The 89,568-nt window shown below is 59.2% G+C and carries 92 protein-coding genes and 1 tRNA gene (1 of these 93 cut by a window edge); 50 read left to right on the top strand and 43 right to left on the bottom strand.

What is annotated here, in order from left to right:
- Window positions 1–248: 248 nt before the first annotated feature.
- On the bottom strand, window positions 249–467 hold the full coding sequence (locus ABS758_RS07045; protein ID WP_350381753.1) for a phage major capsid protein: 219 nt from the start codon (window positions 465–467) through the stop codon (window positions 249–251).
- A 142-nt stretch (window positions 468–609) separates the two neighbouring features.
- Here ABS758_RS07045 and ABS758_RS07040 point away from each other — a divergent pair, with 142 nt between their 5' ends.
- Together ABS758_RS07040 and ABS758_RS07035 are read left to right on the top strand one after the other, a co-directional pair.
- A complete protein-coding gene (locus ABS758_RS07040) occupies window positions 610–975 on the top strand; it encodes a ParB/RepB/Spo0J family partition protein (protein WP_350381754.1) in 366 nt (121 codons plus the stop codon).
- Window positions 976–983: 8 nt separating this feature from the next.
- Window positions 984–1,460, top strand: a complete 477-nt coding sequence (locus tag ABS758_RS07035) for a hypothetical protein (protein ID WP_350381755.1) — start codon at window positions 984–986, stop codon at window positions 1,458–1,460.
- A gap of 460 nt (window positions 1,461–1,920) precedes the next feature.
- On the opposite strand, the gene ABS758_RS07025 is transcribed toward ABS758_RS07035, so the two are convergent.
- Both ABS758_RS07025 and ABS758_RS07020 read right to left on the bottom strand, forming a co-directional pair.
- Window positions 1,921–2,484, bottom strand: coding sequence for a putative periplasmic lipoprotein (locus ABS758_RS07025; protein ID WP_350381757.1), 564 nt, complete (start codon window positions 2,482–2,484; stop codon window positions 1,921–1,923).
- 507 nt (window positions 2,485–2,991) lie between these two features.
- Window positions 2,992–3,067 (bottom strand) — tRNA-Phe (locus ABS758_RS07020).
- A gap of 120 nt (window positions 3,068–3,187) precedes the next feature.
- On the opposite strand from ABS758_RS07020, the gene hemA reads away from it, so the two are divergent.
- The 6 genes from hemA (at window position 3,188) to ABS758_RS06990 (ending at window position 8,654) form a co-directional block, all read left to right on the top strand.
- Window positions 3,188–4,465, top strand: a complete 1,278-nt coding sequence (gene hemA / locus ABS758_RS07015) for a glutamyl-tRNA reductase (RefSeq protein ID WP_350381758.1) — start codon at window positions 3,188–3,190, stop codon at window positions 4,463–4,465.
- Window positions 4,466–4,543: 78 nt separating this feature from the next.
- Window positions 4,544–5,623, top strand: a complete 1,080-nt coding sequence (prfA, locus tag ABS758_RS07010; protein WP_350381759.1) for a peptide chain release factor 1 — start codon at window positions 4,544–4,546, stop codon at window positions 5,621–5,623.
- 10 nt (window positions 5,624–5,633) lie between these two features.
- Entirely contained in the window at window positions 5,634–6,455 is an 822-nt protein-coding gene (gene prmC, locus ABS758_RS07005; protein ID WP_350381760.1) for a peptide chain release factor N(5)-glutamine methyltransferase, read from the top strand.
- Window positions 6,456–6,472: 17 nt separating this feature from the next.
- Window positions 6,473–6,814: a Grx4 family monothiol glutaredoxin gene (grxD, locus tag ABS758_RS07000; protein ID WP_350381761.1), complete on the top strand. Its 342-nt coding sequence runs from the start codon at window positions 6,473–6,475 to the stop codon at window positions 6,812–6,814.
- Entirely contained in the window at window positions 6,811–7,395 is a 585-nt protein-coding gene (locus ABS758_RS06995) for a UbiX family flavin prenyltransferase (RefSeq protein WP_350381762.1), read from the top strand. Before grxD ends, ABS758_RS06995 begins: the two co-directional genes overlap by 4 nt.
- Before the next feature lie 5 nt (window positions 7,396–7,400).
- A complete protein-coding gene (locus tag ABS758_RS06990) occupies window positions 7,401–8,654 on the top strand; it encodes a cyclic di-GMP phosphodiesterase (protein ID WP_350381763.1) in 1,254 nt (417 codons plus the stop codon).
- On the opposite strand, the gene ABS758_RS06985 is transcribed toward ABS758_RS06990, so the two are convergent.
- Window positions 8,651–9,877, bottom strand: a complete 1,227-nt coding sequence (locus ABS758_RS06985; protein WP_350381764.1) for an MFS transporter — start codon at window positions 9,875–9,877, stop codon at window positions 8,651–8,653. The genes ABS758_RS06990 and ABS758_RS06985 overlap by 4 nt on opposite strands.
- Before the next feature lie 216 nt (window positions 9,878–10,093).
- Here ABS758_RS06985 and ABS758_RS06980 point away from each other — a divergent pair, with 216 nt between their 5' ends.
- From ABS758_RS06980 to ABS758_RS06970, 3 genes are all read left to right on the top strand, one after another.
- The gene (locus tag ABS758_RS06980; protein WP_350381765.1) at window positions 10,094–11,182 is read left to right on the top strand and encodes a TRAP transporter substrate-binding protein; all 1,089 of its coding nucleotides are present in this window, start codon (window positions 10,094–10,096) and stop codon (window positions 11,180–11,182) included.
- Between the two features lie 139 nt (window positions 11,183–11,321).
- The gene (locus ABS758_RS06975; protein ID WP_350381766.1) at window positions 11,322–11,933 is read left to right on the top strand and encodes a TRAP transporter small permease subunit; all 612 of its coding nucleotides are present in this window, start codon (window positions 11,322–11,324) and stop codon (window positions 11,931–11,933) included.
- Window positions 11,934–11,935: 2 nt separating this feature from the next.
- Window positions 11,936–13,699, top strand: a complete 1,764-nt coding sequence (locus ABS758_RS06970) for a TRAP transporter large permease (RefSeq protein ID WP_350381767.1) — start codon at window positions 11,936–11,938, stop codon at window positions 13,697–13,699.
- A gap of 81 nt (window positions 13,700–13,780) precedes the next feature.
- On the opposite strand, the gene ABS758_RS06965 is transcribed toward ABS758_RS06970, so the two are convergent.
- Window positions 13,781–16,366, bottom strand: a complete 2,586-nt coding sequence (locus ABS758_RS06965) for an EAL domain-containing protein (RefSeq protein ID WP_350381768.1) — start codon at window positions 16,364–16,366, stop codon at window positions 13,781–13,783.
- A 167-nt stretch (window positions 16,367–16,533) separates the two neighbouring features.
- Between ABS758_RS06965 and ABS758_RS06960 the strand changes: the two genes are divergently transcribed.
- Both ABS758_RS06960 and tdh read left to right on the top strand, forming a co-directional pair.
- Complete coding sequence (locus ABS758_RS06960) at window positions 16,534–17,739, top strand: glycine C-acetyltransferase (protein ID WP_350381769.1); 1,206 nt, start codon at window positions 16,534–16,536, stop codon at window positions 17,737–17,739.
- 74 nt (window positions 17,740–17,813) lie between these two features.
- Entirely contained in the window at window positions 17,814–18,842 is a 1,029-nt protein-coding gene (gene tdh, locus ABS758_RS06955; protein WP_350381770.1) for an L-threonine 3-dehydrogenase, read from the top strand.
- Window positions 18,843–18,932: 90 nt separating this feature from the next.
- Here the strand turns inward: tdh and ABS758_RS06950 are convergent, their stop codons facing one another.
- The 3 genes from ABS758_RS06950 to ABS758_RS06940 form a co-directional block, all read right to left on the bottom strand.
- Window positions 18,933–19,907 (bottom strand): asparaginase, encoded by a 975-nt coding sequence (locus ABS758_RS06950; protein WP_350381771.1) that lies wholly within the window; start codon window positions 19,905–19,907, stop codon window positions 18,933–18,935.
- Window positions 19,907–21,196 (bottom strand): Glu/Leu/Phe/Val family dehydrogenase, encoded by a 1,290-nt coding sequence (locus tag ABS758_RS06945; RefSeq protein ID WP_350381772.1) that lies wholly within the window; start codon window positions 21,194–21,196, stop codon window positions 19,907–19,909. The genes ABS758_RS06950 and ABS758_RS06945 overlap by 1 nt, the downstream gene beginning before the upstream one ends.
- Before the next feature lie 112 nt (window positions 21,197–21,308).
- Entirely contained in the window at window positions 21,309–21,983 is a 675-nt protein-coding gene (locus tag ABS758_RS06940) for a Crp/Fnr family transcriptional regulator (protein WP_350381773.1), read from the bottom strand.
- Between the two features lie 142 nt (window positions 21,984–22,125).
- Here ABS758_RS06940 and ABS758_RS06935 point away from each other — a divergent pair, with 142 nt between their 5' ends.
- From ABS758_RS06935 to ABS758_RS06905, 7 genes are all read left to right on the top strand, one after another.
- Window positions 22,126–24,087: an AMP-dependent synthetase/ligase gene (locus tag ABS758_RS06935; protein WP_350381774.1), complete on the top strand. Its 1,962-nt coding sequence runs from the start codon at window positions 22,126–22,128 to the stop codon at window positions 24,085–24,087.
- Window positions 24,088–24,135: 48 nt separating this feature from the next.
- Window positions 24,136–24,927, top strand: coding sequence for an ABC transporter ATP-binding protein (locus ABS758_RS06930; RefSeq protein WP_350382019.1), 792 nt, complete (start codon window positions 24,136–24,138; stop codon window positions 24,925–24,927).
- 9 nt (window positions 24,928–24,936) lie between these two features.
- Window positions 24,937–25,866 (top strand): branched-chain amino acid ABC transporter permease, encoded by a 930-nt coding sequence (locus ABS758_RS06925; protein WP_350381775.1) that lies wholly within the window; start codon window positions 24,937–24,939, stop codon window positions 25,864–25,866.
- 32 nt (window positions 25,867–25,898) lie between these two features.
- Window positions 25,899–26,960, top strand: a complete 1,062-nt coding sequence (locus ABS758_RS06920; protein ID WP_350381776.1) for a branched-chain amino acid ABC transporter permease — start codon at window positions 25,899–25,901, stop codon at window positions 26,958–26,960.
- A 124-nt stretch (window positions 26,961–27,084) separates the two neighbouring features.
- Window positions 27,085–28,416 carry an ABC transporter substrate-binding protein gene (locus ABS758_RS06915; RefSeq protein WP_350381777.1) on the top strand — a complete coding sequence of 444 codons (1,332 nt, stop codon included), beginning with the start codon at window positions 27,085–27,087 and terminating at the stop codon, window positions 28,414–28,416.
- Between the two features lie 45 nt (window positions 28,417–28,461).
- Window positions 28,462–29,289 (top strand): ABC transporter ATP-binding protein, encoded by an 828-nt coding sequence (locus tag ABS758_RS06910; protein WP_350381778.1) that lies wholly within the window; start codon window positions 28,462–28,464, stop codon window positions 29,287–29,289.
- A gap of 16 nt (window positions 29,290–29,305) precedes the next feature.
- Window positions 29,306–30,577 carry a phenylacetate--CoA ligase family protein gene (locus tag ABS758_RS06905; protein WP_350381779.1) on the top strand — a complete coding sequence of 424 codons (1,272 nt, stop codon included), beginning with the start codon at window positions 29,306–29,308 and terminating at the stop codon, window positions 30,575–30,577.
- A 6-nt stretch (window positions 30,578–30,583) separates the two neighbouring features.
- Here ABS758_RS06905 and ABS758_RS06900 read toward each other — a convergent pair whose 3' ends face one another.
- The 3 genes from ABS758_RS06900 to dprA form a co-directional block, all read right to left on the bottom strand.
- Window positions 30,584–31,057: a hypothetical protein gene (locus ABS758_RS06900; RefSeq protein WP_350381780.1), complete on the bottom strand. Its 474-nt coding sequence runs from the start codon at window positions 31,055–31,057 to the stop codon at window positions 30,584–30,586.
- 9 nt (window positions 31,058–31,066) lie between these two features.
- A complete protein-coding gene (locus ABS758_RS06895) occupies window positions 31,067–31,969 on the bottom strand; it encodes a hydroxymethylglutaryl-CoA lyase (protein ID WP_350381781.1) in 903 nt (300 codons plus the stop codon).
- Between the two features lie 136 nt (window positions 31,970–32,105).
- The gene (gene dprA, locus ABS758_RS06890) at window positions 32,106–33,311 is read right to left on the bottom strand and encodes a DNA-processing protein DprA (RefSeq protein WP_350381782.1); all 1,206 of its coding nucleotides are present in this window, start codon (window positions 33,309–33,311) and stop codon (window positions 32,106–32,108) included.
- A gap of 120 nt (window positions 33,312–33,431) precedes the next feature.
- Between dprA and def the strand changes: the two genes are divergently transcribed.
- Window positions 33,432–33,956, top strand: a complete 525-nt coding sequence (gene def, locus ABS758_RS06885; protein ID WP_350381783.1) for a peptide deformylase — start codon at window positions 33,432–33,434, stop codon at window positions 33,954–33,956.
- A gap of 5 nt (window positions 33,957–33,961) precedes the next feature.
- The gene (gene fmt / locus ABS758_RS06880; RefSeq protein ID WP_350381784.1) at window positions 33,962–34,906 is read left to right on the top strand and encodes a methionyl-tRNA formyltransferase; all 945 of its coding nucleotides are present in this window, start codon (window positions 33,962–33,964) and stop codon (window positions 34,904–34,906) included.
- A gap of 15 nt (window positions 34,907–34,921) precedes the next feature.
- Here fmt and ABS758_RS06875 read toward each other — a convergent pair whose 3' ends face one another.
- The 5 genes from ABS758_RS06875 to ABS758_RS06855 all read right to left on the bottom strand — a co-directional run bounded on the left by ABS758_RS06875 (window position 34,922) and on the right by ABS758_RS06855 (window position 40,892).
- Entirely contained in the window at window positions 34,922–35,632 is a 711-nt protein-coding gene (locus tag ABS758_RS06875) for a response regulator (protein WP_350381785.1), read from the bottom strand.
- A gap of 1 nt (window position 35,633) precedes the next feature.
- Complete coding sequence (locus ABS758_RS06870) at window positions 35,634–38,009, bottom strand: sensor histidine kinase (RefSeq protein ID WP_350381786.1); 2,376 nt, start codon at window positions 38,007–38,009, stop codon at window positions 35,634–35,636.
- Window positions 37,961–38,527 (bottom strand): DUF4390 domain-containing protein, encoded by a 567-nt coding sequence (locus ABS758_RS06865; RefSeq protein WP_350381787.1) that lies wholly within the window; start codon window positions 38,525–38,527, stop codon window positions 37,961–37,963. The genes ABS758_RS06870 and ABS758_RS06865 overlap by 49 nt, the downstream gene beginning before the upstream one ends.
- A gap of 95 nt (window positions 38,528–38,622) precedes the next feature.
- Window positions 38,623–39,939, bottom strand: coding sequence for a 16S rRNA (cytosine(967)-C(5))-methyltransferase RsmB (gene rsmB, locus ABS758_RS06860; RefSeq protein ID WP_350381788.1), 1,317 nt, complete (start codon window positions 39,937–39,939; stop codon window positions 38,623–38,625).
- A complete protein-coding gene (locus tag ABS758_RS06855; RefSeq protein WP_350381789.1) occupies window positions 39,936–40,892 on the bottom strand; it encodes a methyltransferase domain-containing protein in 957 nt (318 codons plus the stop codon). The genes rsmB and ABS758_RS06855 overlap by 4 nt, the downstream gene beginning before the upstream one ends.
- A gap of 52 nt (window positions 40,893–40,944) precedes the next feature.
- Between ABS758_RS06855 and ABS758_RS06850 the strand changes: the two genes are divergently transcribed.
- Both ABS758_RS06850 and ABS758_RS06845 read left to right on the top strand, forming a co-directional pair.
- On the top strand, window positions 40,945–41,781 hold the full coding sequence (locus ABS758_RS06850; protein WP_350381790.1) for a ComFC family protein: 837 nt from the start codon (window positions 40,945–40,947) through the stop codon (window positions 41,779–41,781).
- Window positions 41,782–41,799: 18 nt separating this feature from the next.
- Window positions 41,800–42,270 carry a tRNA (cytidine(34)-2'-O)-methyltransferase gene (locus tag ABS758_RS06845; protein ID WP_350381791.1) on the top strand — a complete coding sequence of 157 codons (471 nt, stop codon included), beginning with the start codon at window positions 41,800–41,802 and terminating at the stop codon, window positions 42,268–42,270.
- Window positions 42,271–42,277: 7 nt separating this feature from the next.
- Here the strand turns inward: ABS758_RS06845 and ABS758_RS06840 are convergent, their stop codons facing one another.
- The 4 genes from ABS758_RS06840 to ABS758_RS06825 form a co-directional block, all read right to left on the bottom strand.
- Window positions 42,278–43,312: an NAD(P)H-dependent glycerol-3-phosphate dehydrogenase gene (locus tag ABS758_RS06840; RefSeq protein WP_350381792.1), complete on the bottom strand. Its 1,035-nt coding sequence runs from the start codon at window positions 43,310–43,312 to the stop codon at window positions 42,278–42,280.
- 63 nt (window positions 43,313–43,375) lie between these two features.
- Window positions 43,376–43,879, bottom strand: coding sequence for a protein-export chaperone SecB (secB, locus tag ABS758_RS06835; protein ID WP_350381793.1), 504 nt, complete (start codon window positions 43,877–43,879; stop codon window positions 43,376–43,378).
- 33 nt (window positions 43,880–43,912) lie between these two features.
- The gene (grxC, locus tag ABS758_RS06830) at window positions 43,913–44,170 is read right to left on the bottom strand and encodes a glutaredoxin 3 (RefSeq protein ID WP_350381794.1); all 258 of its coding nucleotides are present in this window, start codon (window positions 44,168–44,170) and stop codon (window positions 43,913–43,915) included.
- A 12-nt stretch (window positions 44,171–44,182) separates the two neighbouring features.
- Window positions 44,183–44,593 (bottom strand): rhodanese-like domain-containing protein, encoded by a 411-nt coding sequence (locus ABS758_RS06825; RefSeq protein WP_350381795.1) that lies wholly within the window; start codon window positions 44,591–44,593, stop codon window positions 44,183–44,185.
- 89 nt (window positions 44,594–44,682) lie between these two features.
- Between ABS758_RS06825 and gpmA the strand changes: the two genes are divergently transcribed.
- The 4 genes from gpmA (at window position 44,683) to ABS758_RS06805 (ending at window position 49,244) form a co-directional block, all read left to right on the top strand.
- Window positions 44,683–45,435 carry a 2,3-diphosphoglycerate-dependent phosphoglycerate mutase gene (gpmA, locus tag ABS758_RS06820; RefSeq protein WP_350381796.1) on the top strand — a complete coding sequence of 251 codons (753 nt, stop codon included), beginning with the start codon at window positions 44,683–44,685 and terminating at the stop codon, window positions 45,433–45,435.
- Window position 45,436: 1 nt separating this feature from the next.
- Entirely contained in the window at window positions 45,437–46,840 is a 1,404-nt protein-coding gene (locus tag ABS758_RS06815) for a peptidoglycan DD-metalloendopeptidase family protein (RefSeq protein ID WP_350381797.1), read from the top strand.
- A 92-nt stretch (window positions 46,841–46,932) separates the two neighbouring features.
- A complete protein-coding gene (locus ABS758_RS06810) occupies window positions 46,933–48,459 on the top strand; it encodes a S41 family peptidase (RefSeq protein ID WP_350381798.1) in 1,527 nt (508 codons plus the stop codon).
- A gap of 5 nt (window positions 48,460–48,464) precedes the next feature.
- Window positions 48,465–49,244: a HesA/MoeB/ThiF family protein gene (locus ABS758_RS06805; RefSeq protein ID WP_350382021.1), complete on the top strand. Its 780-nt coding sequence runs from the start codon at window positions 48,465–48,467 to the stop codon at window positions 49,242–49,244.
- Here the strand turns inward: ABS758_RS06805 and ABS758_RS06800 are convergent.
- Genes ABS758_RS06800 through ABS758_RS06775 form a run of 6 tightly spaced genes read right to left on the bottom strand, consistent with a single transcriptional unit; the run spans window position 49,174 to window position 53,166 of the window.
- Entirely contained in the window at window positions 49,174–49,923 is a 750-nt protein-coding gene (locus ABS758_RS06800; RefSeq protein WP_350381799.1) for a pyrimidine 5'-nucleotidase, read from the bottom strand. The genes ABS758_RS06805 and ABS758_RS06800 overlap by 71 nt on opposite strands.
- The gene (argB, locus tag ABS758_RS06795; RefSeq protein ID WP_350381800.1) at window positions 49,923–50,825 is read right to left on the bottom strand and encodes an acetylglutamate kinase; all 903 of its coding nucleotides are present in this window, start codon (window positions 50,823–50,825) and stop codon (window positions 49,923–49,925) included. Before argB ends, ABS758_RS06800 begins: the two co-directional genes overlap by 1 nt.
- The gene (locus ABS758_RS06790) at window positions 50,822–51,319 is read right to left on the bottom strand and encodes a peroxiredoxin family protein (protein ID WP_350381801.1); all 498 of its coding nucleotides are present in this window, start codon (window positions 51,317–51,319) and stop codon (window positions 50,822–50,824) included. Before ABS758_RS06790 ends, argB begins: the two co-directional genes overlap by 4 nt.
- Window positions 51,316–52,035, bottom strand: a complete 720-nt coding sequence (locus ABS758_RS06785; protein WP_350381802.1) for a BON domain-containing protein — start codon at window positions 52,033–52,035, stop codon at window positions 51,316–51,318. The genes ABS758_RS06790 and ABS758_RS06785 overlap by 4 nt, the downstream gene beginning before the upstream one ends.
- The gene (locus ABS758_RS06780) at window positions 52,035–52,628 is read right to left on the bottom strand and encodes a phosphoheptose isomerase (protein WP_350381803.1); all 594 of its coding nucleotides are present in this window, start codon (window positions 52,626–52,628) and stop codon (window positions 52,035–52,037) included. The genes ABS758_RS06785 and ABS758_RS06780 overlap by 1 nt, the downstream gene beginning before the upstream one ends.
- Window positions 52,629–52,683: 55 nt before the next feature.
- Window positions 52,684–53,166: a YraN family protein gene (locus ABS758_RS06775; protein WP_350381804.1), complete on the bottom strand. Its 483-nt coding sequence runs from the start codon at window positions 53,164–53,166 to the stop codon at window positions 52,684–52,686.
- Window positions 53,167–53,202: 36 nt separating this feature from the next.
- Here ABS758_RS06775 and rsmI point away from each other — a divergent pair, with 36 nt between their 5' ends.
- A complete protein-coding gene (gene rsmI / locus ABS758_RS06770) occupies window positions 53,203–54,132 on the top strand; it encodes a 16S rRNA (cytidine(1402)-2'-O)-methyltransferase (protein ID WP_350381805.1) in 930 nt (309 codons plus the stop codon).
- Here rsmI and ABS758_RS06765 read toward each other — a convergent pair.
- From ABS758_RS06765 to ABS758_RS06720, 10 genes are all read right to left on the bottom strand, one after another.
- A complete protein-coding gene (locus ABS758_RS06765) occupies window positions 54,120–55,130 on the bottom strand; it encodes a septal ring lytic transglycosylase RlpA family protein (protein ID WP_350381806.1) in 1,011 nt (336 codons plus the stop codon). The genes rsmI and ABS758_RS06765 overlap by 13 nt on opposite strands.
- Window positions 55,127–56,002 (bottom strand): RNase adapter RapZ, encoded by an 876-nt coding sequence (gene rapZ, locus ABS758_RS06760; RefSeq protein ID WP_350381807.1) that lies wholly within the window; start codon window positions 56,000–56,002, stop codon window positions 55,127–55,129. The genes ABS758_RS06765 and rapZ overlap by 4 nt, the downstream gene beginning before the upstream one ends.
- Complete coding sequence (gene hprK, locus ABS758_RS06755) at window positions 55,996–56,937, bottom strand: HPr(Ser) kinase/phosphatase (protein WP_350381808.1); 942 nt, start codon at window positions 56,935–56,937, stop codon at window positions 55,996–55,998. The genes rapZ and hprK overlap by 7 nt, the downstream gene beginning before the upstream one ends.
- Complete coding sequence (locus ABS758_RS06750; RefSeq protein ID WP_350381809.1) at window positions 56,909–57,406, bottom strand: PTS sugar transporter subunit IIA; 498 nt, start codon at window positions 57,404–57,406, stop codon at window positions 56,909–56,911. Before ABS758_RS06750 ends, hprK begins: the two co-directional genes overlap by 29 nt.
- 97 nt (window positions 57,407–57,503) lie before the next feature.
- The gene (gene hpf / locus ABS758_RS06745) at window positions 57,504–57,830 is read right to left on the bottom strand and encodes a ribosome hibernation-promoting factor, HPF/YfiA family (protein WP_350381810.1); all 327 of its coding nucleotides are present in this window, start codon (window positions 57,828–57,830) and stop codon (window positions 57,504–57,506) included.
- Between the two features lie 187 nt (window positions 57,831–58,017).
- Entirely contained in the window at window positions 58,018–58,809 is a 792-nt protein-coding gene (gene lptB, locus ABS758_RS06740; RefSeq protein WP_350381811.1) for an LPS export ABC transporter ATP-binding protein, read from the bottom strand.
- A 10-nt stretch (window positions 58,810–58,819) separates the two neighbouring features.
- On the bottom strand, window positions 58,820–59,404 hold the full coding sequence (gene lptA, locus ABS758_RS06735) for a lipopolysaccharide transport periplasmic protein LptA (RefSeq protein ID WP_350381812.1): 585 nt from the start codon (window positions 59,402–59,404) through the stop codon (window positions 58,820–58,822).
- On the bottom strand, window positions 59,401–60,018 hold the full coding sequence (gene lptC, locus ABS758_RS06730; RefSeq protein WP_350381813.1) for an LPS export ABC transporter periplasmic protein LptC: 618 nt from the start codon (window positions 60,016–60,018) through the stop codon (window positions 59,401–59,403). Before lptC ends, lptA begins: the two co-directional genes overlap by 4 nt.
- The gene (locus tag ABS758_RS06725; protein WP_350381814.1) at window positions 60,015–60,617 is read right to left on the bottom strand and encodes a KdsC family phosphatase; all 603 of its coding nucleotides are present in this window, start codon (window positions 60,615–60,617) and stop codon (window positions 60,015–60,017) included. Before ABS758_RS06725 ends, lptC begins: the two co-directional genes overlap by 4 nt.
- Window positions 60,617–61,606: a KpsF/GutQ family sugar-phosphate isomerase gene (locus ABS758_RS06720; RefSeq protein WP_350381815.1), complete on the bottom strand. Its 990-nt coding sequence runs from the start codon at window positions 61,604–61,606 to the stop codon at window positions 60,617–60,619. Before ABS758_RS06720 ends, ABS758_RS06725 begins: the two co-directional genes overlap by 1 nt.
- Window positions 61,607–61,769: 163 nt before the next feature.
- On the opposite strand from ABS758_RS06720, the gene ABS758_RS06715 reads away from it, so the two are divergent.
- Entirely contained in the window at window positions 61,770–62,324 is a 555-nt protein-coding gene (locus ABS758_RS06715; RefSeq protein ID WP_350381816.1) for an adenine phosphoribosyltransferase, read from the top strand.
- A 13-nt stretch (window positions 62,325–62,337) separates the two neighbouring features.
- Here ABS758_RS06715 and ABS758_RS06710 read toward each other — a convergent pair whose 3' ends face one another.
- Complete coding sequence (locus tag ABS758_RS06710) at window positions 62,338–66,270, bottom strand: DUF3683 domain-containing protein (RefSeq protein ID WP_350381817.1); 3,933 nt, start codon at window positions 66,268–66,270, stop codon at window positions 62,338–62,340.
- 122 nt (window positions 66,271–66,392) lie between these two features.
- Window positions 66,393–67,406, bottom strand: a complete 1,014-nt coding sequence (locus ABS758_RS06705) for an ABC transporter substrate-binding protein (RefSeq protein ID WP_350381818.1) — start codon at window positions 67,404–67,406, stop codon at window positions 66,393–66,395.
- Window positions 67,407–67,957: 551 nt separating this feature from the next.
- Between ABS758_RS06705 and ABS758_RS06700 the strand changes: the two genes are divergently transcribed.
- Genes ABS758_RS06700 through ABS758_RS06675 form a run of 6 tightly spaced genes read left to right on the top strand, consistent with a single transcriptional unit; the run spans window position 67,958 to window position 72,633 of the window.
- On the top strand, window positions 67,958–68,680 hold the full coding sequence (locus tag ABS758_RS06700) for a succinate dehydrogenase/fumarate reductase iron-sulfur subunit (RefSeq protein ID WP_350381819.1): 723 nt from the start codon (window positions 67,958–67,960) through the stop codon (window positions 68,678–68,680).
- Complete coding sequence (locus ABS758_RS06695; RefSeq protein ID WP_350381820.1) at window positions 68,677–69,024, top strand: succinate dehydrogenase; 348 nt, start codon at window positions 68,677–68,679, stop codon at window positions 69,022–69,024. Before ABS758_RS06700 ends, ABS758_RS06695 begins: the two co-directional genes overlap by 4 nt.
- Window positions 69,021–69,383 carry a succinate dehydrogenase, cytochrome b556 subunit gene (gene sdhC, locus ABS758_RS06690; protein ID WP_350381821.1) on the top strand — a complete coding sequence of 121 codons (363 nt, stop codon included), beginning with the start codon at window positions 69,021–69,023 and terminating at the stop codon, window positions 69,381–69,383. The genes ABS758_RS06695 and sdhC overlap by 4 nt, the downstream gene beginning before the upstream one ends.
- A gap of 45 nt (window positions 69,384–69,428) precedes the next feature.
- A complete protein-coding gene (locus ABS758_RS06685) occupies window positions 69,429–70,304 on the top strand; it encodes a fumarate hydratase (RefSeq protein WP_350381822.1) in 876 nt (291 codons plus the stop codon).
- Between the two features lie 2 nt (window positions 70,305–70,306).
- Window positions 70,307–70,921: a FumA C-terminus/TtdB family hydratase beta subunit gene (locus ABS758_RS06680; protein ID WP_350381823.1), complete on the top strand. Its 615-nt coding sequence runs from the start codon at window positions 70,307–70,309 to the stop codon at window positions 70,919–70,921.
- A complete protein-coding gene (locus tag ABS758_RS06675) occupies window positions 70,918–72,633 on the top strand; it encodes an L-aspartate oxidase (protein WP_350381824.1) in 1,716 nt (571 codons plus the stop codon). Before ABS758_RS06680 ends, ABS758_RS06675 begins: the two co-directional genes overlap by 4 nt.
- 79 nt (window positions 72,634–72,712) lie before the next feature.
- Here ABS758_RS06675 and ABS758_RS06670 read toward each other — a convergent pair whose 3' ends face one another.
- Window positions 72,713–72,904, bottom strand: a complete 192-nt coding sequence (locus tag ABS758_RS06670; RefSeq protein WP_350381825.1) for a hypothetical protein — start codon at window positions 72,902–72,904, stop codon at window positions 72,713–72,715.
- Between the two features lie 583 nt (window positions 72,905–73,487).
- Here ABS758_RS06670 and ABS758_RS06665 point away from each other — a divergent pair.
- From ABS758_RS06665 to ABS758_RS06625, 9 genes are all read left to right on the top strand, one after another.
- Window positions 73,488–73,769 carry a UxaA family hydrolase gene (locus ABS758_RS06665; protein ID WP_350381826.1) on the top strand — a complete coding sequence of 94 codons (282 nt, stop codon included), beginning with the start codon at window positions 73,488–73,490 and terminating at the stop codon, window positions 73,767–73,769.
- Between the two features lie 86 nt (window positions 73,770–73,855).
- Window positions 73,856–75,025 carry a UxaA family hydrolase gene (locus ABS758_RS06660; protein ID WP_350381827.1) on the top strand — a complete coding sequence of 390 codons (1,170 nt, stop codon included), beginning with the start codon at window positions 73,856–73,858 and terminating at the stop codon, window positions 75,023–75,025.
- A 212-nt stretch (window positions 75,026–75,237) separates the two neighbouring features.
- Window positions 75,238–76,026 (top strand): ABC transporter ATP-binding protein, encoded by a 789-nt coding sequence (locus ABS758_RS06655; protein WP_350381828.1) that lies wholly within the window; start codon window positions 75,238–75,240, stop codon window positions 76,024–76,026.
- The gene (locus ABS758_RS06650) at window positions 76,019–76,924 is read left to right on the top strand and encodes an ABC transporter permease (protein ID WP_350381829.1); all 906 of its coding nucleotides are present in this window, start codon (window positions 76,019–76,021) and stop codon (window positions 76,922–76,924) included. Before ABS758_RS06655 ends, ABS758_RS06650 begins: the two co-directional genes overlap by 8 nt.
- 6 nt (window positions 76,925–76,930) lie before the next feature.
- Entirely contained in the window at window positions 76,931–77,689 is a 759-nt protein-coding gene (locus ABS758_RS06645; protein ID WP_350381830.1) for a GntR family transcriptional regulator, read from the top strand.
- Between the two features lie 65 nt (window positions 77,690–77,754).
- Window positions 77,755–78,684: a hydroxyacid dehydrogenase gene (locus ABS758_RS06640; protein WP_350381831.1), complete on the top strand. Its 930-nt coding sequence runs from the start codon at window positions 77,755–77,757 to the stop codon at window positions 78,682–78,684.
- 105 nt (window positions 78,685–78,789) lie between these two features.
- A complete protein-coding gene (locus ABS758_RS06635) occupies window positions 78,790–79,791 on the top strand; it encodes an Ldh family oxidoreductase (protein ID WP_350381832.1) in 1,002 nt (333 codons plus the stop codon).
- A 10-nt stretch (window positions 79,792–79,801) separates the two neighbouring features.
- Entirely contained in the window at window positions 79,802–80,698 is an 897-nt protein-coding gene (locus ABS758_RS06630; protein ID WP_350381833.1) for a LysR family transcriptional regulator, read from the top strand.
- 64 nt (window positions 80,699–80,762) lie between these two features.
- Entirely contained in the window at window positions 80,763–81,530 is a 768-nt protein-coding gene (locus ABS758_RS06625; protein ID WP_350381834.1) for a sulfite exporter TauE/SafE family protein, read from the top strand.
- A gap of 10 nt (window positions 81,531–81,540) precedes the next feature.
- Here the strand turns inward: ABS758_RS06625 and ABS758_RS06620 are convergent, their stop codons facing one another.
- From ABS758_RS06620 to ABS758_RS06610, 3 genes are all read right to left on the bottom strand, one after another.
- The gene (locus ABS758_RS06620) at window positions 81,541–82,083 is read right to left on the bottom strand and encodes a YqaA family protein (protein WP_350382023.1); all 543 of its coding nucleotides are present in this window, start codon (window positions 82,081–82,083) and stop codon (window positions 81,541–81,543) included.
- Between the two features lie 28 nt (window positions 82,084–82,111).
- Entirely contained in the window at window positions 82,112–83,362 is a 1,251-nt protein-coding gene (locus ABS758_RS06615; protein ID WP_350381835.1) for a D-amino acid dehydrogenase, read from the bottom strand.
- Between the two features lie 134 nt (window positions 83,363–83,496).
- Complete coding sequence (locus ABS758_RS06610; RefSeq protein WP_350381836.1) at window positions 83,497–84,393, bottom strand: LysR family transcriptional regulator; 897 nt, start codon at window positions 84,391–84,393, stop codon at window positions 83,497–83,499.
- Window positions 84,394–84,681: 288 nt separating this feature from the next.
- On the opposite strand from ABS758_RS06610, the gene ABS758_RS06605 reads away from it, so the two are divergent.
- From ABS758_RS06605 to ABS758_RS06585, 5 genes are all read left to right on the top strand, one after another.
- On the top strand, window positions 84,682–85,587 hold the full coding sequence (locus ABS758_RS06605) for an amino acid ABC transporter substrate-binding protein (RefSeq protein WP_350381837.1): 906 nt from the start codon (window positions 84,682–84,684) through the stop codon (window positions 85,585–85,587).
- Between the two features lie 125 nt (window positions 85,588–85,712).
- On the top strand, window positions 85,713–86,453 hold the full coding sequence (locus tag ABS758_RS06600) for an amino acid ABC transporter permease (protein WP_350381838.1): 741 nt from the start codon (window positions 85,713–85,715) through the stop codon (window positions 86,451–86,453).
- A 9-nt stretch (window positions 86,454–86,462) separates the two neighbouring features.
- Window positions 86,463–87,152: an amino acid ABC transporter permease gene (locus tag ABS758_RS06595; RefSeq protein ID WP_350381839.1), complete on the top strand. Its 690-nt coding sequence runs from the start codon at window positions 86,463–86,465 to the stop codon at window positions 87,150–87,152.
- A gap of 17 nt (window positions 87,153–87,169) precedes the next feature.
- Window positions 87,170–87,904, top strand: a complete 735-nt coding sequence (locus tag ABS758_RS06590; protein ID WP_350381840.1) for an amino acid ABC transporter ATP-binding protein — start codon at window positions 87,170–87,172, stop codon at window positions 87,902–87,904.
- A gap of 55 nt (window positions 87,905–87,959) precedes the next feature.
- Window positions 87,960–88,826, top strand: coding sequence for a D-amino acid aminotransferase (locus ABS758_RS06585; protein ID WP_350381841.1), 867 nt, complete (start codon window positions 87,960–87,962; stop codon window positions 88,824–88,826).
- A gap of 9 nt (window positions 88,827–88,835) precedes the next feature.
- Here ABS758_RS06585 and ABS758_RS06580 read toward each other — a convergent pair whose 3' ends face one another.
- Window positions 88,836–89,568 carry the 3' end of a diguanylate cyclase domain-containing protein gene (locus tag ABS758_RS06580; RefSeq protein ID WP_350381842.1) on the bottom strand. The gene runs 773 nt beyond the window's last position, so the window shows 733 of its 1,506 coding nt (coding positions 774–1,506); its start codon lies beyond the right edge, outside the window; its stop codon occupies window positions 88,836–88,838.

The following is an 89,568-nucleotide window of genomic DNA, read 5'->3' as shown; positions in this document are numbered from 1 at the left end:
GGTGGAAATGAATTCATTCCGATCGCTCCCTCAATTTCTGTTTTCAGAGGACCGGACATCTATTGTGACCGAGGGGGCACCTTGCAGGTCAATGATTTCACCCGTTGTGTTGTTGGCGGTCGCGACCGCGTCGAGTTCTAGCGCTAGAACGGCTTCGATGTTATTTACCAGATCAACCATGATCGTTTTCCTTACAAGAGAGATTTAAGTGGCCGGGGCGTGGGGACCCTGAATGGCCCCGGCCTGTGTCAGCTACCAAACTTCACGAACTTGACCGCCTCGAAATTCACTGCACCGCCTCCAACCCGGCGGGTCGAGTAAAAGCGGATATAGGGCTTGGCGGTGTAGGGGTCGCGAAGCGTGCGAATGCCAATACGGTCGATGATCGTGTAGGCCTCGCGAAAGTCTCCAAAAGCAAGCGAAAGTGAGTTGGCGGCAAGCGTGGGCATGAACTGATCGATGCGCACGGGATACCCCATCAGCCGATCGGGTTGGCCCGCCTGTAGGGATGGCTCCCATCCGGATCGCCTGGCGGGAGCTTGGGTGGAAGGCACTCGTTGGGGAATTTGCCCCTGAGACGATCGGTGCTGAAATGCTAGAGGCCGCTGAATGATGGATGCCGCCTTCCAAACCTATACACAGCTGCGGTTCAGGCGCAAGAAGGGGCGTCTGTTGGTTGATGGCGAAGATCCTGTATACGACACGCGAATCCTCCACGCCGTCGCTCGTGCACATCACTGGCAGAGGCTGTTGGATAGTGGTCGATTCCAAAGCATCAGCGAGATCGCCCGGGCGGAGGATCTGAAGCCGACGACGGTCGCCCGGATGATGCGTCTGGCTCGGCTTGCGCCGGACATTGTCGAAGCCTTGATGGCAGGGTGCCAGCCAGCACGCCTGACCTTGCTCTGGCTCCAGCGCCACGATATTCCAGCGCTCTGGGCTGACCAGAGTCAGGTTATCAGGCAATTTCAGTAGGGGGACGGATGGCCAACAAGAATCGTGGCAAACAGACTGGCCGTGTGGTTACGCAGGAGCTGCCTGCGCCCGCTGGCGGTGTGAGGCTTGAAACCTTCATTCCCTGGACGCTGGTTAAGCGTGGCGTGAAAAAACAGGTTATCACGCCCTTGGATGCACCAGGAGCGTTTCAAGTTGAGGCGAAACAGGAACGTGCCGCCCGGGGGGCTGCGCAGGACAATGCCCTGATGCGGGCGCTGGGCCTCGCACATTATTGGCAGCGGCTGTTAGAAGATGGCAGATTCGGATCTCTAACCGAGATTGCGAGATCCGAGGGCATGGATTTGGCAGAAGTGAGCAGAATCACAGCATTCGCCTATCTATCGCCATCGGTGGTTGCACGCCTGACAATGACTGCCGGTAGTACGGCAATTACTAGGCAGATGCTGTGTCGACTGTACTCATCCTCGGTTTGGAGGGAACAGGAATCGGCTATCTCTTTCTAGGGGGTTGAATGTCGTGGGTCTGCGACCAGTCTGGACTGCGAGCCATAAAGTACCAGCACTTTATTGCCCTCAGCGAATCTAGGTGTAGGGCCCTGTACTAGAGTCATCAGGTTCCCGTTTGATGTTTCAACGACATACTCAACAGCTCGTTGTTCCGTAGCATTGCGTTCAATTGCTGCGCCCGCCAGTCCGCCGATTACTGCCCCACCGATCGCACCCAGAATATTTGACCTGGTACCACCTCCGATAGCGGATCCGGCTGTAGCTCCAGCAGCGACGCCCGTGGTGGCGCCGACGCCCACTGTCCCTGTGACGTCCACATCCCTCACACTTACAACAGTCGCGGCCACGCTCCGATTGACCTGCCCGACGGACGACACAGAGTAGGCATTTGGGCTGATGTTGCTGGCGCAACCTGTGAGCACTAAGGTGAAGGCGAGAAGGGTTGATCCTACTCGCGTCATTTGGTTGTTACCCCTGCCGGGAACATAGGCTTCGAGATATCTACTGTCTCCAGCGACTGTAGGAATTGGGCAATATTCTGCTGGACTGATCGATTCAGAGATTCCCTTGCCCGGACGACTCCGAGAAACGCGTAGTTAAATGGTACTGTCCCGTCTGCCGTAACGTCCTGCGTATAAATGATGTCTCCGTTGGCGCGGTTTATTATCTCGTACTTTGCTATCGACGTTGTGGTCATGCCGGCACCGAAAGATGGCATGTTCAGTGCCAAGATCTTAACAGTTAGATTTACCTTGGTCTTGGCGTCATCTTGGAAGATTGCCATTCTATTGAGGGCGTCTTGGAGCGCGTCACGCCACAGTGGGGCTGCGACTTCAGATCCAGCAGGGAGGTTGCCCTTTTTTTCCTCGGGGCTTGCGAGGCTGACGGTGAGAGACTTGAGTTCGGCTTCTACCTTGTGCTCGGTATATCCGACATCTGAAACAGCAAAGTTCACTGGCGGGAGGGTCTGGCAACCAGCCAGACCCACGGCTAAGAATAGCGTAACGATTAGTCTTTTCAATGTAACTCCCCTGCTTCACTAGGCATTAGGTTGATTTTTGTTTGTCGATGGCTTTGATCTGTGCCCACTGGCATGTTTGCAGTTTGCTTTAGGTCTGATCCAGTTGCCTCCACCATTTTCAAGTGTTACTACAAGTAACGTCGGTCGATAGCATAGCAGGAATCCAGGCGCCATAGTCGTCAACCATGCTGCGATGGGGGGAATTTGAGTGCTTTAACTTGAGGCGTGATCTTGTAGGAGGGGCCTCAGGGGGCTCCAGTCCAGTCGCCCCTGCTGTAGCGGTTCTCGACTCGAACCGGAGCTCCCGAAACCCGCATGGAATCTAGATATATTCTCTTGGAGGCTCAAGAGGAAAATAGAGAACAGAGAGGCAAAAGTTGAGAAAACGGTGTGGTGGGGTACTGCCAACCGAGGTCCATGCTCAAGAGCCTAACCTCGGAAACTGCACGAACACTGGCGCTTCAGGCAACAAAAAACCCAGTTGAGAAAAACTGGGTTTCTGGACACTGGTGGCCCGGGGCGGAATCGAACCACCGACACAAGGATTTTCAATCCTCTGCTCTACCGACTGAGCTACCGGGCCAAGACGGTGAATCATACACGAATTTTTTTTGGTGTGCAGCCGCCAAAGTGCCAAGTATCACCCAAGCAGAGCATCCCGACCTATAATGCTGAAGTCTCCACCTGCAAGATTTCCAGCGGCATGTCCGTCGACGTCCTTACCTTTGGCCTGAACCACACCTCCGCGCCGGTTTCCGTGCGCGAGCGCGTGGCGTTTCCGATCGAGCTGCTCAAGCCCGCACTGGCTGCACTGCGCGCTGCGTTTGGTACCTCGGTGCGCGAGGCCGCAATTCTGTCCACCTGTAATCGTACCGAAATCTACTGTGCTGCCGATCCCGGTGTGGGCGCGCAGTTGCCTGCCTGGCTGGCCGAGTTCAATCGCCTCGAGGCAGGTCAGCTAACCCCCCATCTGTATCAATATCAGCACAACGATGCTGTGCGGCACGCGTTTCGGGTGGCCAGTGGCCTGGATTCCATGGTGCTGGGCGAACCCCAGATCCTGGGCCAGATGAAAAACGCCGTGCGCGCGGCCGAACAAGCCGGCACGCTGGGCACCTTGCTGCATCAATTGTTCCAGCGCACGTTTTCGGTTGCCAAAGAGGTTCGTTCGCAAACCGCCATTGGTGCACATTCCGTGTCCATGGCAGCAGCTGCGGTGCGTCTGACCGAGCGTGTTTTGGGCGATCTCTCCACTGCCAATGTGCTGTTCATCGGTGCGGGCGAAATGATCGAGCTCTGTGCCACGCACTTTGCCGCGGTGCACCCGCGCCAGATGGCCGTGGCCAACCGCACACTAGAGCGCGCCGATCTCCTGGCCACACAATTTAACGCCCGCACACTGAAGCTATCGGCTTTGCCCGAGCATCTCGCCGAATTCGATGTGGTCGTCTCCTGTACGGCCTCATCCTTGCCCATCCTCGGTTTGGGGATGGTCGAAAGGGCTGCCCGCACGCGCCGCCACCGCCCCATGGTGATGGTGGATCTGGCCGTGCCGCGCGACATCGAGCCCGAGATCGGCCGGCTGGCCGACGTCTATCTATATACCGTAGATGATCTTGGCCGCATGGTGCAATCCGGCACGGATGCACGTCGGGCTGCGGTGGTGCAGGCCGAGGCCATCATCGAGGCCAGGGTGCAGCACTTCATGCACTGGCTCGATAATCGTGCCATTGTGCCGGCCATCATCAATTACCAGCAAAGCGCCGATGCACTGCGCCAGGCCGAGCTCGACCGCGCCCGCCGTCTGCTGGCCAGGGGCGACGACCCCGAAGCCGTGCTCGAGCACCTGGCCTACAGCCTCAGCCATAAATATATGCACGGGCCAATGGCTGCGCTTAATCGCAGCGAAGGCCCCGAGCGCGACCAGCTGTTGTCCCTTTTGCCTCGTCTGTTGCCCGAATCCGGCTCCCGTCGCCGGTAGCGGCTCTCTCTTTCTGCGTCTTTGTTGCGCGGGCAGCCCTGCCCGTGGCAATGTCTTTATCAATCCCCGGAATCCCGCATGAAAAGTTCGATGAGCACCCGTCTGGAACATCTCGGCCATCGTTTGGCTGAAATCGATGCCATGCTGGCAGAGCCCGACAGTGCCCAGGACATGGACCGCTTTCGCAAGCTCTCGCGCGAGCGGGCAGAGCTGGAGCCGGTGGTTAGTGCGTTTGATGTCTGGCAGAAAGCCTGTGCCGATCATGCCGCTGCGCGCGAATTGCTGGCCGACCCCGAGATGAAGGCCTTGGCCGAGGAAGAACTGGCGGGTGCCGACGCACGCATCGAACAGCTGGAAGCAGACCTGCAGATTCTGTTGATCCCCAAGGATCCGGATGATGACCGTAGCGTATTTCTTGAAATCCGCGCAGGTACTGGTGGCGATGAAAGCGCCCTGTTTGCCGGCGACTTGCTGCGCATGTACATGCGTTATGCCGAAACCAACGGCTGGCGCACAGAACTGATGTCCGAGAGCCCCGCAGAGCTGGGGGGCTACAAGGAAGTGATTGTCCATATTCAGGGCGACGGGGTGTATGGACAACTGAAGTTCGAATCCGGCGCGCACCGGGTTCAGCGTGTGCCCGAGACCGAATCCCAGGGGCGGGTGCATACCTCGGCATGCACTGTGGCTGTCATGCCAGAGGCTGATGCCCATGCAGACATCCAGATCAATCCCAATGATTTGCGCATCGATACGTTTCGGGCCAGCGGGGCAGGGGGCCAGCACATCAATAAAACGGATTCTGCCGTGCGTATTACCCACCTGCCCACGGGGCTGGTGGTGGAGTGCCAGGACGACCGCTCGCAGCATCGCAACAAAGACAAAGCCATGCAGGTGCTGGCTGCGCGCCTCAAAGATCGCCAGCAGCAGGAGATCCATGCCCGTGAAGCCGCACAGCGCAAAAGCCTGGTGGGGTCGGGTGATCGCTCCGAACGTATCCGCACCTACAATTTTCCGCAGGGCCGTGTCACGGATCACCGCATCAATCTCACGCTGTATAAGCTGGCCCAGGTGATGGACGGAGATCTGGGTGAGATCGCCCGCGCGTTGCTGGCCGAGTACCAAACCGAGCAGCTGGCCGCACTGGCACTGGATTAAAGAGGTCGCCATGGCTGATCATGTGCGTGATTACGTGCTTGCCAGTGCCTTGCCGCGCCTGGAGTGCCGGATGCTGTGGCAGAAGGTATTGGGTGTGTCGCGTGCGTGGCTTATTGCGCACGACACCGATCCGCTTTCCGCAGAGGCACAGGTAGCCTATCAGGCACTTGAGGCCCGGCGGCTGGCCGGTGAGCCCATGGCCTACATCCTTGGATGCCGTGAGTTTTGGGGGCGGGATTTTCAGGTGAGCCCCGAGGTGCTTATTCCACGGCCTGAAACCGAGCTGCTGGTCGAACTTGGCTTGCAGTTGCTTGGCGGGATTGCCTCGCCTGCCGTGCTGGACTTGGGCACCGGCAGTGGCATTGTCGGAGTGTCGATTGCGCTGGATCGCCCCGATGCCCGGGTGACAGCAACCGACAAAAGCATGGCTGCGCTGAGCATGGCGCAATTGAACGCACGCGCTCTGGGGGCATCGCTATTGTTTTCTCCAGGGAATTGGTACGATACCGAGTTGGGTTTGGAGCGCTATCATTTAATTGTTTCAAATCCGCCTTATATCGACAAACAGGATATCCATCTGGGGCAGGGCGATCTTCGCTTCGAGCCTCGTGCGGCACTCACTGACGAAGCCGATGGCCTTGGCGCGTTGCGCGCCATTGTGCAGGGGGCGCCCAGGCACTTGCTGCCCGGGGCGGCACTCTGTGTCGAGCACGGCTGGGATCAGGCGGTTGCAGTACAGCGCCTGTTTGTATCGTGCGGGTTTATCGATGTGGCCACGAAAACTGATCTGGCCGGCATCGAAAGGCTTACCTGGGGCCGCTGGCCGGCCTGATTTTTATAGAGACCACCATGACCGAAGCAGCACAATCCGAAGTTCTGAACTTTATCCGTGAAACCGTCACCAGCCATCCGGTGGTGTTGTTCATGAAAGGCACCGCCCAGTTCCCACAATGTGGCTTTTCGGCCCGTGCCATCCAGATCCTCAAAGAAGTGGGCGTCACCAAGCTGGTTACTGTCAATGTCCTTGAAGACGCCGAAGTGCGCCAGGGCGTCAAGGATTACGCCAATTGGCCCACTATTCCGCAACTTTACGTTAGCGGCGAGTTCATTGGCGGCACCGATATCCTCAACGAAATGCATGTCAACAACGAACTCGCCCCCGTGCTGAAGGAAGCCGGGGCCATCGAGTGACACCCAGACGTCGTCTGGTTGTCGGCATTAGCGGGGCCACCGGGGCACAGTATGCCCTGCGCCTGCTCGGCCTGGCCCGCACCCAGGATGTCGAAACCCATTTGGTGATTTCGCCCTCCGGGGTGCTCAATATCCGCCACGAGCTCGGCCTCGAGCGCGCGGCGGTGCATGCGCTGGCCGACCATGTCTATAGCCCGCGCGATGTGGGCGCTACGCTGGCCAGTGGCAGTTTTGCCACCGCTGGCATGGTGGTGGTGCCGTGTTCCATGCGTACCCTGGCCGCAGTGGCCCATGGGCTGTCCGACAATCTCATTACCCGGGCGGCCGATGTCACACTCAAAGAGCGCCGCCGGCTGGTATTGATGGTGCGCGAGACGCCGTTTAATCTGGCACACTTGCGCAATATGACGTCCGTCACCGAGATGGGGGGTATTATCTTCCCGCCCTTGCCGGCGTTTTACATGCGCCCAGCCACACTCGACGACATGATCGATCACACTGTGTGCCGGGTGCTGGATTTATTTGATATTCATGTTCCCGGCCCCCGCTGGGAAGGCATGGACCATTCTCTCGACACCTAAGTACCATGATCAAGAAAATCCCGGTAAACCGGCTTCGCGTGGGGATGTATGTCCAGGACCTCGGCGGTTCTTTTCTCGATCACTCGTTTTGGCGATCCAGCTTTCTGATCACTAATCAGCGCAAGCTGCAAAAATTGCAAAGTTCGCGGCTTGAGTGGGTGCTGATTGACGCCGCCCGGGGGGTGGATCTACTGCCAGAGGGCGCATCAGACACCACCGCTGTCGCGGCCGCATCCGCCCAGGCGCCATCCGCTGGTGGCGTCGCTGCCCCCGGTAAAAAAGCGGCCAGGCACGGGCCGGCAGCGCCATCAGCGGCCTCTCAGGCCGGGCAGCAGGCCTTTGACGATGCTCGTGAAATCCTTGCCGGCTCCAGCGAGCAAGTGCAGCAGTTTTTTTCTGATGCCGAGTTGGGCAACAAGCTGGATCTCAGCCAGGCCCAGGGCCTGGTGCAGGATATGGCCGATTCCCTCGAGGGGCATCCGGATGCGATCACGAGCCTGGCACGCATTAAAAAGGCCGATCATTATCTTTATGCGCACTCGGTGTCCGTGGCTGCCCTGATGACTTCGTTGGCACGGTCGATGGGGCTGGCTGACGAGCACGTGCACATGGCCGGGATGGCCGGATTGCTGCACGACATCGGCAAGGTTAAAGATCCCGCCGATGAAGGGCGCAAGATCGGCCGCCCGATCCAGATGCCACAAGAAATCCAGCAACGCCACCCGATTATTGGTGCCGGGATATTGCAGGCTGATACCACCGTGTCGCCCAAGATCATCGAAGCCTGCCGGCATCATCACGAACGCATGGATGGCAAGGGGTTTCCGGACCAGCTGGCAGGCAAGCAGATTGGTCTGCTGGCCCGTATGGCGGCCATCTGTAATTATTACGATGAGATGACCTCCACCCGTCCGTATCGCACGGGGTGGGATCCAGCCTTTACGCTGCACAAGATGCTGACATCCGAGGGCCAGTTTGACATGGATGTGCTGGCGGCATTTGTTCGCGCGGTGGGCCGCTATCCTGTGGGTTCAATCATCAGCCTCAACAACTGCGAGCTGGGCCTGGTGGTGGCACAAAACCGTGAGACACCCGAGCAGCCGGTGGTAAAGATTTTCTATTCGATTCGCTGGTCTCATGCCATCCCCGAACGCCGGGTCAATCTGGCGGAGCCCGATTGTGGCAGCACCGTGCTGCCTGTGCGTCATCCGGTGGATTGGGGGCAGTCGGGTTTGCCGGTACCGCCCATCGAAGGCTAAACCGCACGCCCGCGCGGCAGCCAGCGCCAAAACATCCAGGCGGCCATCAGGCCGATACCGCCAATCGAGACAATGCCGGTGGCCAAAGAGGCTATCGCTGTAAGGCCTGACAGCAGCAGCGGGCCCCCACTGCCGCCGAGGTCGGTAATCTGGCGCCACATGCCCAAGAACACCGTGCGCCCCTCTGAGGGCGAGGCATCCGCACCGATGGTCATGATGATGCCTGAGCCAATGCCATTGCCAAAGCCCAGCACCAGGCACACCACCAGCAGGCTGACAAAGCCGGTAGTCCAGGGCATGATCAACAGGCTTAAGCCCATGATCAGCATGCTGGGAAAAGCCACCCAGAACCGGCCGCGTACGTCCATGACCTTGCCGGCCGGATAAAACAGCAGCATGTCGACGGCGCCCATCAGGCCGTAAATAAGCGCGGTGGTGGTGGCGTCCAAGCCGATGTGGTCGGCCCATAGCGGGATAACGATTTGCCGACAGGCCCGCAAGGCTGAAACCAGCGCTGTGGCAACCCCCAGCGTCAGCAGGACGTGTGCGTGTTTGCCTGCCAACTGGCGCATGCTGATGCGTGAAGACGCCGATACCCGAGCGGTTTGACGAGGTTCGAGGTCGGGGATGGCCAGTGAAACCAACCCGGCGCCCAGCATTGAGAAGATCGCCAGCCAGTATGCACCGGGCAAGCCCATCCAATGAATGAAGGCCGCTCCAATAAAGGGCCCGGCAAACATGCCGATGCGCATTGTGCCGCCTAGCGTGGACATGGCACGGGCACGAAGATAGAGGGGGACGGCTTCGATCAGGAAGGTTTGGCGCGCCAACAAAAATACGGCGCTGGACATCCCCACCATGAAAACACCCGTGCCAAACAGCCAGGGATTGGCGGCCAGCAAGCAAAGTACCAGGCCCAGCAGGCTGAACAGGGCGGCGCCTACCATCGCCCGGCGCTCGCCGTAGCGTGTGGCCAGGGCCGCAGCAGGCAAATTTGCCAGCAGTGAACCCACGCCTACTAGTGCCACAATGAATCCGGCCTGTGCAGAACTTGCACCGAGATCGCGGGCGCTGAGTGCCAGGATGGGGAACACGGCGCCTTCGCCCATGCCAAAAAGGAGAGACGGCCCAAAAGCCGGCAACGCAATTTTGCGCAGGCTGAAGGTTTCGGGAGAAGCGGGCACAGGATGAAAATGCGAAGATGTAATCTGGTATTGTCGCATATTAGCTGCACGCAGCACAGAAAGAGGGTAATTGCAGCAGAATATTGCGCCAATCCCTCTTATAAAGACCCTACTTGGCAGAAAGTTATTATAGAGCGACTCAGCGTTATTACTGATTGCCTCCGCTGCGCAATCAGAGGAAAATCCGCCTGCTCTCGCTGTTTACAAAACAGTACAAATCTCGGGTTTACCATTAACTCTCAGGGGCTCTCTCTCATGCAACGTCGTTCCTTCCTCAAGAAGGCTGCCTTTGGCGTAGCCGCCGGCGGCACAACCCTAGCCGCACCGGTCTTCGCTCAAGACGCACCCACCATCAACTGGCGCCTGGCTTCCAGTTTCCCTCGTAGCGCTGACGCCATCTATTCTGGTGGCGAGCACGTCGCCAAGTACATTTCCGAAGCCACAGACGGCAAATTCCAGATTCGCGCCTTTCCGGGCGGCGAGATTCTGCCGGCACTGGGCGTACTCGACGGCGTGCAAAACGGCACAGTCGAATGCGGCCACACCGCTTCCTACTACTACTACGGCAAGGATCCTGCCCTGTGTTTCGACGGTGCAGTTCCGTTTGGCCTGAACACTCGTCAGTACAACGCCTGGATCCGCCACGGTGGGGGCCTCAAGGTGTTGCGCGACCTGTTCGCAAAATTCAACATCGTTAATTTCCCTTGCGGTTATACGGGCACCCAGATGGGTGGCTGGTTCCGCAAAGAAATCAAAACCGTCGACGACCTCAAAGGCCTCAAGTTCCGTACGGCCGCCTTTGCCGGTGCCGTGCTGATGCGCCTGGGTGTTGTGCCTCAGCAAATCGCGGGTGGCGATATCTATCCCTCCCTCGAAAAAGGCACCATCGATGCGGCCGAGTGGATCGGCCCCTACGATGACGAAAAAATGGGCTTCCACCGTGTTGCTCCGTTCTATTATTTCCCGGGCTGGTGGGAAGGCACCCTGCAGGTGTCTCTGTATGTCAATAAAGACAAGTACGAAGCCCTGCCCAAGCATTACCAGGCCGTCATCGACCAAGCCTCTGCGCTGGCGACCAACACCATGATTGCCACCTACGATGCCGAGAACCCCAACGCGCTCAAGCGCCTGATTGGCGAGGGTGCAAAACTGCGCGCCTTCCCCAAACCAGTCATGGACGCGTGCTACAAGGCCGCTCAAGAAACCTACGCCGAACTCTCGGCCAAAGACCCCAACTTCAAGAAGATCCACGACGCCTACATGGGCTTCCGCGACCACGAAATCCCCTGGTTCCGGATTGCCGAAGGCAGCTTCGATCAATACATGGCGACGGCGGCGAAGTAATCGCCCATCACTTCAGCCATGAGGCCACTTTCTTTCGAAAGTGCCTCTGGCTGGGCCGTGTTGTCGGTTAGTGCGTCAGCCCCCGCTTGCGGGGGCTTCTGCGCGTCTGGCCTCATCTTCTTTCTTTTTGGCTCTCATCATGAATGCACTCCTTGCCCTTTCGCGGCTGATTGATGCAATCAATCGTCGCGTGGGCCGGGCTGTGACCTGGTTGATTCTCCTTGCTGTACTGGTCAGCGCCACCAATGCAACGGTGCGCAAGGTTTTCAATGTCAGTTCCAATGCCTGGCTCGAACTGCAGTGGTATTTGTTTGGCGGCGTCTTTTTGCTCGCTGCCGGGTACACCCTGCTTAAAAATGAGCACGTCCGCGTCGACGTGCTGGCCTCCCACCTGTCTCGTCGCACGCAGCTGCTGATCGAAATCTTCGGCGTGGTGTTTTTCCTGCTGCCCATGGCAACGCTCATCATGTGGCTGTCCTGGCCATTTTTCATGGATTCTTTTGTCAACTTCGAGCAATCCTCCAATGCTGGCGGCCTGATACGCTGGCCTGCCAAGTTGTTGATCCCGATCGGGTTTGCCTTGCTGATGGCCGCCGGGGTCTCACACCTGATCAAGTGTGTGGGTTGTCTGCGCGGTGCGTGTCCCGATCCCCGGGACACGCATGTGGGCAAATCGGCTGAAGAAGAACTGGCCGAAGAAATCGCGCGTGCGGCTGAAGAACGCGAGGCTGCCTCGCACGAGGAGCGCTAACCATGGAAGCTTTGTTGCTTGCCTATATGGCGCCCATCATGTTTGGCATGTTGGTGGTATTGCTGCTGCTGGGCTTTCCAGTAGCTTTTTCGCTGGCAGCCAATGGCATTTTGTTTGGCCTGGTCGGGATCGATCTGGGCCTGTTGTCGCCCGCATTGTTCCAGGCGCTGCCACAGCGTGTTTTTGGGGTGATGTCCAACGAATCCTTGTTGGCCGTGCCGTTCTTTACCTTCATGGGGCTGATCCTCGAGCGCTCCGGTATGGCTGAAGATCTCCTGGAAACCGTGGGTCAACTGTTTGGCCCCTTACGCGGTGGCCTGGCGATTGCGGTGATTTTGGTCGGGGCCATGCTGGCTGCCACCACCGGAGTGGTTTCTGCGTCGGTGATTTCGATGGGTCTGATCTCCCTGCCCATCATGCTGCGCTACGGTTACGACCGACGCCTGGCAACGGGTGTGATCGCCGCCTCCGGGACGCTTTCCCAGATCATCCCGCCGTCATTGGTGCTTATCGTGCTGGCCGACCAATTGGGTCGCTCCATCGGTGACATGTACAAGGGGGCATTTCTGCCGGGCTTTGCCCTCACAGCCATGTACATCCTGTACGTGGTGGCGATGGCGTTCCTCAAGCCCAAATCCGCACCTGCAATCCCGCCCGAAGCTCGTACGTTTGTCGAGCCCAATGGTGGGCACGGTGTGCCTTCCTTGCTGGTGTTGATGGCACTGTCGGTGGTGATTGCCGTAGTGGGGGTCAAGTTTTTACTGGACGACAATCCTCATGTTGATGAGCTGATTGTCACCAGCATCCTCATCTGGGGTGCGGCAGCCTTTGTGATGGCCGGGCTTAACAAGCTGCTGCGTCTGGGCTTGTTGTCCAAAATTGCCGAGCGCGTCACGTTTGTGATGATCCCGCCCTTGGCCCTGATCTTCCTGGTGCTGGGTACGATCTTCATCGGTGTGGCCACCCCAACCGAAGGCGGCGCCATGGGTGCGGTGGGTGCGCTGATCATGGCGCTCATCAAACGCCGGCTTAACTTCAGCCTGTTGCGTCAGGCCATGGATACCACCACCACGCTAACCTGCTTTGTGGTGTTTATCCTGATTGGCTCGTCTGTGTTCAGCCTGACCTTCCGCGGGGTTAACGGCGATCTTTGGGTAGAGCATCTTCTGACCGGCCTGCCCGGTGGGCAGATGGGCTTCCTGATCGTTGTCAGCTTGCTCACCTTTGGCTTGGCGTTCTTCCTCGATTTCTTCGAGCTTGCCTTCATTATCGTGCCGCTGATCGGGCCGGTTGCCGACAAAATGGGGATTGACCTGATCTGGCTGGGTGTTTTGCTGGCTGTGAACATGCAAACCTCGTTCATGCATCCGCCCTTTGGTTTTGCGCTGTTCTATTTACGTTCGGTGGCACCTAAAGAGGATTACCGCGACAAGATCACTGGCAAGTTGATTGCCAAGGTCACCACGGGCCAGATCTACTGGGGTTCCATCCCCTTTATCATCATCCAGGTGATCATGGTGGTGGTTGTGCTGACGTTCCCGGGCATTGTCACGCACTACAAGGCAGACCGCCCCCAGATCAATGTCGAGGATATCAGTATCGACATGGGGACGTTCGGTGGGTATGGCACTGGCGGCTATGGCCAGGGTGGCTATGGCGATATCACCAGTACATACGGAAGTGGCGATGCGGGTGGCAGCAGCGCCCCGGCCGCCCCTGCGCCGTCTACCCCGTCTGATGAAGACTACAACGCTATGTTCAAGTAATCGCGGTTGATCCCTCGCGGATCACCGACACCCTCTGCACCGAATGTCACTGGTGCAGAGGGTGTTTTTTTTGTCTGTGGATCAGGAAATGTCGGGGTTGGCCTGGCGTTGTCGCACGCGTTCGATCCAGTGGCTGATGGGCATGGGACGTGCCAGCAGATAGCCCTGCACGGCATGGCATTCGTGCTCGAACAGCAGCTCGGATTGCTCACCGGTTTCAACACCCTCTGCCACCACACGCAGGTTCAGTTGATCGGCCATGGCCAAAATCATCTGCACAATGGCCAGACTGTCGATATCTCCGGGCAGATCCTGGATCAGGCTCTTGTCGATCTTGAGCTCGTACAGCGGCAGGCGCTTCAGTGAGGCCAGGTTGGAGTAGCCGGTGCCAAAATCATCAATCGAAAAACGGATCCCCATCCGCGCCAACACCTGCATCTGTTTGGCAACCGCCGACATATCCCGGATAAGCAGGCCTTCGGTGATCTCAAAGATCAGGCGGTTGCCCGGTACCTGGCGGCGTGCCAGGGTATCGCTGACCGTCTCGACAAAGGTTGCATCCATCAGCTGTCGCGGGCTGATATTGATGGATAGCGGGTAGGTTTCGCCCAGCGCCTGCAGTGTGGATAGCGTGGTGCAAGCAGTATCCAGCGTCCAGGCGCCCAGCAGATTGATCAGGCCGGATTCTTCGGCAATAGGGATGAATTGGGCTGGTGAGACAGCACCGTGTTCGGGATGCTGCCAACGTGCCAGCAGTTCAGCGCCGGTCACCTGCCCGGTGTGGCCATACTGGGGCTGCAGATGCAAGGACAGTTGCGGCGTATTCAGTGCTTGCAGCAGATCACGCTCAACCCACTGGCGTTGTTCTACTTCGGCTTGCAGCTCGTGTTCGTAGAAAGTGGACTGGTTGCCGCCTTGCTTGCGGGCGCGCAGTGTGGCTATTTCGGCTTCATTCATCACCTGGTCCAGCGATTGGCTGGCGCGGTGGATCAGCGTCAGGCCCACGCTGGCGGTGACCAGCACGGGATGATCAGATGCCTGAATGGGATGGGCCGAGATGGCCTGACGCAGATGATCGGCCAGTTGCCGGGCTGTGTGAGCCGCCTCGTGGGCATTGCTGCCTATGTCCCGGGCCAGCACCACGAATTCGTCGGCACTGGTGTGTGCCACGAGATCGTCCATGCGTGCGGCGTGTTTCAGGCGCGTACCGACTTCGATCAGGATCTGGTCGCCCCCGCCGTAGCCCAGCGTTTCGTTGGCATGCTGAAAGTTGTCCAGATCCAGCAGGATCAGGGCACTATAGCTGTCATCGTGGGTGGTGCGCGCCATCAATGACTGAAGGTGCTCCAGTGCCTTGTGCCGGTTGGGCAGCTTGGTGAGGTGATCGTGGCTGGACAGATACTGGACGGCTTGTTCGGCCTGCAGGCGGTCGGTGATGTCGGTGGCCACCACGCCAATTGCCTCAACGGTACCGTCGGTGGCCAGCAAGGGGGCCTTGATACTGATGAAATTGCGCGCCTCCTGGGTGTCCGGGCGCTTCAGTGTTTGTTGCACCACCGTGCGGCTGCGCGTCTCGACGATGGCACGATCGCTTTGCTGGATGCAATCCAGAGAGGCCTTGTCGGTGATGAAGTCTGCGTCTGTATAGCCCGCCACTTGTCCCAGGCCCACACCCATGAATGACTCCAGTGTGTGGTTGGCAAACGTGTAGCGGCCATCGGGCGACTTGATGCTGACAATGGCATCCATACTGTCCAGAATGACATTCAGCCGCCGTTCGCTGGTACGCAGCTGGGCACACTGGCGCCGTGATCGGACAAGCAACCACCCGGCGGTGAGAGAGATGATTGCCAGCAACAGAGCCAGGCCGGCTGCCAGCCGGAACGCGTTATCTGTGCGCTGTGCAGACGCTACCGGTGCACGCCATTGGTTCAGGATACGGAAATAAAACGACTGTGGATTGGCCTGCCACAGTGCCAGGTGTTTATCGATGGCGGCAAGCACCTCGGGGTGCATGCCCTTGCGGGTGGCAAAGAAAGCCTGCGTAGGTTGAAACACCAGGGGCGTATGCACCAGCCCGTAATCGCGTGCGGTGAGTTCACCTACATAAAAATCTGCTGCAACGGTATCGGCATGTTGCTGCTGTACCATCTGGAAGCCTTCTTCCAGGCGCTGCACGGGGGCCAGGCGGGCATCAACGCCCAGGCCTTTCAGCGCATTTGTCAGGTAATCCTGTTGGGCGGACCCGGCCAGCACCGCAACAGTGAGGCCCGAAAGATCGGTGATTGCCTGGATCTTGCTGCCTGGTCGGGTATACATCTGTGACCAGCTGTGCAGGGCGGCAATATGATGGAAGCCCAGCGTTTCGGCGCGTGCCGGCGAGAAATAAACATCTGGCAGTACGTCGATGGTGCCGTCTTGCAGCCAATGCATGCATTGCTGCCAGCTGCAGGATGTGGTGTGCAGTGTCCAGCCTTCCTGCCGGGCGATTTCTTTTAAAAGCTGGCCCAGAATACCGGCAGGTTGGCCGGCCTCATCCACAAAGGCATCGGGTTTTTGGTCGTAGATGCCTATCTTTAGCGTCAGGGCACGGGCTTGCAGGCTGACCATGCCCACGCATATCAGCAAGGTGAGCCGGGCTATCGCAAGGATCGGACGGGAAGTCATGGCATTAGAGGGCCGGATGCAACTAATGTTGCAATGATAAGGGCAAGCGTTGCAAGACAAAGAGGCGCACTGGCGGTCAGATTGTCAACAGTTTCGGCGATTATGGAACAAAACCGACACCGGCGTACAATGCGAACAGATTTCAGCATGCCCCAAAAAGGTGACTCATGTCCAAGGCATTTCTTGCCGATGTGCAGACTCAGATCGAGCAACTGCAGGCCGATGGATTCTATAAATCCGAGCGCATCATCATTAGCCAGCAAGCGGCCCGCATTCAATTGTCCGGTGGCGCCCAGGTATTGAATTTCTGCGCCAACAACTATCTTGGCCTGGCCAATGATCCGCGCCTGATACAGGCAGCACAGGCGGGGCTCGAAAAAGACGGCTTCGGGATGGCCTCGGTGCGATTCATCTGCGGGACACAATCGGGGCACAAGGCGCTTGAGGCCGATCTGGCCCGTTGGCTGGGGATGGGTGATGTTATCTTGTATTCCAGCTGCTTTGACGCCAATGGTGGCCTCTTCGAAGCGCTGCTGGGAGAGCAGGATGCCATCATCAGCGACGCCCTCAATCACGCCAGCATCATCGACGGCGTGCGCCTGTGCAAGGCGCGGCGCTATCGCTACGCCAATAACGATATGGCAGATTTGCGTGCGCAGCTGCAGGCTGCACGTGATCAGGGCGCCCGGCATCTGATGATTGCCACCGATGGCGTGTTTTCGATGGATGGCATCATTGCCAATCTGTCGGCCATCTGCGATCTGGCGGACGAATTCGACGCCCTGGTGATGGTGGATGATTCGCATGCCGTGGGCTTCATCGGTGATGGCGGGCGTGGCACCCCAGAATACTGTGGTGTACGGGGTCGCGTGGATATCCTCACCGGCACACTGGGCAAGGCGCTGGGCGGCGCCTCAGGGGGCTATGTTGCAGCAGATGCCGCCATTGTCGATTTGCTGCGCCAGCGCTCGCGGCCTTACCTGTTTTCCAATACTCTGGCGCCATCCATCGTGGCGGCCTCGCAAGCAGTACTTGCCTTGCTGCAAAGCCCGGAAGGCCAGGCCTTGCGTGCGCAAGTGCGGCAAAATGGCCAGCACTTCCGTCAGGCGATGCAGGCGTTGGGATTTTCACTGGTGCCGGGCGACCATCCGATCATTCCCGTCATGCTGGGAGACGCCAGCCTGGCCACGCAGATGGCTGATGCCCTGTTGCAGGCCGGCGTGTATGTCATCGGGTTTTCTTATCCGGTTGTCCCCAAGGGACAGGCACGGATCCGCACGCAAATGAGTGCGGCACACACGGCTGAGGACATTGATTACGCGGTGCAGGCATTTGCCCGGGTGGGGCGCACGCTGGGTGTGCTTGCCGCCTAGCATTTATCGCATCGCATATTTGCAGGATTTGCCGGCAGATGACCTGCTGGCATTCAATTTTTTCTGGAGCTTTCATGAAAGCGTTGGCCAAGATGCAGGCAGGCCCCGGGCTGGAGATGGTCGATGTGCCCAAGCCTGTCATGGGTCACAATGATCTGTTGATCAAGATTCGCAAGACAGCCATTTGCGGGACGGATATCCATATCTGGAAATGGGATGAGTGGGCGGCCAAAACAATCCCCGTGCCCATGCATGTGGGGCACGAGTACGTGGGCGAGGTGGTTGGCGTCGGCCAGGAGGTTCAGGGCTTTCATATCGGCGATCGCGTGTCCGGCGAAGGCCACATTACGTGCGGGCATTGCCGAAACTGCCGTGCGGGGCGGCGCCATCTGTGCCGCAATACGCAGGGCGTCGGCGTCAACCGTCCGGGCGCATTTGCCGAGTATCTGGTGATTCCCGCCTTTAATGCGTTTCGCATCCCCGACGACGTCCCAGACGATCTTGCCGCCATTTTTGATCCCTACGGCAATGCAACGCACACGGCGCTGGCGTTTGATCTCGTGGGTGAAGACGTGCTGATCACCGGCGCGGGTCCGATTGGTGCCATGGCGGCAGCCATCGCGCGTCACGTGGGTGCCCGCAATGTCGTGATCACCGACGTGAACGACTATCGCCTGGACCTCGCCGCCCGGATGGGCGCCAGCCGCACCGTCAATGTGGCGCGCGAAGATTTGCGGTCTGTGATGCAGCAGCTGGGCATGGCAGAAGGCTTCGACGTGGGTCTGGAGATGTCAGGGGTGCCCAGCGCCTTTGCCTCCATGCTCGAACAAATGAATCACGGCGGCAGGATTGCCATGCTTGGTATCTTGCCGGATGGCGTGGGTGCCGCCTGGAGCCAGGTGATCTTCAAGGGTCTGGAAATCAAGGGCATTTATGGCCGCCAGATGTTTGAAACCTGGTACAAGATGGTGGCCATGCTGCAAAGCGGCCTGGATCTGTCTCCCATCCTCACGCACCAGTTTCCAGTGGACGACTATCGCCAGGGCTTTGAAGCCATGCTCTCGGGCCAAAGTGGCAAAGTCATTCTTGATTGGGCGGCCTAGCCTGTATTTTATGTGTGTGGCCAGACCAGGCCAGGCCTGGATGGCCAGCCACAAGCGGGCAACGGGTGGCACTGGCGTGTGCTTGCAGGCTTATAGCGCCTGCAGCAACTGGCCGATGCTGGTGTGATCCATCCCTCTGGCTAATGCCAGCCGCAGGGCAACACGGGTTTGCAGCGGGTTGAGATCATGGGCGGCCAGCAGGCCGTCGGTGGCATCCGACGCTTTTGGCGTGACACTGCCGCGCGGCACACGGCTGGCGCGCACGCACACCACGCCGCGATTGATGGCCAGCCGGCAGCCCCGCAAGGCGGCTGGGCTAAGGCTGCCATTGCCCATGCCGGCAACCACGATGCCCTGTACTTTGGCCTGCACGGCGGCTTGATAGACGTGCAGCGGGGCATCCTGGTAATCGTAAAGGATGTCTACCGCAGGTAGCGCACGCAGGCCACGCACCGAAAACAGCAGGTGCGGGGGCATGGGTGCCGCAGCCAGGTGATAGCGTACCTGGCCATCACACACATGGCCCAGTACCCCAAGCCCGTCGTGCCCAAAGGCATCGGTGCGGCTGGTGTGCTGCTTGGTGCACAGCCGTGCGGCAAGGATATTGTCGTTAAACACGACAAGCACGCCCCGGCCGGTGCTATCCGAATGCGCGGCAACCCGCAGGGCATTTAGCAAATTAAGCGGCCCGTCGGCGCTGGGTGCAGAAGCCGGACGCATGGCACCCACCAGAACCACGGGCTTGTCCGGTGGGGTGGTGAGATGCAGAAAAAAGGCGGTTTCTTCGAGGCTGTCGGTGCCATGGGTGATGACAATGCCATCGATGGAGGGATCTCGGCTGGCCTGCCCGATACGGCGGGCCAGTTGCAGGATGTCAGCCGTGCGTAATGCCCGGCTGTCGAGATTGAAGGGTTGCTCGCAGCGGATATCGGCAATCCGGCTGGCCCCCGGGATGGCGGCCAGCATGGATTCGATGCCCTCGGTAACCTGGTAATCGGTCAGGCGATGGGCATCGGTGGTGGCGGCAATGGTGCCGCCGGTGCCGATCAGCAGCAGACGGGCCATCAGGGGTACAGGCCGCGCACCTGGCGGGCTTCGAGGATACGCGTGCAGGCAACGATAAAGGCTGCTGTGCGCAGCGATACCCCGTGCTGACGGGCAACGCCCGACATTGCACTGTAGGCGGCACGCATCATGGCTTCGAGGCGGTGGTTGATTTCCTGCTCTGTCCAGAAGAAGCTGGAGAAATCCTGTACCCACTCGAAGTAGCTGACTGTGACCCCGCCGGCGTTGGCCACCACATCAGGCACGATAATCGTGCCCTTGGCCGAGATGATGTCATCGGCTTCGGGGGTGGTTGGGCCGTTGGCGCCTTCAACCAGAATGCGTGTGTGGATCAGGTCGGCGTTGTCGCGCGTGATCTGGCCCTCGAGGGCTGCCGGGATCAGGATGTCGGTTTCGAGCGACCAGAACTCGGTGGGGCTAAGTGTCTGGCAGCCAGGGGTGCCGGCAATGCCGCCGGTTTCGTGCACGTGGTCGATCAGGCCGGGGATGTTCAGGCCGCGCTCGTCGTAGACGATGCCGGTGTGGTCGTAGACGGCTACCACCAGGGCGCCGGCATCATGAAACAGCCGGGCTGCGGTGCCACCCACATTACCAAAACCCTGGATGGCGACACGGGCGCCTTTGATGTCGATGCCGGATTCTCGGGCGGCTTCGCAGGCGATGACGTATACGCCGCGGCCGGTGGCTTCGACGCGCCCCAGGCTGCCGCCCAGCGACACCGGTTTGCCTGTGACCACGCCGGTGGTGGTGCGCCCCTCGTTCATCGAGTAGGTGTCCATCATCCAGGCCATGATCTGGCCGTTGGTGTTGACGTCAGGTGCGGGGATATCTTTGGCAGGCCCGATGATGTCGTGGATTTCGCTGGTGTAGCGGCGTGTGATGCGCTCGAGCTCGGATTGCGAGTGTTGGCGGGGGTCGATGCGGATGCCACCCTTGGCACCGCCAAAGGGCAGGTTGACTGCAGCTGATTTCACCGACATCCAGGCCGACAGGGCCATGACTTCGGAGAGCGTGACATCCTGGTGAAACCGCACGCCACCCTTGCCAGGCCCGCGCGAGGTGTTGTGTTGTACGCGATAGCCTTCAAAGTGCGCGATCTCGCCGTTGTCGAGTTCGACAGGCACATCGACAATCAGGATGCGTTTGGGACGTTTGAGTGTTTCAACCCACCGGGCCAGGTTGCCCAGATAGGGAGTCACCCGGTCTACCTGCTCTAGATAGATGCCCCATGGGCCCGGATGAGCGGCATCCATGTAGGAGGGTAAGGTATGGGTGTGAGAGTCAGCCATGAGTACAGCCTTTTTTATGAGTTCAAAATTGACAAGGACATGCAACCGTCACCATTTTAGTGCCACGTTTGATTCTGTGGCAGGCCTGTCGGTGATCAAAGGGGTTTGCGGCTTAGATTTCGTAGTGCTTCAGGCCATCGAGGTTAAGTACCTGGACGGCACCGTACTCGATTTTCAGGAGCCCGGCGGCTTCCAGGGTACGAAGCGCCTGGTTGGTGCGCTGGCGCGAAATACGGGCCAGATAGCCGATTTCTTCTTGGGTGATGTCCAGGCGTGTTGAATTGCCGGGGTACAGCAGGGGGTTGAAGAGCTCGGCCAGGCAGCGTGCCACCCGGCCATCCGGGGCCAGCAGTCGGTCGTGCTCGGCCTTGCCAATAAACTGGGCCACGCGCTCATTGAGCTGATGCAGCAAAAAGCGGTTGAACAGGATGCTGTTATCGAGCAACCAATTGAAGGTATCCGCACGCAGCCGTGCAATGGTGCTGTGTCGCAGCGCAATAATGTCGTACTTGCGGGCCTCGCGTTTCAGCAGCGATCCTTCACCGATCCAGCCACCTGCCGGCACGCCCGTCAGTGAGGCCAGTTTGCCGTCGGCGTTGCCCACGGAAACCTTGATCAAGCCATCCAGCACACCAATCCAGGCGCCGGCCACAACGCCTTTGTGCTCGACGATGGTGCCGGCATCCACCTGTGCGACTGTGGTGTCCTGAACCACCCGGGCTTGCTGGGCATCGTCCAGGAGGTCGAACCAAGCAGCATGCTGCTGCAAAGACTCTGACAGGTTCATGGGGAATTACCCTAGATCATGTGTGAATGTCATATGTGTGACAGTTGCGCCTGTGCGTGCCCTGTACCTTAGTTGCACCGCCCGAGAGAGGCGCCCCATGCAGTACTTGGCGTGGTTGTCCACGTCAGTCCAAGGAGACATCATGGTACAGGAATCCGCCGCGGCGGTAACTTTCCCCGCCTTGTTGATGCATCATGCCGCCGTGCGTGGCCACCGTCCGGCCATTCGCGAAAAAGACCTCGGTATCTGGCAGACACTTACCTGGAAACAGGTGGCCGACGAAGTCCTGCGCGTGGCAGCCGGGCTGGCAGACCTGGGCGTGGCGGCTGGCGAGCACGTGGGTGTGGTAGGAGAAAACCGTCCACGCCTGTACATGGCCATGATGGCTACCCAGTGCCTGGGTGCGATCCCTGTGCCCCTGTACCAGGATGCTGTGGCCGAAGAGATGGCCTATGTCCTGCAAGATGCCGAAATCGGTGTGGTGGTGGTCGAAGACCAAGAACAGCTCGACAAAATGATCGAGGTCTCCGACCGCTGTCCGGCCATCCGTGCGTTGGTCTACGACGATCCGCGCGGCCTGCGCCATTATCAGGATCCGCGGCTGCTGTCCTGGGAAACCCTGCTGCAGCGTGGCGATCAGCATACCGCTGCCCACCCCGATGCGATCAATCAGCGGATGGCGGCCATTGGCCCCCAGGATACCGCCGCCATGTTTTACACCTCTGGCACCACGGGCAAGCCCAAGGGGGTGGTGCTCAGCCACTATGCCCTGATCGACCGCGCACGCGCCATCGAGCGCTTCGAGGGCCTCACCGACCGCGAAGACGTGCTGGCCTATTTGCCACCGGCCTGGATTGGCCAGAACATGTTCTCCTATACCCAGGTACTCACCACAGGGTTCACCGTCAATCACCCCGAGTCTCCCGAAACCGTCGCCATCGACATGCGGGACATCGGGCCCACATATTATTTTGCACCCCCTCGCGTACTCGAAGGCCTGCTCACGCATGTCATGATCCGCATGGAAGACGCCGGCCGCTTCAAGCGCTGGCTGTTTCATCGTGCCATGGGCCTGGCCCGGCGGGTGGGGGCCCATGTGCTGGACAAGGATGGCACTGTCGGCGCCTGGGATCGCTTCAAGTACGCATTGGGCGATCTGCTGGTGTACGGGCCGCTGCGCAATACCCTGGGCATGAGCCGCGTCCGGGTGGCCTATACAGCCGGCGAAGCCATCGGCCCCGATCTCTTCGTGTTCTACCGCTCTATCGGCATCAATCTCAAACAGCTGTATGGGTCGACAGAAACCTCTGTGTTTGTATGCGTGCAGGCCAACGGGCAGGTGCGCGACGACACCGTCGGCCCGCCCTGCGAAGGTGTAGAGATCCGGGTAGCCGATAACGGCGAAATCCAGCTGCGCAGCCCCGGGCTGTTTACCGGCTATTACCGCAACGACGCCGCCACGGCCGAGTCCTACACCAAAGACGGCTGGTATCACACCGGGGATGCCGGTTACCTCGATACCGACGGCCAGCTCAAGATCATCGATCGCGCCAAGGATGTGGGCCGCCTGGCTGATGGCAGTCTGTTTGCCCCCAAGTACATCGAGAACAAGCTCAAGTTTTTCCCCTTCATCAAAGAAGTCGTGGTTTTTGGAGCCGATCGCCCGGAGGTCTGCGCCTTCATCAACATCGATCTCGAAGCCGTGGGCAACTGGGCCGAGCGCCGCGGCCTGCCTTATGCCGGCTACACCGATCTTGCCTCCAAGGACGAGGTCTACGGCGTCATCCGCGAGTGTGTCGAGCAGGTAAATCGCGACCTCTCCCAGGATCCCAAAATGGCGGCCTCACAGGTGGCGCGTTTTCTGATCCTGCACAAAGAGCTGGATCCCGATGACGACGAGCTGACCCGCACCCGCAAAGTGCGTCGGGCGTTTATCGCTCAAAAATATGAAGTGCTGGTTGAGGCCCTCTTTGAGGGGCGCGAGCGCCAATACATCGAAACCGAGGTCAAGTTCGAAGATGGCCGGGTTGGGCGTATTTCGGCCAACCTGCGCATAGAACCGGCCGCTGTGGTGGCCCCAGAACCCCTCAAAAAGGTAGCCTGAATGTCTTCACCCACCACCGATACCCTGCTGGATCCTGCCGTGTCGGGCATGGCGGCCCGCGCCGATCAGATCGGGCCCGTGATTCTCGATCTCCAGAACATCTCGCTGTCCTTTGGCGGGGTCAAGGCACTGACGGATATCTCCTTTGATGTTCGCGAGCACGAGATCCGCGCCATCATCGGGCCCAACGGCGCGGGTAAAAGCTCGATGCTCAATGTCATCAACGGCGTCTATACCCCTCAACAAGGCCGCATCCTGCTGCAAGACCAGCAATTTACGCGGATGAGCCCGCGCCGCGCCGCCGAAATGGGCATTGCCCGTACTTTCCAGAACCTTGCCTTGTTCAAGGGCATGAGCGTGCTCGACAACATCATGACGGGGCGCAATCTGCGCATGAAAAGCGGGGTGTTGGCCCAGGCGTTTCACCTGGGATCCGCCGAGCGCGAAGAGATCGAACACCGTACATTTGTCGAAAACATCATCGATTTCCTCGAAATCCAGGCCTACCGCAAAACACCGGTGGGGCGCCTTCCCTACGGCCTGCAAAAACGGGTGGATCTGGGCCGCGCCCTGGCGATGGAGCCCCGCATCCTGCTGCTTGACGAACCCATGGCCGGCATGAACATGGAAGAAAAGCAGGACATGAGCCGCTATATCCTCGACGTCAACGACGAATTCGGTACCACCATTGTGCTGATCGAACACGACATGGGGGTCGTCATGGATATTTCCGATCGAGTCGTGGTGCTGGATTACGGCCGCAAGATCGGCGATGGCACGCCTGAGCAGGTGCGCAGCAACCCGGAAGTCATCAGCGCCTACCTGGGCACCAGCCACTAAGGGAACACCATGGGATTCTTTCTTGAAACTGTGATTGGCGGCCTGATGAGCGGCATGCTGTATGCCCTGGTGGCCTTGGGCTTTGTGCTGATCTTCAAGGCCTCGGGGGTATTCAACTTTGCCCAGGGTGCGATGGTGCTGATCGCCGCGCTGGCGATGGCACGGTTGTCAGGATGGATTGATGGCTGGCTGGGCGGAGAGTCCCTGATTTTGGCCAATATCCTCGCGTTTGTGCTCAGCGCAGGGTTTATGTGGCTGATTGCCGTGTTGGTCGAGCGCTGGGTGTTACGGTATCTGGTCAATCAAGAAGCCACCACCTTGTTGATGGCCACCATCGGCATCAGTTATTTCCTCGACGGCATTGGCCAGATCATGTTTGGCAGTTCGGTGTACTCCATCGATGTCGGCATGCCCAAAGATCCGATTTTCATCCTCGACAGTGTCTTTGAGGGCGGTGTGCTGGTCAGTCTCGAAGACCTCACTGCCGCCGTGATTGCCGCCGTGCTGGTGGCCGTGCTGGCGTTCTTCTTTCAGTACACCACGGTGGGGCGGGCGCTGCGCGCCGTGGCCGATGATCACCAGGCCGCGCAGTCGGTGGGCATTCCGCTCAACCGCATCTGGGTGGTGGTCTGGACGGTTGCCGGGCTGGTGGCGCTGGTTACCGGCATTGTCTGGGGATCTCAATTTGGCGTGCAGTTCACCCTCTCGACGGCCGCCTTGCGGGCCTTGCCGGTGGTGATTCTGGGCGGGCTTACCTCCGTGCCTGGCGCCATTGTGGGCGGGCTCATCATCGGGGTGGGCGAGAAAGTATCCGAGGTTTATCTCGGGCCGTTTGTTGGGGGCGGGATCGAAATCTGGTTCGCCTACATGCTGTCGCTGGTGTTCCTGCTGTTTCGTCCGCAGGGCCTGTTTGGCGAAAAAATCATCGACCGCGTCTGACCGCGTCAGAGCCCACGGGGGAGACCACATCCATGTTTTATCGTGAAAACGGCCAGTTCAAGAGCAGCTACCGCTCGGATCAGCAGATTTTTCCGATCCGCCAGGACCGCTGGTTTATCGCAATGCTCACATTGCTGGCCTTTGTCGTCGTGCCTGCGGTGGCATCCGAGTACTGGCTGCAGGCCATCCTGATTCCCTTCCTCATTTTGTCGCTGGCAGCGGTCGGGCTGAACATCCTGGTGGGGTACTGCGGGCAGATTTCCATCGGCTCGGGGGCTTTCATGGCGGTGGGCGCCTATGCCGCCTGGAATTTCGGTGTCCGCCTCGATCTCCCCCTGGTGGTTCAGATTTTGCTAGGTGGTGTATTTGCCACGCTGGCTGGTGTGGTCTTTGGTGTGCCCAGTTTGCGGATCCGTGGCTTGTATCTCGCCGTCACCACGCTGGCCGCACAGTTTTTTATGGATTGGGCCTTCTTGCGGATTGGTTATTTCACCAATTATTCCACCTCAGGCAATGTCTCTGTACCGGCGCTCGATTTTTTCGGCCTGCCCGTGGTCTCGCCAGTGCAAAAGTATCTTTTTGTGCTGGGCTTTGTGGTGGTCATCGGCCTGTTGGCCAAAAACCTTGTGCGCGGCGCCATTGGCCGGCAATGGATGGCCATCCGCGACATGGACGTGGCCGCAGCCGTGATCGGTATCCGGCCGGTGTATGCCAAGCTCACCGCCTTTGCCGTCAGCTCTTTCATTATCGGCGTGGCGGGCGCCCTGTGGGCCTATATCCATCTGGGCTCCTGGGAGCCCTTGGCCTTCGACCTCAACCGCTCGTTGCAACTGCTGTTCATCATCATCATCGGCGGGCTGGGTTCCATCATCGGCAGTTTCTTTGGGGCGGCTTTCATGGTGCTGGTGCCGGTGCTGCTTACCAACGTCCCTCATGCCCTGGGCTTGTCCATCCCGGTGGATATCGCTGCGCACATCGAACACATGGTGTTTGGCTTTTTGATCGTGTTTTTTCTGATCGTGGAGCCACATGGTCTGGCCAGACTATGGAGTATTGGCAAGGAGAAGCTAAGGATCTGGCCATTTCCCCACTAGGCGTACGGCATGGGGCTGGGCTTTGGCCCTTGCCCCGCGCATGGCCGGGTGGTGTTATCCCGGGCGGCATCCATCTGGATGCGCTCAATTAAAAAGGTGCCGTTAGCACCAGGAGGAGCTACAGATGAAGCATGTATTCACCAAAGCCACGGCTGCGGTCGTGATGGTTGCAGCCGGTCTGGTGGGTGTTGCCAGTACCGCGCAGGCAGCCGAAGAAAATTTCATCCCCTTGTTTGTCTACCGCACGGGCTCGTTTGCGCCGCTGGGGATCCCATGGGCCAACGGCAAGATTGATTACCTGAAAATGATCAATGCCCGGGATGGCGGCGTCAATGGCGTAAAGATCATCTTTGAAGAGTGTGAAACCGGCTATTCCACTGACAAGGGTGTCGAATGCTACGAGCGCCTCAAAGACAAATTTGGTGGTGCCACCGGCTTTGATACGCAATCTACCGGCATTACCTTTGCCGTCACCGACAAAGCCATGGTTGATGGCCGCTCGGTGATCTCTGTCGGCTATGGTTTGTCGCAATCTGCGGATGGCCGCGTCTTTAAATGGAATTTCCCGCTGCTGGGCAACTACTGGACAGCCTACGATTCCATGATCCAGGACATCGCCAAGAACCTGGGTGGCGAAGACAAGCTCAAGGGCAAGAAAATTGCGCTGGTCTACCACGACTCACCCTTTGGCAAAGAGCCGATCCCACTGCTTGAGGCACGGGCCAAGGCCAATGGCTTCGAGCTGCAAACCTACCCGGTGGCTGCTCCTGGAGTCGAGCAAAAGTCCACTTGGTTGCAGATTCGTAAAAACCGGCCAGATTTCGTGTTGCTGCAAAGCGCGGGCATCATGACACCCACCGCCATTCGCGAAGCACAGTCCGTGGGCTTCCCGCGCGACAAAATGTATGGCATCTGGTGGGCCAGCTCTGAAACCGATGTGGCGGATCTCGGCGATACAGCCAAGGGCTATCGGGGCATCACCATCCAGAACAGTGCCGAGCACGGCCGTGTGCACGACGATGTCAAGAAATATGTGTACGACAAGGGCGAAGGAGCCGACAAAGACGGCAAAACCTTCGGCTCGATTGCCTACACGCGCGGCATGATGATTTCGATGTTGCAAGTCGAAGCCATCCGCACAGCCCAGGAGAAATTTGGCAAGGGCAAGGCGATGACGCCGGAACAGGTGCGCTGGGGCTACGAGAACCTCAATCTTGATGAAGCCAAGCTCGAGAAACTGGGCTTTGCCAAGTTGATGCGTCCTGTGAAGACCACCTGCGAAAACCACATGGGCACCGATTGGTCCCGCATCATTCAGTGGGATGGCAAGAAGTTCAACGTTGTGTCCGACTGGTATCAGTCTGATCCCAAGTTCATCAAACCCCTGGTGCAATCTCTGGGCGAGAAATACGCCGCCGAGAAGAAACTGCCCGTGCGCGACTGCGCAGCCGAGTAAGCAAGACCGGGGCCGGGTATCCCCCGGCCCCCTGGAGACAGGATTATGGAAAGCGTACAGGCCCCAGAGCCCGCACTGTTGCTGGATGTCAATGGTATAGAAGTCATCTATAACCATGTCATTCTGGTGCTAAAAGGCGTGTCGCTCAGCGTGCCCGAGGGTCGGATTGTGGCACTGCTGGGTGCCAACGGCGCAGGCAAGACCACCACATTGCGGGCAATCTCCAATCTGCTGCGTGGCGAGCGCGGTGAAGTCACCAAAGGCAGCATCGTTTATCGTGGCGAGCGTATCGAGTCTTTGTCTCCTGCCGATCTCGTCCAGCGCGGAGTGGTGCAGGTAATGGAAGGCCGGCATTGCTTTGCGCACCTGAGCATCGAAGAAAACCTGCTGACCGGCGCCTATACCCGCCAGCTGGGGCGCGCCGATCTTAATGTGGCACTCGAGCGCGTATATCAGTATTTTCCGCGCCTGAAGCAGCGCCGTAAAAGCCAGGCAGGGTATACCTCCGGCGGCGAGCAGCAGATGGCGGCCGTTGGTCGGGCACTGATGGCGGATCCGCGCCTGATTTTGCTGGATGAGCCCTCGATGGGGTTGGCGCCGCAAATTGTCGAAGAAATCTTCGAGATCGTACGAGATCTCAACCAGCGCGAGGGTGTGAGCTTTTTGCTGGCCGAACAAAACACCAACGTGGCCCTGCGGTATGCCGATTACGGCTACATCCTCGAGAACGGCCGCGTCATGATGGATGGTGCTGCCCGTGCACTTGCCGAAAACGAAGACGTCAAAGAGTTTTATCTGGGCGTGTCGGGATCTGGCCGCACCAGTTTCCGCGAAACCAAATTTTATCGCCGGCGCAAGCGCTGGCTGGCCTGACACACAGGGGGAAGGCATGCAGGCTTACTTTGATGCGCGCGAGACGCAGTCCGCTGAAGACCGCGAGCGCAGCCTCTTTCAGCGGCTACCTGATGTACTGGTTGCAGCTCAGGCCAGGGCGCCTGCCATTGCAAAGCAGCTGCAGGGGCATGATCTCTCCGGGCTGACTACACGCGAAGCGTTGGCTGGCGTGCCTGTTTTGCGCAAGTCCGAGCTTTTGCAGATTCAGCATGCCGCGCGTATGGCACGGCATACGCAGTCTGCGGATGCCGAACGCATCCGCGTATTTGGTGGTGTATCCACCATTGGCTGGGGGGTTGCCCGGCGCGTATTTGCCTCGCCCGGCCCCATCTACGAGCCCGAGTCCGCCAGGCCCGATTATTGGGGCTTTGCGCGTGCCTTGCATGCAGCGGGTGTGCGTGCGGGCGATCTCGTGCATAACTGCTTTTCTTATCATTTCACTCCTGCAGGCTCGATGATGGAAACGGCCGCGCATGCGCTGGGCTGCACCGTATTTCCCGGCGGAGTGGGCCAGACCGAGCAGCAGGTGCGTGTGATGGCCGATCTGGCTCCACAGGCTTACACCGGCACACCTAGTTTCTTGCGCATCATCCTTGAGAAAGCCGACGAAATGGGGGTGGGCTTGCCAACCTTGCGCCGGGCCCTGTTTTCGGGTGAAGCCTATCCGCCCTCGTTGCAGGCCTGGTTTCACGACCGCGGCATACAGGGTTTTCAGGCCTATGGCAGCGCAGATCTCGGCATGGTGGCCTTCGAGTCCGATGCCCGGGACGGCTTGATCCTCAACGAAGACATCATTCTTGAAATTGTCCGCCCCGGCACCAGCCAGCCTGTCGCAGCCGGCGAGGTGGGCGAAGTCGTGGTGACTACCTTCAACCCGGATTACCCACTGGTGCGATTTGGCACCGGAGACCTCTCCGCGATCATGCCGGGCGTGTCGGCATGCGGGCGCACCAATGTCCGGATCAAGGGCTGGATGGGGCGGGCGGATCAAACCACCAAGGTGCGCGGGATGTTTGTCCACCCCGAGCAAATCGCCCGGGTACTCGAGCGCCATCCGGTCATTCATCGGGCCCGGCTGGTGGTTTCGGGCGAGATGGGGCACGACATCATGACGCTGAAGGTCGAGTCGGGCGAAGGTCTGGATCTTGAACAGGTTGCTGAAACCGTCCGCGACCAAACCAAGCTGCGCGCCGTAGTGGATGTTGTCCCGGCGGGCAGCCTGGCCAATGATGGCAAAGTGATCGAAGACGTCCGCAGCTACGATTAAGCCGCGCTATATTTTCTTGCGATACACCAGGCTGATGCGTGCAAATGCCGACTGCAACTGCGGATTGCCGGCCTGAAACACCATCGGCCGGCCTTTTTGCACAAAGCACACCAGCTTTTTGGATGCAAACAAGGGGATGAACTTTGTAGACTGGATCTCCGACCAAGGAACTTCACGCCGCGAAATCCAGGTTTGGCGGATGCCCCAGTCGGAGATCTCGGTTTCGGATGTCCACATGTGCCAGCTCATCCATAGCAGCGCGGCAAAGCACACCAGCAGGCTTAGCCAGACCGTCCAGGGAAGGTTGAGCTCGGCCGCTTGCCCGAGCACCACAAATAAACGAAACGCAATCACGGCCATGATCAGCCATGCAACACCGGCGATCCATCGCGGCCAGGCACGGCCGCGCAAGGGCAGGGGGCCGATCTGCGAGAGGAGTTCGGCGTGTTCTTCAGGGGTCGGACGGTCAAAGGGTGACATAAACAGGAATCAGGATTTTTTGAGTGCCAGGGCGCGGCCGGCCCGGCTGGCGGTGGTGCGGCCAATTTTTTCGGAGATCCAGCTGCCGATATCAACCACGGCATCGAGATCGACGCCTGTATGCAGGCCCTGGCCGTTTAACAGGTACAGGACATCTTCGGAGGCCACATTGCCGGTGGCGCCTTTGGCATAGGGACAACCGCCCAGCCCGGCCACTGAGCTATGGAAAATGCGCACGCCACATTCGAGAGCAGCCAAAATGTTGGCCAGCGCCTGGCCGTAGGTGTCGTGAAAATGCCCGGATACCTGTGTACCCAGATCGGCAACCTGGCCAACTGCTTGCATGACGCGCTTAACCTGGGCGGCGGTGCCCACGCCGATGGTGTCCGCGACGTCGATTTCGTCGCAACCCAAGGCCAGAAAACGCTGGGCAACATCTACAACGGCAGAGATGGGGGTTTCGCCTTGATAGGGGCACCCGAGCGCACAGCTGATGCTGCCGCGCAAACGCAAACCCGCCCGTTTGGCTTCTTGTGCCACAGGCTCGAAGCGGGCGATGGATTCGGCGATCGAGCAATTGATGTTGCGCTGTGAAAAGGCCTCGCTGGCGGCGCCGAAGATGACGACTTCATCCATGTGTGCGGCCAGCGCACCCTCGAGCCCGCGCATATTGGGCACCAGGGCCGAATACAGCGTACCGGGCTTGCGTTGCACCGCAGCCATCACGTCCGCACCATCAGCCATCTGCGGCACCCATTTGGGCGAAACAAATGAAACTGCTTCGATGTTGGCAAAGCCAGCAGCCGCCAGGCGATTGATGAGCTCGGCCTTGATGGCTGTGTCGACAAACTGCTTTTCGTTTTGCAGGCCGTCGCGTGGCCCGACTTCGACGATTTTGATGTGTTCGGTCATGGTAGGCGGGGGTACCTGTGTCGGTGGAGGATTGAACCCTCCATCATAGCGCGGCGTGGGTTTGGCTGGGGAGACAAATAAGGGGAGGCAGGGGCCCTGGCCTGGAAGCCAGTGGGCAGTGGCAACCGGAGTGTCATCAGCGCCGCTGATAACGCCCGTCAGGCAGGCGTGACAGCAGGCCTCGCATTTCCAGCAAGGTGAGCTGGCCCGTGAGGTGGTCGAGTGGCCATTGGGTGTGGGCTTGCAGCGCGTCGATGTTTTTGGGCTCGTAGCCCAGGGCACGCAGCAGAACTTCGGTGTCTGGATCGGGCGCGGTGTCGGTAGCCGGCGGCGAAGGAGTATTTGTCGAAGAGCCCGATGCGCCGGTTTGTGTGAGTGTCTGGCTGATTGAAGCTGGCGTATCTGCCCTTGAAGAACTGGCCGCCGGTATGCCGGACAAGGATGTCTGGGAGAGTTCTTCGAGAATGTCCTGGCCGGATTCCACCAGCTTGGCGCCCTGGCGGATCAGTGCGTGGCAGCCCTTGGACAAGGGAGAGTGAATGGAGCCGGGAATTGCAAAAACCTCGCGTCCGAGTTCGCCCGCCAGCCGTGCCGTGATCAGCGAGCCGCTGTGTGTGGCCGCCTCGACCACCAGTACCCCCTGGCCCAACGCAGCCACTAGACGATTGCGCCGGGGAAAATGATATTTCAGCCCCTGGGTGCCTAACGGAAACTCCGACAGCATCAGGCCTTGCCCGGTAATTTCGTGCGCCAGTGCGCGATGGCTGGCAGGATACACGCGGTCTATCCCCGTGCCCAAGATGGCCAGCGTGCTGCCCTTGCCTGGCCCCGCAGCCAGTGCCCCCCGATGTGCGGCGCCGTCGATGCCAGCTGCCAGCCCGCTGACCACGCACCAGCCATGTCGGGCCAGATACTCGGCAAAATCGTGAGCATTGCGTTCGCCCTCGGGGGTGGCACTGCGTGCGCCCACAATGGCCAGCATGGGTCGGGCCAGCACTGAGAGCTGGCCATGGGCATAGAGCACAGGTGGCGAATCCTCCAGTTGCAGCAGTGTGGCCGGGTAGAGTGGGTCGGCCAGCGTCAGTAGGTGGTGTTGCGGGTGATCCAGCCAACGGACGGTGTCGTCGATGGTTTGCTGCAAATTGGCCGCGGGCGCCTGGCGCAGCCGCGCCGCCAGCCCTGGGTCGAGGTATCTGGCCAGGTTGCTGGTGGAGGCCGTGTAGATGTTATGTGGCAGGCTGAACACCGATAAAAGCCGATGGATGCGTCCGGCCCCCAGATCGGGTTCTAGTGTCAGGCGGATCCAGGCCCGCAGTTCGGTGTCTTCCAGGAGGATGGGCATGCTGGCAGTGTGCCATGATTTTGATACCCCATCAGTGCCTGTGGGACATTCACACGGCAGTGAGAGCGGAAAACATGTTTTATGATAGAGCTTTAGGCATTACAGAATCAGGCAATCGATATGGCTTTGCTTCCTATTCTCAAATATCCCGATCCCCGGCTGCACACTGTGGCGGCGCCGGTCGGGCAGGTCGACGATCGCATCCGCCAACTGGTCAATGACATGGCAGAAACCATGTACGCAGCGCCCGGCGTGGGCTTGGCTGCCACTCAGGTGGATGTCCATGAGCGTGTCGTTGTTATCGATATCTCCGAAGAAGGCAACGATCTCCATGTGCTGATCAACCCGGAAATCACCTGGAAAAGCGATGAACTTCAAACCTACGAAGAAGGCTGCCTGTCGGTGCCGGGGGTTTACGACGAAGTCCAGCGCGCCGCCCGGATCCACGTGCGTGCCCTCAATACCCAGGGCGAACCCTACGAGTTCGACGCAGATGGCCTGTTGGCCGTGTGTGTCCAGCACGAGCTTGATCACCTCTTGGGCAAGGTGTTTGTCGAGTACCTGTCTGTGCTGAAGCAAAACCGCATCCGTACGCGTCTGCGCAAGCAGCAGCGCGAGGCGCAGCGCGAAGCGGCAGGAGTATAAAACCCATGCGGTTGGTGTTTGCAGGTACCCCGCATTTCGCGCAACAGGCACTTTTGGCCATTATCCGGGCCGGGCATTCTGTGGTGGGGGTGCTTACCCAACCCGATCGTCCCTCTGGCCGGGGGATGAAGCTTCAGGCCAGTCCCGTCAAGCTGGCCGCCCAAGAGGCCGGTATTCCAGTGCTGCAGCCCCGCAGCTTGCGTCTGGATGGCAAGTATCCGGACGAGGCCGGCGAGGCTCAGGCGACACTGGCCGGGTGGGCGCCCGATGTGATGGTGGTGGCTGCGTATGGCTTGATCCTGCCTCAGTGGGTGCTGGATCTTCCTCGCTATGGTTGCCTCAATATTCATGCCAGCCTGCTGCCCCGGTGGCGCGGCGCGGCGCCGATTCAGCGGGCAATAGAATCCGGTGATGCTGCCACCGGCATCACGATCATGCAGATGGATGCGGGCCTGGATACCGGGGCGATGCTGTTGCAGACCTCCCGCCCTATCGGGCCGGATGATACCGGCGCCAGCTTGCATGATGCCCTGGCGCACATGGGTGCCCAGGCAATCCTGCAGGTGCTTGATCAGGTGGCCGCGGGGCGTGCGCCTGCCCCGGTGCCACAACCGGCAGATGGCATTACGTATGCCGGGAAACTGCAAAAATCAGAGTCTGTGCTGGATTTTTCTTTGCCGGCCCACATGCTGGCGCAGCGTATCCGGGCCTTCGATCCTTTTCCGGGCACCACACTGGCTTTGCCGGGGATTGATCAGCCTGTCAAGGTATGGGCGGCACATGCCGTGACGCTTGCCCAAAACGAGGCACCCGGCACTTTGTTGTCGGTGGCCCCCGAGGGCATCGATATGGCCACTGGCGACGGCGTTTTGCGCATTACCGAGTTGCAAAAGCCCGGTGGGCGGCGACAGCCTGTGAGTGTGTTTGTGCAGTCGTATCGGCCCGATTAAAGGCCAAACAAAGCCTTAACTGCCGGATTTTTTTCGGGACGTGTCGATCCCCAGCTGCTTCAACTTGCGGTACAGGTGAGTGCGCTCGAGGCCGGTGCGCTCGGAGACACGTGTCATGCTGTGATTTTCGTGCAGCAGGTGATATTCGAAATAAATGCGCTCAAACTCGTCGCGGGCTTCACGCAGGGGTTGGTCGAGGGTGATGGGGCCCACGTGTGAGTCGTCGGGGGCCGCTGCCATCACGGGGGCTGCCTGAGCCGCCGCAGTAGTGGCCGCACCGCCATTGATCGCCGGTGTTTGTGTAAACACCGGATCCGGAATCACCGGGCGCTCGGTGCGGGTGCGCATGGATTCGGGGATGACTGGCCGCGCCAGGCCTGCCGCCACGGTTTTAAGCAGCTTTTGCAGGGTGATGGGCTTTTCGAGAAAATCGACAGCCCCGATGCGCGTGGCTTCGACTGCGGTATCGACAGTGGCATGGCCGCTCATCATGATGACCGGCATATTGAGCAGACCTTGGCTGGACCACTCTTTAAGCAGGCTGACGCCATCGATGTCCGGCATCCAGATATCCAGTAGAACCAGATCAGGACGCTGACGCAGGCGGAAATCACGCGCTTGGGCGGCGTTTTCGGCGAGCTCGACTGTGTGTCCTTCGTCGTAGAGGATTTCGGACAGCAGCTCGCGGATACCAATTTCGTCGTCGACCACCAGAATTCTGGCCATATTACCTCGCCTGTGTATTGTGACTATTATCCTGTGCCTGATCCCTGACGTCCAGCCGTGCTGTGCCGGCGGCCAGCCGCGAGAACAGGATCGAGATGCGGGCGCCGCCTTCGGTGCGGTTGGAAATATCCACCTGGGCGCCATGTTCTTCGACAATTTTCTTGACGATCGCCAGCCCCAGGCCCGTGCCGGTTGCCTTGGTGGTGACATAGGGCTCGAACACCCGGTGCAGCACTTCGGGGGCGAATCCAGGGCCGTTATCAGACACTGTGAGGCGCACCTGTGGCGGGCGACTGGTGTCTTCCGGGTGGATGGCACGCGTTTGTACGCGCAATTCTGCTTGCTCTTTGCCCACGTGGCTTTGGGCGGCATCCCGGGCATTGGCCAGCAGGTTGTGGATCACTTGCCGCAGTTGGGCCGGATCACCCATGATCACCGGGAGGGTCTCTGCCAGGTGCGCGTCGATGTGCAGGCCTGAGCGAGTGCGGTCGGGATGATCGGGATCCCAGCCGTACAGCGTGAGCACGTCGATCAGTAATGCATTGAGGTCGATGTCCTGCATCTGGGCTGGTGGGGTGCGGGCGTATTCGCGGAAATCATCCACCATGCGTTTGAGGGAGGCTACCTGATTGACGATTGTCTGGGTGGATCGCTGCAGCATCGCCGCGTCCTCGGGGTTCAGGCGGTCGCTCAGTTTCATGGCCAGGCGTTCGGCCGACAACTGAATCGGGGTGAGCGGGTTTTTGATTTCGTGGGCCAGGCGCCGTGCAACCTCGCCCCACGCCACCGTGCGGCTGGCCGAGATTACCTCGCTGATGTCGTCAAACACCACCAGATAACCATCTTCGTGTCCGTCCATCACCAGCCGTGTGCCGCGTGCCAGCAAGGCGATGATGTGTTTCTTGCGTTCGTTGTCCGGCGCTTCCTGAAGCTCGATTTCGAATTGCTGCTGCCAGTAGGGACGTGTGGATTCAACCGCTTCGTGGGCCGCAAACGCCTGCCGGATAAGCTGCGCAAGCGCCAGCGCACCGTCCACGGTTTCCAGCGGACGCCCCTGACAGGTACGCAGATCGATATGCAGGATGGACTGCGCCCCCTGGTTAAACAGCGTCAGGCGAAAGCTGTGATCAAACACCAGCACGCCCGAAGACAGATTGCTGAGTACCGATTCAAGGTACAGATTGCTTTGTTCAAGTTGACGCCGGTGGCGGTCGACCATCCCCCGTGCCTCGTCCAGCTGGCGCGTCATGGCATTGAAGGATCGGGTGAGTTGCCCGACTTCATCGCGGGCCGGGGGCTCAGGCAATGGCCGGTAATCGCCCACCCCCACGGCTTGTGTGCCTGACGCCAGCGTCAGCAGCGGCCTGACCAGGCGTCGCGAAACCGCCAGTGCCACAACCACGGCCGCAAAAACAGCCAGAATCAGGGCTAGCGTGAGCGTGATGCCATACAGCTTGCGCAGGCCCAGGCGCGACAGGGCAAGTTCTTGATAATCCTGAAACCCTTGTTGTACCTGGTTGGCGTTGTGTGCAATGCGTTCGGGCACCGCCTGGATGACTTGCAGCCAGCGTGAGTCGCTGCCCAGGCCCATGGCGGTGCCCAGACGATCCGTGTTGGACCCCAGGGGTATCACTACCCGAAGGTGCAGTCCTGTGCTGGTGGGGCCAGAGCCAGGTTTGACGTCGGATTCGGCTGCCGAATACCCTTGAGAGACCCGCAGCTGGTTCATCACGCTGCTGGGCGGCAGATCGGGCAGCAGTTGGCCAAAGGCGGTGGAAGAAAACGCTACCAGCCGGCCGTTGCCAGTAAAGACCATGGCTTCGTCGATACCGTTGGATTCGCGCAGCGAGGTGATCAGCAGGGCAATCTCGGGATCGCTGGTATTGGCAAGCCGGGTGCCCATGTTGTGGGCGCGGCCGCTGAGCTCAGCCAGTTGTGCATCCAGTGCCGCCCGGCCCAGATTGAGACCGGCTTCCAGAGCGCTGTCAACGCGGACATTGAACCAGGATTCAATGGATCGTGACATGAATTGCACGGAAAGGACGTAGATGATGAGGCCGGGCAAGATCCCGATCAGGGTGAAATACAGAGTAAACCGGGCCGTCATCCGGGCGCCAAACTGGCGGCGCCTGACCTGGCGGATCAGGCGTACCGACAACATGGCCACCCACGAGATCAGGGCAACCGCCAGCACGCCATTGAGCAGCAGCAGCACATCGTATTGCTGGGCATATCGTGACGCATTGCCTGTCGACCAGACCAACAGGCCCAGCAGTGCAACCGCGCTAACGGCGGCCACCAGCAGGGTAACGCGTAGCGCCCAGCGCGTCAGTCGTGGGGCGTATCGTCGATAAGAGAAAATGCGAAGTTTTTCCATGGTGTGTTCAGGGACCAGGCATTGCTGTTAAGCGCATCTACCTGAAACGGGCGGGCCAGACGGGAGGTATCCAGACGCAGCCGGATCTGGCCGATGTATTGGATGCCTGGCTGAAGGCTGTGTGGAGCGCCTACGGGCCACTGGCGGATGTGCCGTACGAGGTCGAGCGCTTCATCCAGCGATGTGGCGGGCAAGGAGCGTTGACCCACGGTGACGTGCCATTGGCGGGTAAGTGCGTTGTATTGGATGCGCCAGGTTTGCTGCGTGCTGACCACGGATTTATCAATCCACCACCAGCGTGGCTGCAGAATGTTGAGATCCACCGTGAAATACAGCGGGACGCCCTTTTGGGCAGCGTCATGAAGCTCGCTGCTCAGGGTGAAGTCGATATCCACGTCCAGCATCAGTTGCCCCTGCGGCGCTGTGGGCTGTACGTGCATCACGTGCGCCTCGCGGCCGTATGCCGCTGGCAGGAGGGTCAGCAGGCAGAACGTCAGGACGATCAGGGAACGAAGCATGCAAAGGCCGGACGAAATGAGGCAGACGATGGCGTATTGTTGATGACACGGGGCGCAAGCGCAAGTTGGCCTGCTTCTGGTGCCTCGTGCCAGGCTCAGGCGGGCTTGCGGATCAGGGCATAAAAGAAGCCGTCTCCGGTGTCTGCAAGCCTGGGCAGCATGTGTCCGGGGGCGGGCAGCCGCAGGGCCTCGGGGTGGCGTGTCATGAATGCCTGGATCTGTTGTTCGCCTTCTTGCGGGAAAACCGAGCAGGTGGCATACAGCAGATGGCCGCCGGGTTTGAGCAATGGCCATAAGGCATCGATAATGCGCGCCTGAAGGGCAGCGGTTTGCTTGAGGTCTGTCGCGCGCCGCAGCCAGCGGATATCCGGGTGGCGGCGCACCACACCCGATGCGGTGCAGGGCACGTCCGCCAAAATGACATCGTAGGGCTGGCCATCCCACCAGGCGGCGGGGTCGGCCGCGTCTGCGCATTGCAGGCTGACAGCATTGTCCAGAAGCTGCAATCGTTGCAGGTTCTCGTTCACACGTGCCAGGCGTGTGGCATCGCTATCCAGTGCAGTCAGCTCCAGACGGGCACGCTCCAGCAGGTGGGCCGTCTTGCCACCGGGAGCGGCACAGGCGTCCAGAACGCGCATGCCGTCTTGCAAGGGCAGCAGTTCGCCCGCCTGCTGCGCAGAGATATCCTGAACCGACCACCAGCCCTCAGTAAAACCAGGGATCTCGCGAACCGGACGTGGTTGCGCCAGCTGGACACCGGATGTGCCCACCGGGTGGGCGGCAATCTCCGCCTGGGTCAGGCGGGCCAGGAAGTCTGTTCGGGAAATCTGGCGGGTATTGACGCGCAGGGTCATGGGGGGTGGGCACTCGCCCGATTGCAGGATTGCCTGCCAGTGCTCAGGCCAGGCCTGCTGCATGGCCTGAATCCACCAATCGGGGTGGTTCCAGCGTGCGGGCCCCTGTGATTGAATCTGCGCCAGCAGGGTGTTGCGCTCGCGGCCATAGCGGCGCAACACGGCGTTGATCATGTTTTTGGCCGGGCGGGTATGGCGATCAGCGGCTGCTGCCTGCACGAGTTGATTGACCAAAGTATGCTCCGCATACAGAGGTGTGCCGGGCGCCTGGCTTTGACCCTCATCCTCGCGCAGGCGGGCTTCCAGCAGGCAAAGCCCCAGCAGCAACATCGCTTCAGTGAGACGATTGGCCGGGCGCCGGGGTACCAGTGAAGCCTGCGCCGCCTGAGCGAAGCCCAGCTGGCGCATGGCGTGAAACGAGAGTGCCTGTGCTGCCGGGCGAAGATCGGCGGGTGTGCGCTCGAGGGTGTCGGAGAGCGAGCGGCCTTCGAGCACACCGCAGATGGCCCGGGCGGCAGCCAGCAACTGCTGTGCCAGCCCGATGCTGCGGGGGTTCATGCGGGTTCGTCCGGCTTGCGGGGCACCACACGTGGTGGTGGTTTGCCGTCTTCAAGGGGGTTGGCGCGTTTGAAGACCGTGACAGGGATCTCGCCCACCACCCCACGCCGGGCCTGAACACGCCAGGCGTGCCCGTAGGCAACCTCAAGGCTCAGATGAATGGTGCCATCGTCGTGGCGGCGCCGCTCGAGTGCCTTGATGAGGCGTGCACGCCAAGCTCGGCCGGCCAGGCCGGCACGCCGCTGCGCGTGGGGGTTGCCGCCCAGTATATGGACGTCGTCCAGCAGCTTTTCTGCGGTTTTGTAGGTAAGAGTGATGACTTCCTGATCCATGACGGGGTCGGCAAATCCCACTTGCAGCATCAGGTCGCCAAAATCGTGCATGTCCACGAATTCCATGGGCCGGGTGTCCAGCCCCGCCTCGGCCACGGCGTCACGCAGCTCGCGCAGGGATCCTGGCCCCAGGCTCGAATACATGGCCAGTGCGTCATTGCGCAGTATCCGGCGCCATTCTTGCAGCACCAGGTGGGGTTCGGCATGCCAATGCAGGGCCAGATTGGACCACACCAGGTCCAGGCTTTGGTCGGCCAGGCCGGTTTCGGCCAGATCGGACTCGATGAACTCGGGTTGTGGCGTGGGCTTGTTGCGCAGCCGGTGCCAGAACCCCGGCTTGCTGAGGTAGCGGGCACGGGCGGTATCCAGCAAGGCAGCGCAGTGATCCTGGCCGATGTAATGCAAGTCGGGGTAGCGGGCCCTTAAGGGATCCAGTGCGTGAGCGGCCCCGCAACCGGCATCCAGGATGTCGTGGGGTGCGATACGGATATAGCTGAGCCGGCGCAGCATGCGTTGGGCGATCTCGCCAAACAGGAACTGCGCGGCATCCAGTGGCGCGCGCCGGGCAAACTGGCGCGACACGGCCGTGGGGTCGATGGGAAGACGGGGAAGCTGTGGCATAAAGGGTCAAGGCCGGCAATGCGGCGCTGCCTTCTGTGGTGAGATGGCGGCAATGGCAAAAATCGAAGGTGACATTATGCGGCATCTGGCCAACTGGCGCGACTGGCGGCAGTGGATTCCGGCAGAATGCCCGGCCTGTGGGGTACGGCAGGCCGGGCAGGGGATATGTCAGGCGTGTGCCGCCGGCCTGTTTGCGCACCGTCATGTGCCTCGCTGCCCGGTGTGCACCCATCCGCTTATGGCGGGCCGTTGCCCGGATTGCCCGGCAACGCCGCCTGCCTACACACGCGTGATCACGGCGTTTGATTATGCAGGTATCGGGCGTCAACTGGTCCACGACTACAAAGTGTGCGCCCGTCTGTCGCTGACCCGGCTTCTGGCGGATATGCTGGCGCAGGCAGTCCGGCAAGCGGGTGCGGATGCCCGCTTGCCGGACTGGATTGTGCCGGTGCCTGCTCATGCCACTGCCGTGCGTACCCGTGGGTTCAGCCCGCCCGCAGAAATTGCACGCCGGCTGGCGCGCGAGTTTGGCCTCCGTTGCCACCTCGATGGCTTGCGGCGCGTGCAGGTGCGCCCGCGGCAGGCCTCAATGAATCGCGCTCAGCGCCTGCGCGCCCAGGCCGGTGTGTTTGCTGCTGGCGAAGATCCTCCCGTGCGGCTGAAGGCGGCGCCTGTTCTGTGGCGGCCTGGCTGCTTACGGGCGGGCAATCAGCCTCTTTTGGCGGATGCCTACGTTGTCGTGGTGGACGATGTAATGACCACTGGCGCCACATTGCAGGCCGTGGCTGACACCCTGAAGACGGCGGGTGCTGCGCGGGTAGACGGTTGGGTGCTGGCGCGCACGGTTTGCCAGCCCCTCGGGTCGGGCCCCACGCCAGATCTACAATGACACTTTTTCTGAGACCCTATGTTTCACGTCGTGCTGGTCGAACCGGAGATCCCGCCCAATACCGGTAATATCATTCGCCTTACCGCCAACACTGGCACTTTTTTGCACCTGGTTCGCCCCCTGGGGTTTCCGCTGGATGATGCGAAGATGCGCCGGGCCGGCCTGGATTATCACGAATGGGCGCAAATGCAGGTGCACGATACGCTGGCACAGGCCTTTGACCACATCGGTGGCGACCCCGCCCGCCGCTTTGCACTCACCACCCGCGGTTCGGTGCTGATCGGCCAGCAGCCGCTGCAGCCGGGCGATGTGTTTGTGTTTGGCCGCGAGACGGCCGGCTTGTCTGAAGAACAGATGGCACTGTTTCCTGCCGGGCAGCGGATCCGGCTGCCCATGCGCCCGCAACAGCGCAGCATCAATTTATCCAATGCTGTGGCGGTTACCGTTTTTGAAGCCTGGCGTCAGGCTGGATATGAAGGCGGTGTGTAAGGCGCGTTTATTCGGGGCGTGCGTCGCGGGCCAATAGCCTGGCCACGGCCTGATGGGGGGGCAGGTTGGCAAACAGTACCTGGCACACGGCGTCCGTGATGGGCAGATCCACATTGTGGCGTCTCCCCAATGCCAGGGCGGCCTGTGCGCAGCGTACGCCTTCTGCGGTCATCCCGTTGGCCAGGATGCTTTGCAAGGAATGCCCTTGTCCCAGGGCAACGCCCACTTGCCGGTTGCGCGAAAGATCGCCCGTTGCAGTTAGCACCAGATCGCCCAGGCCGGTCAGGCCGGTAAAAGTTGCTGCGCGCCCGCCCAACGAAACCCCCAGGCGCTGGATTTCTGCCAGGCCGCGGGTGATGAGGGCCGCCCGGGCGTTGGTGCCCAGCTGCAGGCCGTCGCTGATCCCACAGGCGATGGCCATGACGTTTTTTAGCGCGCCACCCGCCTCAACCCCGATGATGTCACGGGTGGTGTAGATGCGTGCCTGATTGCCGTGAAACGCCGCCTGGGCAACCTCGCCGGTGTCGGCATGGGTGCTGGCAACGGTCAGTGCCACGGGAAGCCCCTGCGCCACTTCGCGGGCAAACGAGGGGCCTGAGAGCACGCCGGCATGCAGCCAGGGCAGATGCGCCAGTGAGTCGCACAGGATCTGATGCGGCCACTGCAAGGTATCGGGGCTGATCCCCTTGCATGTCCAGAGCAGATGCACGGTGCCCGGGGCGTGCGCCGGAAAATGGCGTGCCAGGTGCCGGCAGGTTTCCGGCATCCCGGACATCGGAACGCCCAGCACAATCAGGCGCAGAGTGCCTTTGGGGGCATCCAGAACATGGGACAGCGCGTCATCCCAGTGCGGCGTGGCGCGCAGCGAGACTGGCAGTTCGATGTCTGACAGATAGCGGGGATTGCGGTGGGCTTGTTGTATTCCCTGCGCGGTGGCGGGGTCTCGGGCCCACAGCACAGTATCGGCCTGACGGCTGGCCAGGGCGGCCAAGGCGGTACCCCAGTTGCCGGCACCCAGAACAGCCAGACGGACAGTGGACATGGTGGTGTGCAGATAAGTAGCGCTGATTGGCAGGCCCTGAGGGGCCTGGCCGGATGGTCTGGCTTAGTTGCGCGCGCCCGGGGGGAGGATCAGGCCGGAATCTTCGCCTTTTTCCTGTTGGCCGTTTTGCTGTGCAATGCGTTGCTCGTAGAGCGCCTGGAAGTTCATTTCGCTGAGATGCAGCGGAGGCAGCGAGGTGCGCGTGATGGCATCGGCCACATTGGCGCGCAGATAGGGGTAAAGCATGGTGGGGCAGACAATGCCCAGCAGGGGGTCGAGTTGGTCGGCCGGGATGTTGGCGGCTTCGAAAATGCCCGCCTGGCTGAGCTCGACCAGGTAAACGACTTTGTCGCCAATGCGGGTGGTGACGGTTGCCGTGACGACGGCTTCGAAGACGGACTCGGCCAGTTGTTCGCCACCCACCTGGATGGAAACTTCGACGGTGGGACCTTCGGGCTCGAGGAAAATTGCCGGTGCATTGGGCATCTCGAGAGAGAGGTCTTTGACATAGGTACGTTGCAAGCCGAAGCTTGGGGATTGGCCGTCGGTTTGGTTTTCTTCAGACATGTGGGGTTCCGTGCAAGGGTCGGTGGAAGGGGATCAAGCCTGTAGCAAGGGCAACAGGCCGTCTGCGCGATCGAGGGCGGACAGATCGTCGTAGCCGCCAATGTGGCGTTCGCCGATATAGATTTGCGGTACTGTGCGCCGGCCGGTGCGTTCCATCATGATGGAACGTTGGGCGGGGTCGCGATCGACATAGATTTTATGAATTTCCTGGACGCCGCGTTGTTTGAGCAGCATCTCGGCGCGTGTGCAATACGGACACACGGTGGTGCAGTACATCGTAATGTGTGACATCAAAAGACTCTATCAGGATTTCTTGAGTGGCATGCCGCCTTCGGTCCAGGCGTTCAGGCCGCCATCAAGACAGGATACCCGTTGAAAGCCGTGTTTGCGCAATTGCGTGACGGCACGGGCGCCTTCGCGGCCGTGGGCGTCTACCACGACAATCGGTTTGTCCTGGGGGAGCGTGCCCACGTGGCTCTCGAGTGTATCGAGCGTGATGTTGCGCGCTTGCGGGATGTGACCGGCCTTGAATTGCTCGGCAGGGCGAATGTCGACGAACAGGCCTTGTTCGCGATTGATCTGCTGGATGGCGTCGGTGAGGGCGATGCGTGCGTTTGAGCGTCCCTTGGATAGGGAGGGCCACAGCAGCAAGGCGCCCGATGCCAGTGCAATCAGCACGATCCAGAGGTTGTTCTGGCCAAGTAAAAAGTCCACGGCGATTCCTGTTACAGCGGTGAGAGGGAATTGTATGCTGGGGGATTATAAAATGATCAGCTATTTTCAACTTTTCAGACTGGCAGCTCATGTACAAACTAGTCCTTATGCGTCATGGCGAGAGCCAATGGAATCTCGAAAACCGTTTTACAGGCTGGACAGATGTCGACCTCACCGACACTGGCCGTGCCCAGGCGCAACAGGCGGGTGCATTGCTCCGCGCCGAGGGTTTCGAGTTTGACCTGGCCTTTTCATCCGTGCTCAAGCGTGCCATCCGCACCTTGTGGATTGCGCTGGATGCCATGGATGCCATGCACACCCCGATCGGGCTGAGCTGGCGGCTCAACGAGCGCCATTACGGTGCACTTCAGGGGCTGAACAAGGCCGAGACCGCTGCACAGTATGGCGAAGCGCAGGTGCTGCAATGGCGCCGCGCCTACGATATCGCCCCCGAGCCCCTGTCCCAGGACGATCCGCGCCATCCACGTTTCGATGCGCGCTATCGCCGGGTGCCGGCCGATCAGTTGCCCGCCACCGAGTGCTTGCGTGACACCGTCGACCGCGTGGTGCCGTTTTGGGATGATTCCATCGCACCAGCCATCCGTGCGGGTCGGCGTGTGCTGATATCTGCCCATGGCAACAGCCTGCGTGCCCTCATCAAGCACCTGGATGGTCTGTCAGACGAAGAAATCATTGGTCTTAACATCCCCACCGGGCAACCGCTGGTCTACGAGCTCGATGCCGAGCTTCGTCCGATTCGTCATGCTTATCTGGGCGATGAAGAAAAAATTCGTGCCGCCATGCAGGCTGTGGCCAATCAGGGTAAGGCGCAGCAGGGCTGATATGCGTGTTCTGGGGCTGGGTTTGATGGTGTGTCTGGTGGCCTTGTCCGCCAGCGTTCAGGCGTCGCTGCAAACTCGGCAGGCCCAGGCGCAAGAAGACCGCAAGGCGTTGCGCGAGCAGATCGAGGCTGTGCAAAAGCACATTGATTCCTCCGAGTCTGCCCGCGAGGACGCTTCCCGGGATCTCAAGGCTTCCGAACAGGCCATCTCCGACATTACCCGGCGCCTGGTTGATCTGGCCCAGCGTCGTGAGGCGCTGGACAAAACCTTGCAAGAGCTCTCCAGCGCCCGTCAGCAGCAGATGGCTGAGTTTGGTCGCCAGCGGGATGCATTGGCCAAACAGTTGCGCGCGCAGTATGCCAGCGGCCTGTCTCCCTGGACGGCCTTGCTGTCGGGCGAGGATCCCCAGGAGATCGGCCGTGCACTGGCCTATCTGGCCTATGTGTCGCGCGCACGCACCGATACCTTGCAGTCCGTGCAAAAAACGGTCGATAAGCTGGCAGCGCTGCAGCGTGACACTGACGCCCGCCAGGCAGAGCTCAACACCTTGTTGGACGATACCAAAACGCAAAAGCAGGCGCTGCAAGAGCAGCAACATGAGCGGCAGGTGGTGCTTGCCAAGGTGCAGGCGCAGCTCAAGACACAACAGCAGCAGGCCGAGCACCTGCAAGCTCGAGACACACGCCTGGGCTCACTGATCAAATCACTGGATGTCGAGATTGCCAAGGCCGAGGCGCGCAGGCAGGCAGCCATCAAGGCGGCTGCCGAACAACGTGCCCGTGAGAAAGCCGAGCAGGCCCGCCGGGCGCGGCAGCTGAAAGCCGAACGTGAGCAGGCAGCACGCCATGCGCAAGAGATACGCGAGCAGGCCGAACGTCACGTCCGTTCTTCAGAAACCCCTGCGCAGGGCCTGACTGCAGAAGAGCAGGTAGCCTCGGCGCCAGGGGGCCAGGCACAGAAGGCAGAGCCCCGCGAGGATGCCTCACTGGCCCCGCGCACGATGCCCGAGCAAGGGTTTGCTGGTTTGCACAAACGTTTGCCGCGGCCCGTGCAGGGTGATCTGCTGGGACGCTTTGGGGCCCAGCGGCCTGAGGGCGGCCTGTGGCGTGGTGTCGTACTGAGGGCGGCTGCGGGCACCCCGGTGCGCGCCGTTGCGCCGGGACGGGTGGTGTATGCCCACTGGCTGAGTGGTTTTGGCAATTTACTGATCATCGACCACGGTCAACAGTATCTCAGTATCTACGGTTACAACCAGGCAGTGCTCAAGCAGGTGGGCGATATCGTGGCGCAAGGCGATGTCGTGGCCAGGGTGGGGGCCACCGGGGGACAGGTAGATCCGGGGTTGTACTTCGAACTGCGCCATCAGGGGGCTCCCATCAACCCCCAACTATGGTTGCAGCCTTAATTTCTGTACTATGTTAGGTTTGGTGCGCGTTCTTTTTGCAGCGCATCAAGCCTGAATTCAGGCACCACAAGACACTTATCCTAGAGGCGTGCATGGGCACTCGAAAAAATCGATCGTTGGGCTGGATCATGGTGGGGATGCTGGGCGGCGTATTGCTTACCCTGGGCATCACGGCAACCGCCCAAAAGGGCGAGCCCCTGCCATTAAAAAGCTTGCAGCAGTTTGCCAACGTCTATGGTGCCATCAAGTCCAGCTACGTAGAGCCGGTTGCCGATCAGGTATTGATGGATGACGCCATCAAGGGGCTTTTCTCTGATCTCGACCCCCACTCTGTGTATCTGGACGAAGAAGCCTACAAACAGATGCAGGATATCACCCGTGGTGGCTTTGGCGGGCTGGGCATCGAGATCGGTACCCAGGACGGCATGCCCAAGGTGATCGCGCCCATCGAAGACACACCAGCTGCCCGGGCCGGGATCCTCACGGGCGACCTCATCACCGAAATCGATGGCGAGCCCACCAAGGGCATGTCGCTTAATGATGCGGTCAAAAAAATGCGGGGCGAGCCCGGCACCCCGATCGTCCTGACGGTTCAGCGTGCGGGCAGCAACAAGCCGCTCAAGTTTCATATCGTGCGCGAAATGATCAAGACGCGCAGTGTGCGCGGCAAGATGCTGGCACACAATATTGCCTACGTGCGTATCAGCCAGTTCCAGGATCGCACCACATCCGATCTCGTAAAAATGCTGGCAAACTTTGGTAAAAAGCAGGCCCCCAAAGGCCTGGTGCTTGATCTCCGCAACGACCCGGGGGGTCTGCTGGATGGCGCTATTGGCGTTACCTCGGCCTTCATAGAACCCGGCAAGCTGGTGGTGTCTACCAAGGGCCGCATTCCCTCGTCCAACGAAGAGTTCTACGCCCGCCCGCTCAATGGCAGCCATGGTATGGATATCGGGGTGTCATTGCCCAGCTGGACACGCACCGTGCCCATGGTGGTGCTGGTTAACGTGGGTTCGGCCTCTGCCTCGGAGATCGTGGCTGGGGCCCTGCAGGATTACAAGCGGGCCCAGGTGGTGGGTAATCGCACCTTTGGCAAGGGCTCGGTGCAGTCGGTGCTGCAATTGGGCAAGGACACCGGTATCAAGCTCACCACAGCACGGTATTACACGCCCAGTGGCCGCTCCATCCAGAATACCGGGGTAACCCCCGACCACATCGTGGACGATAGCGCTGCAGGCAATCTGTTCCGCATGGAGCGGGAGGTCGACCTCCAGCACCATCTGGCTAATCAGGCGGCTAGCCAGGCGGCCAAGGCCGAAGACGAAGACAGCTTTGTCGAGGGTGAAATCAAGATGTTCGAGTTTGGCGGTGCCGACGACTGGCAATTGCAGCAGGCGCTCAATGCCTTGCAAGGCCGCCCGGTACTCAAGCTGGATCCTCTGCTGGCGAAGCAGCAGAAGGCCAAGGCTAAGGACACCAAAGACAGCACCTCCAGCACGCCTGTCACGGCACCACAACCCCAACAGGCGCCTGCTGAAAAAAAAACCCTGAATGACGGGCCCGAGACGCCGGTTCAGCGTTACCGGATTACACCGGATGGTTTGATCAGGCTTCCATGAGTGTTCTGGATGACACCCGCCTGATGCGTTATGCCCGGCACATCCTTCTGGATGAGCTGGGTATCGAAGGCCAGGAGCGTCTGCTGGCTGCGCGGGTCCTGATTGTTGGTGCCGGTGGGCTCGGCTCTCCTGCGGCGCTGTATCTGGCTGCAGCGGGCGTTGGCCGGATTGTGCTGGTGGATGACGATGTGGTCGAGCTCAGCAATCTGCAGCGCCAGATTCTGCATGACACCAGTGGCCTGGGGCGGCACAAGGCCCAGTCTGGCCGGGATGCCTTGCTGGCACTCAATCCGGATATCGAGGTGCAGGCCCTGGTTGAACGCCTGGATGATACGCGCCTCATTGCCCTGGCTGCCCAGGTTGATCTTGTTCTCGACTGCTGCGACAACTTTGCTACCCGGCACGCCATCAACCGCGCGTGCGTGGCCACCCGCACCCCCCTGGTGTCTGGCGCAGCCATCAAGTTTTCGGGGCAGGTCAGCGTTTACGATCTGCGCGATGAGGCCTCCCCGTGCTATCACTGCCTTTTCCCCGAGGCTGATGATCTCGAAGAACTTCGCTGTGCCACCACAGGTGTTCTGGGGCCCTTGCTGGGAATGGTAGGCAGTGTGCAGGCTGCGGAAGCCATCAAGCTGATCGCCGGCATGGGAGAGCCCCTGGTGGGGCGGTTGCTATCCGTGGATGCCTTGCGCATGCAATGGCACACCATCCGGTTTAAGCGCGACCCCGACTGCCTGGTATGTGCCCGGCGGCCGCCTGCAGAAGCAGGTTGCTCAGGCGATTGATGCGCACGTCCACATACTGATCGCGGCCATACTGCTGGCGCGCAAACGGGGTACCTGGATGGTACAGGTACACGGTTTTCATGCCCGCCTGACGGGCTGATCTCAGGTTGCGCAGAGTGTCTTCTACCAGGATGATGCGGTGGGCGGGTACCTGCAGCTGTGCAATGATCTGATGCATCAGGCCTGGCGACGGCTTGGGCCGGGCAAACCCCATGGGCATCATGTGGTCGATGGCCCACAGGCCGTCAAACTCTTGCAGGATACCCAAAGCCTTGAGTACGCGTCGCGCATAATGGGCAGGCGCATTGGTCAGCACGATACGCGTGCCCGGCAGCGCCCGCAGGCGTGCCCCGAGCCCGGTTTCTGCATGCACCAGTGGCCGGACGTCAAAATTGTGACAGCTTGCCAGAAACTGGTTCAGGTTCACGCCATGATGCCGGGCCAGCCCGATGGCCGTGGCCCCGTAGCGTTTCCAGTATCGGCGTCGCAGGATGTCGGCTTGGTCGGCAGGTACGCCCAGCGCCTGGGCCACTGCCGAGCTCATGCGCTGATCGATCATCCCGAAGATGCCTCGCGAGGCATCGTGCAGGGTGTTATCGAGATCGAACAGCCAGACTGGGGCGTTGGCGGGGATATGCCGCCCCCGCCGCAAGGGGCTGGGCGGCCGTAAGGGAGACATCAGTGAGAACTGATCATCGTGCCGACGCCGCGATCCGTGAGGATCTCGAGCAGCAGGCAGTGCGGGACGCGCCCGTCGATGATATGCACTGAATTGACGCCAAAACGCGCGGCGTCCAGGGCCGAGGCAATCTTGGGCAGCATCCCCCCCGACAAAGTACCATCTTCAAAGAGCGTATCGATGGTTTGCGCAGACAGGCTGCGCAACAGCTGGCCGCTTTTATCCAGCACCCCGGGGGTGTTGGTAAGCATCACCAGTTTTTCGGCGCCCAGTACTTCGGCCATTTTGCCAGCCACGACATCGGCGTTGATGTTGTAGGCCTGGCCGTCCTCGCCGTAGCCGATGGATGAAATGATGGGGATGAACTGATCGTCCTGCAGGGCCTTGACCACGGCAGGCTCGATGCGTTCGATGTCGCCCACAAAGCCGATATCCAGTACTTGACCAGGATTTTCGGGATCGGGCATCATCTTTTTGCGTGCCTGAATCAGGCAGCCGTCCTTGCCGGTAAGACCAACTGCCTTGCCGCCGGCCTCGTTGACCATCATGACAATGTCCTGCTGCACCTGGCCGCCCAGCACCCATTCGACGACTTCCATGGTTTCGGCGTCGGTGACCCGCATGCCCTGGATAAAGGTGCCTTCTTTGCCAATACGCTTGAGGGCGCTGTTGATCTGTGGCCCGCCACCGTGCACAACGACGGGGTTTAGACCCACCAGTTTCAGCAGAACGACGTCGTGGGCAAAGCTGCGCTGCAGTGCTTCGTCGGTCATGGCGTTGCCGCCGTATTTGATGACGACGGTTTTACCGTGAAAGCGCCGGATGTAAGGCAGGGCCTCGGAGAGAACTTCAGCCTTGAGAGAGGCTGATTGCACCGAAGAGGTGTCGGCAAGAGCGCTCATGAAGCCAGTGCCTTCTTGACGGTGGCCAGGAAGGTCTGCTCGTCGTAGTTGCCAAGGTACCTTTTGATGATGTTGCCCTGTTTGTCGATCAGGAAGGCCGTGGGCGTCAGGCGGACATCGCCAAATGCCTTGGCCAGCTTGCCTTGGGCATCAATAACCACCGGAAAGGGCAACTGACGGGTTTCGGCGTAGTTTTTGACGTAATTGGGGGGATCGTATTGCATGGCCACCCCAATGGTGTCAAAACCCTGGGCCTTAAGCTCTTGGTAGTGGCGGATGGTGTCGGGCATCTGGGCGATACAGGTGGTGCAGCTGGTGGCCCAGAATTTGACAAGCACAACCTTGCCACGGAGATCCTGGGTAGTGACCGCGTGACCCTGGAGGTCGGTGAACACGACATCGGGTGCCGTTTTGGCGACCCCTTGTTGCTGCCAAAGCAGGGCAGCGCCGCCAATGGCGATAACGGCCGCCAGACCGAGAACGAATTTTTTCATTGCACAGGCATGGGTTGTGCGCCTGAGCTGTCGCCAGCCGGGGACGGAGCAGGGGCGCTGGTAGTGCTGCTGTCTGTGACGGGGGCCGGCTTGCCTTGATCAGTGATCAGGCTCTCCCGTGAGACGATCTGGAACAATTTTACGACTTTGTTGACACCACTGATGCTGGAAGCCACTTTACTGGCAAGATCGCCCTCGGTGGCCGTGACTTTACCCATCAGGTAGACGATGCCGCGTTCGGTGGTGACCTTGATGGTGCGAAAGGGTACGTGCTCGGTGGTAACCAGCTGGCTTTTTACCTTGGAGGTGATCCAGGTGTCGTTGGTGCGCACACTGAGCGGGGTGAGGTCTCCGACGCGGATGTGGTCGTCGACCTTGCGCACCTTCTGGATGGTTTGTGCAATCTGGACGGCTTTTTGGCGGTCGGCTTCGGTGGGGACGTCTCCGACCAGCAGCAGGCGTCCGGCGTAGGCGGTTCCGGAGACGCGTGCTTTATCGCCAAAGGCCTGGGTCATTTCGTTGCTGACACGAAGCTCGATGGTCTGGTCGTCTACTTGCTCGCCCGCGGTGCGGCGGTCGGTGGCCACCACGGCGGTGGTGGCGGCAGTGCCCCCCACCACCAGCAGGCCGCAACCTGCCAGTGTGGACAAACAGGCAAACCCCAGCAGGCCACGGGCCAGGGGACGGGTGATGGACAGTCGGGTGAACGATGGCATCAGAGGGGGTCTCCTAGAAGTAAGGCGTCGATCCCGTCGCACAAGGCGTGCAGCAACAGGATATGGACTTCCTGGATGCGCATGGTGCGGTCGTGGGGCACGCAAAGATGGATGTCGGTTTCGTAGAGCAGGCTGTTGAGCTGCCCGCCGCCCTTGCCCGACAGGGCAATGATCTGCATCTCGCGGTCGTGGGCGGCCTCGATGGCGCGCAGCACATTGGCCGAGTTGCCGCTGGTGGACAACGCTACCAGTACGTCGCCGGGCTGGCCCAGTGCATTGACCTGGCGCTCGAAGATGGAGGCAAAGGAGTAATCGTTGCCTACCGCGGTAAGGATGGAGGTGTCGGTATTGAGCGCAATGCCTGCCAGGGGCAGGCGGTCGCGCTCGAAGCGGCCAACGAGTTCGGCGGCAAAGTGCTGGGCGTCGGCGGCCGAGCCGCCGTTACCGCAGGCCAGGATGCGGCCATTATTTGTGAGCGTGCCAAAAAGAAGCTCTACCCCGGCGGCCAGTGAGGGGGCGAGCTCGCGTGCGCTGGCCTTGAAGGTATCGACGGCATCATCAAAATGCGACGTCATGCGAGAGGTCATGTCCATATCGCTGATTATCGCATGAGCCCGCCGCTTCGGTGACGCCGGACGTAACAGTTCTTCAGGCTTCAAAGGCGTTGCGGATCCATTCGATCGTGTTGCCCTGCACGCCGATGACATCAAAGCGGCAAGGCGGGATATGGCCCTGAAAATGCAGCCGGCAGAGAGAGGGCAGAAACCACAGCGCCGTACGGATCAGCCGAGCCTGCTTGTCACGGTTTACACTGGCGGCGGCGCCACCGTGGCGATTGTCCTGGCGCATGCGCACCTCGATAAACACCAGAATCTGGCCGTCTTGTGCAATCAGATCGAGTTCGCCCAGCTTGCAGTGCAAATTGCGGGCAAGGACAAGCAGGCCGTGTGCTTGGAGATAATCGGCAGCCTGTGCTTCGGCCGCAAAACCGCGTGTCTGGGTGGGGGATTCCCGCATCGAAGGCGCTTTTACGGCGGACGGGCGGCGCTCGGCGGCACGCAAGGCACGCCGACGTTTTTTTCGGATCAGATCCTGTGCTGCCTGTGCGCGTGCATACGGGTCAATGAGCATGATGCGGTAGGTGCCGGTCGTGCAGGGGATAACAGTATGAGCGAGATCGTTGGTGCAGACGCGGTTGCGGCGACATGGAAACATCACGCCGAACAGGTGTCACAGCAGATGTGGCCTACGGCATGCCTGTATGTGGTGGCTACCCCCATCGGCAACCTGGCTGATCTCAGTTTGCGTGCCTGGGAAGCCCTGCGTCGCTGCGATGCGATCGCCGCAGAAGATACGCGTACCAGCCGCACCTTGCTGGATTCCTGGGGGATCAGCACGCCATTATTGGCTGCCCATAAGCACAACGAAGCTGAGGCGGCCGAGACCATTTTGGCCCGGTTGGCAGAAGGTGCGCGTATCGCGCTTATTTCGGATGCAGGCGCACCGGCCATCAGTGATCCGGGCACCCGGATCGTCAAGCGGGTGCGTGCAGCGGGTTTTCGTGTCGTCCCGCTGCCTGGCCCCAGTGCCGTCATTGCCGCCTTGATGGCCAGTGGTGCCGGGCTGGACGATGAGCCGGGATTTGTCTTTGCCGGGTTTTTGCCCAGCAAAGCCCAGGCGCGTGGCAAATTTCTGGCGCGTTGGCTGGATTCACCCATGCCGGTAGTGTTCTTTGAGACACCTCATCGGCTCAAGGCTGCCCTGGCTGATCTCCAGGCCTTGGCAGGTGATACGCGCGAAATCACCATCGCACGTGAGCTCTCCAAGCGCTTCGAGGAAATCGACACGGTTTCTTTGGGCGATGTGCAGGGCTGGCTGGCGCAGGATCCGCACCGCAGTCAGGGCGAATTTGTGCTGGTGCTGCATCCAGCACCAGCAACAGCGCCTGACACCGAAGAACTCTCGGCAGATCAGCAAAAGCTGATGCGGGCACTGCTGGCGGAGTTATCCGTGCGCGATGCGGCACGTATTGCCGCAACGGTTACCGGGCTTGCCCGCGACCGTCTGTATGCCTGGGCCTTGCGTCAGAGCCCCTGATCGAGTGCCACCACTGGATTCAGCTCTGTGGACAAGGACAGGGTGGCCGCCGCCTGATGCGCCTGATCCCGGCTGGGAAACGGGCCCATCCGTACTTTGTAGAGCGGGGCTTCGTAGCCCACCACCGCCTGGCCCAGCACAGAAACGTCCGTGATTTGGGTATTTACCCGTTGGGCCAGCGCCTGGGCGTTGTCTTCGGATGAAAAAGCACCAAATTGCAGGTAGATCTTGCCGCCCAGCGGGCTGCTGTCAGCCATGGTGGGTGCGGCGGACACCGCGCGTGGCGGGGGCACCTGTTGCACAGAGGGCTCTGGCGCCAGAGTAATGGCACTGGCTTGTGCGGTATCGCTTGTGGAAGCGGAAGCGGTTTGGGTTGTCGTGGCCCAGGGATAACGGCCGGCCAGGATATCGGCATTGGTGATGGCCTGCACGGTTACCCGGCCGCTTCCGGGGCCGATCAAGCCCAGTTTGGCGGCAGCCACATAAGAGAGGTCGATGATGCGTCCGGGGTGAAATGGCCCGCGATCGTTGATGCGGACAATGACGGAACGACCGTTTTCCTGGCTGGTAACACGGGCGTAACTGGGTATTGGCAAGGTGGGATGTGCCGCCGTCATGGCGTACATATCGTAGGTTTCACCGTTGGCTGTCTTGGCACCATGAAATTTACGGCCATACCAGGAGGCGATACCCGACTGCCGATAGGCCTGGTTTTCACCGATAGGCCGGTATTCCACGCCAAAGACTTCGTAGGGCCGAAAATTTGCCGGGGCGTGTTTTTCAATGCGGGGTACGGCGTTGGGAATCGAGGCAATATCGGCCGGGATGTCGGTTCCCGGGCCGTCGTCTTTGTAGTAGCCTCCCGATCGCGATGCACAACCGGCCAGTACCAGCAGCGTCAGGCACAGCAGCGCCAGCAACAGGCGTTGGGCAAGGCATGATGCGGGCCAGGCGGGTAAAACGGCAAAGCGGGGCAGACCAATGGGGCGTGAGCTCATGGGGTGGGCGTATGTAGCACAGGGTTGCGGTGACGCACCAGCAACGGGGAGTGATCGGCAAAGCGGCGCGCCAGTTGTTCGGTGACATACACCGAGCGGTGCTGCCCACCGGTACAGCCGATGGCTACCGTGAGGTAGTTGCGGGTGTCCTGCATGTACAAGGGCAGCCACTTACGTATGAAGTTGCTGATGTCTTCGATCATGGAATCCACGCTGCCAAACTGGGACAACCAGGCGGCCACGGCATCGTCGCGCCCTGTGAGAGGGCGCAGCAAGGGGTCGTAGTGTGGGTTGGGCAGGCAGCGCACATCAAACACCAGGTCGGCGTCGTGGGGTACGCCGCGCTTGTAGGCAAAGGATTCGAAAGTGAGAATGACCGACGAACGGCCAACCTGCACCAGGTCTCGCACCCAGCTGCGCAGCTGCCCGGGGGTAAGGTCGGACGTGTCGATCACGTGTTCCTGGTTGCGCAGGGGGGCCAGGAGCTCGCGTTCGCGGCTGATGCAGTCTTGCAAGGAGGCATTGATGCCTTCTTTTTGCAGGCGATCAGTGAGCGGGTGACGGCGCCGGGATTCTGAATAGCGCTGCATCAGGGTGTGGTCGTCGGCATCCAGAAAAATCACGTGCAGTGCAATGCCCATTGCCCGCAGACTGGTAAGAATGCCGGGCAGGTCGTCGAGATCGCCCGGCGTGCGTACATCGATGGAGACGGCCACGCGTTCGAGGCCCGTATCCTGGGTGCTGGCGATGAAGTCGTGCAGAAATCGCGCCGGGAGGTTGTCGACGCAGGTATAGCCGGTGTCCTCGAGCACACGCAGAGCGACAGATTTTCCTGAGCCCGAGATGCCGGTGATGAGGACAATATTCAGCACGGACGCTTCTCCTGAGTGCTCTCCATGATGGCCAATGCCTGGCGCTCGATGAAGTCGCCCATGGTGTCGATGCCGCGCAGTGTCAGGATGGTGTTGCGTACAGCAGCCTCGACCAGCACGGCCAGGTTGCGGCCGGCTGCCACCTGCAGCATGACGCGCCGGATCGGAATGCCCAGGATATCCTGGTATTCGTCCTGCATGGGCAGGCGCTCGAAGTGGTCAGGCGTCATGCGCACCAGATGCACAATCAACTTGATTTTCATTTTTCGGCGTACCGAGGTTTCGCCAAAAATGGTGCGGATGTCCAGCAGGCCCAGACCGCGAACCTCAAGCAGATTTTGCAGCAACGAGGGACATTGGCCCTCGACAAAATTGGGCGCGGTGCGCGAGAGCTCGACCGCGTCGTCGGCCACCAGCCCGTGGCCGCGGGAGATAAGCTCGAGCGCCAGCTCGCTTTTGCCCAGGCCGGATTCTCCGGTAATCAGGACGCCCAGCCCTAGTACGTCCATGAACACACCATGCACGGTGGTTTTTGGGGCCGTACGCTTGCCCAGGTAGACGCGCAGCAGATCAATGAGATGCGCAGCGTCTGTGGGAGTTTTGACCAGCGGGATGGCATGTTCCTGGCAAAACGTGTGGAGATCCTCGGGAACCTCGACGTTGCCGGCCAGAACAATGGCGGGTACGCCGCCGGCCACCAGATCGTCGAGGTGATGCAGACGCCTTTTGGCATCCAGCCGCTGATAGTACGAGATCTCTTCGGCGCCAAAAACCTGAATGCGTCCCGGGTGGATCAGGTTGAGGTGGCCGATGAGATCGGCAGCGGATTCGCGGGTATCCGGGATGGTGTGATCGGTGGCAGCATCTTGACCTGCCAACCAGGTGAAGCTGATTTTCTCAGCGTTGTCACGAATCAGCTCTTGGATGGTCAGCATATTCGGTGGGCCGGGCAAGTGAGCCGTTGAGGATCAACTGGTGGATTTCTTCGGGGCTTTCAGAGTGCGTCAGGGTATGACGGATCTGCGTGTCGGAAAGCAGCCGGGCGATACCGGCCAGAAGATCGAGGTGGGTTTGGGTGGCTGCTTCGGGCATCAACAGAAAAAACAGCAGCCGGGCGGTACGCCCGTCGTTGGCGTCGAAGCGGATGGGCTCTGAGAGACGGATGAACGCGGCATGGGGTTCGCGGAGGTCTTTCAGACGGCCATGCGGAATGGCAACATCGTGGCCCAGGGCGGTAGAGCCCAGCCTTTCACGCGCCAGCAGGCTGTGAAAAACAGACATGCGGGCAACACCCTGGTTGTTTTCAAACAGCAGGCCGGCGTGCTCGAAGGCGCGTTTTTTGCTGGTGGCCGCCAGATCCAGGACGATATTGCCGGGTGGCAGGATACGGGAGCTGAGGTTCATGACAACATTATAGGGGCGCAAACAGCAACATGGCCTCGAAGCAGTGCAGCGAGGCCATGAGTGAGGCTGGCCAGGCTAGGCCAGTGCGGGCAAGTGCTTACTCAGCGAGGATCTCTTGCCGCTTTGGTGGTTCATGCGTGTAGGTTTGAGCCTTGGATTTGTACTTGATGACCTGCCGGTCTATCTTGTCGATGAGGAGATCGATGGCGGCGTACAGATTGTCATCCGAGGCTTCGCAGTGCAAGTCTTTGCCACGCAGGCGCATGGTGATTTCTGCGGTGTGCTTGAGCGGCTCGATGGAGAGCATGACCTGGGTATCGATAACCTGATCGAAATGCCGCAGGACGCGGGCTGTCTTGGTGTGAACGTATTCACGGATTGCGGGGGTGATTTCCAGATGACGGCCGGTGATTGTCAGGCTCATAGTGCAGACTCCTTACGGAAAAAACAGGGGTGGTTCTGGGTGAACCGGGATTTACGTAGTTAAGGCTCCTTGTGATAAGTGGGTGGATGGGTCCAGTGTACCGGGTGCGACCGATACAGCAAGGGGGGTGAAAAAGGGTAAGATAGTTGGATTGGCTGATCATTTGATGGGCTAATCAGTTGACTGGCTACATCCGGAAGTTCTTGCCCAGATACACTTGGCGCACGGCTTCGTTATCAACGATTTCTGCCGGATGACCGCTGGTAAGTACCTTGCCTTCGCTGATGATGTAGGCACGGTCGCAGATGCCCAGGGTTTCGCGCACGTTGTGGTCGGTAATCAGCACCCCGATATTGCGTCCCCGCAAAAACTGCACGATGCGCTGGATTTCGATCACGGCGATGGGGTCGACCCCGGCAAAGGGCTCGTCCAGCAAGATAAACCGTGGGTGGGTAGCCAGTGCCCGGGCAATCTCGACGCGTCGGCGCTCCCCCCCCGAAAGCGACAATGCCATGTTGCGCCGGATGTGCTCGATTTGCAGCTCATCGATAAGCGATTCGAGGCGCTCTTCAAGCTGGTGAGCCGACAAACTATGGCCGTGTTCGTCGCGTTGCAGCTCAAGCACCGCACGGATGTTTTGTTCGACCGTCAGGCGGCGAAACACAGACGCATCTTGTGGCAGATACGACAGCCCCAGGCGCGCCCTCTGGTGCATGGGGACACCCGTGACATCGTGCTGATCGATGATGATGCGCCCGGTATCGGCTGGAATCAGCCCCACAATCATGTAAAAGCTGGTGGTTTTGCCGGCGCCATTAGGCCCCAGCAATCCCACTACTTCGCCGCTGTCGACCGACAGCGAGACATCTTGCACCACCGTCCGGCGGCCAAAGGTTTTGCCCAGGCCAATGGCCTGCAGGCTGCCGCTGTCGCGGGTGCTATCAGAAGAGCTGGAAGAACCGGTGGAAGTGGTGGGCATGGGTGACTGCTTATGAACGCTTTGCACGGCACTTGGCAATGGCTTGATCAATTTTGGATTGCGGTTGTGCCAGAGAGCGGACACGCCCTCCTGCGGCGGCGGAGTTTTTGCCGCCAAAGGCTTCGTAGGTGCCGGATTTATCGTGGTAAACAATCCGGGCACCACGCACGCTGTCAAAGGTCTCTCCGCAGATCTGGCGAATAACGGTGGCTTGGCCTGTGAGTGTGATGTCGCCCGACTGACCCACGTAATCGGCCTGTTGGCCGGTGCCGATGAGGACTTCTGATTTTTCGGGATTTTCTTGCCGGACATTAACCAGTTTGCCGGGGGCTGCTGTGGCCGTACCAAACTGGTTGCCATCTTTGTCTTCGTGAGTGACCAGTTTGTCGGCGCGCAATGTCATGGCGCCGCGGGTTAGTACCACGTTGCCGGTAAATGTACTGGTTTTAGTGACATCATCGTAGTGCAGGGTGTCCGACAAAATGATTGTGTCGGGTTCTGGAGCAGGGGTTTGGGCAGCAGGCGCCGCCACAGCACTGGCGGCGAGGCAGGTGGCCAACGAAGCCGCCAGCAGGGCGTGGGACAGTTTGTTCATGGTGTTGGAGCCTTTTTTGGTCCGGCATTTTGTGCAGCTTGGTCTTCGCCGGAAATCTTGACGTCGCTGGCGGCCTTGACCGTCAACTGGCGGGTGCGATTATCGTAGCGCATCCCCTGGCCGCGCAGGGTCGAGCGGCCATTGATCACCAGCGCCGGGCGGTCGGTGTGCACCAGATCCAGGTTGGGCTGGATGATCAGTTGGTCGCTGTGTACTTCGAGCAGTTGGTTGTTGGCGTCTGGCAGGCGCTTGACCACTGCGTGGCCATTTAGCACAATGCGGTCGCCGTGCTGGTCGAGTGTCCCCATATCGGCCGTCCCTATCGTGGTGGGGGCGTCTTGCTGGTGGCCCACGGCTCGCGGCAGGGTGATGTCATAACTGTCCGTGTCGGGATAGTGCTGCATCGCATCACCTTCGAGACGGTTGATCGCAAAGCCCTGGGGGCTGGTGCGGATCATGACAAAGTGGTTGGCCCAGGAATCGCGCTCGTGGGTAAGCCGCCGTGGAGGATCTACCTGGATGGAATTGATCGCGTAATCGGACGCCCACCAGGTACCCAACACCAGCAGGACCAGCAAAAATGCTGCAACCAGACCAGGCAAGCGGTCTTTCATTGGATTGCGCCGCCCAGTGTGGACAGCGACGCAGTAAAGCAGGCGCCCAGCCGGCCCTGAGCAGCCAGGATGAGGTCGCAGCATTCGCGCACCGCGCCATGCCCGCCGGCTTGTCCGGACACCCAGTGGGCGGCCTGGCCGATGTAAAAGGGCGCGTTGGGTACGCTGACGGCAAATCCCACGCGCTGGAGCACGGGGAGGTCGATGATGTCATCGCCCATGTATCCCACGGCGTCCAGGCTCAGCCCGGATTCTTGTGCGAGGGTCTCGACTGTACCGATCTTGTCGCGGACACCTTGCAGCACGGGCGAGATGCCCAGCTCGGCTGCCCGCCGGGCAGTAATGGCACTTTTGCGCCCGCTCACCCATGCCACCCGAATGCCGTGTTCGCGCAGCAGGCGCAGGCCATGTCCGTCGAGGGCATTGAATGGCTTTACTGCCTCGCCGTGTTCGCTATACCAGAGGCTGCCGTCGGTGAGTACGCCGTCGACATCGAACACCATGAGCCGCACCGCCTTGGCGCGCTCACGCACTTCGGGGCTGATGCGCGCCAGGATTTGTGCTTCGGTGGGATGAGAGAAACCGGGGAGTTCGTGCATCAGATAACCTTTGCGGCCAGAAGATCGTGCATGTGCAGGGCTCCCAATAATAGACCGTCGGTGTCAAGCACCAGCATCTGGTTGAGTTTGTTGGCGTCCATGATGGTGGCCGCTTCGATGGCAGGTGCCCGGGCGTCGATGGCCCGGGGGTGCAGGCTCATGCCTGCGGACACGGGCAATGCCCGGATATCGCCGTGCTGGGCAATCATGCGGCGCAAATCGCCGTCGGTGAAAATCCCCACTGGATGATGCGCCGGATCGACCACGATGGTCATGCCCATGCCCTTGGAAGACATCTCTGTGAGCGCATCGGGAATCAGGGTGTTGGGGCTGACGCAGGGCAGTGCCGCGCCGCTGCGCATGATGTCGGATACCGAAGTAAGCAAGCGCCGCCCCAGGGCACCGCCCGGATGCGAGCGGGCGAAATCCTCCTGGTTGAAGCCGCGGGCCTCAAGGCAGGCCACCGCAATGGCGTCTCCCAGGACCAAAGCCGCTGTGGTGCTGGCTGTGGGTGCCAGGTTAAGCGGACAGGCTTCTTGTGCGACCGCTGCATCCAGTGCGATGTCGGCATTGTGGGCGAGTTCGGAATCGGGATGGCCTGTGATGGCGATGATGCGCGTGCCCATCCGCTTGGCCACCGAGATAATGGTGATGAGCTCTTGTGCCGAACCCGAGTACGAGATGGCAAGCAGGATATCCTGGCCTGTCAGCATCCCGAGATCGCCATGGATGGCTTCGGCTGCGTGCATGAAAAACGCGGGGGTACCGGTGGACGCCAGAGTGGCCGCAATTTTGCGGGCAATATGGCCGGATTTGCCAATGCCGGTAACCACGACACGCCCGGAGCAGGCCAAAATGGCCTGTACGGTGTTGTCGAACGAGGCGTCGATGCGCCCTTGCAAGGCCTGCAGCGCCTGGATTTCGGTAGTGAAGGTGCGCGAGGCACTGAGGCGAAGCGCCTGAGGTGTCATCTGCGGTAGAGTATGCATCAGGCGATTTTACTGTGCCTGGCGGCTATTCGTCTGCACTAGACGATGGGATACTGCCAGAGGGCGCTTTGGCACCCGGCGGGGGGTCAAAAAACCGATTGGTTCAGGCCCCGCTCTGTGGGCTACACTGTGCCCGCCCAGATTTTTTCCACAGGATGATGTCATGCAAACTGATCCGGCCCAGTACATCCGCGACACGATCCGCACCGTACCCGACTGGCCCAAGCCCGGCGTGCAGTTTCGCGATATTACCCCTGTACTGCAAGACCCCCGATCTTTCCGGGTACTGATCGACCTTTTTGTATATCGCTATATGCGCCAGCGCCTGGATCTCGTGGCAGGGATCGATGCGCGTGGCTTTATTGTCGGGTCGGTGCTGGCCTACGAGCTTAACCTTGGGTTTGTGCCGGTGCGCAAGCAGGGCAAGTTGCCGTTTCGCACGGTGGCCGAGCAATACGCACTGGAATACGGCAATGCCACCGTAGAGATGCACACCGATTCTGTGCGCCCGGGCCAGCGGGTACTGCTGATTGATGATCTCATCGCCACAGGCGGCACCATGATGGCTGCCACGCGGCTGTTGCAGCGCCTCGGGGCCAATGTGGCCGAGGCAGCCGCCATTATCGATTTGCCCGATTTAGGCGGCTCCAAGGCAGTTAAAGACTCTGGGTTGCCGGTATATACGGTGTGCGAATTCGAAACCGGCCCAGAGAACTGATCGCCGCCAGACCTTACACCAGCACCCGCTCGATTCCTCCGGTATTGGCTGCTTTAACGTAATCCGGCATCCAGTTTTCGCCCAGCAGGTGCTTGGCCATTTCTACCACGATGTAGTCGGCAGACAGGCCCGTGTCTTGTTCGTAGCGTGCCAGCCCTTGCAGGCACGAGGGGCAGGACGTCACCATCTTCACCTCGCCTTCAAAGCCGTCGGCACGGATGGCTGCCGTATTTTTGGCCAGCTCTTCCTGTTTGCGAAACCGGATCTGGGTCGAGATATCGGGCCGCGATACGGCCAACGTGCCGGATTCGCCACAGCAGCGATCCGTCTTGATGGCGTTTGATTCTCCCAGCAGCGATTTCACGGTTTTCATGGGATCTTGCTGCTTCATGGGGGTGTGACAGGGGTCGTGGTAGATGTAGCGCACGCCCTCGACCCCCGCGATATCCACGCCTTTTTCAAGCAGGTATTCGTGGATGTCGATCAGCCGGCAACCCGGAAAAATCTTTTCAAATTCGTAGCGCTCCAGCTGGTCGTAGCAGGTACCACAGCTCACCACCACGGTTTTGATGTCCAGGTAGTTCAGGGTGGTGGCCATGCGATGAAACAGCACCCGGTTGTCCGTCACCATCTGTGCTTCCTTGTCCACCAGGCCGTTGCCGCGTTGCGGGTAGCCGCAGCACAGGTAGCCCGGGGGCAGCACCGTTTGTACATTGACATGCCACAGCATGGCCTGGGTAGCCAGGCCAACCTGTGAAAACAGACGCTCCGAGCCGCAGCCCGGGAAATAAAACACCGCTTCGCTGTCAGACGCCGTGGTGGCAGGATTGCGGATGATCGGCACGATGTTGGGATCTTCGATATCCAGCAATTTGCGGGCGGTCTGTTTCGGCAGACCGCCAGGCATTTTTTTGTTGATGAAGTGGATCACCTGCTCGCGCACCGGTGCCTTGCCCACGGTGGCGGGTGGCTGACGGGTTTGCTTTTTGGCGATAGGTGCCAGAAGATCGTGAGCCAGGCGCTGGGCCTTGTAGCCCAGATCGATCATGGCTGTGCGTGTTGCCTTGATCACCCGGGGATCTTTGGCATTGAGGAAAAACATCGAGGCCGCCGTGCCCGGGTTAAACGATTTTTGTCCCATGCGACGCAGCAGTGCACGCATCTCCATCGAGACATCGCCAAAATCAATATCCACAGGGCAGGGGTTGTAGCACTTGTGGCATAGGGTGCAGTGATCGCCCACGTCCTCGAATTCTTCCCAGTGCCGCAGGCTGACACCGCGTCGGGTTTGTTCTTCGTAGAGAAAAGCTTCGATCAGCAGGGAGGTGGCCAGGATCTTGTTGCGAGGCGAATACAGCAAATTGGCCCGGGGCACGTGGGTAGCACACACCGGCTTGCATTTTCCGCAGCGCAGGCAATCCTTGATGGCGTTGGAAATTGCGCCAATTTCGCTGCGCTGCATGATCAGGGACTCATAACCCAGCAAATTGAAGCTGGGTGTCCAGGCTCGGGAAAGATCCGCCCCCGGCATCAGCTTACCGGCATTGAAGTGACCATCGGGATCAACCGTTTGCTTGTACTGCTGAAATGGCGCCAGTTCTTCGTCGCTCAGGAATTCAAACTTGGTCAGCCCGATCCCGTGCTCGCCGGAGATCACGCCATCCAGGCTGCGGGCAATCTGCATGATACGGGCCACCGCTGCATTGGCTTCGCGCAGCATGTCGTAATCGTCAGAGTTGACCGGGATATTGGTGTGCACGTTGCCGTCGCCGGCGTGCATGTGCAAGGCCACAAACACGCGGCTTTTAAGAATCTGGTCGTGAGTGGCTTGCAGCCCGGCCAGCACGGCCGCGCACTCGGCCCCGGCAAACAGCCGCTCCAGCGGGGTGCGAATGTCGGTTTTCCAGGAAATTCTCAGGCTGTGATCCTGCACGATATCAATCATGCGGGTATCGGGCTGTGCAGCCAGGCGGGCCTGCAGGGCGGGGATTTGTGCGATCAGGCCCAGCGCATCCAGCGTCTCGGCATGGTCAACCAGACGGGCATCCAGGTTCTCCAGAATCCATGTCCAGCACCGGCGCACCTGCTCCAGTACATCCAGTGCCTCCTGACGCCTGGCGGACAGCACCACATCGCGGGTATGGGTCGCGTCGTCGATGTCCTCGGATTTCCCCAGCGGCAGATCGCCTTGCAGGTAGGTGTCCAGCGCGTCGATCAGACGCAGCTTGTTGCGGGTGGATAGCTCGATATTGATGCGTTCGATGGCGTCCGTGTATTCGCCCATCCGCGCCAGCGGGATCACAACGTCTTCGTTGATCTTGAACGCATTGGTGTGGCGCGAGATGGCCGCGGTGCGGGCGCGGTCGAGCCAGAATTTTTTGCGGGATTCGGGGCTGACGGCAATAAATCCCTCGCCCTCGCGCGAGTTGGCAATACGGACGACTTCGCTGGCTGCGCGTGCCACGGTCTGCTCATCATCGCCGACAATATCGCCAATCAAAACCATCTTGGGCAGGGTGCCTCGCCGGCTTTTGGTGGCATAGCCCACGGCGCGCAGATAGCGCTCGTCCAGATGTTCCAAACCCGCCAGCAAGGCGCCCTGGGCGCGGCCTTCGGTGTCCAGATAGTGTTTCACCTCGACAATCGAGGGGACAGCGTCGCGCGCCTGGCCAAAGAATTCCATGCACACGGTGCGCGTGTGGCTCGGCATCCGGTGCAAAATCCAACGTGCTCCTGTGATCAGGCCGTCACAGCCTTCTTTTTGCACGCCTGGCAGCCCGGCCAAAAATTTATCTGTGACGTCCTTCCCCAGCCCTGCCTTACGAAAACGTCGCCCTTCGATCGTGAGCATGTCGGATTTAAGCAAGGTATGGCCAGGGGCCTGGCGGCCGTCAAACCATTTAAGCTCGAACCGGGCCTGCTCGACCTCGTGGATTTTGCCCAGATTGTGATCCAGCCGGGTGACTTCCAGCCAGTTGCCTTGTGGGTCGACCATGCGCCACCAGGCAAGGTTGTCCAGTGCCGTGCCCCAAAGCACCGCTTTTTTGCCACCGGCATTCATGGCGACATTGCCGCCCACGCACGAAGCATCTGCCGAGGTGGGATCCACGGCAAACACCTGGCCGGCGGCCTCGGCGGCCTCGGCCACCCGGCGTGTCACCACACCGGCGCCCGTCAGGATGGTATGAACCGGCTCTTCGACGCCTGGCAGGTGCGTGATTTCCACCGTGCCGATGGCATCCAGTTTCTCGGTGTTGATCACGGCCGAGCGCCAGCTTAGGGGGATGGCGCCACCTGTGTAGCCGGTGCCACCGCCACGCGGCACGATGGTCAGGCCAAGCTCGATACAGGCCCGTACCAGGCCGGCAATTTCGTCCTCGGTGTCGGGCATCAGCACCACAAACGGATATTCAACCCGCCAGTCGGTGGCGTCCGTCACGTGGGACACCCGCGACAGGCCATCAAAGCGGATGTTGTCGGCTGCTGTCAGGCGTGACAGCAGCTTGCGGGCACGGCGCCGCATGTGTTCGACTTCAATAAAGCTGTCTTCAAAAGACTGCACGGCCAGGCGGGCGGCATCCAGCAATTGCTGGACTTGCCCGTCCCGCGTGCCGTGGTCGTCATTGCGGCGTTTGTCGATCTCGTCCAGACGATGCCTGAGCGCCTCTACCAGCTGGTGGCGGCGCTTCGGGTTGTCCAGGAGATCATCCTGCAGATAAGGATTGCGCTGTACCACCCAGATATCGCCCAGCACTTCAAACAGCATCCGTGCAGAGCGCCCGGTGCGTCGCTCTGTGCGCAGGTTGGACAAGAGCTGCCACGCCGGAGCGCCCAGCAGCCGGCAGACGATTTCTCGATCAGACCAGGAGGTGTAGTTGTAGGGGATTTCGCGCAGGCGTGGCGGCTGAGCAGGTGCAAGCAATGCAGCAGGAGTGGGGGCGTTCATGCGATCTTGAGTAGGGCGGGTTAAGTACCCCTGCTGTGGCCAGGGGTATCGCCCTAGTGTAAAGGCAAAGTGCTGCTGCACGCGCAGGAATGACGGCTGTCACCCCTGCGTGTTGTTCTTTGTCAGCTGCCCGCCTTGTCGTGCATGTTCGGGAAGAACAAATCCTTCCAGCTGTCGGGCTTCTTCTGGATGAACTTGATGCTGTACATGAAATCCACAAATTTCATGACGTTCTTGGGTGTTGTGGTGAATTCAACGTCCGGTGATTTCAGGATATCCAGATAGAACTCGACCGGTTCTTTTTGCTTGGTGACATCCACATACAGCTGGGCAGCGGCCCTTGGGTCTTTGTTGATGAAGTCGATCGCCTGGTTGAAGGCTTCAACAAAGGCCTTGTATGTCTTGGGGTTTTGATCCGCAAATTTCTGGGTGGCCCAGACGATGTTGAAGGTGTGCGGGCCGCCCGTGACGTCGTAAGAGTTCAGCACCATATGCACCCGGGGATCTTTCAGCTCGATGTACTGATAGGGAGGTGAGGTGAAGTGGCTGTTGATCTCGCTGCTGCCCGATAGCAATGCGGCCATGCCGTCCGGGTGTGACTGGGTAACCGTCAGTGCGTCCAGCTTGTTTTGTTGCCCTTTGCCAAATGTTTGCTCGGCGGCCATTTGCAGAGTGATGGCCTGGATGGAAACCTTTACGGCCGGCAACGCGATGCGATCTTTTTCGGTGAAGTCTTTTAAGGTTTTGACATTGGGGTTACGCGTAGTGAGCATCAACGGCATGGCATTCATGGCCGTGACGCCCTTGACGTTCATATTGCCTTTTGTCTTGGCCCACAAGGTGACAAACGGCCCGACACCTCCCGAAGCAAAATGCAGGTCACCCGACAAGATGGCGTCGTTCATGACGTTGCCGCCCGCAAATCGGGCCCAGTTCACCTCTACGTCGCCCAAGCCCTCTTTTTTGGCCTGTTTTTTGAGCAATTGTTGGTCTTTCATGACGAGCAGTGGCAGATAGCTGATGCCGTACTGCTGAGCGATATTGATGGTTTTGACTTCGGCGAGCGAAACTGAACAGGCAGTTGACAAAATCAGGCCGCCGACAATGGCAGGCACTAGCTTCCGAGTGAATTGCATGGTTTGTCTCCTAATAATTATGTCTATTGATACGAGGTCCTGCGAAAAGAGATACGAGCTTCATGGGAGAAGTTTCGTATGGTGGTTAAAAAAATTTGCCCTTTTATAAATCTTTGCTGAGCTGAAAATTAAATCAATTATAAATAAGCCAGCAGCTGAAAAGATATTCTGCGATTCATCATTAAAAATATGATTTACAGAAATTTTTCTTGAATTGTTGGTTTATAAATAGAATCATGTATTGATAAAAAACATGATTTATGAGGAAAATGATATGTCCTTGCGACATATCCCTGTCATCTCCGGTATCCAGGAAATCATAGGTGCGCACTTTCTGTGTGTCAATTGGTGATTTTGCGACGACAGTTTGCTTTGCCCCGTCTTATCCTGTTGTGGCGCCTTGTGTGCCCAGATAGCTAAAGAAAAATTTTTGAATTAGCCAAAAATTACTCGCTTTTCTTTTTCTTTCATAAGCCGAAGAATAAATAAAACAAAGCCACCTGATCGAAAAAAGACCAGGCCCCGTATGGTGTCGTAATGGAGTCCAAGCCTTGAATGCCAGTCATTTACGCGCAAAAGTCTGGCGCGGTACTGAAAACGGTGATTTTGTCACCTATGACGTGCCACGCAACGAAAGCCAGACCGTGCTTGATGTAGTTACCTATATTCAACGTCATCTGGATAGCACGCTGTCCTACCGATTTTCCTGTCGGGTCGGCATGTGCGGCTCCTGCGCCATGAATGTCAATGGCATCGCACGCTGGACCTGTCGCACCCATGTGTCCAAGGTCTTGAAAGGCGATGTACTGGAAATTGCCCCCTTGTCCAATTTGCCAGTCATCAAAGATCTTGCAACCGACATGAAGGTCTTTTTTGACAAGTGGGCGCGCGCCATGGGCCAGTTTCATGGGTCAAAAACGCGGCATGATGAGTTTGCGCTGGTGGATCCAGCCTCAAAAGAACGCGTGGCTGCTGCAGATGGCACTGAGTGCATTGGTTGTGGCGTGTGCTATTCCTCATGCGATGTCGTCACCTGGCTACCGGATTTTCTGGGGCCGGCCGCCCTGAACCGTTCCTGGACCTTGATGAATGATGTCCGTGACGTCAAGCATGCGGAGCGCCTGGAAGTGGTGGCGGGCGACGCTGGATGCCATTCCTGTCATACGCAGGGTTCTTGCACGGAGCGCTGTCCCAAGCATATTGCACCCAGCTTCAGTATTGCCGGGCTCAAGCAGCTGACCGTCACAGAAGCGATCTGGGGCAAGAAGTCATGAGCAACCGTGCCACTTTGCAGACCCGGTTCTGGTATTGGCAGCACGTCAGCGCTGCCGTGCTGACACTATGTATCGTGGTGCATATCGGTGTCATTTTCTATGCCATGCGGGGGGGGCTGACAGGCTCAGAGATCCTCGAGCGCACGCGTGGTAACTGGGTGTTTGGCACTTTTTATGCGGTGTTTGTGCTGGCCTGTGCAGTGCATGTTTTTGGCGGCCTGCGCAATGTGGCTCAAGAGTGGTTTGCCATGGGCCGCACGGGCGCTTTGCTTTTTGCCAGGCTGTTCAGTGCAGCCATCCTGGTTTTGGGCCTTGTGGCCGTTTACGCGGTGACAACATCATGAAACGTGTCAATGACTTTCGTGCCCGCAACCACCCGTCGTACTGGGCGTTCCTGGTGCATCGGGTGTCGGGCTTGTTGCTGGTCATTTTTCTGCCGATTCACTTTCTGGCGCTTAGTCTGGCGCTTAAGGGTGACGCGGCGCTGAATGGCTTTATCAGCTTCACCGATACCCCGCTTTTCAAGGTGGGTGAGCTGGGCCTGGTGGTGTTGCTGACCCTGCATCTGGTGGGTGGCGTTCGTCTGTTGCTGATTGATTTCCGCCCCGTGCGTCCTCCAGGGCTGCTGAAGCACTGGATATATGGCGGCGTGGCGATGGGCCTGGCTGCTGGTGCGGCGTTCGTCGTCACCCTGAATTTCTGATCATTCATCATTATTGCGCCGCAGTGGCGCGCAGAGGAAACCCCCATGAAGGTGGATTTGAAGGCAGTTGAGGATTCTTCGAAGGAACTCTATATCCGGGCACTCAAGATTCTGCCGCCGGACATCAAGGAAGGCTTTCGTCGGTTATTGCTGGGCGAGACATCTGCACGGGCAAAGCAGATGCTTTCCACCATGACCACCAACATTGATGTGGCCGAAGCCAATACCAACCTGCTGTGCCAGGATACCGGTGTGCCGGTGTATTACGTGAAGGTGGGCTTCAATGTACAGTTCAATGGCCGTGAACTGATCCAGGCCATTCGTCGTGGCTGCGAGCGAGCCACCCTGGAGCATCCGCTGCGCTCTTCGATCGTGCATCCGATTACGCGCAAGAATAACCAGAACTCCTGTGGTATCGATGTCCCGGTCATCAGTTTCGATTTTATTGATGAGCCGGACGTCCTGGAGATCCTTATGGTGCCCAAGGGCAGCGGTGCCGAAAACAATTCGTTTCTGAAGATGGCTGTACCGGCAGAAGGGGTCAACGCGATCAAGGAGTTCGTGATCGACTGCGTGCTGGCAGCGGGTGGCAAGACATGCCCGCCCACGATTGTCGGCGTGGGCATCGGAGGAACCTCCGAACTCTGCGTGGCTATGGCTAAGCGGGCTGCGATTCGAAGTCTTGATTCGGTGTGCACCGATCCTGATGGTGCAGCCCTCGAGCATGAGTTGTCGATGGCAGTCAATAAGCTGGGCGTGGGGCCACAAGGTTTGGGGGGCGACTCCACCTCGTTTGCGGTGCATATCGAGCTGGCTGCCACCCACATCACGATGAACCCGATTGCTGTCAATATGCAGTGTCATTCGGCACGGCGCGCGTCGGCACGGTTTACCCCAGACAACATTACTTATGGATTCTGAAGATGGCTCATTACAACTGGACGACGCCCGTAAGCGAAGCACAGATCCGTCAGTTGCGGATCAATGACACCGTCACCCTGCAGGGAACACTGTTCGGGATCCGGGATGCAACCCTCATCAATATGTTCGACCGTGGACGAACCACCAAGTTCGACCTCAACGGGCATGCGGTCATCCATACGGCACCCAATGTAAAAAAGGTTCCTGTCAGCCCGGAATTCCCGGCGGGCTACACGTCCATCTGCATTGGCACAACCACTTCCGATCGCATGGAGCGCTTCACGCAGCCGCTGCTCAAGGAAACCGGAGTGCGTATGGTGATTGGCAAGGGTGGTATGCGAGAAGGCTCCCAGGCGGCATTCCAGGAGTTCGGTGGTGTCTATCTTGTTATTTCGGGCGGTGTGGCGGCCCTTGAAACCACATGGATCGAGGCTATCGAAGATGTGGATCTCGACGACCTGAATCCGGAGTCCCTATGGAAATTCAGGGTCAAGGATTTTGGACCCTTGCTGGTGGGTATGGATAGCCACGGTGACAGTCTCTACAACGAAGTCAAACGCGATGCGCAATCGCGCCGGGCTCAGGTTCTGGCCAGCCTGGGGGTGTCCTCTACATGAATATCAAACGCTTGCAAACGGATATCCTGATCCTGGGCTCGGGCGGCGCGGGGCTGTTTGCGGCGCTGCACGCGCACCAAAGCGACCCTACCCTGTCCATTACCATTGCCGTGAAAGGGCTGTTGGGCAAGTCTGGTTGTACCCGTATGGTGCAGGGCGGCTACAACGTGGCTCTGGCCGAGGGAGACTCGGTCGAGAGACATTTCATGGACACGATCGAGGGCAGCAAGTGGCTGGCTGATCAGGATCTGGCCTGGGCGCTGGTGACAAAAGCCGTCGAACGTGTGCACGAACTGGAAAATGAGCTGGGATGCTTTTTTGATCGTAATCCGGACGGCACTGTGCATCAGAAGGCGTTTGCGGGGCAGACCTTCGACCGCACCGTGCACAAGGGCGACCTGACCGGGATCGAGATCATCAACCGCTTGTCCGAACAGATTTGGTCGCGCAATATCGGTCGGCTCGAAGAGCACCGCGCGATCGATTTCATCAAAACTCCGGATGGCAAGGCATTGGCCGGTGTTTTGATGATCGACGTGCGCACTGGAGAATTTGTGTTTGTGCAGGCCAAGGCAGTACTGCTTGGCACGGGGGGTGGGCCCACGATGTACCGATATCACACCCCGTCCGGCGAAAAAAATTGTGATGGTCTGGCGATGACACTGCGGGCTGGTTTGCCGCTGCGTGATATGGAGATGGTGCAGTTTCACCCCACTGGGCTGCTGGCGGGCGAAGACACCCGCATGACTGGCACTGTCATCGAAGAGGGGCTGCGTGGTGCGGGCGGCTATCTTCTAAATGGCGAAAAAGAGCGCTTCATGCATAAGTATGATGCCCGTGGCGAGCGCGCGACGCGTGACATCGTGTCGCGGGGCATTTTCTTCGAGATGCGCGAACGGCGGACGACACCGCACGGAGGGGTCTACATCCAGATGAGTCATCTGGGCCCGGATAAAGTGCGCAAGCAGTTCAAGGGCATGGTCGAGCGCTGTGCCGACAGTGGCTTTGATCTGGCGGGCGGGCTGGTCGAGGTGGTACCCACGGCGCACTACATGATGGGTGGCCTCGTGATCCGGCCTGATTGCTCCACCGAGCTGCCGGCGCTATTTGCTGCTGGAGAGGACACGGGTGGCGTGCATGGGGCCAATCGCCTGGGGGGCAATGGGGTGGCCGATTCCACAGTGTTTGGGGGTATTGCGGGGGATACCCTGGCGCCCTGGGTTCGGGATCATGGCGCCTGGCTTGAGCCGGACGAAGCAGCGATCACGCGAAGCATCGAGGCGCATACCTTGCCATTTCGATTGCCTGCCGGTGATCTGAATGACATCCGTGAAAGGCTGTATACCTGCATGTGGGATGACGTGGGCATTGTGCGCTCGGCCGACAGCCTGCGAAAGGGCTTGCAGGCGTTGGATGAACTGAATGCCGAAATGCTGCAAACCGGCGTTGTACCTGATGAAAGGGCGTTTAACCTGACATGGCACGATTGGCTGAATTTAAGAAACCTGATTGTTGTCAGCCAGTCGATTGCAGTGGCTGCACTGGCCCGCGAAGATTCTCGCGGTGCTCATTATCGCGAGGATTTTCCGGAGATCGTAGACTTGCCGGGCTCTACCTACACGGTGGTGCGCCAGGAGGGGGAAACGTTGCAGTTATCCAGAGAGCCAGTGCACTTCACCCGCGTCAAGCCGGGCGAAACAATACTTTCGTAACTGGCTTTGGGCCCCATTGTGCGGGCCCTTTTTACAAAAAACGCCGCGAACACGCGGCGTTTTCTTTTGACACCGAGGCTTATTGGGCGGCGTGGTGGCTGAGCTGCCCGGCAGTGGACACTTGATCGCGGTGAAAGAATTGCACGGCCTTGCGAAAGGCGCGCATCACAGCACGATCCAGCGGGTATGCATAACGGGCTTCAAAGGCTTGAGCAATCAGTACTTGCTCGTCAGCGTCGGTGAATAGGGGAAGATTGCTTTGTTTTGTCATGTCTATGGTTGGCTTGTGTGCCTGAAAAAGCAGTTGCGCTAAGACGCATCTCACTAAAAAAGATTTTACTTATTGTGTCTTTTTATTCTAGGGTAAACCCTGAAATCTAACAAGATTTCTGATGCCAAAATCGATGATTTTCAGGGATTGTGTTGCCAAAATGCTGCAACGCATCACCTGCCAGACATGATCTGCCTGGCAGGCACGGGAATTGCCTGTGTCTTTGGAGACCCTGTTGATGTGCTGGTTATCCTGCTTTTCTGGTGCACTACTCGCATGAGTTTTATGCGATTTCAGTGACACATCTGGTCGTAATTATCTTGAATTTCTGCACTGCACAAGGAGCTGCATGAATGGTAACGCGATTTATCGAAGGCATCTAAAACATCTAGATGACATAATTGACATTGATCATCCTGACGTCTAATCTGGCCGTGAGTTAAGTGATCACAAGAAATTGCGTGACTGCCACCGTCAATCGGTGCTGTCGCACGACCGCACCGATGCTGCCGCGTAACTGCAACTGTGCACCGAAGTGGAAGCAGCCCTGCGATAACCGCTATCTTGGCAAAAGGAGAAAGAGATGATTCATCTCGTACTGCACGACAAGCACGACATGGTTGCCGTCGCTGTCGTCGAGGGTGTGACGGCTGGTATGGATTTAACCGCTTGGATCATGGATGAGGATGAACTGATCCAGACAAAGGCGCTTCAGGATATCCCTATTGGGCACAAGATTGCCCTGATGGACATGGCCGTGGGCGACACCGTGATCAAGTACGGCGTGGATATCGGCAAGGTGGTGGCACCAATCAAGAAGGGTGAGCACGCGCACGTTCACAACATCAAGACCAAGCGTTGGTAATCCCCTTCAGGTTGGTGCGCAGATAGCGCAATGCGTCAGACATCGCGTCAGCGATTTACTTCATTCCACTTCACGGAAGCCACATCATGATCAGCAAAGACACTACTTTTTTGGGATACCGGCGTGAAAATGGCCGCGTGGGTGTACGCAACCATGTCATCATCCTGCCGCTGGACGATCTGTCCAACGCGGCCTGTGAAGCCGTTGCCCACAACATCCACGGTACAACCGTCATCAAGCACCCCTATGGTCGCCTTCAGTTTGGGGCCGATCTCGACCTGCATTTTCGTACGCTCATTGGGGCTGGCTCAAACCCAAATGTGGCAGCGGTGGTTGTGATCGGCATCGAAGAAGAATGGACGCGCAAGCTTGTCGAAGGAATTGCCGCAACGGGCAAGCCCGTTACGGGTTTTGGCATCGAGCGCCACGGTGACCATGAAACCATCATGAAAGCGTCCCAGGTAGCCAAAAAATATGTGCAGTGGGCCTCGGAGAAACAGCGTGAAGTCTGTCCCATCAGCGATTTGTGGGTTTCCACCAAATGCGGCGAGAGCGACACCACGTCGGGTTGCGGTTCGAACCCGTCGGTTGGAAACGCATTTGACAAGCTGCATGCCCTTGGCACCACGTTGGTGTTTGGCGAAACCACCGAGCTCACCGGGGGTGAAAACTTTGTGGCTGATCGCTGCGCGAATGACAAAGTCCGCAAAGAATTCATGGATATTTTCAATCGCTACCAGGATGTCATCGATCGGCACAAGACATCTGATCTGTCCGACTCTCAGCCAACCAAGGGCAACATCGAAGGCGGCCTGACGACGATCGAAGAAAAAGCGATGGGCAATATCCAGAAGATCGGCAAGACTTGCACGGTTGATGGTGTGCTGGATAAAGCGGTTACGCCGACGCATCCGGGTTTGTGGTTTATGGATAGTTCGTCGGCAGCGGCCGAGATGGTTACCTTGTGTGCGGCGGCAGGTTTTGTCGTGCACTTTTTCCCCACAGGGCAGGGCAATATCATTGGCAATCCCATTTTGCCCGTCATCAAGCTCAGCGCTAATCCGCGCACAGTCAGAACCATGAGTGAGCATATCGACTTCGACTGCTCGCCGCTGCTGCAGCGCGAAATGAACCTCGACCAGGCAGGCGACGAACTGTTGAAAACGATGCTGGCAACTGTCAATGGTCGCTTGACATCGGCCGAAGCCTTGGGCCATCACGAGTTCGTCATGACTCGTTTGTACGAAAGCGCCTGATCAACGGTGCCTGGCACCATGCCTCTGGCCCGTTGCGGCAGCCAAACAACGTCGATTAGACGGCGTCCGGCAAGCCGCGTGTGGCCAGGCGCACCAGACACGCAGCAATCAGGAACCGATTCCCGGCCGGATATCACAAGAAGAATCTCGCAACCGGCCTTTTTCTGGAAAACGAGCCAGGCTGCCCGGCAGTTTTCAAGGAGGAGAGCAGGATGAATAGTGCATCAACACCCTTGCTGGAAGTCGACGGGGTGACCGTTCAGTACAAGACCAAGGAATACCTGGTCACCGCCACATATCGTGTGGGATTCAACGCTTATCAGTCAGATCGCTTCGTCTTGCTTGGGGCGTCTGGCTGTGGGAAATCCACCCTGCTTAAGACGGTCGGCGGCTATTTGTCTCCCACCGAGGGTGAGATCCGTCTGAAAGGCAAGAGCATTACTTCGCCAGGGCCCGACCGCATGATGGTGTTTCAGGAGTTTGACCAATTGCCTCCCTGGAAAACCGTCAAGCAAAACGTTGTGTTTCCCCTGATTGCCAGCAAAAAGTTGCAGGGCAAGGCTGCAGAAGAAAAGGCCATGCAATATATCGAGAAGGTCAAACTGACACAATTTGCCAACCACTATCCCCACCAGCTCTCGGGCGGCATGAAGCAGCGCGTGGCCATCGCTCGTGGCATGGCCATGGAGCCCGACATCCTGTTGATGGATGAACCCTACGCCGCACTGGACGCGCTGACACGCAAATCCATGCAGGATGAGTTGCTTACATTGTGGCAGGACACGAAATTCACGGTGTTGTTCGTGACGCACTCCATCGAGGAAGCAGTCAAGATCGGCAACCGGATCCTCCTGCTATCGCCTCACCCGGGACAGGTGATGGCCGAGCTCAACAGCACCGGCGAAGATTCCGTCGACGCAAGTGGCCGCAGGCTTACGGAGCGCATCAATGACTTACTTTTCTCCCACAATGCCGGATCAGAGGCCACACGCCATGACTGACGGATTGCACCCAGGTATCAATGCCCGTACAGAAACGGGGCCTGCACCCCGCGAGGAGCGGTTTTGCAAGCCAGCGCAGAGCGAGGATTTCGGCATTATCCAAAAGCCGCTAAGCCGCTGGGAGCAAATCTACGAAAACAATGTGGCGCGTAAAGTCTTCATCCTTGTGGTGTTGGCGGTGGCCTGGCAGTTCTATAGCATGTATCTGGATAACGAACTGCTGTTTCCGACCTTTATCGCAACGGTCAAGGCGCTGGTGGTCGCCATCCTGGATCGCGGTCTGCTGGAGAAATCCTGGTTTTCCATCCGGGTGCTGCTGATGGGCTATGCCGCGGGTTTGTTTTTGGCGGCACTGCTGACAATCTTCGCCATTACGTCGCGCCTGGGCCGGGATTTTCTCGAAACCGCCACGGCCATGTTCAACCCGCTGCCTGCCATTGCGCTGCTGCCGTTGGCCTTGCTGTGGTTTGGTCTGGGTACCGATAGCCTGGTGTTCGTGCTGATTCACTCCGTGCTGTGGGCGGTTGCTCTAAATACCCACTCAGGGTTTCAGTCTGTGAGTGCCACGCTACGGATGGTGGGCCGAAACTACGGCTTGACCGGGCTGCGTTATGTATTTGGCATCCTGATCCCGGCAGCCTTTCCCACCATCCTGGCAGGCCTGAAGATCGGTTGGGCATTCGCATGGCGTACCTTGATCGCGGCAGAGCTGGTGTTTGGCGTCAGTTCTGGCAGTGGCGGCCTGGGTTGGTTCGTGTACGAAAACAAGAATCAGCTGGATATTCCCAGTGTGTTTGCAGGCTTGCTCACGGTCATCGTGATTGGCCTGATCGTTGAAAACTTCATTTTCAGGGTGATCGAGCAAAAGACCATCCGAAAATGGGGCATGCAGCAATAAGCGCCTATGACGCCCGATTCGCTCGCCTCGTCCGCTCTGCTGTCCGGCAGCCTGCCCCTGTACCAGGTGGTGAAACAACGTATTTTGGATGCACTGGCCTCAAAAGAATGGAAGCAGGGCGATGCCCTGCCTTCCGAGAAGTTTCTGGCCAGCCGTTTCGGTGTTTCCATCGGTACGCTGCGCAAGGCGGTAGACGAGCTGGCGGCCGAAGGTATTCTGATCCGGCACCAGGGACGTGGCACTTTTGTTGCCATGCATTCGCGTAACTCTCATTTTTTCCGGTTCTTCCGCATTGTGCGTCAAGATGACAACGAGCGCGCCTACCCACAGTCCGAGATGGTTCGCTTTCGCCGTATGCGCGCCACCGAAGAAATCCGTCGGAAGCTGGACCTGAAGTCGGGCGCCTACGCGTTCGAGTACGTCAATCTGCAGCGCTTGCATGGCTTGCCAGTGATTGTCGACACAATCTGGTTGCCGGAAGCCAGCTTTCGCGGGCTGACAGAGCAGCGGGTGAGCGAGCGCCCCAGCACCATTTACAGTTTTTACCAAGAAGCCTTTGGCATAAACGTTATCGGCACGGTAGAGCGAGTGCGGATTGCTCAGGCTGATGCCGAGCACGCCCAATTGATGCAGGTAGGTATCGGCTATCCGCTGCTGGAAGTTCGGCGTGTGGCGTATTCCTTTAACCGGCGTCCTGTCGAGTGGCGGGTGTCTCGAGTAAATACGGATGCCTACGAATATGTAGGACAGGACTTCCGGCTCTGACTGGCGGGGCACGGGGGTGCCCTTCGCCGTCAAACGGGCCCAACAATAGGATCGGTGGTGAGTTGATGATCAAAATTGTGATTACCGAGTTTATGGATGCGCCTGCGGTCGCACGACTACAAACAGACTTTGATGTGGTCTATGAGCCTGGCCTCGTTGATGACCGTGCGGCCTTGATGCAGGCGCTCGCTGGTGCACGCGGCCTGATTGTCCGTAATCGCACATCCGTCGATGAGGCCGTGTTGGCTGCCGGCGCTGAGCTGCGGGTGGTGGGGCGCCTGGGGGTAGGGCTGGATAACATCGATCTGGCTGCCTGCGCGGCGCGCGACATACGCGTGATCCCCGCCACCGGGGCAAACGCTCAGGCGGTGGCCGAATACGTGATCGCAACTGCGATGCTGCTGCTGCGTGGCGCGTATCGTGCCACGGCAGACGTCGCCGCCGGACAGTGGCCCAGGGCAGCGCTGTCTTCGGGGCAGGAGCTCGGAGGAAAAATTCTGGGTGTGGTGGGGTTTGGGTCCATCGGGCAGCGGGTGGCACGTATGGCCATCGGCCTGGGGATGACGGTCGTGGCGCACGACCCGATTCTCGACAAGGACTCCAGCCTGTGGCGTGAATCGGGTGTCAGGCCCCTGGCGCTTGACGATCTGGTCGCTCAGGCAGATGTTGCCAGCCTGCATGTACCGTTGGTGGCCACAACACGCCATTTGTTCGATGAACCACGTCTGGCCAGGATGAAGCGCGGCGCCATCCTGATCAATACCGCGCGTGGGGGCATTGTCGATGAAGCTGCACTGGTGGCTGCCTTGCAGAATGGCCATCTGGCCGGTGCGGCGCTGGATGTATTCGAAGCCGAGCCTGTCCCTGGGAAAAACATTTTTTCGGGAGTCCCCGGGCTTTTACTCACGCCACATATTGCGGGTGTCACCCGAGAGTCCAACCAGCGCGTTGGCGACATGATCGCGCACGAGGTGGCTGGGTATTTGTCTGCCTGAGTATCACTGCGCCGGCTGACCCAGGGTGGTGAAGAATCCCCACTCCTGAGAGGTTTGGGTGTTTGCCTGGTTCTGGTTTCTGTGTGATGACAAGAGGATTGCTGCATGACTACCTATAGCCTGGATGCACTCACCCAGTGGGCACGGGAAACACTTGAAGCTGCCGGAGCGACACCCGAGATGGCGCAGAGCACTGCACGCGCGCTTGTGGATGCCGAAGCCGTTGGCCTGCGGTCGCACGGTCTGGCACGGCTGTCCCAATATGCGGCGCATTTGCGCAGTGGCCGGGTCAACGCCAAGGCGGTGCCTTTTGTACGCCATGCACATGGTGCAGCCGCCCTGATAGATGCCGATGAGGGGCTGGCTTTTCCAGCCTGTGACCTGGCCATCAACGAAGCGATTCGCCTGAGCCAGGAGTTCTCGATTGCCTTTGTGGGGGTTACCCGCAGCCACCATTTCGGTGCAGCCGGGAATCATCTCGAACGGATTGCTGCCAGCGGCCTGGCAGGCTTTGCATTTACCAACTCTCCGGCGGCGATGCCAGCCTGGGGTGGGCGCCGGGCGCTGTTTGGCACAAACCCCATTGCGGCAACCTTCCCACGTCAACAAGATGATCCTGTCACTGTGGATCTTTCCTTGTCCAAGGTGGCCCGGGGCAAATTGCTTGTTGCTGCGCGCGATGGGCAGGAAATCCCGCTGGGTTGGGCACTGGACGCCCAAGGTCAGCCAACCAGCGATCCGCGCGCGGGACTTAAAGGCATGATGTGTCCGGCGGGCGACGTTAAAGGTGCCATGCTGGCGCTGGTGGTGGAGCTCCTGTGTGTGTCCCTTACTGGGGCGGCCTTCGGCTTCGAAGCCGATTCATTCTTTGACGAGAATGGTAATCGACCACATATTGGTCATGCGTTCATCGCCATCAATCCGAGCGCATTGGTCTCTGCAGAGGTCTATCACGAGCGCATCGAGACGCTGCTGGCTGCAATGCTGGCTGACGAAGACGTGCGCATTCCGGGGTATCGCCGCGCCGACCTCAAGCGTCAGGCACAGCGCAACGGCATCGAGGTCTCCGAGGACATTGCTGCGCAGATGTCGGGCCGCCAAACATAAGACAGACATCATGTCGTCCTCCATCCGCACCCTGAAAACCTTTCTGGCAGTCGTTCGCCATGGCACTTTCGCCGCGGCGGGGGCCAAGATCGGGCTGACGCCGGCCGCTGTCGGGCTGCAGATCAAGGCGCTCGAGGAGGCCCTGAACTGCCAGCTCTTTGTGCGGAGTGGGCGTTCAGTAACGCTGGCGCCTCAGGGCCGCTTGCGGGTGGCCAAAATCGAAGACATTGTGGCGGCCTATGATTCGCTGGTTCACATCGACGAGAGGGCGGGGCTTTCCGGGCATGTCTCTGTGGGTGCGCTGGTGTCGGCGTTGATGGGGGCGTTTTCAGATGCGCTGCAGGCCATTAAGGAGAAGCATCCACGCCTGAACGTCAGCCTGTATGCGGGGCAGTCGCGCGAGTTTGCGGTAAAGGTGCTGCGGGGTGAGCTGGACGCAGCCGTTGTTACGCAGTCGCCCGAGCCGTTAAATCCCGAGCTGTTGTGGACACCGCTTTACACAGAATCGATGATCGGTATTGTGCCGCGCACCGCTCCGGGTATGACCGACCCGGATCTATCGTATCGGGTACTGGCGACATTGCCGTTTCTGCGTTTTGATAAGCGCACCTGGACTGGGCAACTGGTGCAGCAAACCTTGCTGCACCTGGGCCTGACCCTGGATGACGGCATGGAACTGAACTCTATCGAGACCATTATCGAGCTTGTCAGACAGGGGTTTGGTGGTTCAATCGTGCCGCGTCTGGCCAATGTAGACTGGTCTCGCGACGAGCACTTGCGTGTCATCGAGCTGCCTGGTGTTGCCGTGTTTCGTCACGTCGGGCTTCTGGAGCTCAGGCGGCATGGTCGTGGCAATTTCACAAACGAAGTCAAGACATACTTCTTTTCCCTCGGCCCGCGAGCCTGAGCCGCTGATGGCATCGTCAAGCTGTCATCATTGCACTTGCGTATAAAAACAAGGAAACCCGCAGATGCTCGATGCGCTCTTCAGCTCTTTGATATCAGTGGCCGATCCCGTTGCCCTTTTATTTGCCGGCGCCGTGCTGTTTGTGGCGTACGCAATTTTTGGGCTGACAGGTTTTGGCTCTTCTGTAACGGCTATCCCCTTCCTGATCCAGGTCTTTCCACTGCATGTCTGCGTGACGATCATGCTGCTGTTTGACCTTGTGGCTTGTTCTTTACTGAATTTGCGAGACGCGCGTCTGGCCAGCAAAGTAGAGCTCAAAAGAATCCTTCCCGGTCTGTTGCTCGGTGCAATATTGGGCATATTTCTGTCCTTGCATGCCCCTAAAAAGCCTCTTTTTATGCTTCTGGGGGTGTTTGTGATCGCGATGGTGATCTGGAACAATTTCTTCAGCCACCGGGAGTATCGGGTAAAGCCGATTTTTGCGTTCCCGCTGTCATTTCTGGGGGGGGCTTTTACAACCCTCTTTGGGACAGGGGGGCCGATGTACACCGTCTATTTGCTTGGCCGTGTGGATGACAAGAGAACCTTTCGATCAACCATGGGTGCCCTGATCGGCACCACCTCGGTCATTCGCTTTATTCTATTTTTTCTGGCTGGCTTTTTAAGCAGTGTGTCGACGTTTGTGTTGGCTGCTGTGCTGTTTCCTTCTGTCCTCGCGGGATTTTGGCTGGGCAGCGCGCTGAATCGTCGTGCTTCCACTGCGCTCGTCAAAAAAATGGTTTGGGGCATTTTGCTGATTGGTGGCATCAGCGCATTGATCAAAGGTTTATAAGGGCTGTGCCCTACAGCCACGCCTGTACCCAGGGCCATGCATGCAGCAGTGCTGCAGTCATGATGATGTATCGCAGCAGCTTGCCCACGGCCATGTAGATCACGCTGGGCCAAAAGGGCAATTTAAGCCAACCTGCCACGGCGCAGAGGGGGTCGCCCACGGCGGGCAACCACGATAGCAGCAGCGCAGGCGGCCCAAAGCGCTGAAACCATTGCGTGGTCAGGGCGTGCCAGCGCCCGCCGGCGGGCTGCTTGCCGCTTTCTTGATGTGTCCCGCCGGCCTCATCGTGCCAACGTTGCCAGACATTGCGGGCGCCAACACCCATCGCATAGCTGATGACGCCGCCCAGGGTGTTGCCCAGTGTGGCCACAAGCACGGCCGGCCAGAACATATGCGGGGCCAAGTGTACATAGCCAAACACCGCGGGTTCTGAGCCCAGTGGCAACAAGGTTGCAGACACCAGGCTGATCACGAAAACAGCGGGCAGGCCTACCGTGGGCAGTGCCAGAAGTGCCAGGATCGCGTGAATTGAGGACTGGAGCCAGAGTTCCATGGTGTCGAGAGTGTACGACACCGGCCTCCTAGCCGCGCGGCTGGAACGGGATGGGGTCGATTGCCGGGGTTTCCTGACGGATCAGCGAGGACAGCAGGTGGCTGCTGCCACAGGCCAGCGTGAATCCCAGTGCGCCATGGCCGATATTTAGCCACAAGTTACCGGCAGCCCGGCTTTGGCCAATCCAGGGCCGGCCATGTGGTGTTGCCGGCCGATATCCCGCCCAGGCCTGGGCGGCAGACAGATCAACATCCGGCAACAGGCTTTGGGCCTGGCGCCGGACCAGGGCAATGCGATCGGCTTCAATGCCCTGGTTGGCTGCACCGATCCCGACCATGGCTGCAATACGCAGGGTGTCGCCCAGCTTGGCGTACACGGTCTTGCGTTCGTAGTCGGTAACACTAATGGCCGGCACGTGTGCTTGCGCGCAGGGAACACTGAGGCTGTAGCCCTTTAGTGGATACAGCGGTACGTGTATTCCCAACTGTGCCATCAATGGCTGGCTGCCCATGCCGGCAGCCATGACAAAGTGGTCAGCCTCAATCAGGTCTCCCTGGCTGGTGCGCAAGGCCTGGATGCGGTTGCCGGTGCGTTGCAAGGCCTGGATGGTGGTGCCCATGCGGATATTGACGTTGCTCATGGCAGCCAGCTCTTTAAAGAGGGCGCTGGTGAGGCGGGCACAATCGCCGGATTCTTCGCTGGGGGTGTACACCGCGCCGGCCAGATGCGCTTGCGCGGGGGCCAGCGCGGGTTCCAGCTGGATCAGTTCTTGTGTGTTGAGGATGCGTTGGTCAGATCCCAGATCGGCTTGCAACTTGACTTGATTGCGGGCTTTTTCCAGCAGGGAAGACGTGCGGTAGACAATCAGTTTGCCGTTTTTTGCGTGGCCGAAATCAAGCGCATGAGTGCTCTGGATGTCGTGCAGCACCTGGCGGCTTAAATAAGACAAGGACAGCAGCTGCGCAGTGGTGGCCGCAGCGGCCCGGTGTGTGCAGGCTTGCAGAAATTGCAGGCACCAGCGCCACTGGTGAGGGTCGGCGCGCAGGCGAAACCGCAGGGGTGACGACGGATTGAGGAGCCATGTCGGCAAGTGGGGCAGTACGTCTGGCTCGGCCAAAGGGGCAACATAGCTGTAACTGAGCTGTCCGCCATTGGCGTGGCTGGCACCACTGGCCGGTTCGGTGGTGGCATCCACCAGCGTGACCTGCCAACCCTGTTGCGCCAATTGCCAGGCGGAGGTGACGCCTATAACCCCTGCGCCCAAAACACATGCATGCATAATGACTGTCTACGATTAGAAGAACAGCAAGGATTGTGGGCGCCCGGGGACACAATGACAAATACCAATGAGGAGCTCACCCATAACTTATTGTCATGGAATCAGCAGCTCTGCCATTTGGATGATTGGACTGCTTATCTGGGGGTGTCCGGGCTGGATTCCTGCAATGCCGTGCACACGTGGCGCGCGGCATCGATGACATCACGATGCAGCAGGCTGAGCGGGTCACTGCTGTGCACCAGGATATTGACGGGTACCGCAATGGCAGGATCCAGGCGGCTGAGCGTCATGCCCGGGCGCAACATGGCACGCCCTGTCAGCAAATCGACGATGGCATCTCCACAACCGGCATCGACCAGGCTGCAGGCCACATAATGGGTTTGCACCATGATGCGGGTATCCAGTGTGATGCCTGCCGCACGCAAGGCGTGATCCATCAGCGTGCCTACTTGGTCGCGGGTGTCCAGTGCAATCACTGGTCGTGCCGTCAGTTGCTGCAGCTTGACGGGGTTTGGCGCGGGTTTGCGACTGAGGTAAGCGAGTTCGGTGGTGCCCACGGGGATGCGTTGCAGGCCCGGGTGGTCGTGGTCGTCGAAGGTTATTGCGATATCCAGGGCCTGGGTAAGCAGGCCTTCGACCAGATCAGGGCTGTGCATGGTGCTGATTTTGAATGCCGCCTGCGTATTGCCATGAAAGCGCTGAATGATTCTGGGCAGCAGGCCCAGGCCGATGGCCGGGGCGCAACCGATGCGCAGATAGCCCTGACGGCCCTGGCGCAGGTTGGCTGCCAGTTTGCGCACATGGGCAAGGTCTTCGCTGAGCTGGCCGATCTGCGGGCTGAGGATGTCTGCTTCGCGCGTGGGCACCAAACGGCCCTTGACGCGATCGAAGAGCTTAAAACCCAGTTGGGATTCTGCGTGAGCAAGGATCTTGCTGGCCGCTGGCTGGGAAATATTAAGCAAGGCGGCGGCCTGGGTAAGCGACCCTGCCTGGCAGATTGCCTCGAAAATTTCGATGTGCCGTAATCGCATGCGGAATGATCCTGAACGCTCTGGTGCAGTATAGAACATAGCCTTCTGTTATGGCTGCCTGCGAAATCGCTATTTGTTGATCCGTCAGAGGGTAATGATAATAGGGGCCGCATCTAGACCTCATTGCCCACACTCATGGTCTGCACCGATGTCCAATCAAATAGTCTTGTGGCATGCTGTGGGTAGTGACAAAGTGTGTACACTTGCGATCACCTGTCTTACCCTTTTACAGGTGCCCGTTTAGTGAAGAACCACTGAACATCACAAAAAAGCTAACCAGGAGGAACCATGAAACTATTGCCCCTCATTTTGGCAGCTACCGTTTCGGTAGTTGGCATGACGGCGGCCCAGGCCGAGAACAGCCGGATCGACAAAATCAAGTCTACCGGCGAGCTCACTCTGGGTTATCGCGAATCATCCATTCCGTTCTCCTACCTCGACGACAACCAAAAACCTGTCGGGTATTCCATGGACATCTGCAATGGCGTTGCTGATGCCCTCAAAAAAGATCTCAATCTGCCCAACCTTAAAATCAAGTTGGTATCCGTCACGTCCTCCACGCGGATCCCGCTGGTTGCCAATGGCACAGTCGATATCACTTGCGGCTCGGCCACCAACAATGCCCAGCGCCAGCAGCAGGTTTCGTTTGCGCCCACCACTTTTGTCACGGCTACCCGCTTTGCAGCGCTCAAGTCGTCCAATCTCAACGATCTGGCCGATTTCAAAGGCAAGACTGTCGTGTCCACCTCGGGTACCAGCAACCTCAAGTGGCTGACCCAAACCAATGCTGATCAAAAGCTCGGCATGCGCATTATCCCCGCCAAAGATCACTCCGAAGCCTTCCTCACGGTGGCTAACGGTCGTGCCACGGCATTCTTCATGGATGACATCCTGCTGGCAGGTCTGGTTGCCAGTTCGCAAAACGCCAGCGACTGGATGATCAGCGAAAAAGCCTACACCATAGAGCCCTATGGCCTGATCGAGCCCAAGGGTGATCCTCAGTTCAAGACGGCAGTCGACAACGCAGTCAAGGGCATGATGAAAGACGGCAAGCTGGCTGAACTCTACAAAAAATGGTTCATGTCCCCCATCCCGCCCAAGAACATCAACCTCAACTGGCCGATGACTCCCGAACTCAAGAAAGTCATCGAGAACCCCACTGACTCGCCCAATCCTGACGACTACAAGATGTAATTCGTAGTCCTTAGGAATACACTGCGACAGTGGCGGCACCCTCCAGGAGTCTCCCTGGGGGGTGCCGTTTGTTTCACGGGCATCGTCCGCCGCTGGCCGGCTGATAACGCCCAGAGGATAACCACATGAACTATCACTGGAACTGGCTGATTTTCTGGGCAGATGCTCCGGATGGCACTGGTACCTACCTGCATACCCTGATTCGTGGCGCCTACTGGACACTTGGTGTGTCGGTGATTGCCTGGGCCATTGCCTTGCTGGCAGGTGTCACAATCGGCGTGCTGCGTACCACCCGCATCGCATGGCTCGAGCGCCTGTGCGCCGGCTATGTCGAACTCTTTCGCAATGTGCCACTGCTGGTACAGATGTTTTTATGGTATTTCGTCTTCCCCGAAGTCGTGCCCAAAGCATTGGGCGATGCCATCAAGCAGGCCGACCCCACCTTAAGTACATTCTGGACAGCCACGATATGCCTGGGGCTGTTTACCTCGTCACGGATTGCCGAGCAGGTGCGCGCGGGCATCACTGCGTTGCCTCGCGGGCAGGATATGGCGGCCACGGCACTGGGCTTAAACCGCAAACAGGTTTATCGCTACGTTTTACTGCCCATGACTGTGCGCATCATCATGCCACCGCTTACCTCCGAGGCACTTAACCTGATCAAGAACTCGTCGCTTGCATTTACCATTGGCCTGCTCGAAATCACCGGGGCGGCACGTTCGATGCAAGAGTTTTCTTTCCAGATTTTCGAAAGCTTCACCGCGGCCACTATCCTGTACCTGATCATCAATCTGATTGTTGTGGTGCTGATGCGTGTTCTCGAAAAATCGCTCAGCGTACCCGGTTTCATCGGGTCCAAGCGCTAAGGAGGCACCATGTTTGGTTTTGATTTTGATGTCATCTGGCGCACGCTGCCGTATGTATTGGGCACAGGCCTTGTCTTTACCGTCAAGCTGACGGTGCTGGCGACCGTAGGGGCAATCATCCTGGGCACAATGATGGCCATGATGCGTTTGTCGTCCAACCGCATTGTCTCGGGTGTTGCCGGCTTTTATGTCAACCTGATGCGGGCACTGCCGCTGATCCTGATCATTTTCTGGTTTTATTTTCTGGTTCCCTACGTTATTGGCTGGGTCACGCAAGCAGGACGGCCCATTGCCGTGGGCGGGTTTACTTCGGCGCTGATCACCTTTGTCTTGTTTGAGGCCGCGTATTTTTGCGAGATCATGCGTGCCGGCATTCAATCCATCCCCTTTGGTCAGGTGGGTGCGGGCTATGCCCTGGGCCTTAATTACTGGCAGGTGATGGGGCAGGTGGTGCTGCCGCAGGCGTTTCGTAACATGACGCCGGTGTTGCTGACACAAATGATTGTGCTGTTTCAGGACACGTCCCTGGTGTACGTGCTGTCGCTTACCGATTTCCTCGGAGCCGCCAATAACATCGCGCAGCGCGATGGTCGCATGGTCGAGATGTTCGTCTTTGCCGCCGTCGTGTACTTCATTATTTCCTATGTTGCGTCTCGGTCGGTGAAGCGGCTCGAGCGCCGTATCGCCATTGTGCGTTAAGGGCAGGAGTCTTCTTAATGATCGAATTCAAAAACGTCAGCAAGTGGTATGGATCCTTTCAGGTGCTCACCGACTGCACCACCACCGTGTCTCATGGCGAAGTCGTGGTTATCTGCGGGCCTTCCGGTTCGGGTAAGTCCACCCTGATCAAAACCGCCAATGCACTCGAGCCCTTTCAAAAGGGTGAGATCTTCATCGATGGAGTGTCTGTGGGTGCTGCTGGCACCAACCTGCCCAAGTTGCGTTCAAGCATCGGGATGGTGTTTCAGCACTTCGAGCTCTTTCCTCATCTGTCGGTGATGCGCAACCTTACGTTGGCGCAAATGAAAGTATTGGGTCGCTCCGAAGCCGACGCCAAAGTGCGTGGGCGTGCCTTGCTCGAGCGGGTGGGCCTCATCGACCAGATCGACAAATATCCCGGGCAGCTCTCTGGCGGCCAGCAGCAACGGGTGGCCATTGCCCGGGCACTGGCCATGGATCCCAAGGCGATGCTGTTTGACGAGCCCACCTCGGCACTCGACCCCGAAATGGTCAACGAGGTACTGGATGTGATGGTGGACTTGGCTAAAGAAGGCATGACCATGATGGTGGTAACCCACGAGATGGGTTTTGCCCGCAGCGTGGCCGATCGCGTGATCTTCATGGATCAGGGTGCCATCATCGAAGACTGCACCAAAGAAGAGTTCTTTGGCGACCCCGATGCCCGCTCGGATCGGGCCAAGCAGTTCCTGTCCAAGATTTTGCACCACTGATGTTTTCCGGCTGGCCATGGTGGCCAGCCTTTTTTCAGCTTGAAAGGTATCCGTCATGATTCCCGGCGTTGACAATGACAGCATTGTCTATCTCAATGGCGATTACGTCCGTCTGGGCGATGCCAAAATTTCGGTATTAGACCGCGGTTTTATTTTTGGGGATGGCATCTACGAAGTCGTCCCGTGCTATGGCGGCAAGCCATTTCTGATGGACAACCACCTGGCCCGTTTGCAGCGCAGCCTCAAGGCTATCCGTATCGACGCCGGCCGCAGTACCCAGGATTGGCAAGACCTTGTCTTGCAGATGCTCTCGCGGTCTGGCGCCACCGGTGATTGCACGGTGTATTTGCAGGTGACGCGTGGCGTCGCCAAACGCGAGCATGGGTTTCCCCCATCGGCACAGGCCACCGTGTTTTGCATGGTGTCGCCGCTTAAACGCCCCAGCCAGCAGGTACGCCAGCAGGGCATGACGGCTGTCAGCATGCCTGACGAGCGCTGGCTGCATTGCGAAATCAAATCTGTATCCTTGCTGGGTAATGTGCTGGCCAAGCAATATGCAACGGATGCCGGGGTCGACGAAGTCCTGCAGTTTCGTGGCCAGCATCTGTCCGAAGGCTCTTCGTGCAATATCTGGGTGGTCAAGGATGGCACGCTCAGTGCCCCGGTACGCGACCATCTCATTCTCGAGGGCATCCGCTATGGCTTCCTCGAGAAACTGGCTGCGCAGGCCGGAATCCCATTCCAGTCCCGCCCCATTACTCAAGAAGAAGTTGCTCACGCCGACGAGATCATGCTGTCGTCGGCCACCAAAGAGGTTTTGCCCATTACCCAGCTGGATGGCAAGGCGGTCGGAAACGGTATCCCTGGGCCGGTGTATCAGCGCCTGCGGGCAGCTTACGACGCAGCCATCGAGGCCCTGTAAGCCTCTTTGCTATGTGGTGGGCGACCACCACATAAACTGGTTTTTGCCGGCCTTTTTTGCGGCATACATGGCGGCGTCGGCGTGGCCCATCAGCATGTCCAGTGTGTTGCCGTGCTGGGGGTATTCTACGGCGCCGATACTGACCGATAGCTGCACCTTGGTCTTGGTGCCTTTGATCGTAAAGGGCTCTGACAGCGCCGTCAGGATATTGCGGATGATGCGCTCGGTATCTGCCCGTGCGTGCAAGTCGTCCAGCAAGATGGCAAATTCGTCACCCCCAAAGCGGGCCACCGTATCCTGAGAGCTGGCCCGAACCTTTTGCAACAGGCGCTGGGCAGCCTGTTGTAATAGTTCGTCGCCTGCCGCGTGGCCGTATTCATCGTTTACCGATTTGAAACTGTCCAGGTCCAGGTACAGAATCGCTATCAGGTGCCGGTGTCGCTGGGCAGTGGCCAGTGCCCGCTGGCATCGCTCCTGAAACAGCACTCGGTTGGGCAAGCCTGTCAGTGCATCGTGACGTGTCGCGTGCGTCAGGCGGGCTTCACTGGCCAGCAGGGCCAGCGTACTGGCCCTTTGTCGGGCCAGAATAATCGTCAGCAGGCCGGCCACGGCCAGCAAGGCCAGGGTTGTCAGCCCCGCAGCGATCCAGTATCTGTTGTGCCGCTTGGATGCCCCCGCCACCGCTTGATCCAGAGGGGTGCCCAGTACCACCGTCAAGGGGTATTGATCGAGGGTGCGGTAG

Origin of the sequence: Castellaniella sp. FW104-7C03 (assembly GCF_040276085.1) — a bacterium.
Lineage (GTDB): Bacteria > Pseudomonadota > Gammaproteobacteria > Burkholderiales > Burkholderiaceae_B > Castellaniella.
Note: the sequence above shows the minus strand (reverse complement) of the source record. Positions and strands in the feature narration are given on the sequence as shown.

Excerpts from the sequence above, each read along its gene's own strand:
- ABS758_RS06790 (WP_350381801.1), bottom strand. The coding sequence starts at position 51,319 with ATGAAAAAATTCGTTCTCGGTCTGGCGGCCGTTATCGCCATTGGCGGC.
- ABS758_RS06855 (WP_350381789.1), bottom strand. The coding sequence starts at position 40,892 with ATGCCACAGCTTCCCCGTCTTCCCATCGACCCCACGGCCGTGTCGCGC.
- ABS758_RS06990 (WP_350381763.1), top strand. The coding sequence starts at position 7,401 with ATGATCAAGAAAATCCCGGTAAACCGGCTTCGCGTGGGGATGTATGTC.
- fmt (WP_350381784.1), top strand. The coding sequence starts at position 33,962 with ATGCGGTTGGTGTTTGCAGGTACCCCGCATTTCGCGCAACAGGCACTT.
- dprA (WP_350381782.1), bottom strand. The coding sequence starts at position 33,311 with ATGCCCATCCTCCTGGAAGACACCGAACTGCGGGCCTGGATCCGCCTG.
- grxD (WP_350381761.1), top strand. The coding sequence starts at position 6,473 with ATGACCGAAGCAGCACAATCCGAAGTTCTGAACTTTATCCGTGAAACC.
- ABS758_RS06895 (WP_350381781.1), bottom strand. The coding sequence starts at position 31,969 with ATGACCGAACACATCAAAATCGTCGAAGTCGGGCCACGCGACGGCCTG.
- gpmA (WP_350381796.1), top strand. The coding sequence starts at position 44,683 with ATGTACAAACTAGTCCTTATGCGTCATGGCGAGAGCCAATGGAATCTC.
- ABS758_RS06685 (WP_350381822.1), top strand. The coding sequence starts at position 69,429 with ATGAAGGTGGATTTGAAGGCAGTTGAGGATTCTTCGAAGGAACTCTAT.
- ABS758_RS06715 (WP_350381816.1), top strand. The coding sequence starts at position 61,770 with ATGCAAACTGATCCGGCCCAGTACATCCGCGACACGATCCGCACCGTA.
- ABS758_RS06945 (WP_350381772.1), bottom strand. The coding sequence starts at position 21,196 with ATGGCTGACTCTCACACCCATACCTTACCCTCCTACATGGATGCCGCT.
- ABS758_RS06675 (WP_350381824.1), top strand. The coding sequence starts at position 70,918 with ATGAATATCAAACGCTTGCAAACGGATATCCTGATCCTGGGCTCGGGC.
- ABS758_RS06765 (WP_350381806.1), bottom strand. The coding sequence starts at position 55,130 with ATGAGCTCACGCCCCATTGGTCTGCCCCGCTTTGCCGTTTTACCCGCC.
- ABS758_RS06915 (WP_350381777.1), top strand. The coding sequence starts at position 27,085 with ATGAAGCATGTATTCACCAAAGCCACGGCTGCGGTCGTGATGGTTGCA.
- hemA (WP_350381758.1), top strand. The coding sequence starts at position 3,188 with ATGTCCGTCGACGTCCTTACCTTTGGCCTGAACCACACCTCCGCGCCG.
- ABS758_RS06705 (WP_350381818.1), bottom strand. The coding sequence starts at position 67,406 with ATGCAATTCACTCGGAAGCTAGTGCCTGCCATTGTCGGCGGCCTGATT.
- ABS758_RS06695 (WP_350381820.1), top strand. The coding sequence starts at position 68,677 with ATGAGCAACCGTGCCACTTTGCAGACCCGGTTCTGGTATTGGCAGCAC.
- ABS758_RS06590 (WP_350381840.1), top strand. The coding sequence starts at position 87,170 with ATGATCGAATTCAAAAACGTCAGCAAGTGGTATGGATCCTTTCAGGTG.
- ABS758_RS06610 (WP_350381836.1), bottom strand. The coding sequence starts at position 84,393 with ATGCGATTACGGCACATCGAAATTTTCGAGGCAATCTGCCAGGCAGGG.
- ABS758_RS06665 (WP_350381826.1), top strand. The coding sequence starts at position 73,488 with ATGATTCATCTCGTACTGCACGACAAGCACGACATGGTTGCCGTCGCT.
- ABS758_RS06965 (WP_350381768.1), bottom strand. The coding sequence starts at position 16,366 with ATGACTTCCCGTCCGATCCTTGCGATAGCCCGGCTCACCTTGCTGATA.
- lptB (WP_350381811.1), bottom strand. The coding sequence starts at position 58,809 with ATGCCCACCACTTCCACCGGTTCTTCCAGCTCTTCTGATAGCACCCGC.
- hprK (WP_350381808.1), bottom strand. The coding sequence starts at position 56,937 with ATGCTGACCATCCAAGAGCTGATTCGTGACAACGCTGAGAAAATCAGC.
- prfA (WP_350381759.1), top strand. The coding sequence starts at position 4,544 with ATGAAAAGTTCGATGAGCACCCGTCTGGAACATCTCGGCCATCGTTTG.
- ABS758_RS06785 (WP_350381802.1), bottom strand. The coding sequence starts at position 52,035 with ATGCCATCGTTCACCCGACTGTCCATCACCCGTCCCCTGGCCCGTGGC.
- ABS758_RS06585 (WP_350381841.1), top strand. The coding sequence starts at position 87,960 with ATGATTCCCGGCGTTGACAATGACAGCATTGTCTATCTCAATGGCGAT.
- ABS758_RS06800 (WP_350381799.1), bottom strand. The coding sequence starts at position 49,923 with ATGTCTCCCTTACGGCCGCCCAGCCCCTTGCGGCGGGGGCGGCATATC.
- ABS758_RS06775 (WP_350381804.1), bottom strand. The coding sequence starts at position 53,166 with ATGCTCATTGACCCGTATGCACGCGCACAGGCAGCACAGGATCTGATC.
- ABS758_RS07040 (WP_350381754.1), top strand. The coding sequence starts at position 610 with ATGATGGATGCCGCCTTCCAAACCTATACACAGCTGCGGTTCAGGCGC.
- ABS758_RS06980 (WP_350381765.1), top strand. The coding sequence starts at position 10,094 with ATGCAACGTCGTTCCTTCCTCAAGAAGGCTGCCTTTGGCGTAGCCGCC.
- ABS758_RS06920 (WP_350381776.1), top strand. The coding sequence starts at position 25,899 with ATGTTTTATCGTGAAAACGGCCAGTTCAAGAGCAGCTACCGCTCGGAT.
- ABS758_RS06900 (WP_350381780.1), bottom strand. The coding sequence starts at position 31,057 with ATGTCACCCTTTGACCGTCCGACCCCTGAAGAACACGCCGAACTCCTC.
- ABS758_RS06680 (WP_350381823.1), top strand. The coding sequence starts at position 70,307 with ATGGCTCATTACAACTGGACGACGCCCGTAAGCGAAGCACAGATCCGT.
- ABS758_RS06970 (WP_350381767.1), top strand. The coding sequence starts at position 11,936 with ATGGAAGCTTTGTTGCTTGCCTATATGGCGCCCATCATGTTTGGCATG.
- ABS758_RS06960 (WP_350381769.1), top strand. The coding sequence starts at position 16,534 with ATGTCCAAGGCATTTCTTGCCGATGTGCAGACTCAGATCGAGCAACTG.
- ABS758_RS06815 (WP_350381797.1), top strand. The coding sequence starts at position 45,437 with ATGCGTGTTCTGGGGCTGGGTTTGATGGTGTGTCTGGTGGCCTTGTCC.
- sdhC (WP_350381821.1), top strand. The coding sequence starts at position 69,021 with ATGAAACGTGTCAATGACTTTCGTGCCCGCAACCACCCGTCGTACTGG.
- rsmI (WP_350381805.1), top strand. The coding sequence starts at position 53,203 with ATGAGCGAGATCGTTGGTGCAGACGCGGTTGCGGCGACATGGAAACAT.
- ABS758_RS06910 (WP_350381778.1), top strand. The coding sequence starts at position 28,462 with ATGGAAAGCGTACAGGCCCCAGAGCCCGCACTGTTGCTGGATGTCAAT.
- ABS758_RS06850 (WP_350381790.1), top strand. The coding sequence starts at position 40,945 with ATGGCAAAAATCGAAGGTGACATTATGCGGCATCTGGCCAACTGGCGC.
- prmC (WP_350381760.1), top strand. The coding sequence starts at position 5,634 with ATGGCTGATCATGTGCGTGATTACGTGCTTGCCAGTGCCTTGCCGCGC.
- ABS758_RS06930 (WP_350382019.1), top strand. The coding sequence starts at position 24,136 with ATGGCGGCCCGCGCCGATCAGATCGGGCCCGTGATTCTCGATCTCCAG.
- ABS758_RS06950 (WP_350381771.1), bottom strand. The coding sequence starts at position 19,907 with ATGGCCCGTCTGCTGCTGATCGGCACCGGCGGCACCATTGCCGCCACC.
- lptA (WP_350381812.1), bottom strand. The coding sequence starts at position 59,404 with ATGAACAAACTGTCCCACGCCCTGCTGGCGGCTTCGTTGGCCACCTGC.
- ABS758_RS06925 (WP_350381775.1), top strand. The coding sequence starts at position 24,937 with ATGGGATTCTTTCTTGAAACTGTGATTGGCGGCCTGATGAGCGGCATG.
- ABS758_RS06625 (WP_350381834.1), top strand. The coding sequence starts at position 80,763 with ATGCTCGATGCGCTCTTCAGCTCTTTGATATCAGTGGCCGATCCCGTT.
- tdh (WP_350381770.1), top strand. The coding sequence starts at position 17,814 with ATGAAAGCGTTGGCCAAGATGCAGGCAGGCCCCGGGCTGGAGATGGTC.
- ABS758_RS06600 (WP_350381838.1), top strand. The coding sequence starts at position 85,713 with ATGAACTATCACTGGAACTGGCTGATTTTCTGGGCAGATGCTCCGGAT.
- ABS758_RS06935 (WP_350381774.1), top strand. The coding sequence starts at position 22,126 with ATGGTACAGGAATCCGCCGCGGCGGTAACTTTCCCCGCCTTGTTGATG.
- def (WP_350381783.1), top strand. The coding sequence starts at position 33,432 with ATGGCTTTGCTTCCTATTCTCAAATATCCCGATCCCCGGCTGCACACT.
- ABS758_RS06670 (WP_350381825.1), bottom strand. The coding sequence starts at position 72,904 with ATGACAAAACAAAGCAATCTTCCCCTATTCACCGACGCTGACGAGCAA.
- ABS758_RS06750 (WP_350381809.1), bottom strand. The coding sequence starts at position 57,406 with ATGAACCTCAGCTCCCGTATCCTGCCACCCGGCAATATCGTCCTGGAT.
- ABS758_RS06975 (WP_350381766.1), top strand. The coding sequence starts at position 11,322 with ATGAATGCACTCCTTGCCCTTTCGCGGCTGATTGATGCAATCAATCGT.
- ABS758_RS06640 (WP_350381831.1), top strand. The coding sequence starts at position 77,755 with ATGATCAAAATTGTGATTACCGAGTTTATGGATGCGCCTGCGGTCGCA.
- ABS758_RS06840 (WP_350381792.1), bottom strand. The coding sequence starts at position 43,312 with ATGTCCACTGTCCGTCTGGCTGTTCTGGGTGCCGGCAACTGGGGTACC.
- rsmB (WP_350381788.1), bottom strand. The coding sequence starts at position 39,939 with ATGAACCCCCGCAGCATCGGGCTGGCACAGCAGTTGCTGGCTGCCGCC.
- ABS758_RS06905 (WP_350381779.1), top strand. The coding sequence starts at position 29,306 with ATGCAGGCTTACTTTGATGCGCGCGAGACGCAGTCCGCTGAAGACCGC.
- ABS758_RS07035 (WP_350381755.1), top strand. The coding sequence starts at position 984 with ATGGCCAACAAGAATCGTGGCAAACAGACTGGCCGTGTGGTTACGCAG.
- ABS758_RS06660 (WP_350381827.1), top strand. The coding sequence starts at position 73,856 with ATGATCAGCAAAGACACTACTTTTTTGGGATACCGGCGTGAAAATGGC.
- hpf (WP_350381810.1), bottom strand. The coding sequence starts at position 57,830 with ATGAGCCTGACAATCACCGGCCGTCATCTGGAAATCACCCCCGCAATC.
- secB (WP_350381793.1), bottom strand. The coding sequence starts at position 43,879 with ATGTCTGAAGAAAACCAAACCGACGGCCAATCCCCAAGCTTCGGCTTG.
- ABS758_RS06780 (WP_350381803.1), bottom strand. The coding sequence starts at position 52,628 with ATGGACATGACCTCTCGCATGACGTCGCATTTTGATGATGCCGTCGAT.
- argB (WP_350381800.1), bottom strand. The coding sequence starts at position 50,825 with ATGAGCGCTCTTGCCGACACCTCTTCGGTGCAATCAGCCTCTCTCAAG.
- ABS758_RS06875 (WP_350381785.1), bottom strand. The coding sequence starts at position 35,632 with ATGGCCAGAATTCTGGTGGTCGACGACGAAATTGGTATCCGCGAGCTG.
- ABS758_RS06940 (WP_350381773.1), bottom strand. The coding sequence starts at position 21,983 with ATGAACCTGTCAGAGTCTTTGCAGCAGCATGCTGCTTGGTTCGACCTC.
- ABS758_RS06725 (WP_350381814.1), bottom strand. The coding sequence starts at position 60,617 with ATGCACGAACTCCCCGGTTTCTCTCATCCCACCGAAGCACAAATCCTG.
- ABS758_RS06630 (WP_350381833.1), top strand. The coding sequence starts at position 79,802 with ATGTCGTCCTCCATCCGCACCCTGAAAACCTTTCTGGCAGTCGTTCGC.
- ABS758_RS06865 (WP_350381787.1), bottom strand. The coding sequence starts at position 38,527 with ATGCTTCGTTCCCTGATCGTCCTGACGTTCTGCCTGCTGACCCTCCTG.
- ABS758_RS06720 (WP_350381815.1), bottom strand. The coding sequence starts at position 61,606 with ATGCATACTCTACCGCAGATGACACCTCAGGCGCTTCGCCTCAGTGCC.
- ABS758_RS06655 (WP_350381828.1), top strand. The coding sequence starts at position 75,238 with ATGAATAGTGCATCAACACCCTTGCTGGAAGTCGACGGGGTGACCGTT.
- ABS758_RS06645 (WP_350381830.1), top strand. The coding sequence starts at position 76,931 with ATGACGCCCGATTCGCTCGCCTCGTCCGCTCTGCTGTCCGGCAGCCTG.
- ABS758_RS06650 (WP_350381829.1), top strand. The coding sequence starts at position 76,019 with ATGACTGACGGATTGCACCCAGGTATCAATGCCCGTACAGAAACGGGG.
- ABS758_RS06615 (WP_350381835.1), bottom strand. The coding sequence starts at position 83,362 with ATGCATGCATGTGTTTTGGGCGCAGGGGTTATAGGCGTCACCTCCGCC.
- grxC (WP_350381794.1), bottom strand. The coding sequence starts at position 44,170 with ATGTCACACATTACGATGTACTGCACCACCGTGTGTCCGTATTGCACA.
- ABS758_RS06595 (WP_350381839.1), top strand. The coding sequence starts at position 86,463 with ATGTTTGGTTTTGATTTTGATGTCATCTGGCGCACGCTGCCGTATGTA.
- ABS758_RS06605 (WP_350381837.1), top strand. The coding sequence starts at position 84,682 with ATGAAACTATTGCCCCTCATTTTGGCAGCTACCGTTTCGGTAGTTGGC.
- ABS758_RS06870 (WP_350381786.1), bottom strand. The coding sequence starts at position 38,009 with ATGGAAAAACTTCGCATTTTCTCTTATCGACGATACGCCCCACGACTG.
- lptC (WP_350381813.1), bottom strand. The coding sequence starts at position 60,018 with ATGAAAGACCGCTTGCCTGGTCTGGTTGCAGCATTTTTGCTGGTCCTG.
- ABS758_RS06845 (WP_350381791.1), top strand. The coding sequence starts at position 41,800 with ATGTTTCACGTCGTGCTGGTCGAACCGGAGATCCCGCCCAATACCGGT.
- ABS758_RS06810 (WP_350381798.1), top strand. The coding sequence starts at position 46,933 with ATGGGCACTCGAAAAAATCGATCGTTGGGCTGGATCATGGTGGGGATG.
- ABS758_RS06985 (WP_350381764.1), bottom strand. The coding sequence starts at position 9,877 with ATGCGACAATACCAGATTACATCTTCGCATTTTCATCCTGTGCCCGCT.
- ABS758_RS06620 (WP_350382023.1), bottom strand. The coding sequence starts at position 82,083 with ATGGAACTCTGGCTCCAGTCCTCAATTCACGCGATCCTGGCACTTCTG.
- ABS758_RS06710 (WP_350381817.1), bottom strand. The coding sequence starts at position 66,270 with ATGAACGCCCCCACTCCTGCTGCATTGCTTGCACCTGCTCAGCCGCCA.
- ABS758_RS06635 (WP_350381832.1), top strand. The coding sequence starts at position 78,790 with ATGACTACCTATAGCCTGGATGCACTCACCCAGTGGGCACGGGAAACA.